We start from the raw sequence: 115343 nt of genomic DNA, 5'->3' as shown, positions 1-115343 counted from the left end.
AGCGTTTTCATCAACCGCTTCATTCACCTGGGCACGCACAAACATACCGGGTAATAACAAACCCTCAGGGTTAGGGAATTCAGCTCGCAAGGTAACGCTGCCGGTTGATGTATCAACGGACACCTCTTGCATTTTAAGCTGGCCCTCATGTTGGTATGTGCTGCCATCTTCCAATGAGAGGGTGACCGCGGTGGTACCTTGTTTGATCTCTTTTTCGTTTATTAGTTGACGCAGCTTTAATAGTTCAGTGCTGCTTTTCGTCATATCAACATAGATAGGATCCAAGGTACGAATGGTGGCTAATTCTGAAGATTGTTCTGCGGTGACTAATGCGCCTTGGGTCACGCTAGAGATGCCGATGTGGCCAGAGATAGAGGCTTTTACTTTAGTGTATTCAAGATTAATGGCGGCGGTTTCTAATGCCGCTTTATACTTGTCGATATTGGCTTTGGCTTCTAAATAAGCGGCGTGGGCATCGTCATAATCTTGTTGTGAAATACCTTCAAGCTTAATTAACTTAGCATAACGCTGGTCTTTTAATTTAGCGGTGTTCAGCGAGGCTTTAGCGCTGTTTAAATTGGCTTTAGCTTCATTATAAGCTGACTGATAGGTTGCTGGATCAATTTGATAAAGTAGTTGTCCTTGTTCGACCAAACTGCCTTCTTCAAACAGGCGTTGCTGAATAATACCGCTGACTTGAGGGCGCACTTCAGCCGACTGCGAAGCAACCACTCGGGCCTGCATTTTACTGTCCATATGGTATGGCGTTGTCGTTACCGTAATATAGGACACGGCGGGAACCGATGAACCTTTCATGGCCGCGGGCTCTTGTTGACAACCACTTACTAAAGCAGTGATAAGTACTAGCCCCCCGATATAGCTTGAGTATTTCATGATGGAATGTTCCTTAATAAGTAAATAAATAAAGACGAGGCTTAAGACAACAGAATATTCGTGCTACATATAGGTGAACACTGGTAAACGTCTACTAATTGACAAGCATAACAAGGTCAAGGTTAAAGCAGGGTTAATGAATATGATCAGTATCAAGCTAATCAGACATTGATGATAAAAAAGAGTGAGAGCAAACAAACTCAATAGGCATATGGGTTAATGCAATGCTATTCACTCAGGATTACCACGCAGGGTTAAGTATTGGCTTGCTGTAAATATCCGCACTAAGAAGGCAAAAAAATGTTAAGATGTAAAGTCACCATATAAACGGAGCCTTTTTATGGCAGTTAAGTCTAAAAAAACAGCAGCAAATGAAACCCATGATTCTATTGCTGAGCAGACAGCCGCCTTCTTAGAGGCTGGTGGTGAAATTCAGAAAATTGATAAAGGCGTTTCTGGCCGTGAAAATAACGGTGGTCCACGTCATATCGTGTTAGGCAAAGCTTCTCCTCGATAGTCCTGCCGGCTGATCGTTTTACCGCGCTCCTGTTTTAGTATTCGATATGTGTGTGTTTAATCTGGCTATATGCCGGGCGCATCGTTCGTAGTAGGGCGCGAACATTTTTTTATTTTTTATCAGCATTAAAGCTTTCGATATTCTGACCTCTTTTCCCGTTTTATTCTTCCGCCTATCACGGCCGTTTTTAGCTACCTGCTGGTGAGTTTTATAGGGCAGAGCTTCTTTTACTTAAGCAGATATTATATTTATGACCACTAAAGCATTTACTCTCCAACGCATCTGTAATTTTGCTGGAAAGACTTTTGATCCTAATTCAGATGAACAGGTGAACGAAGTTTTACGTAACAAATTTAATATATCCCTGCCGCAGCGCCGGCGGATGGATGAAGCGATGGAAGCGGTCGCTAGCGATCACGATATCATTACATTGATTTTGCAGTACCGTGCGATGGCTTGATTGGCATACTTTTCTATTAGAGATGCTTTTTAGACCGATTTTTTAGAAGGGCTGTTTTAAAACAGGCTCATCTAACGGTGATTTTAGAAAAGCCTGATAGGTACTGATGATTAAGATATCGGGTTGATATCATCAGCGAACTGATCGCCGCGATCAAGACAGCAGCGTGAATATCTCGTCTTCCGGTAATCTAGATTTAGGCAAACCCGCATTGAAATCGGCTTGACTATGATAGCCCAGCGCAATCAGGGCGAGTGCTGTGTAGCCTTTTTCCAGTAGACCAAACTCTTCGTTAAGCGCTTTAGTGTCAATACCTTCGATAGGAACCGCATCAATGCCCAGTGCGCCAGCGCCGAGCAGTACCGTGCCCATGTTGAGGTAAACCTGCTTTTCCATCCAGTGCTGTGCGTCTTTTAGCTCGAAGCGGTGCAAATTGACAAACATTGAACGGCCATTGTTCACACCCTCTTTAAAGGAAGGCTCGGCAAAACGTCCGTCATCATCCTCTACCGTCAGCAGGTGCTGCAGATAGGCGTCATCTATATCTGTTTTGGCACAAAATAGAATAACGTGGGACGCGTTGAGTACTTTGGCTTCATTAAATGAAAAGGCTCCCTGAGTACCCGCGCTGATGCGTTTACGTGTTTCTGGTGAATCGGCAATGATAAAGTGCCAAGGTTGAGAGTTAACGCTCGAAGGGCTATAGCGCAGGACGTCTTTGATCTGCTGAAACTGTGCTTCGGGGATCGCTTTATTGCTATCAAACTCTTTAGTTGAATAACGAGACTTCACAATGTCGGTCAAGTTCATGTCATTTTTCTCCTAGTCTAACTCGAGCAATGTTGAGTGGTTTGGCCAATGGCTGAACCACTCAACGAGCGCTCATCTTAATCTAAATTGCAGGCGTGTTTAATCACGCGGCGCTTTGTTTTTTCAGTTTTATAGCGCTTTGGCGGGTAACGGTTATAACAGAGATACAAAGTTCATATATTGTTCTAGCTCACCGATGACACACTCTTCCATTAACGCACCGGTTTCCATGGCATAAGGTTGCTTGAAATGGATGTCCCAGACATCAGATTCTTTGCGCCAATGCTCATAGACAACCAAGGTTTCGTCATCGCCTTCGACGGTGTAAAGATCGAACAGCAAGCAGCCGTCTTCGGTACGGGTATGGGTAATGTGTTTTTCAAACTGATGGATCAGCTTTTCGCGGCTGCCAGGCTTAATTTTAAAGATGAAGAAGATGTTAAATAATGGATCTTCTGGGGTGGCCTGTTTTAATGCAATGGGGGCTGGCTGAGTGTCATTGACGGTAAATACTTCAATCGGTTTATCCTGCGCTTGTTCTGCCAGTGCTAGCAGCTCTTTTGTGTAGGGCTGCTGCATATGAGTCGCTAATGCGGCCTCATCTTGCCAGCGATCATAGGCAAAAAATAGATTGGGATTAGCATTATCCCGATAGAGTCGCATTTCAAGATTACCGGGTTCCTGTGCAACGCCTTTTTTATTCACTGACAGGGCCGCGACAAATGCTTCGCTGAACTCAGGTTTAATGGAAAATTTAATAATTTGAGTAAAAGCCATGATGATTCTCCTGATGAAATTAGATGTTTAGAAGCCTTCGAGTACGATTTTTCCCCGCGCTTTACCGGTTTCAAGCTGTGCGTGAACTTTTTTCAAATTATCAGCATTAATGAGGCCGGCGATTTCGGTCAGTGTGGTTTTGATTTTTCCTGCATCAATCAGTTCTGCCACTTTGCTTAACAACTGATGTTGGGCGGCGATATCGCTGGTACCAAACAAGGAGCGGGTAAACATCAACTCAAAGTGCACGGAGATCGATTTCATAACGAACGGGCGGCTGTCAAAGGCATCGACTTCGTCGGTTAAACTGAAGCGTCCCTGTGGCGCGATTAGCTCAGCAATATCTGCGAGGTGATGTTGGCTGTGGTTGGTCGAAAATACGAATCCAGGTGCACCCAAGCCTAAGGCGTCAATCTGTGGTGCCATCGGTTTGCTGTGATCAATAACATGATGTGCGCCAAGCTCTTCCACCCAAGCTTGCGTCTCGGGGCGTGACACGGTGGTGATAATAGTCATGTCAGTCAGGGCGCGTAACAATTGAATCGCAATGGAGCCAACGCCACCGGCGCCACCAATAATCAAGATCAGTTTACCGCCCTGAGTGGTTGGACGGGTGACATCTAAGCGATCAAATAATGCTTCCCACGCGGTAATGCTTGTCAACGGCATCGCCGCTGCTTCTGCATGGCTGAGGCTGGTGGGTTTTTTCGCTACGATACGTTCATCTACCAAGTGGTATTCACTGTTTGTGCCTGGACGAATCATTGAGCCGGCATAGAAAACTTGATCGCCTACTTGAAAGTTTTGCACCGCGTCACCGACCGCATCAACCACCCCTGAGGCATCATAGCCTAAGACATTCCAGCCGCCCTCAGGAGCGGGCATACCCTGTCGGACTTTATAGTCAACGGGGTTAACGGAAACGGCCTGAATCTTAACCCGTAGGTCTTGGCCTTGTGGTATTGGCTGGTCGAGGCTGATATCGACGAGGGCTTCTTGACGGTCGATACTGCCGGGGGTTTGATATCCAATTGCTTTCATGGGACGCCTCATCTAGGTGTAAACGGTTGACTGGTTTGGTCTTGCTTAATATGAGGCTTATGTTAGCTATCCCGTTTACAATGATCATCTAGCTAGATCAGGATTGATTTTCCTGTTTTTCGGGATAGTATGGGATGGATAACGATCTATCTGTTGAGCGGAGTCTGTCTTGGATCTGGATTTAAAAACCTTAGCGTTATTTGTGCGTATTACTTCACTCGGTGCTATTGGTCGAGCAGGGGAGGAGTTCGGCTTATCGTCAACCAATGCCAGTCAGCGGATACAGGCGTTAGAGGTTGCGTTAGGCGTTAAACTTTTCCACCGTACGACACGGGTCGTCACTTTGACCCATGATGGGCAGGTATTTTTAGAACATGCGAAACGTATCCTCGATGATGTGGAGGAAACCTGGAACGTCTTTAAGGGGGACGACGATAAGGTCCAGGGTAAAATTCGCTTAACGGTGTCGGCCTCTTATGGGCGTATCTATCTAGTCCCTTTTATCCCTGAATTATTAGCAAAGTATCCCCATTTACAAATTGAGATCGATTTTACCGATAAAACCATCGATATCGTGGAGCAGGGATACGATATCGCTTTTCGAATGCACGCGCTTGAATCGACCAGTTTATTGGCCCGGCGCATAGCCGATAACCCGATGATCTTAGTGGCTTCGCCAGCGTATCTGCAGCAGTGGGGTTATCCTCAAACACCGACGGAGCTTGCTCAGCATCGTTGCATTCCGTTTGCTAAATCTAACCATTGGCGCTTCAAAGATAAGGCAGGTGAAACCCATGAGGTGTCGGTATCAGGGCCTATCACCGCCAACTGGGGTGATGCGATTGCCGATTTAGTGGAAGCGGATATGGGGATTGGAATGGCTTCGCTATGGCATGTTGGTCCAGCGATTAAACAGGGCAAGGTCGTACAGGTTCTACCTGACTATAAGATCTGGCCCGAAACCCGTATTTGGGCTGTTCGGCCACCGGGTCGGTTAACGCCGGTGCGGGTAAAGGTGTTTTTAGATTTTATTGAAGAGGTTATTAGAAAAACGAATATTGAGCGCTACGGTGATCTTTTAAATCATGAATAGTTCGAGTTGAATCGAGAACTATGAATCAATGAAAATGAAGCGGATTAATTGAGGCGATTACTCAAAGGCCTGCTAGACTAAAGGACGTATACAGCTAGTCAATACTGTGTCACTGTTTAGCTAGATGAATTTTACTGACTATGGAGTATCGCTAGCGCTTGAATGTTGAATCTCACCGGTTGAGCAAAAGTAAGTATCTGCTCTGCTTTTTACTCTATATCGGGTCGGCCTGTGTGTTCGCGATTTTTAGTCCGCAGGCTCAAATCGTCTCTTTATGGCCTCCAGCCGGTGTTGCGTTGGCGGGCTGTCTGCTTTTCGGCTTTCGCTTTTTGCCGGCAATATTTGCAGGCTCTCTACTGTTTAATTCCGGTTCTGCTATATGGCATGAAGGTGCGCTAAGTATCACCGTGGTGCAAGCCTCGGCTTTAATTGCCGTTGGGTCGATTACTCAAGCATGGGTTAATGTTCGTCTGTTACAGTATTTTCGCATCAATATCTTGGATGCCCCGTCTTATGCTCAGGTGTCGGTTTTTATCTTAATTGCCTTAGGTTGTTGTTTAATCAGTGCGGCTATTGGCAATGTGGTCTTAACTTATTTCTATGGCGAAGTAGGGCAGCGACAGATCGATTGGAGCAACCTGTTGACTTGGTGGGGCGGTGATTTTCTTGGGGTCATTCTGGTCGCACCGTTATTACTCGGTTTACTCTCTCGACAACCGGATAAATCGCACCCTAAACCATTGCTGAAATCGTTGACGCTACCGCTCTTTATTATTATTGCCGCGTTTCAGTTGGCACAGCAATATTTTGGCGACTCGATTGTCACAAAGATGGAGAATGATTTCACATTAAAAGCTGAGGCGCTTGAAAATAACTTTAAACGGGATATGGATAGTTATACCCATGCGTTGGATCAGTTAACGGTTTGGGTGGCGCAGCAAGAGGACGTCAGTAAGGATGAATTTCTTACCCATAGCCGACAATTAATCGCGGATTTGCCCGGCATTAAAGGCATCTCTTGGAATCCGTTAATTAAGTCTGATGAAGTGGCCGCTTTTGAGCACGATATGCAGCAGGATTACCCTGATTTTAAAGTGAAGGGGAAGCCCTTATTACCCACTGATCCGCTGGTGGTGGTGAAGTATATTCAACCGTTAGAGTCTAATCGTGAAGCATTAGGTTTTAACGTTTACTCGAATCCTGCCCGTAAAAAAAGTATGCAGATGGCGAAAGCGCTTCGTGTGGATACGGCTACCGATATTATTCAACTGGTGCAGCTTGAGCAAAACGATCCTGGTTTTCTGGTTTTTTCACCGGTGTTTAAATCGGTTGATCCAGCGGATGATTCTATAGATGGCTATGAATCGCTAAAGGGATTTGTTGTTGGCGGGTTTCAAGTATCGGCTATTCTTGACCCTAGTTTTCAGCTTGGTGTGCAAAAGTATATGGAGCTGTACATCTACGAGAACGGTAACCCCGCCGAGAAGGTGTACGGTGACGCCAGTATACTGACTGCCATCGAAGCGGATGAGGGACTCCATCATCAGTTTGTCATGAGATATGCTCAGCATGAATGGACCTTTAATCTGAATGTGCCCAAAAGTGCGATAACGGCACTTCAGGTAAATGATATGTTGGGTTTTTTAGCGGTGCAGGTGTTGTTTGGTGTGTTAGCCGTGCTGATTACGTTATCGGCTTTTGGTTATCATGAACGGCTGAGTCGATTGGTTGATAGCCGAACGGATGAACTGAAACGGGTGAATGACCAGCTGCATCATTATGCCTTTTATGATGCCCTGACTGGGTTGCCGAATAGGCGTCTGTTTCTAGATCGCTTGAAGCAGGCTTTAATGTTGTGTCAGCGTAATCATAGTGAGCTTGCCCTGCTGTATATGGACCTTAACGGTTTTAAATTTGTTAATGATAGTTTTGGACATGAGCAGGGTGATCAGCTGCTCATCGAGGTGAGCCGACGTTTCGATGCGGTCTTGCGTCATAGCGATACACTGGCGCGCTTAGGCGGGGATGAATTTACTCTGCTATTGGCGGATAGCCCAAAGCAGAACGATATTATGTCGATTGTTAATAAGCTAACCGAGTGCCTAAAAGAGCCGATTATCTTAGGCGACACGAGTCTAGTGATTGAGAATAGTATCGGTGTAGCGGTTTTTCCAAGAGATGGTGCGACGCTGGTTGAGCTGATGGCCGCGGCAGACACGGCGATGTATGCCGCTAAAAAGCAGTCGAATACGGTGTGCTTTTATACAGACAGGCTTAAAACTACCGCCAGTTTTACGGCTATGCATGAAGATGTAAGCAAGGTCTGATGTTGTTGGTTTAAATCTAGGCGGTATAAGTGAAGGCGCTAGTCAAAAGGTTTAACAAAGCGTTAGCGCATAAGATTTAATAAAAAGGCTGAGGGTTGCTTCCCAGCCTTTCTTTGTCTCTTTTAGCTGATAGATTAACGGCTGTTGGCGCTGCTGTTGTTTTGTTCTCGTAGGATTTTCACGGCGGATCAAACGGATAACTTCATTCCCGCCTCGAGTTTTCTAACCTCAGTCCGAATTGATCCATCGTTGCTTGCCGCTATCTGCATAGCGATTTTTCTATCAGTGCATGATTCTGCACTCCATCACAACCTGTCCGTTCCACCCCTTTCATGTCTGGCCATGTGGTTTACATTTAATCCTCGAGTTGCTCTAGCGTCATGGGTTGGGTTGACGGGCGGCTCCATACATACCAAAGCGCAAAGACAACGGTGGCCGCAGCCAGCGTTTTTAAGCCAATATGAAAGGGTAGAAAGATCAGAGGGTAACTGATCATGGTTAACATCATGGCGGTGGAAAAGAGTTTTGCCTTGAAGGGAATAACACCATGCTCTTCCCAGTCACGGATGAAATGACCAAACATCGGCTGATTCAGCAGGTATTGATGTAGCCGCTTAGAGCTGCGGGAAAAGCAAAACGCCGCCAGCAGCAGAAAAGGGGTGGTAGGAATTAACGGCAGTAATATACCGATAATGCCCAGCAGAATGAATATAAAACCGCCTAGTAGGTAAAGCGTTCGGATCACAGTGTGGCGCACATTATATCCTCAGTGGTCTGTATCTGATTATCCTAACAGATCTGTGGTTAAGGTATCTAACGGATATCGGCTCGGCAATATTTAAATGCAGCATTGCTTAAGAAATAATGGATAGCGTTGTGGCAAAGCTTTATGGGTTATTGTTTCAGGCGTAGCGGTGTTGGCTGTTAGTTGAGTGGTTATTCATTGAGTGTCTGTTGCCTCCCCCTGTTGGGGCATATACGCTCAACAGGGCGCAAAGGTAATATCGATAGTAGTACAAAATCAGCGTTAGGCCTGTGATTGGGTACTTGATTTTGTAAAAAATAATGCACAATATGCAGTGGTTATTGCCATTATAATAAGTGTCAAAAGCTGTCTATTGAGATCGCCGCACATAATTAAAAAGCAAAGAGGTGTGTTCCGTGAGCAAATCTTCTACAAAGCCTGCCTTTAACTGGGAAGACCCATTCTCCCTTGAAACTCAACTGACCGAAGAGGAGCGGATGGTACGCGATGCTGCTCGTGATTATTGTCAAGGTCAGTTGTTGCCTCGAGTCACTGAAGCCAACCGTAATGAGATTTTCCATACTGAAATCATGCAAGAGTTGGGTGGGCTTGGTTTACTCGGCTCCACTTTGCCAGAACAGTATGGCGGTTCTGACGTTAACTATGTTTGCTATGGCCTCGTTGCCCGTGAGGTTGAACGGGTGGATAGTGGTTATCGTTCGGCCATGTCGGTGCAGTCTTCTTTGGTTATGCACCCTATCTACGCATACGGTAACGAACAACAGCGGATGAAATATCTGCCAAAACTGGCTTCCGGTGAATGGATTGGTTGTTTCGGTCTAACTGAGCCGGATGTTGGCTCTGATCCTAATAATATGAAAACCCGCGCCACTAAAGTGGACGGTGGTTACTGCCTTAAAGGCGCGAAGATGTGGATCACCAACTCACCGGTGGCTGATGTCTTTGTGGTATGGGCAAAACTGGATGGCGTCGTGCGCGGCTTTGTGCTGGAAAAAGGTATGCCTGGCCTGAGTGCACCGAAAATCGAAGGTAAGTTTTCACTGCGTGCCTCTGTGACCGGTGAAATCGTTATGCAGGATGTGTTTGTACCCGATGAAAATCTGCTGCCAAATGTGCAGGGATTGGCTGGTCCTTTCGGTTGCTTGAATAAAGCTCGCTACGGCATTGCTTGGGGATCGCTAGGTGCCGCCGAATTTTGTTGGACGGCTGCACGCCAATACACTCTTGATCGGATTCAGTTTCAGCGTCCTTTGGCGGCGAATCAGTTGGTACAGAAGAAACTGGCTGATATGCAGACTGAGATCTCACTGGGGCTTCAGGGTTGCTTGCAGATGGGCCGTTTGATGGATGATAACCGCTGCCCAGTGGAGTTGATCTCGCTGATGAAGCGTAACAACTGCGGTAAGTCGTTAGACATCGCCCGCGTTGCCCGTGATATGCACGGTGGTAATGGTATCTCGGATGAATTCGGTGTTATCCGTCATGTGATGAATCTTGAAGCGGTGAATACCTATGAAGGTACTCACGATATTCACGCGCTGATTCTGGGGCGGGCGATGACAGGCATTCAGGCGTTTTTCTAATGGCTGGCGCGTTAAGTCATATCAAGGTATTGGATTTAAGTCGGATTCTGGCGGGTCCTTGGGCCGGTCAGATGTTGGCTGATTTTGGTGCTCAAGTCATTAAAGTCGAACGTCCCGGTTGTGGTGATGATACCCGCAGCTGGGGGCCGCCATATATGAAAGACGCCCAAGGCAATCCCGTTGATGCGGCTTATTTTCATGCGGCTAACCGTGGCAAACAGTCCATTGCGATCGATATAACCACCTTGGAAGGGCAGGCGTTGATTAAGCGCTTAGCCGCAGAGGTGGATGTGGTGATTGAAAACTATAAGGTTGGAGGCTTGAAGAAATATAGTCTCGATTATGACAGCCTTAAAAGCGTTAATCCCGCGTTGATTTATTGCTCAATCACTGGGTTTGGTCAGGATGGCCCCTACGCTGAACGGGCCGGTTACGATTTTATGATTCAGGCCATGGGTGGTTTGATGAGTGTGACCGGAGAGCCCGACGGCCAGCCGATGAAAGTCGGTGTCGCCTTGGTGGATGTGATGACCGGTTTATATGCCTGCAATGCGATACAGGCCGCCTTGCTACATCGCCGTGAAACCGGTGTGGGTCAGTATATCGATATGGCCCTGCTGGATGTGCAGGTGGCCACGCTGGCTAATCAGGCGATGAACTATCTGGCCAGCGATAAGCCTCCCGCTCGATTCGGTAATGCCCATCCGAATATCGTGCCCTATGAAGCGTTTCCTACAGCGGATGGACATATCATTCTAGCGGTGGGTAATGATGGTCAGTTTGCTAAGTTCTGTGCTCTCGCTGGGGCGCCTGAATTGGCAACCAATCCTGCTTTTGAGACGAATTCACTGCGGGTTGAAAATCGCGATGATTTGACCCCGATCGTGGCTGAACTGATGACCCATCAGCGTAGTGATTGGTGGTTAGAACAATTGTCGGAGCAGGGTGTGCCTTGTGGGCCGATCAATACACTCGATAAGGTATTTGCTGATCCGCAAGTGAAACATCGGCAGCTAAGGGTTGATCTGCCTCACCCAGTCGCTGGTAGTGTGGCGTCGGTGGCGAATCCAGTGAAGTTTTCACAAACGCCAATTGAGTATAACGCTGCGCCGCCGATGTTGGGGCAACATACAGATGAAGTGTTAGCTGAGCTGGGGTTAAGTGAAGTAGATATTGCACAATTAAAAGCAAACAACGTGGTTGGCTAAAGATTAGTTAACCACGTTATTTATACTATTTATGTCTAAGCTTGAGTCATTCAAGCGCATAACAGGTTCTATATTTCAATTGTCATCTGGATCACCTATGTGGATGGCAATGCTGTTTTGGAGTTACAGATGATTACCCTGAAAGATCCCTCTTTGTTAAAACAACAAGCCTATGTCAACGGTCAGTGGATTGATGCACTCAATGGGGAAACCAATTCGGTGATTAACCCAGCCACCGGCGAGCAGATCGCGACGGTACCTGATTTGGGCGTTGCCGAAACGGAAACCGCGATTGCTGCTGCCGATGTCGCGTTTAAAAGTTGGAAAAAGAAAACGGCTAAAGAGCGTTCTGTTTTATTACGGAAATGGTTTGAACTGATCGTTGCGAATAAAGATGACTTGGCGATGCTGATGACCGCAGAGCAAGGCAAGCCATTGGCAGAATCTGCCGGCGAAGTATTATATGGCGCTTCATTCATTGAGTGGTTTGCCGAAGAAGGTAAGCGGGCTTATGGTGATGTTATCCCCAGCCACGCGGCCGATAAACGGATTATCGTGACCAAAGAGCCGATCGGGGTAACAGCGGCCATCACGCCATGGAATTTCCCTAATGCGATGATCACCCGTAAATGTGCCCCGGCGTTAGCCGTCGGCTGCACCATGATTATTAAACCGGCGGAAGATACGCCACTATCCGCGTTGGCGTTGATGGAACTGGCTGATCGAGCCGGTATACCTGCGGGTGTCATCAGTGTACTCACCACTAAACGTCCGATCGAAGTGGGTAAGGCACTAACCGATAGTTCAGTGGTCCGTAAGCTCTCCTTTACAGGGTCTACTCCGGTAGGTAAGCAGTTGATGCGTCAGTGTGCCGATACGGTGAAGAAAACGTCAATGGAACTAGGGGGCAATGCGCCACTGATCGTGTTTGATGATGCCGATTTAGATAAAGCGATTCCTGCCGCGATTGCATCAAAATATCGTAACTCTGGTCAAACCTGTGTCTGTGCTAATCGTTTGTTGATTCAAAGTGGTATCTATGAAGAGTTTGCCCAGCGTTATGCCGCTGAAGTGGCGAAATTGAAAGTAGGTAACTGTCTCGAAGGTGAGTTTCAGCAAGGGCCCATGATTAACCGGGCCGCGGTCGATAAAGTAACCTCGATGGTCGAGGATGCGGTGGCAAAGGGTGCGCGGATCATTGCCGGTGGTAAGCCGCACGCATTGGGCGGTAACTTCTATGAGCCGACCATTGTTGCCGATATTAATAATGATATGCGCTTGGCCCACGAAGAGATTTTTGGCCCAGTCGCACCACTGTTCCGGTTTGAAACCGAAGAGGAAGCCGTGCGCATCGCCAATGATACCGAGTTTGGTTTGGCGGCCTACTTCTTTACCCGTGATTATGCGCGGGTGTTCCGTGTTTCCGAAGCCTTGGAATATGGCATGGTGGCTGTTAACGATGGCATTCTGTCGACTGAAGTCGCGCCTTTCGGTGGCGTTAAAGAGTCAGGTACCGGCCGTGAAGGTTCTAAATACGGTATGGATGATTATCTGGAAATCAAATATACCCTCGTCGGCGGTTTATAACGCCATTTAGCGGGATCGAACAGAACGCACTTCTTTGAGGTGCGTTTTTTTATACCGAGAAGAAAGCTGGGGATTCATATAATAAGTGCGACTCTGTTGTGGATAACCTCTATGCGTGTGTCAGGCTGGTTGTCGTGGTTAACTAAATTGTCGCTCTGAAAATCGCCGCCGCTTTCTCCTATTCCCGTCTTTCTATAAAATATTTCGCACACAGTGTTATATAGATGTGCGATTATTCTAACCAATGAAATAACTAACGGCGGAAACTGAAGTGGAGCATATGGATGTTGGCGAACGTTTAAAGGCGATTCGTAAAATGAATGGGCTTTCGCAACGGGAACTGGCGAAAAGGGTTGGGGTGACTAACAGTACCATCTCAATGATTGAGAAAAACGGCGTGAGTCCTTCTGTGAGTTCACTGAAGAAGGTCTTGTCGGGTATTCCCATCTCGATTGGTGATTTTTTTACTCTCGATATTGAGGAGATCGAGCCTGAGAGTGTGGTCTATAAAGCGGAAGAGATGCCAGATATTGGCTCTAATAACCTCAGTCTTAAATTGATTGGTGCTCGTCATAAAGGGCGCTCGATGGATCTACTGAGAGAACGTTATGAACCGGGTGCCGAAACCGGTAGTGAAATGTTGCAGCACCCAGGTGAAGAGGCGGGTCTTGTTATCAGTGGAGAGATCGAACTGACGGTGGGCTTTCAGGTCTATCACCTGAAAGCGGGAGATGGTTACTATTTCAACAGTCAGCGTCCCCATCGCTTTCGCAATATCTCCGATGAAGCATGCGAGATAGTCAGCGCGAACCCCTCGGTTTAAGTCTCTTTTGGTCGAACGTCAGTTGGTTGAGTTTCGGCAGTGGTTTTCGTGTCTAACGCTGGTTCATGGATGACCGCTTCTGTGGTCTCTTTATTGGGCACGGGGTGATCAAACTTTATGACCGCTTTTTGCAGAATAAGGGTGTTTGGGTAGGTGATGATTTCACCTTGACGCCGGATAATGACATGGAACAGAGTGATCTCATCAACGATACCGCTGATATCGTCGTCTTTATCCACGACCTTGATCGAGTCGCCTACTCGATAGGGGAAGCCAAAGAAGATGATTAAGCTAGCGGTGATGTTGCTGAGTATCGACCATTGGGCAAACATCGCTACGCCGATAATGGCAAACACCGATGACAAAAAGACCGATAGCTGAGCATATTGAATCCCCAATATGAGTGTCAGTAGTGTAAAAAAGAGTACGGTTAAGGCAATGTTGAGTGTTTTAGCGATATATTTGAGCCGGTATGGATCGGTGCCTTTGAGTTCCCCAAGCCGGTTGATATGACGGTTGATAAAACGTATAGCGAGGGCATATACCGCAATGACCGCCAAAACGATAACGTATTTCATCCTTAATTCCCTGACCTGTTTTGTGTTGATTGAGCGAGCGTTTCGCTGAGTTGATCCAGTTTGGAATGTAAGCGCATAACCTGTAGCTCGAGTTTCAGGTTGATCTCAAAAGTGGCGTCCTGTTTGATTCGATCTTTAGCGGCCTGACGGTTTTGCGACATCATAATGATGGGGGCCTGAAATGCGGCCAAACTGGAAAGCCCAAGATTTAATAGGATATAGGGGTAGGGGTCAAACGGTTGATCAATCAATAGATAACTATTGGTAACAATCCAGGCGATGATAAACATAAAGAACAATGAGATAAACCACCAAGAACCACCAAATCGGGCGACCACATCGGCAATTTTTTGTCCGGTGGTGAGGCTATCACTGTAAGCATCGTTGACGTTTTCAGAAACGGTCGTATGTTCGGCAATGCTGTTAATGACTCTTTGCTCATTTTCAGCGAGCGCGCTGTAATTTTGCCCTAATAAGGCTTTTGCTAGATTTTCAAAATAGCGTTTCATTACACTGTCCTTATGGTCAATTCATTGGCCAGTTGAAGATCATATTATTACTCAGCGGGTTATTGATCAGAATGATGACATACTACTTCAGTTATAACCCATTCTTTCTTCGTTAAATATTGTTTAGCCTGCCTCTGCTGCATTAATCGCGAAAAATTGATGATGGTGACGGCTTCGTATTATTGACGGTTTCGGGGTATTAACCTCTATAAAGAGAGAGCAATATGGCTTAATCCCAGTGATTAAAAGAAAAACCTTATTCTATTAAGGTTAATTGGATAGAATGAAACTACTATATATTAAGACCAGTTAATGCGAACAATACATCACTTGTTGTAGCCAACACGTACTGTTGTGCTGCTTCCTCTATCTGATGGGTTTCTGGCTTGGTATATCAGGTTGGATGGAGCGCGTGTGGCTAAGGAAAGCAAAAAATGATAATGAGTTATTTGTTTGGCTCGTTGAAATACCGACTTCTTTTGTTGATGCTTTTAGTCGCATTACCCGGTTTTTTGACGGTTATTATTCATGTGCAGCAACAACGCGAATCTGCGATTAATGTGAGTCGTGAGCAGGCTCGTTTTGTTGTCCAGCATTCGGTTTTGCATCAACAACTGTTGGTAGAAAATACTCGCCGTTATCTTGAGTTATTGGCGGATACGATACCGGTTAAAAAGCCTTCCGCTCCCGCTTGTTCTGCTTATCTCGCCAGCATTTTAAAATTGAACGCTGACTATATCAATCTGGGTGTTCCTGGTCATGACGGTGAACTGATCTGCAGTGCGCTTCCTCTTGAAAAACCTATATCTGTGGCCGATCGAGGTTACTTTAAACGCACTATTGAGAACCGCACCTTTGCTATCGGAGAGTTTCAACAAGACCGGGTCGCGGATGTGATCAGTATTAATTTTTCCTATCCCGTGATGGGTGATGATGGCGCTATTATTGGTGCTGTAGTGGCGGTTATTTCGCTTAACTGGTGGAGTAAATACCTCGCTGAATCTGGCTTACCCGCGGGCTCTGTGGCGGTGATTGCTGATGCTGAGGGTTTTACTATTGCGAACTTTCCATCAATAAGGGAGAAAATTGGTACCCCGGTGTCACCGTATTCTCAGCGAACTGCTGAAGAAAAAGGCCCTATTTTAGCGGATCAGGATGGTATCAGGCGGGTCTATTTCTCCGCTGAACTCTATAAAACGCCTTCTGGTCGAGTAATCTCAATGAGTATCGGTATCCCTGTGGAAAAAGAAATTGCCGCGGCTAATCGGCAGTTGTATTTGAGTTTATTGCTGATGTGTGGGGTTATGTTGCTCGTGTTGATGATGGCGATAAAAGGGTTGAAACGTGGCGTTCTTGACCCTTTGTCCCAGTTGACCCGTGCGACTCGGTTATTGTCACAAGGCCGCTTTAGCGATGTAACGCTGCCCCGGGCGGCACCTCAAATTATGCAGTTACATCACCAGTTTCAGGATATGGCGAAGAAACGTTTGCAAGCTGAGCAGCAAGCGTTGGAGCGAAACGAGGAATTGAACTCTGTTTTTCAGGCGTTACCCGATCTCTATTTTCGACTTGATGAAGAGGGCACTATTCTCGATTTTAAAGCGGATGTTGAATCTGACCTGTATGCCTCACCCGATGATTTTTTGCATAAACGGATGAGTGAGGTGATGCCTGAATCGGTTAATTTCATGAGCCATCTGCAACAGTTAAATGATCTCCAGCAATTAGTTGGTTGGGAATACAGTCTCGAACTTCCCAGTGGTAAAAAGTATTTTGAAGCGCGTCTTAATCGGATAGCGGGCTCTGGCCAGTCGGTGATGGTGGTGCGTAATGTGACCGCTAAAAAAGAAGCGGATGAGTCATTGGAGCTATCATCAATGGTCTTTCATTCGATGAGTGAGAGTATTTTAGTGACCGATGCCGACGGCTTAATTCTGGATGCCAATCCCGCTTTTACTCAGGCGTCGGGCTACAGTCTTGACGAGGTTGTGGGTAAAACCCCAGCCCTACTCAGATCAGGTTATCAAGATACAGGCGGTTATGAGGCTCTTTGGCAAGAGTTGACCCGAGAAGGAAACTGGGAAGGTGAGATCTACAATCTGCGCAAAAATGGCGAGATATACCCCGTATGGTTAACGATTAACACCGTTTATGACGAGGCGGGTCTACCGTTTCGACGCATCGCTATGTTTATTGATTTCACCGAGAAGAAACAGGCGGAGGAGATGATCTGGCAGCAGGCGCATATGGATATCCTCACGGGGCTGCCCAACCGAAAACTCCTCGGTGACCGGATTACCCAAGAGCTTGAGCATACCGACCGGGATGGCTTATCGACCGCTGTTTTACTGCTCGATTTGGATCTGTTCAAAGAGGTTAATGACACCCTTGGTCACGTCATCGGTGATCAGTTATTAATTCAGGTCGCCTCGCGCATCTCATCATGTGTTCGCTCGGTTGATACCGTGGCACGCCAAGGTGGGGATGAGTTTATCGTCATCCTCAGCCAGGTCAAAAACATGCATATGGTGAATTCTATCTGTGAAGACCTGTTGCAGACACTATCGTTACCCTATCTTCTCGGTGAAGAAACCGCCTACATTACCGCGAGTATTGGTATTACGCTTTATCCGGATGATGGTCGTAATGCTAATGATCTGCTCAAATCGGCGGATCAAGCGATGTATGCGGCTAAACAAAATGGTCGAAACTGTTTTCAGTATTTCACCCGTGAGATGCAAGAAGAAGCGGTGAAAAGAATGCGCTTGATTGCCGATTTGCGCCGGGCGGTAACAGAGCATCAGTTTGTCCTTTATTATCAGCCGCAGGTGTTGATGACCGATCGCTCTATTTGTAAAGCTGAAGCCCTTATTCGTTGGCAGCATCCGGAAAAGGGCTTAGTGATGCCCGATGAGTTTATTCCGACGGCTGAGGAATCGCATCTGATTCTGTCGATCGGTAGCTGGGTGTTGGAAGAGGCGACCAAAACGGTATTGATGCTGCAGCAGCAATACAATCCGGATTTTCAGCTGAGCGTCAATATCTCGCCGGTACAGTTTGAAAGTCTTGATAGCAATATATCGTCTTGGCTTGAACAGCTGAGTTCGATGGGGTTATCGGGTCAGTCAGTGGTGGCGGAAATCACAGAAGGGATGATGATGAGTCGTTCGACTGAAATTCGTGAGAAGATGAATGCCTTTAAAGCAGCCGGTGTGCAAGTCGCTTTGGATGATTTTGGCACGGGTTATTCCAGTCTGGCTTATATCAGCGAGTACGATATTGATTATCTGAAAATTGATCAATATTTTGTTAAAAATCTCGCCCTTTCATCAGATGCCTATACGTTGTGTAAAGCGATTATTATGATGGCCCATAACTTAGGTATTAAGGTGGTTGCTGAGGGAATTGAGACCGAACAACAGCATCGTCTGTTATTGGATCTAGGATGCGATTATGGTCAGGGTTATCTCTATTCAAAGGCCGTGGATCTTGATGCGTTTGAACAGTTGCTACGGGGGCAGCGAACTTAGATCGAAGCTAGATAGAAGGTCTGGTTGAAGCTGGGTAGAAGGGTTGGTCGAAGTACTGATAAATAAAACCAGATGAAAACGGATAAAAAAGCGGACGTCAATCTTATGCTAGCGATGATTGACGTCCGTAAAAGTTGAAGCCGAGAGGTCAGCTTCAAAACTGTTTAACTCGCTTTTAAGCGGAGGGATTTATTAAGCAAACATATCCTCTGCCGTTTCGCGTAGCACGTTCACTAACTGGTCAATATGATTCGCTTCAACAGTTAACGGTGGAGAGAAAGCAACGATGTTGCCCATGGTACGCACCATCACGCCGCGTTTGTAACAGCCTTTCTGGAAGTCTAAGCCGATGGGGCCATTGGCCGCGACTGAGGCATCAAACTGCACTGCGCCAACGAGTCCGTAGTTACGTACATCAATCACTTTGGGTGCATCTTTCAGGCTATGCAGAGCATTCTCGAAGTGAGTGCCAATCTCACCGCTGGCGCGGGTGAGCAAACCTTCTTTCTCATAGATATCCAGTGTTGCTAAGCCGGCAGCACAAGCGACTGGGTGAGCAGAGTAGGTATAGCCATGGTAAAACTCGATGCCACCGACCGCGACGTTATTAACAATCTGATCGTGAATTTCATCTTTAACGAATACCGCACCCAGAGGGATCGCACCGTTGGTGATACCTTTTGCCGAGGTGATCATGTCTGGCACCACATCAAACTCTTCTGAAGCAAAGGCTGAACCCAAACGGCCCCAGCCGGTAATGACTTCATCAAAGATCAGCAGAATATCGTATTGATCACAGATGTCACGCATACGCTTGAGGTAACCCTGTGGCGGCATAATAACGCCACCGGCACCACTCATCGGTTCAATGATGACTGCGGCAATGCTCTCAGCGCCGTGGAAGTTAATCAGTTGCTCAAGTGCTTCGGCTTTATCGATGCCCTGTTCTGGCAACCCTTTGCTAAACGCATTATTAGCGATGTCCAGTGTATGAGGCAGGTGATCCGTTGGCAGCAGTGGGCCAAAGCCAACACGGTTAGGTGTCAGGCCGCCGACAGAGATACCACCGAAGTTAACACCGTGGTAGGCCAGTTCACGACCAAGAAACTTAGTTTTACCGCCTTTACCGCGGGATTTTTGATATTGCAGGGCGATCTTCAGGGCAGACTCAACCGCTTCTGAACCGGAGTTAGCGAAGAACACCTTATTCAGAGACGCTGGCGTATGTTTGATGAGGCGGTTGGCAAACTCAAAACCGATCTCATGGCCAAAGTTAAACGGTGAAGCATAATCCAGATTGCACAACTGTTTGCTAACGGCATCAGCGATCTCGGTACGGCCATGACCGGCATTAACACACCAGAGCCCAGCAGTGGCATCAAGAATTTCTTGGCCCTCATTGGTGTAATACATTACACCTTCAGCGCGCTCGATAATACGCGGCTCGTTTTTGAAGTCCCGGTTAGCCGTATATGGCATCCAGAACGCATCCATATTGATGTTTGTGCTCATGAGAAAACCCTGTTTAGGTTATTAGTATTGGCCGTTGCTGATGTCAGCTCAGCTGGAAGGTTAATCGTTGAACATTAAAGCCGAGTTTTAGCAGAGGACTTTAAGGTTTAACTGAATGGCCTTATGGCGCCATAGTAGCGTCAGTGATAAAGTCTTATAAATAACAAACATTGAATGCTTACTTTAGTGTTTATAAAACTTTATATCAGAGGCTCAGATGGTCGGCAAAGCACTACAAAGTATGGGCAAAGTGGGGGATTTTGAGATTCGCCTGCTGCGGGTTTTTAAAACGGTGGTTGAGTGTGGCGGTTTCTCGGCGGCGGAGGTTGAATTGAATATCAGCCGTTCAACGATCTCGGTACATATGTCCAATCTTGAAGCGCGGCTCAAGCTTAAACTGTGTCAACGGGGGCGTTCTGGATTTGCCCTGACCGAGGAAGGTTTGACGATCTATAACGCCACTCGACAACTGTTTTCCCGCTTGGCGGAGTTTCGTTCCACGGTTAATGCGCTGCATCAGCAGATGACCGGTGAAGTTCGGATTTTAACCTCGGATACCATCAGTCTCGATGAGCGCTGTGGTCTCGATGTGGTGTTGGCTGAGTTTGCTGCATTAGCACCGGATGTGTATATCAGCTTTGATACGGCTCCTTTAGGCGAGATCGAACGGCGCGTTATTAACGGTGATGCGGATGTCGGTTTTATACCTCACCATCGTGATATTGAAGGGTTGGATTTTCTGCTGATGTATAAAGATAGGTCGCAGCTTTATTGCGGCGATCGTCACCCATTGTTCCACGAGCAGGATGAGGCGGTGCTTAACGAAGCACTAAAATCCTGTAAATTGGTACATGCAGGGGTACTGACAAGCCCAGAAGCGAATATGCAGCTGGGCGAGATGAACAAAGCAGCTGAAGCCTATTACTATGAAACGCGGGCGACCATGATTCTGTCGGGCGTCTATGTTGGTTTCTTGGCGGAAAAGTTTGCTCAACAGTGGGTCATGCGGGGCCGCATGCGCGCGCTCTTGCCGGATACGCGGTTTTATAATCTACAGGTGGCGGCGATCAGTCGTCGTACAGGGCCTTTAAATAAGCCTCGTGATCTCTTTATGGAGTTGCTGAATCAACATATTCACGGCACGGCATAAGTCGCTTATTCTTTTAACCATTCGTTGATCTGCTTAATCAACCAATCGGGTTGGTCGTGGGGCAGGTCGTGACCCGCTTCGGGATGGTTAAAATGGGGCATATGCCAGCGGGTTGAAAGCTGTTCTGAACACCGGGGGTTAATTAACTTATCTTTGGCGCCGCTGAGGAGTAACACGGGTTTTTTCGGCGGATAAGGCTGAATGCCACATTTAACCGCGAGTTGTAGCTGCCGCCGGACATTACTAAAGCTGAGTGGGTATTCTAATTGATACATTTGCCAGAATGTTAATAGTTCATCACGACCCTGTTGCCGTTCGCAAGTTAGCTCAAATAGCGCTTTCTCTCGTGGGTAACCGGTGCTGAACATCGCCCGTATCACTTTTGGCCATGCATTCGGTTGTAAGCGCAGCGGTAAACTGTGCTCAGGGGACAGGCTACAGTTAACCAAGACAATACCGCGCAGATCATCGGGGTACTCTTGCATCCAGTGGTAAGCAATCATACCCCCTAGAGATAAACCGAGCAGATACACCGGCTGCTCTGGGCGGTGCCGACGGTGTAGGTCATTGATTAATTCATTCACTGAGGTCGGGCAGGGGTGCCGGTAGCGTTTGCCATTACCAGGTAGGTCTATGCAGCTGACCTGAGTGTTGGGTAATCGTTTTTGCATCTGTTCTGGGAAGGCGCCCCAGTGCCGACTTTCGCGACATAATCCTCGTAGTAATATCCAGTGTTGTTTAGCCATATTGATATTGTTTCACCTCCGCTTAATAACGCAGTGGATACATCAGCGTATGCGGTAGCTAAGTGCTTCAGGCAGCGACAAGGATGATCTGCTTGCCGTCCGTCTCAGCGTGGTTATTGCTAGGCATCGCTGATAACTCAGTTAAAGTGTAGTCGGAAAAATAGATCATCGCGGTTGTTTGCTTTGGTTTTAGTGATGGCTAGGTAAACTGAAAGCATAAAAAAAGGAGGCCGTAGCCTCCTTCGATATAACCTATGGGTTATTTTTGTTTCGCAAAGTATTCACGGGTCAGTTTGAATACCACTGGGCTTAATAGCGCAAGGGCAATCAAGTTTGGAATCGCCATCATGGCATTCAGGGTATCGGCCAATAGCCAGATGAAATCGAGGCTAACACCCGCACCGAGTGGTACAGCAATGATCCACAGGATGCGGTAAGGGACGATGGCTTTAATGCCAAACAGAAACTCAACGCAACGCTCGCCGTAGAAAGACCAGCCGATAATGGTGGTGAAGGCGAAGATGGCCAGCGAGATGGCAACGAGATAGTTACCAACACCGGGCAGTGCTTGGGAGAAGGCAGCAGATGTTAGCGCCGCACCGGAAACCCCAGAGGTCCATTCGCCGGAGGTGATGATAACCAAACCGGTGATGGTACAGATCAAAATAGTATCGATAAAGGTACCCAGCATTGCGACTAAGCCCTGACGGACGGGGTCTTTTGTTTGCGCTGCCGCGTGGGCGATAGGCGCAGAACCTAGACCTGCTTCGTTGGAGAAAATACCACGGGCCACACCGAAACGGATCGCCATCCAGATAGCTGCACCAGCAAAGCCACCTTCAGCGGCACTCTCAGTAAAGGCATAGGTGAAGATTAGGTTTAGCGCTGCAGGAATGGCATCGGCGTTGATCGCCAGTACTGTTAAACCAGCCACGAGATAAGCAATGGCCATCACCGGTACTAAGGCACCCGCAACGCTACCAATGCGTTTGATACCGCCGATCAGAACAGCGCCCACCAGTATCATCAAAATCAGACCGGTGACCCAAACATTGAGTCCGAAGTTCGATTGAATAACGTCGGCCACAGAGTTGGACTGTACTGTATTGCCGATACCGAAGGCGGCAACGGAACCAAAAATAGCAAAGGCGGTACCCAGCCAAGCCCAGTTAGAACCCAAGCCATTTTTGATATAGTACATCGGGCCACCGACATGGTTGCCCTCTTCATCAACTTCACGATATTTAACCGCGAGTACGGCTTCCGCATACTTGGTGGCCATGCCGACCAGTGCTGTACACCACATCCAGAAGAGTGCGCCAGGACCGCCGAGGAAAACCGCGGTGGCAACACCCGCGATATTACCGGTACCGACGGTGGCTGAAAGAGCGGTCATCAGTGCCTGAAAAGGAGGAATTTCGCCCTCTTTAGCCGCTTCGCCTTCAGCCGAACGACCACTCCATAATAGTTTAAAACCGGTTCCTAGTTTGAGAATTGGCATTAGTTTCAGACCCAACATCAGAAACAGCCCAACACCTAAAATCAGAACCAACATCATCGGACCCCAGACAATGCTGTTAATCGAGCCGATGATTGACGTAATAGCTTCCATATGAACTCCATAATTATTGTAATGTTCCCAACCGGCAGACTTATGATCAGCGGTTGGGAAGGTGACCGTTTATGACGGTCGCTTGCTGGATGCTGAGTATCACGATAGAGCTTGAAAGCCTCTCTCTTTACTCTCTTCCTCCAACGATATCGACATGGTTGCTGTCGGTATCACTCAGGCTAGACAAGTGGTCTGGCCTAAGATCACACCGCACCGATCCATCATCCGTGCGGCTGTGAATACTTTAGCGGTTAGCGAGTTGCTCGCCCCGCTGTTGAAATTTTTGCATCTCCTGTGTTGGTACGAACAATCCACCGGTTGTCCATACCAGGTGGGTTGCATTATCCATAACCGATGTTAGCTGTTGCTGTTGTTGATAGGTTTTACCTTGGGCCGTCTGGGTTAACCAGCTAGGGCCAGAAAAACCGGCTGCCGCAGAGGGTTCTATCTCAATCGCTTCACTGTGTTTCAGCTGGTATAGGGCGAGAAATAGCTCATCATCGGTGACCGTGAATATTCCACTCAGGAGAGTATCCATGACCGAACAGACCCAACCAGAGGCCATGCTGACGGCTAAGCCATCCGCCTCGGTAGCTACATTAAGGCCAACCTGATAGACCGATTCGGGATGCAATTTATCTTCCGCCTGCATACCTACAAGAACGCAGGGCGCTTCGACCGGTTCGGCAAAAAAACAGTGAACGTGTGGCCCGAAAACCTGTTTGAGGCCGAAGTTAATGCCACCAGGGGCGCCGCCAACGCCGCAAGGTATATAAACAAAGAGGGGGTGTTCGGCATCGACAGCAATCTGTTGGTCTGCGAGTTGCTGTTGCAGCCGTAAAGCCGCCACCGCGTAGCCAAGAAAGAGTCGGGGGGAGTTTTCGTCATCGACAAAGTAGCTGCTAGGGTCGGCGTTGGAGGCATTGCGTCCCGCTTCAACCGCCGCACTATAATCATTGCTGTGCTCGATAACCGTGACACCTCGGTCGCGTAGCCGTTGTTTTTTCCACTGCTTGGCTTCTACCGACATGTGCACCACTGACTTGAAACCCAGCGCCGCGCTGATAATACCGATACTGAGCCCTAGGTTGCCGGTACTGCTGACGGCGATCTCATAGTGACTGAACAAGGCTTTGCATTCGGGGCTGAGTAGGGCGAGGTAGTCATCCGCAGTGCTATGAATGATGTTATTTTCTAAGGCGAGCTGTTCCGCGTGGCAAAGCACTTCATGGATACCGCCGCGAGCTTTAACCGATCCTGCGACAGGTAAGGCATGATCCGCTTTTATTATTAGCTTGCCTGATAGATGGGGATAATACTGTTGTTGCAGTTGGGGCGCAGGGAGTAGTTTTGATTCGATTAATCCCTGTTGCGATGTTAATTCTGGAAACAGCTGTTGTAGTAGCGGAGCAAACCGTCGCAGGCGTTGATCCGCTTGATCAATATCATTGCGGGACAATTCGCATGGATACTGAGCTTCTTCTGCTTGATAGTTAGGATTTAACCAGAGAAGAGGCTCGCCTTTATGAAGCGATTGTCCTAGAGCGGTATCAATAAGCGGGTTCATAGGGTGCTCTGCATTTATTATGTTTGTATAGGCAGTGGGGTATTTTCTAGTCTAAAGTCTGGCTAAACAAACGATCATTTCTATTGTATGGTTAAGTTTGACTAACTAATTTAAAACACAATAAAAAATATTCCTATGCATATCAATAGTCAAATCCTCGCGGCCATGCGCACCTTTGAGGCGGCAGCACGATTACGGAGTTTCAGTCAGGCCGCCAGCGAATTAGCCATTACCCCGGGGGCGGTCAGTCAGCAGATAAAAAACCTTGAGAGTCAGGTCGGGGTGACACTGTTTATCCGTCATACTCGTCAAGTAGAGTTAACGATTCAGGGATTGCAGCTTTATGAATCGGTTAGGCCGGCGTTACTCAGTCTAGAAAGTTGTTTGAGCCGCATTAAACGTGTCGATCCAGAGGGCAGTGTTCGCTTACGTTCAATACCCTCTTTTGTGTTTAAGTGGCTTATTCCCCGTTTGGGTGGTTTTCAGAAACGTTACCCCGATATTCGTATCGATATGATTGCCGAGGGAAGTCTGCTCGACCTACAGCAGTGTGATTTTGATATCGCTATCGATTACGGTGTGGGCCATTATCCGGGCTTAAGTTATTCGCGGATGATGGATGAAAATCTGTTTCCGGTGGTTAGCCCTGAATATTTTAGTGATATCGATTGGCAAGCCCCTGGGGCACTTAACTGGGTACCTTTGTTACATGATACCGCGCCTTGGCAAGATGCCGAGCCTGATTCCGAGTGGCGCTATTGGTTGCAGGCCAGTGGTATGAATGATATTGAAACCGAGCGCGGACATTATTTTAACCGTGGTGATATGGCGATTAAGGCGGCGGAGTCTGGGTTAGGCGTGGCCATCGCACGAGAGTCGTTGCTAACCGATGAGATTATCCGTGGTCGGTTATTTGCGCCCTATGGTCGGCAGCAATGTCGTTGTGCCTACTATATTCTCTATGCCCATGGGGCATTGAGTAATCCGAGTATTAAAGCGGTACATGATTGGTTGATGGAGGTCGGCAGTCAACCGGGCTGAGGCAGTCCGGTTGCCGATCAAAAATCACCACTGTTGAGTTTCCTCGTATGTTACCGATGGCGTTATTAGGTTTAACCCCGAGGCTGAACCGGATTGATCGGTAGGCTAAGGGATTCTTTAACCTCTTCCATGACAATATAACTCTTTGAGTTTTTCACACCGGGCAGTGTTAATAGCATTTCGCCCAATAGGGCGCGGTATTCCGACATGTCGGCAATACGTGCTTTGATCAGGAAATCGGCATCACCGGAAACCAGATGACATTCGAGCACATAGGGCAGGGAAACCACGGCTTTATTAAACTTAAGAAACGCATCGGGGGATTGGTAAGAGAGGGATATCTCCACAAACACCAGCATCCCATAGCCCATTGCTTGTGGATCTATACGGGCGTAGTAGCCCTGAATCAGTCCATCTTTTTCTAAGCGTTTCACCCGTTCCATGCAGGGAGTGGTGCTCAGGCCAACAATATCAGCGAGATCAACATAGCTGATACGACCGTTTTCCTGCAGGGTTTTCAGAATGTTCAGGTCTATCTTATCGAGTTTTCGTTTTTGTTTTGTATTCATAGTGTTACTTTGCCCGTCATTCCCAAGGAAGGTAAAAATTTTTATTGATGCTATTTTGCAGGGTAATATTTTTGAAAATAGTTTAAATACAAAAAAATAATCTGTCAAAGATACAATACACTAGTTGAATCATATGTTGGTGATAAGTATAAGAATGGATAGGATTCTTTGATGAAAATTTTGATTTTGGGTAGCGGTGTCATTGGCGTAACCAGCGCATGGTACCTGGCCAAACAGGGCCATCAGGTGACCGTCGTTGATCGGCAGAGTGGACCTGCGTTAGAGACCAGTTATGGCAATGCGGGTCAGATCTCGCCGGGCTATTCTGCGCCTTGGGCTGCACCAGGTGTACCACTTAAAGCGATTAAGTGGATGATGCAAGATCTGGCGCCGTTGATGATCAACCCAAAGGTGAATGCTAACACGCTTAAGTGGATGACCAAAATGCTGGCCAACTGCACAGAAGCATCATACCACACCAACAAAGCACGCATGATGCGTCTGGCTGAGTATAGCCGTGATTGTTTCAAAGATCTGCGTTCTGAAGTCGAAATTGATTATGAAGGTCGCACCGGCGGTACCTTGCAGGTGTTTCGTAGCCAAAAGCAGCTGGATGCGGCGGCTAAAGATATTGTTGTACTGGATGAGTGCAACGTCGATTATGAGGTGCTCGACCGTGATGGTTGTGTTGCCCGAGAGCCTGCACTGGGCTATGTGAAAGATAAAATTATCGGTGGTTTGCGCTTACCAGGCGATGAAACCGGTGATTGCTTTAAATTCACCAACGGACTCGCTGAAGAGTGTAAAAAGCTGGGTGTTGAATTTAAGTTTGATACTGAAATCGAAGGGCTGATCAGTGATGATCAGGATATTGTGGGCGTTAAAACCAATCAAGGAACGCTGACTGCGGATCGCTACCTGATGTGTTTGGGTAGCTACAGTACTTTGTTGTTGGCCAATGTGGGCGTTGTTGTCCCCGTTTATCCCATCAAAGGTTATTCGCTGACACTGCCGATTATTGATGAATCTAGAGCGCCGGTTTCCACGGTGATGGATGAAACCTATAAAGTAGCCGTCACCCGTTTTGATGACCGTATTCGTGTCGGTGGTACCGCTGAAATCACCTCTTACGATACCTCGCTGCAGGAAAAGCGGCGTAAAAATGTTGAGTTTACCGTCGGTGATCTGTTCCCCGGTGGTGGTGATCTTGAGAAGGCTGAATTTTGGACCGGATTGCGGCCGATGACGCCGGATGGTACGCCGATTCTGGGTGCTACTCGCTATCCTAATCTCTACCTGAATACTGGGCACGGCACCTTAGGTTGGACTATGTCACTGGGGTCTGGGAAGTTTATTGCCGATGTCATCAGTGGTAAGCAAACTGATATCGATCCTGAAGGTTTATCGGTTACCCGCTACGGTCGAAAGTAGACCGTTATTTTTTGAGCACAGAGGTTTTTATTACGCACCTTGCGAAGATTTACTATACCTCTGTGCTCAGTTTTTTTTACCCGTTATAATTAGCGGCCCCTGATTCGGCATGCGGACTCATGGAATCGACTCACTACTGGGTTGATCGCCACTGATTTAATTAAGTATTTATTATTGGAATTTACATCATGACAACAAAGACAATCATCGCGACTGAAAATGCTCCTTCTGCTATCGGTACTTATTCACAGGCTGTAAAAGTCGATAACACCGTTTATATGTCGGGTCAGATTCCGCTGGTACCTGCAACTATGGAAATGGTGACCGAATCTTTTGAAGCTCAAGCCGTTCAGGTGTTTGAGAACTTGAAAGCGGTTGCTGAAGCAGCAGGTGGAACGATGAATGATCTGGTTAAAGTCAATATTCTACTGACGGACTTGGCTAACTTTGCCACCGTTAATGAAGTGATGGCGCGTTATTTTGCGCAACCATATCCTGCCCGTGCCGCTTATGCTGTTAAGGCGCTGCCAAAGGATGCGGATATCGAAGTTGAAGCGGTTATGGTTATCGCTTAAATAACCAGTTAACGTGCCTGGTTGCCTGTTGAGGAAAAGGCAGGTAGCCGACCGGAACAGAGGGTAAAGTAAACTAGAATGAGTCGAGCAGCTAAAATTACAGTTGATCTGGATGCTATCCGGCACAACTACCGACTGGCACGTTCCCTGAACACTGCGGGTCATGCGGTCGCTATTGTCAAAGCTAACGCTTATGGGCATGACGCAATCGAAGTCGCTAAAGCGCTGGAAGCTGAAGCGGACGCCTTTGGTGTGGCCTGCCTTGAAGAGGGTGCCGAGCTGATTGAGGCCGGTATTCAGAAGCCGGTGTTGCTTCTTGAAGGCTATTTTGACGTCAGTGAGTTGGATTATATCAGTGAGCACGGTGTTTGGTGCGCAGTGCATAGTCTTGCTCAGATTGAACAAATTGCTCAGGCTAAACTGAGTAAGCCGATTACCGTCTGGTTAAAAATGAACTCTGGTATGAACCGTTTGGGCGTACATCCAGATGATTATCAGGCCGCCTTTAAACGTCTGAAGCAGTTGGATAATGTTTCCGATATCGTCTTGATGACACACTTCTTTAACTCTGATGAGCTGGACAAGGCGGATACCGACAAGCAGTTGGCTGTGTTTAATAAAGCCACTGAAGGCCTTGATGCGCCTCACTGTATGGCTAACTCGGCTGCCGTGTTGGCATGGCCTAGTGCACGCCGTGATTGGATGCGTCCAGGGTTGATGTTATATGGTTCAACGCCGTTTCCTGAAGCTCAGGAGAATGCCGATAAATTGATTCCGGCGATGACGTTAACCTCCGAAGTCATTGCGGTACGTGAAGTTCAGGCCGGTGAAACGGTTGGCTACGCGGGTAATTTCTGTGCGGATAAACCGACCCGTGTGGGTACGGTTGCGATGGGTTATGCCGATGGCTATCCTCGTCACGCGGTGACGGGTACGCCGGTTTGGGTGAACGGTCAGCGCAGTCGTATTATCGGTCGTGTTTCAATGGATATGCTGGGGATCGACCTAACCGGTATTGAGGGAGCTGATATCGGTACAGAAGTTGAATTCTGGGGCAAAAATGTCACCGCAGCAGAGGTAGCAACCTACTGTGATACGATCCCTTATACACTGTTTACCGGTATTACTCGTCGAGTGTATAAACACTATTTAAATCGTTAAGTGTGAATATATTTATAAAACCGGCCCTGTGCCGGTTTTTTTATGCGCTGAAACAAAAATATAGCGACACTGCGATGATAATAACGGGGATGGCTTCTGTATTCAGGCAGGGGTAATCTAGCGTCAACGATGATAGCGAGATAATGATCTGCTGTGGCGATCATGGATAACAGTCTAATGAGGTGTGCAATGAAATTTACCCAAGGAGTGCGTCAATTTTTAGCACTGGTCTGTTTTACCGTTGTTGCGACGACGGCTCAGGCGAGCAGTGTCTGGAAGGTGAGCTCCGGTGACAATGTGCTGTATTTAGGGGGGACGGTGCATGTTTTACGTCAGCGAGATTATCCCTTGCCGGTTGAGTTTGATCGGGCGTATATCCGTGCCGACCGTTTGGTTTTTGAAACCGATCTTGCGCAACTACAAACCGCGGATGTGCAGCAGCGAATGCAGCAGGCCATTCGCTATGGTGATGGATCAGGCTTATCGCAGCGTATTTCAGCAGGGCTCTATCAGCGTTTAGAGAAAGTCTGGCAGCAGTATGGTCTGCCGGTTGAGGCGTTGAATGGCTTGCGGCCATCGGGGATTGTGATCACCCTGACCATGCTCAATCTGAAACAGACCGGCGTGGATGCTCAAGGGATTGATGACTTTTATCACTCGCGGGCGGTGAAAGAGGGTAAGCCGGTATCGGGGTTAGAAACCGTTGATCAGCAGATCGGTTTTTTGGCGTCGATGGGTGAGGGGGATGAAGAAACCTTTATGCGGATGTCGTTAGATGAACTCGATGAGGCAGCGGCTTTTGTCGACGATATTCTTGCTGCATGGCGTCAAGGGGATCTTGATAGGCTGGAGCATCTCATCGTGGAGGATATGCGGCGGGAATCACCGGCGCAATATCAGACCTTGCTGGTGGGGCGCAACCAACACTGGATGCCACAGATTAAGGCGATGCTACGTGATCGTCCGGTTGAGTTTGTGTTGGTAGGCAGTGGTCATCTGGCGGGGCATGAAGGATTGATTAAGCAGTTACAGTTGGCGGGGTACCAAGTTGAGCGGGTGCAGTAAGTAATAGTGTTAGCACGTATTAAGTTGTCTTAGTACGTGCTTTTTTAGCGAGATCGCGCCTTAAAAATAATGCAGAAACTTGGCTTAACTAGCCATTTGCAGGTGTTGATTCTCACCGAGTAGCTTCAACAGTTGTAACTTGCCGGCGGGGTCTTTACGGGTAACGACCTCACCCTCTTTACGAAAGTGAACATCACGTAAACGGGAAAGCCAGAAACGCATTGCCGCTACCTGCAACATACGGCTGAAACTACGCTGTTCATCACTGTTTAGCGGGCGGATGCTCTGATAGCTGTCGAGTATCAACAAGGCTTTGTTGAAATCATAGGTTGCGCTGCTTTCGTCATAACACCAAGCATTCAGCGTGATACAAAGATCATAGAGATAGGGTGCTGAACAGGCATGATAGAAATCGATCAGGCCGCACAGTTGATCACCTTCAAACAGGGCGTTATCCGGAAATAGGTCAGCGTGGATCGGGCCGCTGGGTAAAGTATCCCAAGCGATCTGTCCGGTATCCTGTAGATTGTATTGCAGTATCTGCTGCTCTTCTTCAGGCAGATGAGGCACTAACTTATCCCCTAAGTCTGCACACCACTGATGAATATGTATGGCTTGCGCTGGGCTGAGTGAATCGGCGAGGCGGTGCATTTTGGCGAGCGTTAAACCGATAATACTGGCTTGCTGATCGTTGGGATTGTCTAAGGGCGCGCCTTTTAAGCGAGACATCAACACGGCAGGACGGTCGTTTAGTTCACCGTAGAGTTTACCGCTGTTGAGATGGATCGGGCTAGCACAGGCAACACCGTTGCCTGTGAGGTGTTCAATATAATCAAGAATAAAGGGTAACTGAGCCGTACTCACTGATTCGACCAGCGTTAGCACAAAACTGGCTTCATCGGTGGTGACGAAATAGTTAGTGTTTTCAACACCGGCTTCAATGCCCTGAAAATCAATAAGTTGACCTACAGAATACTGTTGTAGGTAGCCTTCAAGTTGTTCACGGGTGACGGGTGTATAAACAGACATCATCAGTTCCTTTATTCTTGTTCGCTGCGTGCTTAGTTAATCTATTGTGATCAGCGCTACGCAGCGAGGCGTACCCGAGCGTTAGCCGCGGAAATAGCGCTGTTCGATGAACGGTATTTTAGCGACCGTCATAGGAAGCTGTTTACCGCGAACCAGAGCATATACTTCTGTTTCTAGCGCAGCATACTCAGTTGCGACATATCCCATCGCAATTGGAACACCCACGGTTGGGCCAAAGCTGCCGCTGGTAACTTCACCAATTTTGACGCCATCGGCGTTCTGCAGCTCAGCTCCTTCACGGATAGGCGCTTTGCCCTGAGCGATCAGGCCGATACGCTTACGGCTGTAGTTTTTGTTAGCGATTTGATCAAAGATCTTGTCAGCACCAGGGAAACCACCGGCACGTTCACCATCGGCACGACGACATTTGCTGATCGCCCAGATCAGGCTGCCTTCGATCGGCGTGGTGTTTACATCTAAGTCATGTCCGTAGAGACACAGGCCGGATTCAAGACGCAGCGAATCCCGTGCACCTAGACCAATACATTCGACTTCTGGTTGTGCAATAAAGAGACGACACAGACGTTCAGCTTCAGCGGCAGGAATAGAGATTTCATAGCCATCTTCGCCGGTATAACCGGAACGGCTAACGAAGCATTCAACACCATCGATGGTCACTTGGCGAGAATCCATAAATACCATCGCATTCACAGCAGGGCAGATGCGTGACAGTGCTTGAGCGGCTTCTGGCCCTTGCAGGGCAACCAGTGCGCGGTCATCCAATACTTCGAGTTCTACGCCTTCACCGAGGTTCGCCTGCATATGAGCGATGTCTTGTGCTTTACACGCAGCGTTAACAACCACATAGAGGTAATCACCGGCATTGGTAACCATCAGGTCATCCATAATGCCGCCCTGTTCATTGGTGAACAGCGCATAACGCTGCTTGCCAACCGGCAGGTCAATAATATCGACGGGAACCAGTTTTTCCAGTTCAGCGGCGGCGTTGGCACCACTGAGTTTTACTTGACCCATGTGGGACACATCAAACAGACCGGCGTGTTCACGGGTGTGGATATGTTCCTTTTTAACCCCCAACGGATACTGAACGGGCATTTCAAAGCCTGCAAAAGGGACCATCTTGCCGCCCAGTTCGAGATGCAGATCATAAAGCGGTGTTTTGTTCAGTTCAGACATGAGTGTCTCCATTATTGATGTGCTTTTAATGTCATTAGGGTGAATCGTAATCAACGCGAGTCTGGGCCTGTTTGGCGTAGCAGATTAGGCGTTAATCGTCAGTAATGATGCTATGGTAATAGAATATGTTTCCAATAGGAAACAAAATTAATTCAACAGGAAATATTTTGCAACAGAAAAGTTACGCATAGAGGATAGTTGCTGTCGTATTGAGGCTATTTGAGGTCGTTGCTAAGGTGTTGTTGGTTGGCTGAAATTTGTCTATCGGTACTAAATTCGCAATCTAATGGGCAGCATGGCTGTTACTCGTTGGTTAGACCGCAACTGGATAGCCGCTATGCCGTTACCCAGAGTACTTCCGCATCTTTTTTACTGGTTGAAACCAGTGCGTGGCCCATCTCGCAGTCATAGTAGGCACTGTCACCGGTGTGTAGTTCGATCGGTTCATAAAACTCGCTGTAAAACATAATGCTGCCACTGAGCACAAAGAGAAACTCTTCGCCGTCGTGCCGTACCCAGTCTTCATATTCGTCCCAAGAATGGGTGCGCACCGTGGTTTTAAACGGGATCATTTTTTTGCTGGATAACTGGGTGGCTAGCAGCTCATGCTCATAGGTGGGAGTCGGGTGGGGCTTGCCTTCACCGCAACGGGTAATATCACGACGGCCGCCGCTACCTGGAGTTTTCTTTTTCGGTTGTGTGAACAGTTGAGGAATATCGATACCCAAGCCTTTCACCAGTTTATTAACGGCGGTAAAGGTGGGTGAGATCTGCTCATTTTCAATCTTTGACAGGGTGGATCGGGCTAGCCCAGTGAGCTTGCTGGCTTCTTCGAGTGTCAGTTTTTGGCTGAGTCGAATCTCTCTGACCCGCTTACCTAATTCAAGCGGTTCTACCATCGCTTCGGCATTATCTCGATTGACCGAGAAGAGTAACTGCTCTTCTTGAAGAAAGGATGGTTTGTCTGGCATCGGGCACTCCGTAGAAACCTAATTGTCTTTAGGTTCAATCACGTATGGGTTATTGCAGGTGAAAGAATGAGGTCTTCCTGTTTCCAATAATACTACACAACCGCTATAGGCAATGAAAGAAGCCGATAACAGGAAGAGAGTGATATTATAGGGCGATATATTTCCTATAGGAAACTTTTTGTTGATTTTGGGAAATCTCGCTGCTAATCTGCGATTCAGTTCCTGATGGCACTTATCAGTCGAATATTATGTTCGATCTTGGTTACCTGAGTGTTTGGCAGTATTACGTTGGAGAAACGAGACCATGTCATTAAGTATATTTGATCTCTTTAAAGTGGGGATTGGCCCTTCGAGTTCTCATACCGTAGGCCCCATGGTGGCGGCAAACCGTTTTCTTGCCGAGCTCCAACAACGTGATCAGCTCATGCAGGTCGAGCAGGTTAAAGTGGGGCTTTATGGCTCACTGGCGATGACTGGTAAAGGACACTCTACTGATATTGCCGTGATGGTAGGGTTGCTAGGTGAAACCCCTGATGAGGTCGATCCCGATAGTGTGCCGGTGTTGGTTGAACAGATTAAGCAAACCGAACAATTAAACCTTGCAGGGCAGCGACTGATTAGTTTCTGTCCTGAAACACAGTTGCTGTTTAATTTTGCCCAGAGCTTGCCTAAGCACCCGAATGGGATGCGGTTTCAGGCGTTTGATGCCGCGGGTATCGTCCTGCATGACGCTATTTTTTATTCGGTGGGCGGCGGTTTTGTCCTCAGCGATGCCGAAGCGGATGTATCGGCAGTAGCAGCGGATGACGTGGTTCTGCCGTACGACTTTAATAATGGCGTCGAACTGTTAGAGCTGTGTAAAAGTAGTGGTCTGAGTGTGGCGCAGATCATGATGGCCAACGAAAGTGTTTGGCGCAGCGAAGAGGAGGTCAAGAAAGGCCTCCGTGATATCTGGCAGGTAATGGATAGCTGTATCAAGCGTGGTTGTGTACAAAAAGGTGTGCTGCCCGGTGGTTTGGGGATTAAACGTCGCGCCAATGAACTCTATGAAGAGTTACGTAGCAGCCCCGAAGCTTCCTTTAAAGATCAATTAACGGTCATGGATTGGATCAACCTATTCGCCATCGCCGTGAATGAAGAAAACGCTGCGGGTGGCCGAGTGGTAACTGCGCCGACGAATGGTGCAGCGGGGGTGATCCCGGCGGTGTTGGCCTATTACGATCGTTTTGTGCACGGCTCTAGCGAGCAAGGTATCTTTGATTTTCTCGCTACTGCGGCGGCGATCGGCATGTTGTATAAGAAAAACGCCTCTATCTCGGCCGCCGAAGTCGGCTGTCAGGGTGAGATTGGCGTGGCCTGTTCGATGGCCGCCGGTGCACTCTGTGCCGTGATGGGCGGTACGATAGAACAGGTCGAAAACGCCGCTGAAATCGGCATGGAACATAACTTAGGACTCACCTGCGATCCGATCGAAGGATTGGTGCAGGTGCCTTGTATCGAACGAAATACCATGGGCGCTGTGAAAGCGATCAACGCGGCCCGTTTGGCGATGCGTGGCGACGGTCAACATCATGTATCCCTGGATTCCGTGATCGAAACGATGCGCCAGACCGGTGTGGATATGCAAGATAAATACAAAGAAACCTCACAGGGCGGTTTGGCGGTTAACGTCGTTGCCTGCTGATGTGAACGCGGATAGCCGCACGAATAAGCGTGATTAAAACAGACCTCACTAAGAGCAACAGAGAAGAACAATATGAATAATACTGAACTGTATCGTGGTGACGCGATGAGCGAAGCCTTTTTTACCGAAGATCTGGCCAGCCGTGATGCTGAGATTATGGCTGCGGTGAATGAAGAGTTTAACCGTCAAGAACATCAGATTGAGCTGATCGCTTCGGAAAATATCGTTTCCAAAGCCGTGATGCAGGCTCAGGGCACGGTGCTGACTAACAAATACGCCGAAGGCTATCCGGGTCGTCGTTATTACGGTGGCTGTGAATATGTCGATAAGGCCGAAGGCTTGGCGATTGAACGGGCGAAGCAGCTGTTCAACTGTGAATTTGCCAATGTCCAGCCGCATTCCGGCGCACAGGCCAATGGCGCGGTGATGCTGGCGCTGTTACAGCCCGGTGATACGGTTTTAGGTATGTCACTGGATGCCGGTGGTCATTTGACCCACGGTGCGCGTCCGGCACTGTCGGGTAAGTGGTTTAACGCGGTGCAGTATGGCGTGTCTAAAACCGACAACCGGATCGATTATGATGCCGTTGAAGCGCTGGCGGTTGAGTGTCAGCCAAAAATGATTATTGCCGGTGGCTCTGCGATTCCCCGTGAAATCGATTTTGCCCGTTTCCGTGAGATCGCCGATAAAGTCGGTGCTTATCTGTTTGTCGATATGGCCCACATTGCCGGTTTGGTAGCAACAGGATTGCATCCTAGCCCGCTGCCCCATGCGCATGTGGTGACGACGACCACCCATAAAACCCTGCGCGGCCCTCGCGGCGGCATGATTCTCACCAATGACCTTGAGACCGGCAAAAAGATTAACTCAGCGGTTTTCCCCGGTTTGCAGGGTGGCCCATTGATGCATGTGATCGCGGCTAAAGCGGTCGCCTTCGGTGAAGCGCTGCGTCCTGAATTTAAAACCTATATTCAGCAGGTTGTGGATAATGCCAAAGCGCTCGCCAGTGTCATGGTTGAACGCGGTTGCGCCATTGTGACCGGTGGCACTGATACACATCTGATGCTAGTGGATCTGCGGCCTAAAGGGTTAACCGGCAACGTGGTTGATGCGGCGCTAGAGCGGGCAGGGATCACGTGTAACAAAAATGGTATTCCATTCGATCCAGAAAAGCCGATGGTCACATCGGGTATCCGTCTGGGTACACCGGCTGGCACTACGCGAGGCTTTGGCACCGAAGAGTTCCGCCTGATTGGTAATCTAATCAACGACGTGCTCGATGGTCTGGTGGCTAATCCGGATGATAATTCAGCGGTGGAAGCGGCTGTTAAGGCGCAGGTTGAAACCCTGTGTAAACGCTTTCCACTGTATAAGTAACGTATAAGTAACACCGAAACAACGGTATTGATATTCACTGTAACGGTCGGGCTACCGATCTAAATTATATGGGAAATACGACTATGAACATTCCAACTAATTACCGCTTTGCGTCCAGCCATGAGTGGGTTCTGGATAACGGTGATGGAACGGTCACGATGGGTATCTCAGATCATGCACAGGATCTGCTGGGTGATGTAGTTTTCGTTGAGCTGCCAGAAGTCGGTCGTGAAGTCGCTGCCGGTGAAGAGTTCTCGTTGGTTGAGTCTGTAAAAGCAGCGTCTGATATCTATGCACCGATTGCCGGTGAAGTTATCGCCATTAACGAAACGTTGGAAGACGAGCCTGAGTTGGTGAATAGCGAACCTTACGAGGGTGGTTGGATCGTTAAGATTAAACTGGCCGATGCGGCTGAAGTGGACGCATTACTCGATGCGGATGCTTATGCAGCGACGATTGCTGAAGAGAGTTGATCTGCAGGATAGCCTTTCTTGAATGATTTTCCTGTGCCGATTGTTGTGCAGGATTATCGTGTGAGATAATGGCTATCGTGTCCCCCAGTCAGATCTTTTCGCAACGCGGGGTGGTATTACCATCTCGCACCCCTTTGATTTCAGATCAGGCGTTAATGCGGCTGATCAGTTTAAACAGGTTATTGTATGGCTACTGATAATTCTACTCCTGTCTCTGCTTTAAGTGAGCTTCAGCAGACGACTGACTTTACGCGTCGACATATTGGCCCAGATGCCGATCAGACGGCAGCAATGCTAGCTGATTTGGGTGTTGGTTCTATTGAAGAACTGATGACACAGACAGTGCCGGATTCAATCCGTCTGGATGATGCACTGACAATGGAAGATTCCGTATCAGAAGCTGATGCGCTGGCATTGCTGCGCAGCCTGGCTGATCAGAACAAAGTTAACCGCTCTTATATCGGCATGGGCTATCACAACACCCAGGTGCCAAACGTTATTTTGCGTAACGTATTTGAAAATCCGGGCTGGTACACTGCGTATACACCTTACCAGCCTGAGATCTCACAGGGTCGTCTTGAAGCACTGCTGAACTATCAGCAAGTGGTGATGGATCTTACCGGTATGGATCTCGCGAATGCGTCTTTGCTGGATGAAGCCACCGCCGCCGCTGAAGCGATGACGCTGTGCAAACGCTCTAATCGTAAGAAAACCGATGTGTATTTTGTGGCGGATGATGTTCACCCGCAAACCATCGACGTGATTAAAACCCGTGCTGTTTATTTCGGCTTTGAGATTGTCGTTGGCAACCCTGTCACCGATCTTGAAAAACATGATGTGTTTGGTGTGCAGCTACAATACCCAAGCACCTATGGCGATATCACCGATATCAAAACACTAATTGAAAACGCTAAAGCGCAGAAAGCGATGGTCTCCGTGGCGGCTGATCCACTCGCGTTAGTATTGCTTAAATCCCCTGGTGAACTGGGTGCTGATGTTGTGCTGGGCTCGTCTCAGCGTTTTGGTGTGCCGATGGGCTTTGGTGGCCCACACGCGGCGTTCTTTGCTGCCAGTGAAAAGCTGAAACGTTCAGTGCCAGGCCGTATTATCGGTGTCTCTATTGATGCCAACGGTAATCAAGCCTTGCGGATGGCGATGCAAACCCGTGAGCAGCATATCCGTCGTGAGAAAGCGACCTCTAACATCTGTACTGCACAGGCGTTGCTGGCCAATATGGCGTCGTTCTTCTGTGTTTATCACGGCCCTGATGGCTTAAAAACCATTGCTGAGCGAGTCCACCGCCTGACAGCGATTCTGGCTAACGGCCTGAAAGCTAAAGGCGTAGCGGTTAACGATACCTATTTCGATACCCTGACACTGACCTTGCCAGAAACCGCTGCTGACGTTTATCAGCGTGCGCTGGATGCCGGTTGTAACCTGCGTCAGATCGCGGCTGATAAGCTGGGTATCTCGCTGGATGAAACGACCCGTCCGAGCGATGTTGCCGATCTGTTTGATGTGGTACTCGGTGCCGGTCACGGCTTGAGTGTTGCTGATCTGGATGCTGAGATTGTGGCCGGTACCGCGACCGGTATTACGGCTGATATGCGTCGTAGCGATGCGATCCTGACCCACCCAACCTTCAACAGCTATCACAGCGAAACTGATATGCTGCGTTACATGAAGAGATTGGAGAATAAAGATTACTCGCTCGTACACGGCATGATTCCGCTGGGTTCTTGCACCATGAAGCTAAACGCCACCGCCGAAATGATTCCGGTGACCTGGCCTGAATTCTCCAATATTCACCCCTTCGCACCGGCTGATCAGGTGCAGGGCTATCACAAAATGCTGTCTTCATTAGAAGAGCAGTTGGTGGAAATTACCGGTTATGATGCGGTGTCACTGCAGCCAAACTCCGGTGCTTCTGGTGAGTATGCTGGCTTGCTGGCGATTCGTAAATATCAAGAATCGATCGGTGAAGGCAATCGTAATATCTGCCTGATTCCATCCTCTGCGCACGGTACTAACCCTGCCTCTGCTGCAATGGCCGATCTGAAAATCATCGTCACCCGTTGTGATGAAAAGGGCAATGTCGATGTCGCTGATCTGCGCGCTAAAGCTGAGCAGCATAAAGATGACCTAGCTTGCTTGATGATTACCTACCCATCCACCCACGGTGTGTATGAAGAAGATATCGTCGAAATCTGCGAGATCATCCACAAAAACGGTGGTCAGGTGTATATGGATGGCGCCAACATGAACGCGCAGGTGGGTATTTCTAAACCCGGCGTGATCGGTTCTGATGTGTCGCACCTTAACCTACATAAAACCTTTGCTATCCCTCACGGTGGCGGCGGCCCAGGTATGGGTCCTATCGGTGTTAAGAGTCATCTAGCACCCTTCTTGGCGAGCCATAAGGTGAGCCCAGTGGCAGGATTGAACCCAGAAAACGGCGCGGTAGCAGCAACCCCTTATGGTTCGGCATCAATTCTGCCAATCACTTGGATGTACAACAAAATGTTGGGTAAATCCGGCCTGAAACGTTCAACACAGGTCGCGATTCTGAATGCCAACTACATGGCGGAAAAACTATCGGCGCACTACCCAGTGCTCTACCGTGGCCGCAACAACAAAGTCGCCCATGAGTGCATTATCGATATCCGTCCGTTGAAGGAAGCTTCAGGTGTAACAGAAGAGGATATCTCTAAGCGTCTGATGGATTACGGTTTCCATGCGCCTACAATGTCCTTCCCAGTGCCGGGCACCTTGATGATCGAACCGACTGAATCTGAATCCAAGGTAGAGCTAGACCGCTTTATCGAGGCGATGATCCAGATTAAAGCGGAAATCGAGAAAGTGCAGAGCGGTGAATGGCCTGCTGATAACAATCCACTGTGTCGTGCACCCCACACACAAGCGGATGTTATGGCTGCTGAGTGGGATCGTCCTTACACCCGTGAAGAAGCGGTATTCCCAAGCCGTTCAGCTCGCGAGAGTAAGTTCTGGCCAACTAGCAACCGTATCGACAATGTTTATGGCGACCGGAATTTCATCTGTTCTTGCCCAAGCATTGAAAACTATATGGAAGATTGAAATAGTTGATAACAACAATTCAAGTTGGAAACTGTGACAATCTAGTTGGAAACTAACAATTCAAGTTGGAAACTAAAGGCTGCTATTTGCAGCCTTTTTTTATGATAACGACAATTCAAGTTGGAAACTAAAGGCCGATATCTCAGCTAAGCCGATGGTATCTGGGGTGAATATTTTAATATCAACAATCATTAAAGTTGACCATATAATCATATTCAACCATAATTTAAAAAAATATGAATATATGGTCATAAAATGGCTGGCAGACAAGCAATAGGGAAACAGCTTTCAAAGGCTCGAAAAGAGAAAGGATTCACGCAATCACAAATATCAGAATCGTCTGGTTTGGATCAGGCCATCATCTCGAAGATAGAAAATGGCCGGTTTAATGGTTCATTGCGCATCTTTGAAGATTATCTGGATGCGCTCGACTTTGAGCTGGATATCTCACCTAAAAAGCGCGTATTACCACGTTTTGATGAGATAGAGGGGCTTTATGGAGAAGACTGATTATTACTTTCCTGAAAAAGTGAGCCGAATTGATGTGCAGGTTGGCGATACTCATTCAGGTATTCTGAAAAAAGCGGCCAGACACGAGTTTAATTATGATGATGTTGAGAGTCCGGCCATCTCTCTGACAATGGCACGCTCAGAAGATAAGATGGGCGTGATCACATACGATGCTCTACACCCTATCTTTCGCCAGAACCTGCCTGAGGGCTATGTACGGCATTACATTCATGAAAAACTCTTTCGTTTAAATAGAAATATTAAAGTCGATGATATGTTTCTGTTGGCCCTACAGATGGATAACGGCATTGGCCAATTAAATTACCAATCAGAGATCCAACTACCTACCATTCAAGAAACGACTTTAAGCGAGGTTCTAAAGTGGGATAGTCAGGAAGCCCTTTTTCCTCAGTTATTAGAAAAACATTACTTAAAAGGTATGCTTTCCGGTGTGCAGCCTAAAGTATTGATTAACTCAGCGAGGACTTCCGTTCATCAAAAAGGCTTCATCGTGAAATCCTTTGATGAAGAATTGGATCTGCTGACCGTTAATGAGTTTGTGTGTATGTCAGCCGCCAAACATTGTGGCCTGAATCCTCCAAATTTCTATCTGTCTGATAATTTAGAGAACTTCGTCATAGATCGCTTTGATTATGATGAAGTGGGGGAAAAGATTGGCTTTGAGGATTTCACCACTCTGCTTAAGAAAGGCGATTCATTTGATGCGAAGTACACAGGCTCCTATGAAAACCTACTTAAAGTCGTTGCAGGCATTACACACAGTAAAGAGCAGGTTGAGTTGGCGTATCGCTATATCGTCTTCAGTTGCCTGATCGGTAATGGTGATGCCCACCTGAAGAACTTTGCCCTTCAATATAATGCCGATCTGAGCGATATCCGCTTAACACCGCCTTACGATATTACGCATACGCTGATCTATCCTACGCTTGATAAAAGGTTGGCTTTAAAGGTGGATAACGATAAAGCGTTCCCTGATAAAAAAGCACTCATTAAGCTTGCTTCTGCTGTGCCTGGTTATGAGATCTATCATCCAGAAGTGATCATTCATGAACTGGCTGACGGCATCATGGAAAGCATTGAGAACTCTGCTGAGATTGATGCCTTTACTGGGTTAAAGAAATCCATTCAGACGAATGTAATGGCCGTTAAAGGCGTAGCTTAAAACCGAAAGGTTATCGGTATAAGAAGAAAAAGAAATTTGATTTTGAACCTTAAGTTTCCTACTTCAACTATTTGAGAGAAGCCAGAAATCAATTGATAGACCATATCAACCGCTATCCTAGCGATACCAGAAATCAAATTAAAGCGGCATGCTCAGCCTATATGTGGTTATTCAAGCATGATAAAGCGTGGCTGTATCAGCAATTACCGTCAGCACAGAGGAAAGTACTTCGCTCCCGAAAGGACTGGGGGAAGTTAGACAATGACTTGAGTCGCAGGATTATGTCGGAAATCGATACCGCAAAATCTATGTCTGAGATAGATCGATATTTTGGCGGGCACAGTTGGCTACCACGGCAGAAAGCTAAGCTGCCAAAGGCGTACCAAGCAGCCAGAGAGAAAATTGAGAGTTGCTGAAGTCGTTAGCTACCCTAGCAGTAGAGTGAATGTTAGAGATGTCATTAATATGTTCCATTTCATATAACATATATTGACATGAGGTGTTGCTGTCATCTATAGTATATTCCATACCAAATGGAATATATTAAAAAGGGGATGTTATGAAATCAACTGAAGCAAGAAAGCACCAGCTTGAATTGGATATAGAAGCTGGCCTTCAAGTAATTGAACATGCATTGAACACATTTAGAGACGGTTCATGTAGAGAACTATTTCCTCTAAGCGAAAGGGTTATAGAACCTACGTTTTCGTTTATTAGTTGCATCTTTGATAATGTTTTTGATTATGCTGTAAAAGGATATACATCAGCAGCTGATTGCATTTCTTTAGACGACCTTCATGACATGAACGCATTTCTTCATATTGCTAGTCCAGCTATGGAGTTTTATGAAGGTGATAGGCTAACTGAATGTGAAAAGGTATTTTCGGCAATGATTGCAAGAGCCAAAATAGATTTAGCCAACGGGGGGTATAACTATGCTTTTACTGAAAATGAAAATCCATTTATATTGGGTTACAAGGAGGACTTGCTTACACTGAGTGAAGTTGCTCTTTTAGCAAATATGAATGAGAAAAGTGTTCGCAATGCCACTCACCAAACTAAAGATGATCGTTTAGAGACCGTTAAAGTTGGTGGTCGTACGTATGTTACCCCAGAAGATGGGTTTAGGTGGCTGCGTAAGCGTAGGGGCTTCACTCCTACCGTAACATTAGAGGAGGGAGCGTCATCATGATAACTCAGCATGCAAGAAAACGCCTGCAACAACGAGCGATTCCAGATGCAATGGCTTCTCTAATTATTAACTACGGCAGAGAGATGTATCAAAAAGGTGGCACATATAAGTATCAACTAACTAAGCGTGATGCTAAGCACCTAAAACAGGATCTTAATAGAATACTTAATCATTTGGACTCATTATCTGATACGTATCTCATTGAGTCAGAGGATGGTTGCATTATTACGGTTGGACTATCATATAAAGAGAACTTTTATGAAGAGTAAGCAAGAAAAGTTTTTTAAGGATACCCCCTTAACTCGATTTTTAACCAAAGCGATTAATGAATCACATAAAAGCCAAGTAACAATTGCTGAGGAAGCAGGATTTTCGAGCATAAACATGATTAGTATGATCAAATCAGGAAGGACAAATCTACCTATCAGCCGTATTGATCACCTTTCAGAAGCGTTGGATATTGAGCCAACACAGTTGTTTGAGCTCGCATTGCAGCAATATTTTCCAGAGGCTTGGACCTTAATTACTAAATATTACACGTACAAATAGGATATGAAGATGGATCTACATGTATTTACATCAGAAACTGCGGAGAAAACGTTAGAGGCTCACCTCAATCGGACATCTAATCCAACAAAGTACATCGCAGGTTTTGAAAACCGTTTTGGAAAGCAAGTAGCCATTGAGCGATCAAGAAAAAATGGTGTTTATTGTTGGTTAGAAGTATTCGATCGATCATTATTATCCACTGATATAGAAATTGTAAATAGAAGTAATCCTGGTCAACCATATAGCAAAGGTCAATCTCGGAATTCAAACTTAAACTTAAAAAATGCTTCTAGACTGACGGATAAGCATGAGGTTTGGTACGTTAAATTCGGAAGTGTTTCTGCATTGAAAGCTTACCTTTCGTGGTTAGAGAAATAAAAAGGGCTTAAATTGAAGATTATCTATGATTTTTAGTGTTTGTTAAGATTTTAGCTAATCATAGGAAATTGACATATTTGTAGTGTGAGACATAAAAAGGAGGTTACATTGGCTTGGATTATAACGTGGAATAAGGATAAGTGGTCTGAAGAAAAAATGCAGGACCTTATGGATAGGTTCTCATCTGGGGAGACCGTGGTAGAACGATGGAAGTTTGGAGCACATAAAAAAGGATGTATAGGAGATAAAGTTTATTTATCGAGAACGGGCAAGCATTCACCCGGTCTAATGGGGTCAGGTAAAATAGCTTCGAAGCCTCGACTTGAGGAAGATTTTGCAGATTCCAGCAAAAATGCTTGGTATGTCGATATTCGTTTTGATTATTTAGCTCGTAAAGCATCTAACCCCCTAGCTTCACATAAGGATCTAGCTGATCTTCTTAACGTACCAACAAGAGCATTTACGCCAGAAAAATCAGGAACTTCATTTTCCGGTAACGATGCTGATCTTGAGCAACTTTGGGATAAGCTAACAGGTAATCTAGAACCCGTATATGCAGGTGAAGCTGATTTCAATGAAGCATCTGAATATATAGAAGGCGCGAAAAAGACGGTTCTTGTCAATAGGTACGAAAGAGACCCTGAAGCTCGTAAAAAATGCATTGAACATCATGGTATACAATGTAAGGCATGCGGTATAACTCTTGGTTTGGTATATGGCCAAAATTTGGGGAGAAAATATATTCATGTTCATCATATCGTGCCATTGAATAGTATTGGGAAAGAGTATGTTGTAGATCCTGTTGAGGATTTAGTACCACTATGCCCAAACTGTCATGCGATGATTCATCAAGTTGACCCCCCGATGACAGTAAGTAGTTTAAGGTCTGAAATTATTGATAGTTATCGTAAACTCTTCAAGTAACGAAAATAATGTGAATTTTAAGGGTTAGCTTAGTACGAAAAATTATGTGACAGTAAAACTATTATAGAAATTGATATACATCTGTTTTTGACAGGAATAGGATTAAGCCATAGATAAGTTGTTGTGTCAGACTTTCATTGGATGGGGCTTATGGTCTTTATTAGTTTCCAACTTGAATTGTTTTTGCTTGTATAGAGAGGTGGATTAAATCGTGATAGTTTCCAACTTTCAACGATAGTTATGAGGTTATAAACCCCTATATCTTTGACTTATGAGTTTCCAACTTGAATTGTTGTTATCAATAGTTGATGATAACAACAATTCAAGTTGGAAACTAAAGGCCGCTATCTGCGGCCTTTTTTTATGAGACAGACAATTCAAGTTGAAAACTAAGAGTCGCAATCTCAGCGGCCTTTTTGCGTGTAGGGTGCAGTGAAGCATGAACTGCACCATGCTTGTTGAAGTCGAGTCCTCAAGAAGTTGTTTCTCGACATTTGATGTTTGTTGTTTTAGTAGTGGAATCAATTCTGTAGCGAGCGTGGTAATGCGGTGTTTTGCGCCTACCCTTTCCAGATCCTTAGTAATAGGTGGGCCAGATTTATATCTTTTACGCGGAGTTGGTTTGGGTGTTGTTTGTTATGAAATAAAATATAGGCCTTGATCCTGTATAAAGATGCCGTTATGGTTCTATGATTATAGCGCCTAACCAGCATGTACTCGCGGATAGACCTAAGGAATGGGGAGCAAGTCATTGAGCAGTCTTTTCTCAAAAGCTGTTTATTTACACAGTATGGTTTTTCTTGTGAAAGTCACTTGTATTTTTTCACTTATTCTTTCCCTCTTAATTTTTAGCAGTAGTTCTGTGTGTATTATTATTTATAAATATCAAGCTATTAGGGGCCATGATAAATCATTCGTGGAATTATAAGGATTCTTGATAATAATTATTATGAGGACGCGTTCCTCATAAACAGACTGTTAGCTCCATCCAACCAAAAGAGTCTGAGTACTCTGGAATTTTTATGATCATAGCAACTCAAAACTACGAAAATATCTATCAGGATTATTCTGATGCTTTAGAGTGGATGGAACAGCTTGGAGTAGATCTCGGTTCAGGAAGAACCTCCAACTACCTTAAGATGATTAGGTTTTGGAAAGATAACTACAAAACAGCAAGTACAGATGAAGCCAAAAACCAATATCCTGACTTTGTCAGTTCAATGTTTGAAGTACATGATTTCATCGATATCTACAAATCTTTTAACAACGAAAAGAATCAAAATCTAAATGAGATAGTTGAGAAATTAAAAAAAGGGGTTAAGGGGCCAGTCAACTCATCAGATGAAACATCAAAGTCAACAACAGCTCGTAATTTCTTATTCGAAGCTTTATTTTCAGCTAAATTTCACAGGCCTGACTCTGGAGTAAAAGCTATTCTAAATGCTGAATCTGATACAGGTATACAAATAGATAAATATAAAATCTGGGTAGAGTGTAAAAGAATATCAACTGATGCTAAAATTAAATCTAATGTAAGAAAAGCCTCCAAGCAACTAGATCAAATTATAAAGAAACAAAGAGGCTCTGGTCATCGTGGTATTGTTGCTTTAGAAATTACAAGAATATTAAACCCGGATGATGAGTTACTTGTTTCAAATGATGATTTATCCTTATCAAGATCCGTTGATAAAATGATGGATGACTTTGTTTTAAAATACTCCTCCATTTGGCAAGAAATATATACTAAGAAAAGTAATAAGATTCTTGGAATAGTTATCCGTTTTTCATTCATGTCCGCATCGGAAGAAAGAAAGTTATTAGTGCATGCATCACAATGGGGACTAAACCCACGCTTAGGTATTAATGATGGTGAAAAATTATTACTCAAAAATTTAGTAGCTAATATAAATAAGCATTAAAATCATGCAGCTAATAAGTTGCTTAAATGGACAGAAAAAAGCTGACTTTTACTCGTTCCTAACTGCTTTTAGCCAGCTACTTTATTGCGCTTAGCAAAGCAAACACAAGGCTGTCTCTGAATTAATTCAACCATCAGAAAGTAAAGGGATTTTAGAATGCACCTACACAATGTTCATATTAAAAACATAAAGCAAGCTAATGAAAATGATAGATTAGCTATATTTGTCGGTGCAGGTATATCAAAAAGCTCTGATACTGATTATATAAGCCTGCCTTCGTGGAGAGATCTAATAACTGAGCTAAAGTCAGATTTAGCAATAACTGAAGAGCTAGATTATTTAAAACTAGCTCAACTATATTATCTTGAATTTGGCGAGCAGGCATACAACCAAACATTGAAGAAGTATTTTCCTGAAGACATCACGCCATCGAGTTTACATCGTACGATTTTGAAGGTAAGCCCTCGCGTAATAATAACTACGAACTGGGACTGCATCATTGAAAATGCAATAGAGCAGGAAGGCTATCTATACGATAAGATATGCACGGACAAGGACTTAGTCAGTTCAACCAGTCCGAATAAATTTATTAAAATTCATGGGGATTTCAAAAACCACAATATAGTTTTCAAAGAAGATGACTATCTCAATTATTCAAGAAATTTCCCGCTAATAGAAAACTACATCAAGTCTATATTTTCAACACATACAGTTCTGTTTTTAGGGTATTCCTATAACGACATTAACCTTAAACACATACTGAAATGGATACAAAGTCATTCCAGTTCAGCTCCTCTGATGTATTTGGTAAATTTTAAAACAAACAAGTCTCAAGAAAGCTACTTGAGAAATCATGGGATCACCACATTAGTGCTAGATAGCGACAGCTTTTCTATTGATGAAATTCATCATTTAGAGAAAAGGTCAGCGCTGACTCAATCATTTTTAACATCTATCATTCAAGATGATAGAGCAGTAGACCCGAACGATGAGCAGGATGTTATCAGTTTCATATACGAGCGTATAAAACACCTAAAACAGCTAAGTTCAATAACTCATAATCAAATACGGGGAGCGATAACAAATTGTGGGTTTCTGTACGATAACGATGGCTTAAATATATTAGAGTTATTCAAGCCCCAAGGAGTCTTGACTACGGACTACAGCTATACCACCAGGTCACTTCACGAAAAATTCTTGGAGATTCTATCTCGTATAGACTTGTTTGGTGAAGATGAAAAAGTGAATTTTTATCTAAGGAATTCATCGTTTACGGACATCCTTTCTATCTTAGCTCTAGCTCATATCAAGGGTATCGTTTTACCCAACGATAATGAAAGCGGCAAAACCATGTACTTTGTTAACGAGAAAATCGATTCAGCTCAAGACCTAGAAAAGCAAGAGCGACAACACATCTCTTTTTCAGCATGTGAATGCAAAAGTAATGATTTTATAAAATCTTTGTCATCAGAATCTTATGAGAGTTATAAATATGGAAAGTACAAGTTAGCATTTAAGAAGAATTCTGAACTGATTCAGGCCTGTAAAAGACATCGAATATATTCGATCCTATTGATTGCGCTATTTAACAGAAACTCGATTTTATGGTTGCTCAAGTACTCTTTGTCTACAGAACAGAGAAGTGAGTTTGAAAAGGAAGAGGGAGTAGAGCTTCAAGATGAATTTTTTAAATTTCCAAGGTCGGAGATAAAAAAGAATCAAGCCTTGTATGATTTTTTGTCCCTGCACTCCGTTCATAAGGAAGCAAATGAGTGCACAAAAAAATTACTTGATATTACCAAAGCCGTTGAAAGTATAAAAGCTGGAGGAATAAGCTTCAACAACAATGCAGATGAACCAACCTCTACACACATCAACCTATTAATGTTCGCATTGAAAAATCACATAATAATTGACCAGTACGCACCATACAAAGCGGCTATGAGAGACTTCGTTAAGATTTCTATACTCCGTCAATCAGTAAAAGAAAGAGTGAAACTCAATCAATACGAGTTTTACTCTGCCATCCAATTCTACTCATCAAAAGAACTTAAATCGGAGCTTAGCGTATTTTTTAAAAATGAAGATTCTACTCAACTACGTCTAGATGCGAGTGATGAATGTTCAGAATGGATTATTTCTACTGTTTTGCCAAACTTAACAGAGCGATTAATACAAAACCGAAGTTTTTCCAATGGCCATGAAACTAAGTTTGAAAATAGCGTGCGATTACTTGCATTTATCGACTTGAGTGACACTCATATTTCAAAAGTTATGAGTGAGTTTTCCCGATTTATTACTAGTAGTTCAACAACTATTGGGACTTATGAAGCAATAAACGAATTTTTAGCACATCAACATAATTTATTTGATCGAGAGATCGAAACTGTCGTTTTGATAAAGATATTAAACACCGTAATCGACAAAATCACTTCCCAAACAGCCCATGGTTGGGATCAGCATGCGATACTCAGTGGCTCTATAAATAATTTATACGGTTATATTGGGGTAGTAAAAGGCGAATACACTGATAATGACAGAGTCCGCCGGCTGGTGTCTGAACTTGAAACCTACAAACCAGAAGAGCAGCGTAGGTTTTCAAGATCTCTGCTCTACAGCATCTTTAACATCTCGAACGCTAATGTTCGAAATATTATTAAGAAATTCATTGAAGGCGTCATTTCTCAACCCAAATCGAAAGGCATAGATGATTGGGAGTTTGAACTTTGGTCAGTCGCAGTCGGTTTTAAAGATTTTGAGACAGAAGCTGTTTCGAAGCTAGATGAATATTTGGAACAGTATCGTGATGGAAAAACATTTTCATCGCAGCTATATTCACTCAAAAGCTTAACTCAATATTTAGTAGATAATAAAGGAATTGATGCGATAGAAGAGCTAAACAAAGAGTTAGGCGATTTAATAGAGCAACACAGGGAGCGCCCAAACTTTTCATCAATTTGAGTATGTTTAAAAATAGAAAAATAGTTAAAACTTAGATCCTCGCCCTAATTAAAGAGGGCAAAGCCTTTTTTCGCCAATGCTTTGCTTCAGCGACCATTAGATCAAGCTTCTGAGTAAGCTTTTCTATCTGATTTTGCTGCGATTTAGATAATGTTTAGATCGATGAATGTAGCTCTTTTAGCATGATCTGGAGGCGGTTTTTACCATGGTTTGCATCTCTAAGAGTTGAGTGCGCCGAATCAATAAACCTTTGATTAAACGTGACCGTTTATCAGCGATAAGTTTACTATCGGGTTTAATAGTCGCTGGTAATTGAGCAATGACGGAGGCATCAGTTTTATCGGTTTTATCCAGCACCCCGATGGCTTGTGCATAGCGTCGGATGTTGATTGGGTTAACGATCACAATTGGCAAAGATAAAAGCATGCTCGTAACGTCCGGTGGCTTCGGTTACGATACGTTTAACCTGATGTGTTTAAGTACCTGAACGATTTTCTGGATATGCTCCTGATCACTGGGTACGAAAATGGAGATCATGTGGATGAAGGACAATATCCAGTTTCGACTTACCGACATCAATGCCGACGTTGATTTCAAATCGGTTTTCCTTAGTGCTCATAATAAGCGGATTCTGCCTTGCTATGCGGGCTCGAGGCCCCAATGACTGTTCGAGTTATTGCTTTGGCGTTGTGTAGCGCTACACAGTTGTTATCGGTCTCTCAGTTGAGGAGCTGTCACTCAATCGAGCTGCTACAGGAATGCCCTCAATGGCCGTTGAGGTTTGCCCAAAAATGGAACGGAATTAACCAGACAAGCGCTTTAGTCGCTGTTGTAACACTATTTTATTTGGGCCTGGCAAACTTTGGTAATCGTTGGTACGTTAGCCTATGATCAAGCGAAAAAAAAGCGTTGCTTATTGCCTATTGTTTTGTTTGCTGACGGGCGGAATGGCTTTCTATGAACTGCGATATTCCTTGTTGCAGGAAGAGAGTAAAGTTGAAGAGCGGGTTGCAAATACCAGCATTTTACTTGGAGAGTGGATCAAAGGTGCATTTGTTGCTTCTGATTATATTCTGCGAGATATCGTCTACAGGGTGCCTGTTTCAGCACTTCAATTTCCAGCAACCAATGCCGATGAGTACGCCCGCATCTCAAAACTCATTGAGGACAAATATAAGACTCTCCCGCATGCCATCGGTGTAGGTCTCAATGATAAAAACTGTATTATGACTCACACCCCTTCAATTATCGGCTTTGATGCCCGCCAACGTGAATGGTGTCGTGTACCGATGCATAATCCAGACATTCAAACCTACGTTTCAAATATGTTTGCCAGTAATATTGGTGAGCTGATGGTTATCCAGACTCGAAAATTTCCGGGAGATGAGTTTAGTGGGTTGGCGGGTATTGGAGTGGATTTAGAATTCTTTTCAACATGGCTTGAAAAGGTGATGATCGGTACTCATGGCGTTTTAGCTATCACTGATCAGAATGTCAATTTGCTGGCGAGAAAACCAGCTAAACCGGAGATGCTGGGCAAAAATGTGAACGATCCGATCGTTAAAGCCTTTATTACGTCCAGTGAAAACTATAAAACGTTTCGGAAAATCTCTCCGTTGGATAAGGAGCCGCGGCTGTATGGTATTCGCAAGATTGAGGGATTGCCGTTTGTTGTTGTGGTTGGCGAAGCAGATCGTGACTGGCAAGCGGCTTGGATGCTGCATGTTTGGTTGACGATCGGTGCGCTTGTTATCTTATGGGTACTGGCTTTCTATACGCTGCATATTTACTGGGAACGGTTGAGTAATCTCGTTGAACTCAAAAAAGTCCGTGATGAACTTGAAGACCTCAGCCTCACCGACGCCCTGACCGGATTAGCCAATCGCCGTTGCTTCAACAATGTTTTGGATGTCGAATGTCATCGCATGCGTCGTCTAAAAGCGCCTATCTCTCTGATTATGATTGATGTGGATTTCTTTAAGGCCTTCAACGACACTTATGGCCACCTAGCTGGGGATGAGTGTCTCAAATTGGTGGCTGGGGTTCTTCAGAGTAAACTCAAACGACCTCAAGACCTAGCAGCCCGTTACGGCGGTGAGGAGTTTTGTTGTATTTTACCTGAGACAGAACACGCAGGTGCTGTCAGGATTGCGATGAGCATGAAAGATGGCATTGCGGATTTGGGTATCCAGCACGAAGGTTCTGCAATTGAGAACCACCTTACCGTCAGTATCGGGGTGGCGACGGTTATCTGTGATGAGGATATGAATTCTGACATTATCGTCAACTTGGCTGACGAGCGTCTCTATCAAGCTAAGAAGAATGGACGTAACCAGGTGGCTTCAGAAGATTGAATCGTCAATAAAGGACGTTAAATTAAAAGGGGTCAAAGCCCTTTTTACGGCGAACCGCAGCGAATCTAAAAGTGAGCTGTGCAGCGCGATTGATGACCTGAGCATTTATGAAGTGCCGCCAGGTTCATCGGAATTTGTGTATTTAGCTCGGCATGCATATGCGTCGGCATAGTATTAAAATGTTAGCTCGTGGGGATGTGACTATTTAGCTGCTCCGGCTATCTATTCATATTTTTCATTCTGGATTTTTCTTGTTCTTTCAGTCTAACTTCTGGTCAAGCTCGTCATGTTGGTTTTTTCAGACAATAAAATTCGAGAAACAAAGGCCAGCTAGGCCGGATTAGCTTAAAGGAGTAGACCTCGTGTCTGATAATGATGGCAATAAACGTGAACGCTACGAAGATAACCTTCACGGTGAAGTTGACAGCGCCAGCCTTTACCGTGCCTTGGCGGAGACGGAAACCGACGAGCATCTAGCCGAGGTTTATCGTCGGCTGGCTGCGGTGGAAGAGAGTCATGCGGAGTATTGGAAAAAACAGCTCTCCCGGCTTGGCGAGCGTATCCCTACGTTCAAGCCCGGCTTTCGGGCCCGTGGGTTGGCATTTCTGGCTCGGCGCTTTGGTCCGGGCTTCGTGCTACCGGTAGTTAATACGCTCGAGCAGGTCGACAGTGGCGCCTACGATCATCAGGCTGAAGCCGTAGCCGCAGGGTTACCGCAAGACGAGCGTAGCCATGCCCGGATTCTGTCGGCCATTACCAGCAACAATGAAGGCCTGTCTGGCAGCAGTATTGCCCGTATCGAGGGCCGCCACCGCGCTATGGGTGGTAATAGCCTGCGTGCCGCGGTGCTGGGGGCCAATGATGGTCTGGTGTCGAATCTGTCATTGGTGATGGGCGTTGCAGGTGCCAACATAGCAAGCGAATCCATTCTGCTCACCGGCCTAGCAGGTCTGGTTGCCGGTGCCTGCTCGATGGCCATGGGGGAATGGTTGTCGGTGAATTCCTCGCGCGAGTTGTATCAGAAACAGATTGCGACAGAAGCGATGGAACTCCAAGAGGTCCCAGATGAAGAGCGGGAAGAGCTGGAGCTGATCTATGAAGCCAAAGGCCTGCCGCCAGAGCAGGCAAAAGCATTGGCCGGTCGACTGCTCGCCGACAAGACCACGGCGCTCGATACACTGGTACGCGAAGAGCTGGGGATTGATCCTCAGGACCTCGGTGGTTCTGCCTGGGCTGCTGCTGGAGCGTCGTTCCTGCTGTTTACGTTCGGCGCTATTTTTCCGGTGGTGGGGTACTTTTTTCTGTCAGGCAATGCTGCCTTGTGGACGAGCCTAGGCCTGAGCGGTGTTGCATTGGCGGCCATAGGTGCGGGTACGTCTCTGTTCACGGGTCGTGGTGTGCTTTTTTCCGCTCTGCGCCAACTGCTCTTTGGGTTCTCGGCGGCGGCCGTTACCTATGGCATTGGTGCCTTAGTGGGCGCGAGCATCAGCGGTTAAGCTGTATGGGTATCGTTTATGAAATACCCTAAGGTTTATAGGGTTTTTTGTCTATATGCAGTTTATTTTATTCTGCGCAGCGGTTATGCTTGGTTTGTCGTTAGATAAAGGCTTGTTTTGCTGCTTAAATATTTTGCAAAACATAAGAAAAACAAAAGGATAGGTTGAAATCGCCGGTGGGTATTACACCGGGTTAGGAATGCATATGCGCATTCTCGTTTTTGTCTTAAGGGAGATCGCGATGTTCAAAAATTCCTCTTTATTGTCTGATAGTTATCATTCTTTTTGTGTATTCGGTTCGGCATAGTATGAAAATGTTGACTAGCAAGGAAGCATGATGGATATCATTCCAAAATTTTCAGATGTAAAACATCTAAGCGATTTGGCAAAAGTCTTTGCATTACCTATGTTGGCTGTATTTAGCATTCAAATTCCAGAAGCAAGGAAGTTTGGTCGTATTGCTTTCTAGTTTTAGGATTGTTTTTGTTGAATGTGAAAGATCAGTTAGATCAAAAAACCTAAGGTAAATCTAGTTAATAAATACTTTAAACGGACTAAAAACAGTTGGCGCTTTTTCACTAGATTCACCTGTTTTAGCCAACAATTTTTTGCCTGTTATTTAGGCGTTAAGAGGACTTCGTGCCCATTATGAAAAACTTATTGTATATATCTGTTTTTATGCTCATATCTTCCGTTGCACATGCCGATGAACCAACATTGTGTCGCGATTCAGAAAAAACATACTTTTCCTGTTCTAGTGATATCAAGGTTATTTCGGTTTGTTTAAGTGAACGGTTTGATCCTGACTCGGGAAAACTAACATATCGTTTTGGACGTCCAGATAAAATCGAGCTGGAATATTCGTCATCTTATAATGAGCTAAACTCGAAGTTTAATTTTGGATTTTTTTCCTATGCAAAAGGAAGCACTTCAGAGCTTTCTTTCAAAATTGGCGAATATACCTATACCGTTCATCGAGATAGTCATGTCTTCCGGCCAAGCACTGCTGGGGTGGTGGTAGAGCGGAATAATAAAGTGGCTGCATACAAAAAATGTGATAACCCTAGCTTTAAGAATGAGTATGACCTATCCGATCTAAACGATATTGGATTTATCGTTGGTTCTTCAAGAGGAATTGGTACGGCAGGCGATTAAAAACTTAACACGGCGGTGTTGTTGGCTTCGGCTGGGACCGCCATTCCGCTGACGTTCAATGTCAGCTCCAAACCGTAGCGTTATATGCCTTAGAAAGGGAGACAAGGTTTATGCTAAAAGCTGATGCAGAAGATAAAATGAAGGCCATTGATAAGAAAATTGGTAGGGTCGCGATCATCGATCTTCCTGGGTCCATAATGGTTGGCCTAGGCCTCTATGCTAAGTTCGGCGCTAATGGAGATGCTTTTCATCCATTTCTTAACAACCCAAACAATGTGAATATCATATTGACGGTAGGGGCAGCGATAATGATATGGGGAGCCTACAAAGTCATTACGTTAGCCCGTGAGAAAAAGCGACTGGCAGAGGAATATGGCATTTAAGTTAAAGAGAACTAAAAGGGTCAACGGTAAAGCGCAGCCACGCCTGAAATGGCATTGCGCTTATCCGAGGAATTGGGCAGACGTTTGAGAGTTGGCTTAGCATGCAAGGCAATGCTGCACTCTGGCAAGCTAAGCAAAATATAAATCTCGATAACGTCCAACCAATAGCTCTGCACGCCGCCTAACAATTGCATTTCGGTATCAGTAAGTTTTATAGGGGAGAAACTTACCTGAGAAAACCACATTCACCCGGTCACCGTTAGGGTTGGGCTCTCGCTGAATGTCCATCGAGAAATCGATTGCACTCATAATGCCATCACCAAACTCTTCATGGATCAGCTCTTTAATGGTCATCCCGTACACATTGACCAATTCATACCAGCGATAAATCAGTGGATCTGTCGGCACCTCGGTGGGCAAAGACCCTTTATAAGGGGTGATCTGCAACCAGGCGATCGCTTCATCACTGAGACCAAAGAGCTCGCCCACGGTGGCAGCCTGCTCCTTATCCAGCGCCATCTGGCCGAGACAGGCGGCCGTCGTCCACTCTTTCGACAGGCCTATCGCATCGGCCACGTCACTCCATTTAATGCCTTTGCCGACTTTCGCTGCGATAATAGCGGCGGTGACTTCTTCTCGGTTGCTAATCATAGGTTACTCCTCAGGTATTATTGAACTCGTCATTGATTGTTGAGTTGCACCAGCAAAAACAGCACCGTCAGTGTTAGCAGACAAGAGACCGATTTCCAGAACAGCAGGGGGTTTCTCTCTATCAGCGGCGGTTGATGGCGGCGCAGGTAGTTGTGGTTAGGTTTACGCAGGTCATAAACAAATTCGGAGATCTCTGCGTAGCGTTTGAAGGGGTTTGGCTGCAGCGCTTTGTGCAACGTGGTGTCGATCCAGTGAGGTATCGCTTTGTCCTCATCAAGTACCGATTGATAAGCGAGTTTTCGTTGTGCTGATGTGGTGGTGCACTTAGCGACCTGATTGCCATAGGGAAAACGCTCTGAGAGCATATGGTAAGTGATAACCGCCAGTGAAAAGAGATCGGATCGGGTAGAGATAACCTCGCCGACAAAATATTCCGGTGCCATATATAAAGCGGTACCGGGAAGTCCGGTCTGTTCCAGTGTATTTTCAGCCTCAACAAGACCGGCAACATGAACCGCGCCAAAATCGATGATTTTAACGGTGCCATTATTATCGATCATTACATTTTCAGGGCGCAGATCCTGATGCAGAATCTCTTTACGGTGCATCGCCTGCAAACCCCGCGCTATCTGTTCGATAATTGTACGAACCGTCTCAATAGCAGGGCTGGGATTATCGATCAGCCATTGGGCCAGTGTCTGGCCTTCAATGTATTCAGTCACCGTGTAGAGGTAATTTCGCTTTCGACTTTGTAACCCAGCCTTCATAACGTGGGCGCTGTTGATACGTCGTGCAACCCACTCTTCCATCAGAAAGCGTTCCAGATAGGCTGGGTCATCACTCAAATCGACCGACGGGATTTTTATCACAACCCGGGTATGGGTGTCGGAATCTTCAGCAAGGTAAACATGGCTTCGGCTGTTTGCCTGTAGTTCTCGTAAAATGAGGTAACCATCAAAGGTTTCGCGGGCATGCAACAAAGGCGGTAGCGCGAGCGCTTCTACTTGATGCTTTAAGGTACTGTCCAGCGGCTGTGGCAGTTGGTCTACCCGGGCAATCTGTAGTGTCAGGTTGTCATCGCTGCCATTGTCTATCGCCTGCTTAACAATGATCTCTGCGGCCTTATCGAGGTTATCGGCATGGTCCTGCAGCGTTTGGAAAATAAACGGGGTGTCGATGAACTCATACACTCCATCGGTGCATAACAGGTAGATATCATCTTTGTGCAGGCTAGAGGTCTGATAATCCAGCTCCATATCAATACTGATGCCTAATGCACGACTGAGATAACTCTTCTCTTTAGACACCCAGGCGCGATGATCCTTGGTCAGCGTTTCCATACTCTCTGCGCGTAAACGGTAGATGCGGCTGTCGCCAATATGGAAAATATGTAGACTAGAGGCTTTGAACACGACTGCACTCAGGGTACAGACATAGCCTTTATCTTTATTAAAACGGTATTCTGAACGCTGTGTCTGTGAGAATAACCAGCCATTGATAGAGCCCAGTACTCGTTCGCCGGAAGTGCGGACTGACCATGCATCAGAAGTGCAGTAGTAGTCGCTGAGAAAGCTTTTTACCGCTGTCTCACTGGCGATCTGGCTGACATTACTGCTGCTGATGCCATCGGCAAGGGCCAGAGCGACACCTTTCAGGCTAAGCTGAGGCTCTTTAGGAATATATGCACCATGAAAGTCCTGATTCAGCTCTTTTAAACCTTTATCACTGAACTGACCCGTCGTTATTTTTAGCTGCGAATTCATGACGGAAGCACTCTGGTTGCAGGAGGGGGATTCACCAAAACTCCGTTGATAAAAGCCTGTTGAGAAAGGCCTGTCGAGAAAGCCCAGGTGAGAAAGCCCAGGTGAGAAAGCCCCGATGGTCAGATAGACCACCGGGATTCAGGCAACTGCTTAGCTATAATAGGAATATTACAGCGCCGTTACCGTTTTAGCGCCAGCAATTTTGCGTTCTTTGCTGGTTTTCACGTGAGTCAGGTAAAGTGGCAGACCCACCAGTAGGAAACCACCGGCTAGGTTGCCCAGCGCCGTTGGAATCTCGTTCCAGATAAGGTAATCCATAATAGTGAAGTCGCCCCCCATGATCATTGAGAATGGGAACAGGAACATGTTCACAATAGAGTGCTCAAAGCCCATGTAGAAGAACAGCATGATAGGCATCCACATCGCTGCCATCTTTGCGCCGGCAGAGGTAGAGATCATCGCACCCACAACCCCCATAGAGACCATCCAGTTACACAGCATGCCGCGAATAAAGATTGTGAACCAACCCAGTATCCCCTGTTCTTGATAGCCCAGGGTTCGCGATTCACCGATAGTACTAACCTTTGCAGCAACAACCCCGCCATCAACCTGATAACCATAAGTCAGGATAAAAGACGCAAAGAATGCAACCATCAGAGCACCCGACAGGTTACCGATAAATACCAGCCCCCAGTTACGCAGCAGTTCATTCATTGTACAGCCTGGGCGCTTATCAATGACCGCCAGCGGCACCAGCGTAAACACACCGGTTAGCAGGTCAAACTTCATCAGGTAAAGCATGATAAAGCCAACAGGAAACAGGCATGCACCCAGTATCGCGCTACCGGTTTTTGTTGCCACGGTGATAGCAAAGAATGCTGCTAGGGCTAGGATTGCGCCTGCCATAAATGCGCGGATGTAGGTGTCTTTGGTGGACATAAAGATTTTCTGTTCACCTGAGTCGACCATTTTGGTCACAAACTCACTCGGTTCTAAGTAAGCCATCGTTTTGCCTCATTTTATTAAGTAAAGTTTTCTCATCTGTTTGCCGCTTACTGCAGGGCAAAAAAAAGCGCCCATCCCTCTATCACTATCAGTGATAAGGGATGGACGCCTCTGTCCGAATTTTTTAAATTGTGTTGCCGAATGTTACAACGACTGAATTGATCACTGCAGAATCAATACCATAAATAATAGAATTCAGTAAAAACAATAAGTTAAAACTTTACAAACAAATCAATAAGCACTTTTTTGCCACAAAAAGGTGCGTCTGCACAATCATTGCGCGCTAAAAAATCACTGATTGATCTCACATCCACCATGACAACGGTTCTTATAGCGCCAGCGGGCAAACGTGTTATAGATCAGATTCAGCGGCTTTTTTAGTCTGAGGGTTTCGATCAACTTAGCGAGAAAGCGGTAGCTGTGCAGATGTGACCAGATCAGCAAAAAACTATCGACACCCAGAACGACTTTTCCCGCTGGATTGACTGCATGTAACTGCTGCATCGCATTATCGTAGGTGATGTCATACTCTTGCAGTGATTCGGGTGTACGGGTGAAATCGACCCAGCGAATACATTGCTGTTTGTCGATTCGTTGATAGTGGCTGATCTCTCTGTGACATAAAGAGCAGCCTCCGTCGTAGAACACGGTAGGTTTGCTGCGTTGAATAATCGGTTTCTGCTGCATAACTATTGATCTCGGAAAAATGATCTCAGAGCAAAGGTATAACTGATACGCACTTTAAAGCGGATTGGTTCAGGCCGTAGTATCGTGTTCTAGTGTATTTGGCCTAATTAGAATGGGTTCATATGCCTGTTCGCATCGTGTTTTTACGCGAGTGTCGGTTAGTTAATACGGTTAGTTAATACGGTTAGAATAGGGCGTAGCGAAAGCTTGCTCGATTTACCTAGATTTGATTTGGTAGAGCCAGCATCATCATTGCTATCTTATTTGCATCGCCGTTCATCATTTTGGGCCAGCGGTTTTATATAAAACACGACTCATCGTATCAATAGGCGAGCGGGGCGTTGGGCTGTCTGATAACCCCCTGCCTTCACTGGTATATGGGCGTTGCGACCGCTACAATCGACTAAAAAATCCCTGATACCGCAAAAAATACACCTATTTTTCTGGTTAAATGACATCGATATATCCACATCAAAGCAGATACAAAATGAAAAAATCATTCTTAGCGCTACTTCCCTTTACTCTGTTGGGCTGTTCTGAAGTCAATTCCCAAGAGGCTCCAATGGTTATCAACGGCTATCAAGGGACAGGCAGCGTGACGCAAGGTCGAGCCAGAACCGTTAATGGGAATTTATTTACCTGTGATGGCGGAAGATCAAGAGTGGCTGCTGTCGGCGTGCAGACTGACTCGGCTGGGAATCAATGGACGGTGCCCTCTGAAAATCAATTTTTAACGGCACAGCAAGCGCCAGACCTTTATAACGAATGCTCGGGAGTAACGCCGAGTGATTTATCGCAGGTTGATTTAGACGCGATTCCTGTGGTCGAGATTGATGCGGATGGTGAGATTATCACCGGTTATGTGTTTGCTGATAACTACTTTGAACTGTATATCAATGGCAAGCTGATCGGTGTGGATTCAGTGCCATTCACGCCTTTTAACTCGAACATCGTCAAATTTAGGGTGAAGCGACCTTATGATATTGGGGTTAAACTGGTCGACTGGGAGGAGAACTTAGGGCTTGGATCGGAAGATAATCGAGGTAAATCGTTTCATGCTGGGGATGGCGGCTTTATCGCCAGTTTTAGTGATGGCACCGTCACCAGTAACCAGTGGTTTGCGCAAACATTTTATACCTCACCTATTTACGACCTATCCTGCTTGAAAGAGCAAAACCAACTGAGAGATTCATCTTCATGTTTTGCTGGTGGTACAGATGATGGCGAAAGTGCTTATGCTGTGCATTGGCCATTGCCTGAAAATTGGCAGTTGGCGGCGTTTGATTATCGCCATTGGCCTCAAGCATCGACTTACAGTGAAGATGATATTGGCGTTAACAATAAAAAGGCCTATATGAACTTTAGAGAAAAGTTTGCCGGTGCCGGCGCCACCTTTATATGGTCCAGTAATGTCGTGCTAGACAATCAAGTGTTACTAAAATATCGGGTGGAATAACGAGGTTATAATCAATGGGGTTGAGGATCTTTCCAGCGACAACACTGTTTTATCGATGTGCATTAACAGGGCTTTAATCGTTAGGAAGCAATAACGACTCCCGCCCTGATCGAAGGGGCGGGGGTCGTGAATCATCGTGCTTACTCTTTATCTTATCCTGATATTACTTTCTAGAGGATTAGATGCGGCTAAGTAGCTCTGTTTTTTTCGCGTTGTATTCATTTTCAGAGATCGCACCGGCGTCCTTCAATTTAGCTAATTTCTCGATGATTTGTAGGGTCTCATCGATTGAACTGCTTGACGGAACGTTGGTTGAGGTATTGCTTGCCTGAGGATTGTTAGGTATTGGCGCATTGTTTGTCGGAGCATTATTTGCCGGGGCATTGTTAGCCGGAGCATTGTTGCTTTGATTTTTTTGCGCTGGCTCGGCAAAGTTACGTTGTGGTGCAGGGGCGATGCCTGGGCCTGAAACAATCGGTAGGCTGTTAACGGCGATGGTGCCGTACTGGCTACTGAAGGTCAACGAGGTGTCGCCGCCTTGCTGCTGGCTAACACCGCTAATGTTATTGTCTAGGGTGTTATACACCGTCACTTGGCCATTGAGTTCAACGGCTAAACGGTTTGGAAAGACAGCATAGCGAATATTGTTTTGTGCACCACTGCTAAAGGGCTGGCCTAAGCCTACAGGCCACCACTGGTTACTACCGGGTGTGCCTTGTGGGATAGGGACAAATATTTGCTGATTAGCCAAGCCGTTTGCTAGCTCGTTACACAGGTTATCTACGGTGTTTTTCAGGCCGTTATTAAACATATCACCGACCATGGTCATGCCGCCGCGCATCCATTGGCCACTGCCGCCTAATTCTGGGCAATTAAATTGTGCCATAGTACCCGAGCCGTTGTTGACGGCGATTAGCATATGCATGACTGCATCATAACTCAGGTTGTATTTACGGCTAAGATTGTTGACGAGTTGTTGTCCGTCTGGTGTTAAATTTTGCATCATTGGCTCTTTATATCAGTTAAAAAACGGAGAGCTGTTCAGCATAGGTTGTTGGCAGGTTCCGTAGAGAGGTTAGTTTACCATGTTCAAGGGGCATAGCATGTAGCAGAATTGTTTATTTTTTGAACTATTTGTGACGTTAATCAGAATGCGATGTCATGGGTGAACGCTGATGGGGCATCGTGTCAGTGTAAACAGGTCTATGATCTGTTGTTCTGTGTCTAAAGCGTTAAATTTAGGTGACTATATCTCGTGTTTGGCTCGCGGCTAGTTGCGACAGGGCTTTCGAAAATGACCCTCAAACATGGCTCTTGAAGAGTCTGTTTCGGTTTCATTTTTACCTTATCAATCAATGTATTGTGCCTTTTTTGCTATTGTTAACTATGTTATGGTTTAACCCGTGTATTTAACTATGTTAGCCAATAGTACAAGTGTGCTTTAAGAGAGAGATCTCATGGATAGGGGGCTAATCGAGTATGGCCGTTAAAATGACAGACCGCACCTTAGAAGAAAAAATTCTACTCGGCATTACGGCAACGGCAACGTTGATACTATTTCCTTTTCTGATCACCAGTATTTTGTCCCGAGATATACCCCATATAATCGTTGATTTTATAGCGGTTTTTGGCATTTTTGCTATATTCCTTGGGGTTTGGTTTACCCGTAGAATTAAGCTTTATAGCGGCATATTCGCCGTTCTTGCGCATGTTAATATCTTGATCGGTATTTATATTAAAGGGCAGGGCTTAATCTATTGGCTTTTCCCGATCATTATTGGCAGCTTTTATTTGTTGCCGACACTGATGGCTATTTTGTTTAATTTTGCTTTAATTTCTGTTGCTTGCCTTTTTACCTATCAGCAGTTTGATAGCTTTACCCTGCCTCGCATTATTGCGGCATTTATCGTGACCAATATTTTCTCGTTAATATTTTCCGTGTTCATGAAGAACCAAAACCGTCGGCTATCTGAAGAAGATAATAGGGGTAAAATTCGCAATAGCATTCTCGAACTGGTTGCCAGCTCAAGTGAGTTATCTAAAGTGTTGTCTGTCATCATCGAAGGTGTTGAGAATGAGTTTCCGGAGACTATCTGTAGTGTGTTGCTACGCGATAAAACGGGCAAACATTTAGTGATTGGTGCTGCACCTCACCTACCTGATTTTTTCAATGAGGCCTTAGAGGGGCTGCCGATAGAGCAGGGCGTTGGGTCTTGCGGTGAAGCAGTTTATACCGGTAAAAGAGTCATTGTGGCTGATATCGCTTCAGACGCTAAGTGGGCCTCTTGGGCTAGTCTTGCTAAGCAAGCGAATTTTGCGGCTTGTTGGTCTGAACCGATTATTGATAATCAAGGCCAGGTGTTGGGTACGTTTGCTATTTATTATCGAAAAATAACAACACCGACGACAACTGAATTTAAAGTGATTGAGCAGTTTGTCAACCTTGCCCGTATCGCTATAGAACGGCAAAAAGCGGATCAATTAATATGGCAGCAAGCTAATTACGATAGTTTAACGAACTTGCCCAATCGTAACTTGCTGCATGAACACCTGATGAGTGCAATCGCCAATAGTCAACGAGATAAAAAACAGCTCGCCATTGCGATGTTAGATCTCGATAAGTTTAAACATGTGAATGACACCTTGGGCCACGGTGCTGGGGATTTTGTGCTGGTCGAGTGTGCCAAACGTATCAAAGGCTGTATTCGAAAAAATGATATAGCCGCGCGTTTGGGCGGGGATGAGTTCATTGTTGTGCTGGTGGGGACGACGACAGCTGAAGATATCGATAAGATTAGTCATAAACTCTCAAAAGCACTGGCTGAACCCTATTATATCTATGATCAACAGGTTTCTTGTACCGCGAGTATCGGTTTGGCAATTTATCCTAACGATGGGCTAAGTATGGATGACTTACTCAAAAATGCTGACCAGGCGATGTACTGCGCTAAAACAAACCAGCGTAAGAGTGTTTGTTATTATAAAGACGCTATGTCAGCGCGATAATCGACCCTGTAAATAATCCTAGTCGCAACGGTTGATATGCCGTTCTTAGCCTTGCTAAAAGAGGGTTAGCAATAAGAAAAGATATGATTAAGTTCCCGTTATCAACATAACGTGTGCCAGCATGATCTGCCAATTCTGGGGCGGATCATGTTGCAACACTACTTTTAGCGAATTGCATCATCAATGGGGTGCTCAGTATCATTAACAGCACGCCGTCAATATTGTCTATAACATCCTTAACTTAGTGGGTATCTACAACCTAGGTCTTATATCGACTTATTTTCGGTAAGGTAAAGTACACCGCAATTAAATTAGGGTCATTTTGTTAGGCTTTAGGTGCGTTTGCCACTTATCCCTAGAATTTACGTCTAGCCCCGTTTGTCGTTTTAACGAAGTTTTATCTGGAGTATGCATGTTTTCTGAATCGCGTGTTGAATGTCCTATCCTGCGCAAAAAAATTATGTCCGCTGATGAAGCCGTTTCTTTCTTGCAAGACCGACACACGGTCGGCATGAGTGGTTTTACTGGGGCTGGTTATCCTAAATCTATCCCTGCAGCGCTAGTTAAAAAAGCGAAAGCTCTGAAAGAATTAGGCAAGGAATTTAGAATCAACCTGTGGACAGGGGCATCGACAGCACCAGAATTGGATGGTGTGCTCGCCGAGGTAGACGGTATCAATATGCGTTTGCCGTATCAATCAGATCCTGTTTGCCGCCAACAAATCAACGATGGGGTGATGGATTATGTTGATATGCACCTATCTGAGGTTTCGCAGAATGCATGGTCAGGATTTCTAGGTAAGCTGGATGTTGCCGTGATTGAAGTGGCAGCCATACATGCAGATGGCCGAATTGTTCCGTCATCTTCAGTGGGGAATAATAAAACCTGGGTAGAACAAGCCGACCTCGTGATTTTAGAAGTCAATGATCAGCAGAGTATCAAGCTAGAAGGTATGCATGATATCTATTACGGTACAGCCTTGCCGCCTAATCGTAAGCCTATTTTGATTAACTCGCCTGCTGATCGCATTGGGGAGCAATACTTAGATATTCCTCTCGAAAAAATTGTCGCCGTGGTCGAAACATCAGCACCTGACCGTAACAGTCCGTTTACCCCACCGGATGCTATTTCCACTCAAATTGCGGCAAACATCATTGATTTTTTTGCCCATGAAGTTAAACAGGGACGGCTACCTAAAGAGTTGTTACCGCTGCAATCCGGCGTGGGTAATATCCCTAATGCTGTATTGAGTGGCTTAGAGCAGGGCGGTTATAAAAACCTGACCGCTTACACTGAGGTAATACAGGACGGTATGCTCCATATGCTGAAGTCCGGTACCTTATCGGTGGCCTCGGCAACGGCCTTCTCTTTAAGCCCTGCCGCGTTGGAAGACTTGAATGAAAATATCGATTTTTATCGTGAGAAAATCATTCTGCGACAACAAGATATTAGTAACCACCCTGAAATAGTCCGACGTTTAGGCATTATTGCTATGAATGGACTGATCGAAGCCGATATCTACGGTAATGTGAATTCCACTCATATCATGGGATCTCGCATTATGAACGGTATCGGAGGCTCGGGTGATTTTGCCCGCAACGGTTCTTTGTCCATATTTATGACGCCTTCTGTGGCTAAAAATGGGGCTATTTCTGCGATCGTGCCGATGGCGTCGCATGTCGACCATACGGAACATGATGTGAAGGTGATCGTGACGGAGCAAGGCTTAGCGGATCTGCGTGGTTTGTCTCCGCGTCAGCGAGCGAAAGTCATTATTGAAAAATGTGCTCACCCTATGTTCAAAGATCGTCTAACCGATTATTACGAGCGTGCCTGCGCCAGTAAACGAGGTATGCATACGCCGCATATTCTGGGTGAGGCTTTAAGCTGGCATGATAATTATGAAACAAAGGGTGAGATGTAAGCGCTGAGTTCGCATATAAGCTCGGCAGGCGGTAAGTTAAGATCAGCTAGGCGGCTATCTACCGCGCTAATTCGGCAACCCTTATCATGTCTGGGTATTGTCGGGTAAAGGCCATATGAGCGTCAGAGGGTAGTTGCTATGCCGTTTCTGACGCTCGTCCTCCTTTCCTTTAGCTGGCGAGATCCTGTATTACCGCTATTACCGCTTTGTTTTTACGCTAGACAGCACTATTAATGATGCTGTTTAGCGTATGTTATCCTTCTAAATGCCTGTTTATGGGGTATACAGGGGATAATTAGTCAGCCCTTTCTCTGCACCACCCAATAATGTGTCTGGATCCTGAACGGCCAATGGATCGTTATGTTTTATCTGATTCGGCAGATCTGGATTGCCAGCAAAGGGACGACCAAAGCCGATCATATCGGCGAGTCCATCATTCAGCATCGGTTCTGCTTTCTGGACATGGTAACCGCAAATATCAGCACACCTCGAAAAGCTTCACGCAGCGCCTACTTAAAAGAGAGTGGTGTATCGGGTGCGTTTCCCAATCCACTTCGGCGATGTGCAAATAGGCTATCTTGCGGCTATTTAGCGCAGATTTCACCGTCTTTTGTGGCCGTCTAACCGCTGTTTTAAGCAACCTCTTCCGCGCTTTTTTGATAAAGTAAAAATCGAAGCGTCGGCCCCATGACGGCACAGCCAAACATGACCATGGCCATCGGTAAGGGGGTTCCATCGCCTAGCAGCCCAACGAGAGAGCCTGTGAGCGCGCCCGTTGCAAATCCTAAAGCGCCGAGTAAGGCAATCGCGGTTGCACTGTTCGTTGGGAAAAATTCAACCGTGCTGGCCATACAGTTAGGCATGAGCAGACCCTGCATGCCCACAAATAGCATGATCATCAACAGGGTGAGAAAGAGTGATGGCGCGTCGCTGAGTGAGATATAGCTGAATAACAACGCACCGACTAAGAACTGAATCGCTTGACCCATACTCAATAAATTATGCAGTGAAAAACGAGCTAAAAGCCGCATGTTTATCCGGTTCATGATGAACATCGATATAATGTTGGCGCCAAAAAATAGCGGGAATAAGGTTTCAGAAACACCGAAATACTCCATGTAAACGGAGGGCGATCCGGTGATAAAAGCAAACATTCCCGCAAAAGTGAAGACGGCTGAAAAAATAAAACTAAGAGCCTGCCTATGTTTTAAGACCATCCAGTACCGTTTTAGAAAGTGTGTTTTCTCTGTCTGTTTTACACGGGTTTCCGGGAGTCTGAAAAAGATAGTGATCATCATCATGAGGGCATAGCTAAATAAGAAAAAGAAGATCGACTGCCAGCCGTCCAGTTTTAAAATCAGCATGCCGATGACCGGCGCCATTAACGGTGCAAACATCATAATGAGTCCCATGCGGGACATATTACGAGCGGTTTCGATGCCACAGCTAACATCACGGATCACCGCTGCGGGATTGACCGCTGTCATGCCACCACCAATCGCCTGAATCACTCTTAACAGCCAAAGCCACTCGATTGAGGGGGTAAATAAGATCGCTAAAGAGGCGGTACAGAAAAGTATCAGCCCAATAATGATGGAGAAGCGTCGGCCAAAGTGATCGGAAAAAGGACCACCGATTAATTGACCAATGCTGAAGCCTCCTAAAAATAGGCTGATCGATAATTCCACCTTATGCACCGATGTATCCAGTGCTACTGCCATCGAGGGGATAGCCGGTAGGTAGGCATCGGTTGCAAAAGGAGCCATAGCTGTCAGACCGGCGAGCATGAGTATGAGTCCGGGGATCGGACGAGTGCTCTCTTTCATGAAATTCTCGTTGTGATATTAAGCTGTGTGAAGGAAAGCAATTATACCAAGCTCAACTTATAAAGTTGGGATGAAATAACAAAAAAATAAGGATGTTGTGGTTCATTCTGTCGAGTTTAACGCGTATTCCCGATGATCGATTCAGGCCTATTTGATAGGGGTATAAGCTAAGTCGAAAGCTGTTTAACGCCGTGCATAAATGGTTGGCTCTGACCGGTATCTACTAGTATGGTTAGCCCCGAAATAATATACCTGCTGCACTAAAGACCAGTGCAGAGTGTTTATCATCAACAGCCCGCTTTCTCGCGGTATGTCATCAATGTCTTTATATGGATACTTTATGGAAAATCATCAGAGCAGTGCTGCATCCGGTATGTCTGCAAAAGAGTTTACGGTGCTGGTGGCTTTGCTTATGTCGATTGTCGCAATCTCGATCGATGCACTATTGCCTGCGCTTGGCGTTATCGGTCATGCGCTCGGTGCGACCACGGCCAACCAACCGCAACTATTGGTGAGTATGCTATTTTTGGGCATGGCGTTGGGGCAGCTCATTTGTGGTCCGCTATCCGATGCATTAGGGCGCAGGCCGATACTTTTTGGTGGCTTTGCTCTCTATTTGGTCGGCACCGTGATCTGTTATCAAGCCGATAGTTTAGAGACGATGATGGTCGGGCGTTTTATTCAGGGGCTGGGTGTGGCTGGCCCTTATATCTCTGCGATCTCCTTGGTGCGTGATCTGTATCATGGCTCACAGATGGCGCGTGTTATGTCGTTGGTGATGATGATCTTTGTACTCGTGCCGGCGATAGCGCCGAGCCTTGGGCAAGCGATCATGTTTTTTGGCGACTGGCGCGGTATCTTTGAGATGTATCTGGTTTATGCGGCTATATTGATTCTGTGGATATTGTTGCGATTAAAAGAGACATTGCCTAAAGAGCAGCGTATTCCGTTTACCCAAAAAGGTTTCTACGACGGCTTTAAAGAGGTACTAACTAACCGTATCACTGCTAGTTATACCCTTTGTATGGGGTTGTTTTTTGGTAGTTTTATCGGCTATTTGAACTCGGCCCAACAAATCTTTCAGGTGCAATTTAACACCGGTAACCTCTTCTCTGTTTATTTTGGGGGGCTGGCGCTGCTGTTAGGGGCTGCGTCTCTGATTAATTCGCGTATTGTTGAACAGCATGGCGCAAAACATATCGCTTTTCGTGCTATTTTTGCGGTGGTGTTAGCCTCGATTATCTTTTTGAGTCTGCAGGCCTTTGTTACCGTGACGCTGTGGATGTTCCTCTGTTATGCGGGCACGTTCTTCCTCTGCTTTGGCTTTCTCTTTGGTAATGTAAACGCCTTAGCAATGGAGCCGATGGGGCACGTGGCGGGTATTGCGTCTGCGGTCATCGGCTCCGTCTCTTCAGTCATGTCGATGCTGATCGGTACGCTTATTGGGCAAATGTATGATAATACACTGATTCCGATGACTACTGGTTTTGCACTTTTTGGCACCCTTGCGTTGGGTATTATGTATTGGGCAGAAAAGGGGCGCATTGAAGATGAGGATGAAGAGGCTCTGATTGAAGGGGAGCCGAGTTAAACGCCTGTAAGTTAATCCTTATATGGTTAAAAGCCGAGTATGTTAGCCATACTCGGCTTTTTATTGCTAGTTTATGGGCCGAATGAAGAAGGCGTTAGGTGACTGATGCTTAAAATTCAGCTTCGACCCCATCCATTTTCATAGACGCTTGGCCTTTTTTCATCGGTTTTATGTCAGGGGCTTGTTTACTGGGGATATGGAGATTGACGTCTTGTATTTCAACTTTACCGCCACCGCCATTACCCTTTAGCTTCGTTTCACTGGGTTCCTCTGCTTTTTCTCCATTGTGCTTCATTTCCGATACAGCCCAGTCATTAGCAAGTTTCCAAGCGACTTCTTGAGCGTGAGCAGGGAGTGTAATAGCAGTGACCATCAGGGTAACAACAGCGGTTAAAAGAGTTGATTTGATCGGGCTGATTTTCATTACATTTAATCCTTTAGTGTGTGAATTGCGTGCTAGCCGAAACCTTTTGTTTGTGCTCGATCTAATCAAGCAATGGTTGACCCTACTGTATGGGTCTTTTACTGAATGCTTTATTAATGACTGACATATATCAGCGGGGTCAATCATTAGATCATTATAGTTGATCGGCATAACTATCCGTTAATGAGCAGACGGAGAATATATAGAGAACAGTATAAGCGGAGGCGCTTGGTAGTGTGTTTCAGCTGTACGGTATTTGATGCTATGAGATATAGGTAGATGTAAAAAAACCGCCGAAGCGGTTTTTTTATAGATCAATTGTTCGGCTGAAACACTCTAATCTTCAGGTTCAATGGGGGGGGGGACTCAAATCTCAGAGATATCAGCCGAAACAATAGTTATTTATATACAAGTTTGATGCCTGTTTCTAATAAACGATTATTAATCAATTAGTTATATATAATTAGTCTTTAGTTGAGGTGTTTTTTACATCTATCTTGCTGAAATGTGTCGCTATCTAGCGTCTTTATTTTCCTGTAACTAGAAAAGTTCATTAAAATCAGTATCTTATAGTGTAGCTGATTGGATACAAAATGCGCTAAAGCTTAACCAGTATAAGATAAAAGGTTGTTTGGGCTGGATTTTTTAGGGTTGTTACTGTTTTGATCTATGTCAGATTTGTCCCTGGCTATGTTATCGCTGGCATCGATGCTGCGATCTGATGAGAGGTTCGATTATTATAAGCGCTTTTCTATGGAGCCGTAGGCGGGGTTTTTGGATTGGTTGTTGATGGTGGCGCGGCTAAATTTAAGGCAAAAAAAACAGGCCATGGCGGCCTGTAAAAAAAAAGAGCTTAATCGATCCTATGGAAGGAAAGCTCTAGAGAGAAGTCATTACGCAGCGGCAGATTGCTTCAACTGAGGTTTATTCAGTGATGCCATGCTCATTTTGGCATTTGCCCGGCGCATCAGTGGGCCAAAGGCAGGTGTATTGGTTTTCAGTGTGGTTTTAAATAGCGCAAACGCACTCAGTACCAGTTCAGCCTGAACTTCAGCGCGCAGGTTTGCCGCCTGAGTATAAATATCGCGATGTATGCCAGAAGGAATCATGTTTTACCCATAAGTATAAAATTAATTCAGGTCTGAACCATGTTTAGCGCTTCGACTCGCTACCAGACCTGAATTGAAAGCAATGATGAGGGTCACCTCAACGTGTTTAAGTATTCTATACTTTAGTCGAACGAATGATAGCTGATCAATTTTCAGATGAATGATGAGTAAAATTCACCATAATAGTAACTCTATGTTTTGATTGGTTTTGCCTTATTCTATAGTGGTCATTCATTCTATTTTTCACCACTATTCAGTTTGTCGTATAGTGTTTTACTCAGAGTAGGGTTCGATTAGCCCTATTCGCTAGCAAACTGGCAAGGTAATGAATCCAACTCACCCTAATTTAATTCAAGTATCCCGTAGGTACTGATGGGAAATACCAAGATATGATCATTGATGAAAATAGTTTTATGGGATTCTCCCCCGCATCGGCGCGTAACGGCGAGCCTATTTTACAACGACTGACTGAGCTGCTGGCAGGGGATGAGACCGTCTTAGAGGTCGGTAGTGGTACGGGGCAGCATGCTGTGCATTTTGCTGGGAATCTATCAGGTTTACGGTGGCTTCCTTCTGATATTGAACAGCAGCTTCCGTTACTTCAGGCCAACCTTGATCGCCATGGAGGCGATAATATTGCCTCATCACGATTGTTAGATTTACAACAAAGCGATTGGCATGCCGGTTTAGACCCCGTCGATCTTATCTACAGTGCCAATACGCTTCATATCATGGGGTGGGCAGAGGTGGTTACTTTATTTCGTCACCTTGATCAGGTGCTGACCCCTCAAGGACAACTGATTATCTATGGACCCTTTCGCTATTCTCAAAACTTTACCAGCGAAAGTAATGCTGAATTTGATCAGTGGCTTAAAGCGCGTAATCCTGTGAGCGGTATTCGGGATTTTGAGGCGGTGAATGCGTTAGCGATGCAAGCTGGTTTATTACTGCAAGATGATATTAAGATGCCAGCGAATAATCAGTTATTGGTATGGCAAAAAGAGTAGAGGGGAGAGAGGGGATATCCATTTAGAATAAAACTGGCTGCGGCCCAAAGGCCGCAGCCGGGCAGTCAACATTACAGCAGAGTAACGTTCTCAGCCTGAGGGCCTTTCTGGCCATCAGTGACTTCGAAAGACACTTGCTGTCCTTCATTCAAAGTTTTAAAGCCATCGGAGTTGATAGCGCGGAAGTGAACGAATACGTCAGGACCGTTATCTTGTTCGATAAAGCCATAGCCTTTATCGGCGTTGAACCATTTAACGGTACCAGTAGATGTAGACATGATTGTATTCCCTACAATAGTTTTTTTAAAATAATGGTGTACAGAGATAGGTCTGTACAGGGGTTAAGCTAAGAATGTAGGAACTACATTTATGACGAAGGGACACACAGGTTAATCTGTTGGACTCTTTGGTGCATAAAAAACAGGCCGTACTTTCAAGCTAATTTAATTCTAAGATATTTATTGACAGAGTAAAAGCGTTATTTTAAAAAGCCTTTATTTTTATAACTTATTGTTATTAAAGTAATTTTTGTTTTTCCTGTATTGTTTTTTGTTGTGTCACTATGAGTCTAAATCAGTTTATCGCTCATTTTTGACAGACAGGTTACACCGATAAAACAGATTGAACCCATGTCGGTGTGATGGTTGTTATAGGCGGAGGTGTGTAGATCTCATGAGGGAGTTGTGCTCTGTTTAGCTGGGATGTTGAGGCGTAAGTATGTGACCTTGCTGCACAGTCAACGTTGGGGAAGTAGCGGGTATCGGTGTTAGCTTTTACGGTTGGGTGCTAAGGCTTTAAGGGGAAAACCGGCCCCTTGCGATAATACACAAGAGGCCATTTTAGTGTGTTACCACATCAGATCGTCTGGGATCTGGAAGTCAGCATAAGGATCGTCTGGATCGATCTCTTCTGCCTTTTGCTGGCTGATAATTAGCTCGGGTCGACGCTCACTGATTTTTTCAGCAACACCCGCTGGAATTAATAGATAACGGCCTTTATTTGAGGCGATGGCTAGATTGCCTTTCGCTAGCTGTTCCTGCAATGTTTTGCTGACATACAGCTTCTTGATGGTAGTGCCATCGACAAAGTTATATTCAACATCCCCATCGGCGGGCATATTGATCGCATTCTGCTGCATCATCTGTAAGCAGGAGGCATCGATAGAACGACGGGTGAGTTCATCTTCCCGTTGACGATTCAGCTCTCGGTCACGCTCAAGCTTTTCCTCTTTTGCTTTAGCGATCGCCTGTTCCCGTTCCAGTTCTTCTGGATCTTTAAACACTTCGCCTTTCTTGACCGCTTTTGCTTGTTTGGTTTTTTTACGTTTTTCAGCTTTGGCTTTATTTGCCTGCTGCTTATTTGCCAGACCCGCTTTAAGAAGCTGGTCCTGTAGAGATCCTGCCATGATGTTTATCCCGCTTCAGTCGCATACTGGTTGCGAACTATAGCGAACATTAGGGTTTAGCTCCATACACGGTGATGATTAGATGGGATTGTTCTTATGTTCAATGGTGTTGCAGCGGTAAGATAAGGGTTCTTCACTGGATTTTTGCTTTAATCTCATTGCTGACTGTTGTTGAATAATGCCGATAGCAGGGGATAATGAATTTTTAACACGGGTGCGATCATTAATATGAAGATAGCGGTTTACTGTGGTGCATCATCCGGTCGCGCGGATGGACCTTATCAAGCGGAGGCTCGCAAACTTGGGGAGCTGATGGCCCAGCATAATATTGACTTAGTCTATGGCGGCTCAAGTGTCGGCTTGATGGGCAGTGTTGCCGATGGGGTGCTGGATGCGGGTGGTCATGTGTGTGGTGTGATGCCACAGGTATTAGTTGAGCGTGAACAAGTACATATCGGCCTGAGTGAACTGCATGAGGTTGAGGATATGCATCAGCGAAAGGCGGTTATGATGGAACTCGCCGATGCTTTTATTGCGCTTCCTGGGGGAACCGGAACATTGGAGGAGCTGTTTGAAGTCTGGGCTTGGCGTCAGATCGGAATTCATCATAAGCCTTTTGGCCTGTTGAATATTGAAGGCTACTACGATCATCTGCTGAAATTTATCGAACACGCATCACAGGAAGCTTTTATTCGCGGTGAGTATCGTGACTTTTTGATGGTTGATGAACAGGCTGATCATTTATTAACCCGACTTTCCGAGCGGGTTGATGGGTAAAAAGTATGACGCTAAGTAATAAGACAATGAGTAATGAGACAGTGGGTAATGAGTCAATGGGAGATGGAATGTCACAGATGCCAACATGTAAACCTTCACTGAGAACCATCGCAATGCCGGCGGATGCCAACCCCGATGGTGATATTTTTGGTGGTTGGATTATGTCCCAGATGGACCTTGCCAGCGGTGTGTTTGCGGCGCAGGAAGTTAAGGGGCGAGTGGTGACGGTGGCGGTCGATGCGATGACCTTTCATAAGCCGGTTTATATCGGCGATGATGTGAGCTGCTATTGTCGTTTAGTCCGTCATGGTAATACATCGTTAGTGGTGCTGGTGGAAACCTGGGTGCAACGCCATCACAGTGAGCAGGTCGATAAGGTGACGGAAGCGCAGTTTACCTTTGTCGCGATCGATGCTGAGGGGCGGCCACGACCTGTGAATCTCGCGGTAAAATAACGAGAGATAAAAAACGCGCTTAGCTGTTTTAAGTACGTTAAGACATCAGAGCTAAAGCGCGTTGTTTGTTAACGGGAAGGCTTACTGACGAATACCTTCGACGTTGAGATTGAGATAAACACTTTCTGAAGCTGGGCCCAGATTATAGTTAATATCAAAGTCTTTTAAGTTTAGCTGGGTTGTACCGGTGAAGCCTGCACGATAGCCACCCCAAGGGTCTTTACCTTCCCCCACTTTTGACACCTGAATATCGATCGCTTTGGTGACGCCATGCAGTGTCAGGTTACCGCTGAGTACTGCGCTGACATCGGTGGCTGGGGTGAACGAAGTGCTTTCAAATTTAGCCTCAGGAAAGTCCTTAACCGCTAAGAAATCATCGCCACGGATATGCTTGTCCCGTTCAGCATGGTTGGAATCGATGCTGGGTGTGTTGATATTAACCGTGATTTTTGACGCGCTAGGGTTGGCGGCATCATAGCTGAATTGGCCACTGAAATCGTTAAAGCGGCCTTCTAGCCAGCTGTAACCCAGATGTTGGATGCGGAAGCTGACTGAAGCATGTCCTGTATCAATAACGTAGTCAGCCGCCTGCGCCGAGGTGATAGTGCCCGCTAGCAGCGCGCCAGCAATAATTGTTTTTAGGTTCATGAGTCTGTTTCCTTTGGTATGCGTAGCATACGGATGAGAGTGTTATCTTTATTAATATAGTGATGCTTTAGTGCTGCCAATGCGTGCAGCCCCGCCAGACTTACCATCAAGGTGGCTACCCAGTAGTGTACTTCACCGGCAAGATCTTCCTGGTTGTCGATGAGCGCGGGAAGTGCGGGCACATCAAACCAGTTAAATACAGATATAGGTCGCCCATCGGCGGTGGATATCATATAGCCGGAGGCCAGTGTGATAACCGGTAACAGATACAGTAACAGATGTACCGCTTTGGTTATCGACAATAGCATCTTCGGCTGAGGAATCGGCTTGGGTGTCCGGTTGATGACTCGCCAGAGTATCCGCAATGCGATGAGCAGGACTAACGTCATGCCGATGCTTTTGTGCCATGCGGGAATGGTTTGATATTCCGGATTATAATAGGTGAGGGTGTCGATATAGAGCCCTAACGCATACATCCCAATAATGGTGAGCGCGATAATCCAGTGGAGCAGCATGCTGCCTAAGCCAAATGAATTAGGGGTGTCTTTTAGGGCTAATGCCATATTGTTGATCTCTGCAATTGGGCGGCACAATCGCCGCCCGCTGTATCGTTATACGGCTGACAGCTTCCAGCGTTTAGCCGCCGTTGTGACCCGTGCACCGAGTGCTTGAGCGGTATCTCTATCGCACTGTGGTGGTGCTAGATCAGGGCCTTCATCAGCATTGCTGGTGGCCATCGCGCCAAGGTATCCACCGACTCGGTTAAGGCTTTGTGGGTCACCCTTGCTATTGTTGTTACCGTTCATAACACCCAAACTTACCCAGAGCATACTGTGCTGTGCCGCAAAAACGGACATCTGCACCATGGTGTTGAGTTTGTCACCACTAAAACTACTGGAGTTAGTGAAGCCTGCTGCTAGTTTGTCTTTCCAGCCCTGTGTATACCAGACCTTTGAGGTGGCATCCATAAAGCATTTAAAGGGGCCGCTAACCGATCCCATATAGGTGGGTGAACCAAAAATAATCGCATCGGCTTCTGCTAGGGCATCCCAGTTGATCGCCTCAAGGTCTGTTACAGAGATTGTGGTGGCGGTGCCGCCAGCGTTTTCAATGCCTGTCGCGACGGCTTTAGCTAAGACTTCAGTGTGTCCATATCCGCTATGATAAGCGACCGCTACTTTTACTTGGTCTGACATATTGTTCTCCCTAAATTCAAGTGCCGGATGTTTCCGGTGGTGAGGCTTAATATAATCGGTCATAATGGATTCATCTAATGCATTGTTGTGATGATTATTATGCGTGAAGTGAATTTGAGATCGGTGGACCTAAATCTGTTAGTGGTCCTACAGGCATTATTAGAGACTCGGCACGTTACCCATGCCTCGGAACAGTTAAGTATGAGTCAGCCGGCGGTGAGTCGGGCTTTGCAGCGATTGAGAACAACCTTTGATGATCCATTGTTGGTCAAAACATCAAAAGGGTTTGATTTGAGCGCACGGGGAGTCGATCTATTACCTCGCTTACAGCGGTTAACCCATGGTGTTAAGGAGTTGATTGCCGAACCGGTGTTTGATCCGGCGAATGCGGTTGATGTGGTTCGTGTGTATGGTCTTGATCTTGAGGTGGTCTGCTTTGTTGCCCCGTTATTGAAAGTTTTGCGTAGCGAAGCACCGCAGATGCGTCTTGAAGTAAGAACCGAGCCTCGTAACCATTTTGAGTTGTTAGCTAACGGTGAGGTGCATTTCGCACTCACCGGGATGGAGCCTACGGCGGGTGAGGGGCAGTATCGACGCTTACTTATCGCGCAGACGGGAATCGTTTGTATGATGTCGGCGGATAATCCATTGGCGAAAGGTCGGTTGACACTCGAACGTTATCTCTCTGCTAGCCATGGGTTGGTGTCGATGACGGGTAAAGGGCCGGGGCATATCGATGAACGATTAGCTGAACTGGGGCATAAGCGGCATTTGGCGCTACGGTTATCTAACTTTATGACCGCAGCGGATTTTTGCGACACCTCTGATCTGTTGTTTATCCTGCCTGAAGTTATCGCTCAGCGGATCTCTCTAGGACGAAATGTCGTGCTGAAGGAGGTGCCTATTGAGTTGATGACATCGCCGATTAACTTTTTTCTCTATTGGCATGAGCGTTACCACCATGATCCGATGTGTCGCTGGGTTCGTCAGCGGGTGCTGCAAGTGCTTTAGGGATATTAAACCAAAGTAGCGCTTAACTGGCCGCAAAGTACAATGGCTGAAAAGTGTCTCCGGTTGGATTATTTAAGCTTATCCATCGGAGTCACTGTATGTTGTCTATCCCGCTATTAAGAACTATCGCATTACTGTATCTGATGTTGATCAGCGTCGTTAGCTTTGCTGACATCACCGAGGCGGAGATTCGGACTATTTTCCCCAAGCTGACCCGAATAGGTGAGCCACTAGTAAATCCAAAAGTGATTCCGGTTTATCAGTTAGATGAGTTGCTGGGTTATGTGTTTGAAACTAACGATTTGACTGACCTGCCGGGGTTTTCGGGTGAGCGGATTAATCTGTTGATTAGTCTAGATGCCTCGGGAAAATTGGTTAAATTGTCGGTGTTGAGCCATCATGAGCCGATCTTCTTGCATGGCTTGGGTGAGCAGCCGATGCTTGAGTTTCTCCGGCAGTATGAGGGAATAACCGTCGATAAACGGGTGATTGTTGATAGCCGTCACAGTGGCCAAGATCAAAGTGGTTCTAGCACGGTGTATATCGATGGTGTGACCAAAGCGACGGTGTCGGTGCTGGTGATGAATGATACCGTGTTGTCGGCGGCCCTTCAGGTGGCGCGGGCCTATCTTGAAGGGTTTGCACGCCCGCCCTCGGTGACGGTGCGAGATGATGTTTATCAGCCCTATAACTGGCAATCGTTAGAACAACAGGGTTTATTGCGCCGCTGGACTATTTCGCGAGAGAGGTTGCAAACTGAGTTTCCTCTAGACCTCCAAGACTATGCTGATCCCGAGTTACAGCAAGCGTTAGAACAGTCCGATCTGCCGGGACAATATTACTATGCCTATCTGAATACCCCCGTCACCGGTAAAAATTTGCTTGGTGAGCAGGATTATGCCCGTTTAAAAGCGGTATTGAGGCCGGGAGAGCATGCCTTGTTGGTTGCTTCTGTCGGGCATTATGGTTTTCTCGAGCCTGAATTTCGACGGGGAACGGTGCCTAGTCGATTGGGTATGTCACAGAACGGTTTGCCGGTCGATATACGGGATCTAGATTTCTTCGATAACAGCACGCCTCAGATGCCGTCAGATGCCCCGCCGATTACTCAGCTAGGGGTGTTCCGAATCAAGGCCCAATCCGGTTTTGATCCCTCACAGGCGATGAGCTTGAAATTGGATTTCGACTTAGCCCGTAACCACCTGATCCGCGATCAGGCCGAATTGAGCGATAGCTACCAACTGCCCGCCGAGCTATTTGATATACAAGAGGTCGTTGATGTGAAACCGCTGCCGCTGTGGCAACGTTTATGGTTGGATCGCTGGTTGCAGATTACCGGGCTAGTATTGACCTTGCTGGTGGTGAGCGCTGCATTTATCTGGCAGCACCGGTTGTCATCTCATCGGCGGTTGTTTCATCGGCTGCGCTGGGGCGTGATGTTGTTTACCCTGTTCTTTATCGGCTTTTATGCTCAAGGGCAGCTCTCGGTGGTGAATATCTATACATTGCTGCTGCAGCTGATGAAAGGCTTTGATATCGAAGTATTTTTGCTCGATCCGGTGCTGTTTGTGCTGTGGACCTATGTGTTTATCTCACTGTTTCTGTGGGGTAGAGGAGTCTTCTGTGGCTGGCTCTGTCCGTTTGGTGTGTTGCAGGAAATTGCCGCTAAACTCGGTGGTTGGCTAAAACTGAAACAGGTAAAAATCCCGCCTAAGCTGCATCATCGACTGCAGAAACTCAAATACCTCTTGTTGCTTATCCTCGTGGGTAGCGCATTTTATTCAGTCACCTTAGCGGAACGCTTGGCCGAACTTGAACCTTTTAAAACGGCGGTGACATTGGTGTTTGTTCGTAGCTGGCCCTTTGTTATCTATGCGCTACTGCTGTTAGGCGTGGGGATGGTGATTCATAAGTTCTTCTGCCGTTATCTCTGTCCTTTGGGGGCTGGGCTGGCGGTGTTAGGTAAGTTTAGCTTGTTCCGCTGGTTGAGCCGTCGGGCTGAATGCGGCAGTCCCTGTCAGCTATGTCGAGTGCGTTGTGAAATCGATTCAATCAACCGCGATGGCAGTATCGATTATGATGAGTGCGTGCAATGTATGGAGTGTATCGTGATTCTTAATAACCCAGATCAGTGTGCTATCGAGCTATCGCAGAATAAGCAGCGGCAAAAGGCCGCCGCGGCAGACAATAGTATTGTGGTGCAGCAGCTTTAACCTGGGCCCCAGTTCCTCGCTATAAACTGGGGTTAACCTAACCCCAGTTTTATCCCTAACAGAATTAAGCCGCCGCCGATAACCCGTTCGATCGATGTCCGCACCCGTTTAAGGGTTGCCTGCACCGCTGGCCGAGTGAGCAGCAGAATGAGAATGCTCAGCCAAGAGAACTCCACCAATACCGGTGTTGCACAATACAGCACCTGCATCCATAGGTTGGAGACTTCGGCGACCACGTGACTGAAAATCGCCACGAACATAATCAAGATCTTTGGGTTGAACAGGCTAACCATCATTCCGGCGATAAACGGATGGCGGTGACTGCCTTGATCCTCTTCGGCATCATCGCTGGAGCGGGTGGCGATATAGACGATCCCTAGATAGATCAGGTAGGCGCTACCTAGCCAGCGTATTGCGCTGTAGAGCATCGGGGTCTGTTCAATCAGGGCTGCGAGGCCGATAACCGATAGCAGTACGTGGAGCGCCAGTGCCGTCGCTAATCCCGCCGCCGTGATAAAACCGGTGGCCAGCGAGCCTTGCAGTGTGTTGCGTAAAATAATTGCCGTGTTTGCGCCCGGTAACATCGCGCCGAGTAGCATGATGCCGGCAAAAATTAGCCATTCAGTCATTGTAACTATCATCCCTTAGTGAACGGCAGGGATTGTATGCTCCGATAGGGATGGCGGCGAATGCTGAATATCGATAAAGGTTATCAGTTTTTGGTATGACCTTGTTTAAGGCGAAGCAGGTGGTTTATTTTGATTGCTCAGGCTGTCCTGCATCCGCTCGCGTAGATAGCGATGCGCTGGATCACCGTGCAGCCGTTGATGCCAGATAAGGTAGTAATGGCTGGTTGGAATCTTAATCTGTGGTGGCAGTGGTTGAGTGAGCAAACCGTATTCAGGGCCAAGCCGTAAGGCGATATGGGTGGGCAGTGTTAGGACGTAGTTAGCCTGACGGGTGATGGCCATCGCTGAATGAATAAAAGGGACGGTGAGTTTCATCGTCCGTTGTCGATTTAGCTGGCTCAGAGCCTCATCTACCGCGCGGATTTTATCACCGCCCGCACTGATGCCAATATGGTCGGCTTTGGTGTAATTGTTTAGTGATATCTGTTGGTTGGCCAATGGGTGGTTGCCATTGATCACGCAGCTATAACCACCACTGCCGAGCTGTTTGCCATAGATATCATCGGGGACGGTGTCCAGAATACAGGCGGCCAAGTCGAGACGCCCTTGACGCAGTGCTTCCATCATACCAGGATGCCAGAGATGAAAATGCAGACTGATGCCAGGGGCGTCCTGCTGTAACTTAGCCAGTAACGGGGGCATCAGATCGTGGGTGATAAAATCGGTGGTGGCGATATTAAATTCACCATGATAACCGGCAGGTTCAAACTGACTGGGAATCAAGAGGCTTTCAAGGTGATTGAGCGCATCCGGTAGCTGGGTCCAGAGTTGTTCTCCTCTGGGGGTAAGCTGCATGCTATTGCCTACCCGCACCATTAGTTTATCTTGAAATATCTCTCTTAATTGGCTGAGGTTGCGGCTCATCGCTGGTTGGGTAATATGCTGTGCGCCAGCGGCCGCCGTGACACTTTTGAGCTGCAGCAGGTAATACAGAGAGATGAGCAGATTAAGATTAATGCGAGAGAGTTCCATCGGCTAAGCATATCAGTAATCGTTATAACGTCAATCTTATCTCTGGGGTTGCAGTGACTAACGAAAAAAGGGATCCTGTCGGCACAATTAACATAGAGATAGGATTTTTTTATGGCACGTGCATCGGCCCGTCATATTTTGGTAAGTAATGAAGTTCAGTGCGCTGATCTTAAATCACAAATTGAAGCAGGTGCTGAGTTTGCTGAACTTGCAAAACAGCACTCTAGCTGCCCATCTGGCGCACAGGGTGGCGAACTGGGCAGCTTTGGTCCAGGCCAAATGGTACCTGAGTTTGATAAAGTGGTTTTCTCTGCACCCGTGGGTGAAGTTCAAGGACCGGTTAAAACTCAGTTTGGTTACCACTTGTTAGAAGTGACCAGCCGCGAAGACTAATCGCTAGTTATCGCTTTGCTGATGAGACTGCTGACGTAGCGATGCGCAGTAGTCTTTTTCGGCTGACCGGCTAGTAAACCAGATGTAATCGGCCATTTCCGAGTAGGGGGCAATCGCCTCATCAATACTGAGGACGGCGGCATCGGTTTCAGTCAGTAAGATTGTAACGAAAGGCTCTGAGGTTCGTTGTTGCAGATGCAAAGGGACGCCCGTGTCTTTGCGGGCATGGAAGGTGCCTGACACCAGCATCGCTTGCATATTATCCCCAAGATTATCGCTTAACGCATAGGCCATGCTGGCATCTCGGCTGAGCTGAATCTGTGTCATGGGCCCCATCTGATCCAAAGGGATCATTTGACAGTGGCTGTCATAAACCTGTTGTTGCATCGTTGCCTTGATTGTCTCTGGTATTGCCTTGACGGTTGTTAGGCGTGCTTGGTCTGGCATATCGTTCTGGTAAATCTGCATAACAACCGGCTTGCTTAGGTTGCCGGCCTTGAGTTGATTTTGATCTTCGAGTGCCGCGCTGATCAGCGGACCATAGTCCTGCCAAGGCCAACTGCTATCATTCCAATTGAGCTTTTTTTGTATCTGAGCTTCGCTGCTTTTAGGCGATAGCAAATCAATCTGCTCTGCCTGCTTTTCATCGAGCATCTCTAACACTAAGCGAGTATGTCTGCCGTTTTGTAAGCCCTTGAGTAGTTGCAGCTCTCGTAGATGGTGCTCTGGATTATCATGCTTCTCGCCCAATAAGATAAAACGACTGGTTTTTAATTGTTTCAGCATTTGCGTATAGCTAAGTGGCTGGCCAGTAGCTATCGATACGATTTTGCCATTGAGCGGGTGGCTTGCCATGGGTACAGGCGTTGACTCTGCTGTTGTGGAAGGTTGAGTGTTATGCAGGCAACCGGTGGTTAGCAGTGCTGAACCGATCAGCGAAAGTGACATTATTTGCTTTTTAATGCGTTGTTTTAGATACATTTTGATCTGTCCCCTTTTCAGCTGCTTAGTGCTGGGGTAACGTTATAGAAAAGTACAGTGTGAAGGAGAAACATAGCATGAAATCAGGCATTAAAGTGAGTATTCGCAAGAAAGGTGAACAGGTAGAGGGTGTTGATCCTGCACTGCAACAGCGGGTTGATGAGGCCGTGCATTTTGTTCAGGGACTGCGTAAAAAGGGTGATAATGTCAAGCAGATGATGGAAAAGCTCAATGAACATGAGCACAAACATCCCGATGGCAGCGACTGGAGCTATGATTCACTGCAAGGCTTTATCGCCGAACATCATATTTAAACCTCTGCTCATGGCTGCTGATCGTAGATAGGCCGGTAGCCGATCAGCAACCTCTTTAATGGCCGTCCATACTAATGATGGGCGGCCATCTTATTATTTAAATCCTGTTCATCGGTGCGTCAGTTGTGTTGTGTCTAATAGGCTAATGCTTGGCTTTAGATTAGACGTTTAGCGTTTGTCTTTTTATCCATCGTTGTTCTCCGTTCTCTTCAAGTTCAGTGACTGTCTATAGCCTGATCAAGTCTTAATTATCTGAAGCTGAGGTCTTTCGCTTCGGGTGTCATAAGTGACAAAGCGCACTGTCATTAACGGCATGGCTCACTGATGTAAATTGTCCTCTCGAATACTATTGTTTTTATAACCTATTGAAAATATTAGTTTTGTTTGTTTTGGCCTTGTTTATGCTATATAGAAAGTAACGCACAAAAAATACTTGGAGAATGACTCATGGCACATCAAGAACAAGAGCAAAATGTTGAGATGTTCGGTATTACCGCTACTGTTTTAATGGTGGTGGCAGGTTTGGTGGTCGGTATTTCACCGATGCTGGTACAGGTTATCCTGTTGCTGTCTTAGTTGTTTCAGGCGAGCCCTGCTCGGCTGGCCAGTACTGATTTCTGCCGACGATTGAAATCAACAGGAGGGTTTGCATATCCTCCTTTTTATTATATTGTCCGTAACCAGTTACGTAATTAGTTTTGTTGGCTGCTGTTGTGCTGATTGTTTGGGTATTAGGTGATATGGATTACATGAAAAGTTTTGGCTCGTTGTCGCTTGGCAGTCGGTTGAAACGGTTGTCGGATAGGTTAGTTCAGGATGTTATTCGGCTCTACCAGAGTCAGGGGATTAATCTTAACCCGAGTTTTTTTCCGTTGTTTAATATGCTACATCAGCGGGGAGAGATGACGGTGACCGAAGCGGCAGATAAGCTGGCGGTGAGTCATCCGGCGATCAGTAAACTTGCTCGTAAGATGCAGCAGGAAGGTTGGCTGAGTAAAACCGCGGATCCGAATGATGAACGACGGCAACTGCTGGCATTAACCGCACAGAGCAAAACGTTATTGGAGCAGATCGCACCGGTTTGGCAGGCGATTGAAACCCATCTTGATGGTTTGATCGAGGCGCAACAACACCCGTTGCTGGATTCGCTGGCTGAGTTTGAAGCCTTGCTCACTGAACAGGGTTTCTATGCGCCGGTGTTGCAACAGTTAACACGACGTCATGAGAGTGAAGAGGTGGTTATTACGGGCTGGGATGAGGGCTGTCGCGAGGCATTCAAACGGCTCAACTTGGCTTGGCTGACGCACTATTTTGACGCTGAGCTGACCCCGAGGGACAGTGAGGCTTTGGATAATCCTGAAGGCTATTACCTCGCTCGGGGTGGCTATATCTGGTTTGCCCGCCATCAATTGGATAATCAGGTGGTTGGCTGCGTTGCACTGGCTCGGCACAGTGACGGTCGGTATGAAATTTCTAAAATGGGTGTGGATGATGCTTGGCAAGGCGTGGGTGTAGGCCGGCGGTTATTGATGGCTGCGCTAGATAAGGCGCGAGAACTCGGTGCCGCAGAGGTGTTTCTGGAAACCTCGAGTAAGCTTGATAGAGCATTACAGCTTTATCGTCATATGGGCTTTAGGTTGGCTCCACATCCTAGGGGCGTCTCTTATTACAATAGAGCTGATTTCTACATGAGGTTGAGTTTGTGAATAGCGGTGCAGTGATGAAACAGGATAGCCGTACCGTCAAGCGGCGAGAAATGTTAGCAGGGGCTAAGGCAACCCTGCCTTTAATTATTGGCGCGATTCCGTTTGGGATTATTTTCGGTACATTGGCGGGCCCCAGTGGTTTGTCGGTATGGGGCGCATTGGCGATGTCGGTAGTGGTCTATGCAGGTTCGTCTCAGTTTATCGCTTTGGGTTTGATGGCTGCAGGCGCGGCGATTCCTGTGATTATTGCCACTACCTTTGTAGTGAATCTACGACATATTCTCTATGCTGCGAATCTGGTGCCTAAGGTGGCGCATCTGCCCCATCGTTGGCGTGTGATGATGGCGTTTGGTTTGACCGATGAAACCTTCGCCGCCGTCAGTAACCGTTTTATGCTGCAGCAGAATACCGATTACGCACACTGGTTCTATCTCGGTTCTTGGGTGGCGATGTATGGTAATTGGATACTTTGCACCGGTTTAGGGATCGCTTTAGGTAAGACGTTTCCCGATATGACCGATTGGGGGTTGGATTTCGCCATGTCGGTTACTTTTATCGGGATGGTGGTGCCCTATCTAAAGAATAAGCCGATGTGGGGGGCGGTGATTGTCTCTGGCGCGATAGCGATGGCAACCATTGGTATGCCTCATAAATTGGGATTAATCGTCGCTGCGTTATGCGGTATTGCTACCGGACTCTCCTTGCATCTATTACTCAAACATGAACCTGCAAAGGCGGTGGTCGATGACTGAGTTTCTTCTTATTGCTGGGATGTTTGTAGCGACCTTTAGTGTTCGTTATGTCTTGTTTGCGGTTGCAGGGCGAGTGCGCTTTCCTCCTTGGTTGACTACGAGTTTGAGCTTTGTGCCGCCTGCGGTGCTCACCGCGATCATTGTGCCAGCGGTGCTTTTGCCCCGTGGCGAGCTTTGGTTAGGGTTTGATAATCCTTGGTTGTTATCTGGGCTTTTTGCGGTATTGGTATCGTTTTGGCGCCGAGACTTATTAACCACCATCGTATTGGGTATGCTCTGCTTTATGCTGCTGCGGTTCGGCTTAGGTCTATAACGCTGAGCGATTGTCTGACCTATCGGGTGGGAGGTGGTTAGCCAGATTTGAGTAAAACTGCATAACGACCTTCCAGGCAGATCTTTATGCGATGTTCATCATTAAGCTGTAACCCTCCCCGTTACAGCGGTTCATGGGGTATATTCCGTAGGTTGGCATATAACTTGTAAACTGATAACAAAGCCAACATAGATGAAAGCAGAGGCGGGTTATCATTATTTCAGCTATCAATATTCAGGTTAGTGGACAGGTGCAGGGGGTCGGTTTTCGGCCCTTTGTGTATAACCTTGCCCGCCGACTTAAGCTGAAGGGGACGGTGGCTAACTCTGCTTTTGGTGTCGATATCTTTGTCGAGGGCGAGGTTGCTGTTCTTGAACAATTCCAGCAGTTGCTCGAGCGTGAGCAGCCAACCATGTCATTGATCGATCAAATACAGGTTGATCAGACCGAGCAACAGCACTGTTCTGATTTTACGATTATCCATACACAAGGTGGAGACTTAACGGTAGGGGCGACACCCGATGCTGCTGTTTGTTCTGATTGTCTCTATGAACTGTTTGATGTGGCTAATCGACGCTATTACTACCCCTTTATTAACTGTACTAACTGTGGCCCCCGTTACAGTATTATCCGCGCGCTACCTTATGATCGGCTAACGACAACGATGTCAGGTTTTACGCTCTGTCAGGATTGTCGGGATGAATATACCTCGCCGGTTAACCGTCGTTTTCATGCTCAACCGAATGCCTGTGCAGAGTGCGGTCCCCAGCTAAGTTTTGCTGATGCGAAGGGTGAGCGGCAAGCGGTTGAGCCGCTGAGTACCGCCGTGGCGCTCATTCAGCAGGGGAAGATTGTTGCGGTGAAAGGGATCGGCGGCTTTCACCTGCTGTGTGATGCTCATAATCCTGCGGCGGTGGCACGACTTCGACAGCGAAAACAGCGGCCGACAAAGCCTTTTGCCGTGATGGGTCTGAACTCTCAGTCATTGCGCGCGATTGTGCAGTTGAATGATGCCCGCGAGCAACGGTTACAGGCACAGGATGCACCGGTCTTGCTCTGTCCTGTGAACGCTGAGTTACCCGGTATCGCGCCAAAACTGGCTTGGTGTGGTGTTATGCTGCCCCATACGCCGATTCACTACCTGTTGCTACACGGTCTATGTGGTTCTCCGAAGGGAAGTGATTGGTTGAATCAAGCACAAACACCGTTGTTAGTGATGACCAGTGCTAACCGTAGTGGTAACCCGTTGGTCACAGATAATCAGCAGGCGCTGCAGACGTTACAGGGTATTGCCGATGGCTTTGTGTTGCATGATCGGGATATTCAGATCCGTTGTGATGATTCGGTCGTTAATGGTTTATCGGATGAGATGCCGTTGATCCGCCGAGGCCGTGGGCTGGCACCACAGGTGATACGGCTACCGCAAAGCGGCCCGTCGACATTGGCGGTAGGCGCGTTTTTTAAGAATACGCTCTGTATCACTCAAGGCGATAAAGCCTATGTCTCACAGTATATCGGTGATCTAGATAATCCTGATTGCTGTCAGGCACTGACGGAACTGACTAAACATCTCACGCAACTGTTAGCTATAACGCCGCAACAGGTGGTATGTGATCTACACCCGGATTTTTACAGTAGCCGCTTTGCACGAGAATATGCGCAACAGCACGCTATTCCTCTCTATTCAGTACAGCATCATCATGCGCATATCGCCTCAGTGATGGCAGAGCATCGTCTATGTGAACCCGTATTGGGCTTAGTGTTGGACGGCCTAGGGCTTGGTGCTGACAATCAACTCTGGGGGGGCGAACTGATGCGAGTGGAGGGGCATCAATACCATCGGCTAGGACATCTGCCTGAACAGGCTTTGCCTGGTGGTGATCGGGCGGCCAGCGAACCTTGGCGTTCGGCTGCCGCGGTATTGTATCAGTTGCAGCGCGGGGCTGAGATTCCCCACCGTTTTCATCAACCGGCGGCGCTGACTGTTAAGCAGATGTTAAAGCAGAACTTTAATTGCCCGTTGACCAGTAGTGCCGGTCGTTTGTTCGATGCGGTGGCGTCACTGTTAGGCATCTGTCATAACAATAGCTTTGAAGCGGAGGCCGCGATGCAGTTGGAGGCCAGTGCATACCGTTATCTACAACACCATGATTGGCCCGAGCTGCCGGCGATGATCGATTTCAGTGATACCGGCCAGCCTGTATTGCTACGTTTGCTAGAGGTGTTAGCCGATGTCGAAGATCCCGCCTGGGGCGCAGCATTGTTTCATCGACAGCTGATTGATGGCTTGAGTCGTTGGGTGGTGTGCCACAGCCGCCGGACGAATCTTTCCGTCGTGGTCTTGGCGGGCGGGTGTTTTCTTAATCAGTTGCTGCGTCAAGGCGTAACCAAACAGTTACAGCAAGCGGGATTAACGGTTTATAACGCAGCATTACTGCCCTGCAACGATGCCGGTATTAGCCTAGGACAGGCTCAGATAGCACAGCGGTTGGCAGGCGAAAACAACAATGAAAAACAAGTGGTAAAGGGGTTATTCCAATGTGTTTAGCAATACCCGTACAGGTGGTTGAAATTCTTGATGCAGAAACGGCCATCGCCGATATTGGTGGGGTGCGTAAAGAGATCAATATTGCACTGATTGCTGATCTGGTTGAAGGCGATTATGTGATTCTCCATGTAGGCTATGCGTTGAATAAAATCGATCCAGAAGAGGCGGCCAAAACCCTCGCGCTATTTGCCGAACTGGGTGAGTTGGATGCGGCAATGAGTGATAATCAGCAGGTGATCTCATGAAATATGTCGAAGAATATCGAGATGGCAAACTGGCCCGTGAGATAGCCGAGCGGATTCGTCAGGAAGCACAGCCGACACGGGAATATAACCTAATGGAGTTTTGTGGTGGGCATACCCACGCGATCTTCCGCTACGGTATTCCGGATCTGCTGCCGGATAATGTCAACATGATTCATGGCCCAGGCTGTCCGGTGTGTGTATTGCCGATCAGCCGCTTGGATATGGCAATAGAGTTGGCTGTTAGCCATGGGGTTATTCTTTGTTCTTACGGCGATATGATGCGGGTGCCGGGCTCACGGAAACGTAATCTATTAAAAGCTCGGGCGGCCGGGGCCGATGTGCGTATGGTCTATTCCTGTATGGATGCCTTAAAACTAGCGCAAGATAACCCTGACCGAGAGGTGGTGTTTTTTGCCATCGGCTTTGAAACGACGACGCCACCGACGGCTTTGGTGATCCATCAGGCGAAGAAGCTTGGGCTGACCAATTTCACCGTTTTCTGTAACCATGTGCTTACGCCCGCTGCCATCAGCAGTATTCTCGATTCCCCAGAAGCGGGTGAGCTAGGTTTGTTATCGCTGGATGGTTTTGTCGGCCCAGCCCATGTCAGTACCGTTATCGGTAGCCAACCCTACGAGCGCTTTGCCACCGACTACAACAAGTCGATTGTGATTGCCGGTTTCGAACCTTTGGATCTGCTACAAGCGATCCTCATGTTGATACGTCAGTTAAATGATGGACGCGCCGAGGTCGAAAATGAGTTTTCCCGCGCGGTCAGTCGAGAGGGTAATGAACGGGCCAAGGATATTGTCGATAAAACCTTTGCCATGCGTGATGCTTTCGAATGGCGTGGATTAGGTCTTGTGCCACACAGTGCATTGAAAATCCGGCCTGAATTTTCTCAGTTTGATGCGGAAATACGCTTTCCGGTGGAATACCGTAGTTCGGCGGAAAACTCTGCCTGTGAATGCGGCGCGATTCTGCATGGGGTGAAATCGCCTCGTGACTGTACGCTGTTTGGTGGTGCCTGTACGCCAGAAAACCCATTAGGCCCCTGTATGGTCTCAAGTGAAGGCGCTTGTGCCGCTTATTATAGTTATGGCCGTCATCAGGAATCGTTGATTAATACGGCTAGTGTTGAATAAACCTTAACGTAGCATTGAGTTGACAGCACTGAGTTTAGAGCCCTGAACCTAGATAATAGGTCGCCGAGCAGTAAAGGAAATACAATGACCAAACGAACTGAATATAGCCATCAGTTGGATCTACAGCATGGTCGAGTAGAGATGGCCCATGGCGGTGGCGGTAAAGCCATGGCACAGTTGATTGATGAGCTGTTTTTGCAGGCTTTTTCTAACCCTTGGTTAGAGCAGATGAATGATCAAGCCTGCTTTAATCTACCGCCGGGCCGAGTCGTGATGGCCACCGATAGCCATGTGATCTCGCCACTATTTTTCCCCGGTGGCGATATAGGCGCACTGTCTGTGCATGGCACGGTTAATGATGTGGCGATGTCCGGCGCCGTCCCTAAGTTTCTCTCTGCCGGTTTTATCCTTGAAGAGGGGTTTGCGCTGGTGGATCTGCAACGCATTGTCATCTCCATGGCACAAGCGGCCGAAGTCGCCGGTGTCGCCATTGTGACCGGCGATACCAAAGTGGTGGAGCGAGGCAAAGGCGACGGCTGCTTTATCAATACCACCGGTATCGGTGTAGTGCCCGAAGGTCTCAACCTGTCGGGTAATCGAGTGCAGCCGGGGGATAAAGTACTGCTGTCTGGTACCTTAGGGGATCATGGTGTCGCCATCATGTCCCTACGAGAAGGGCTGACCTTTGAAACCTCCATAGAATCTGATAGCCAAGCGTTACATGATTTGGTGGCGGCCATGGTAACCGAGGTGCCACAGATTCATTGTATGCGTGATCCAACTCGCGGCGGGCTGGCAGCGACTCTGAATGAGATCGCCCAAAGCAGTGGGGTAGGCGTGTCTATTTATGAAGCAAATATGCCAATCAAACCACAGGTTAGCGCCGCCTGTGAATTTCTTGGGCTCGATCCCCTCTATGTTGCCAATGAAGGTAAACTGGTCGCCTTCTGCCCGGCGGTCAAGGCGGAACAGCTTCTGGCCGTGATGCGACAACACCCGCAAGGCACAGAAGCCGCTATCATCGGTGAAGTGACCGCCGATCCCCTCAAGTTTGTGCAGATGGAGACGGTGTTTGGTGGCAAGCGGATGGTGGATTGGATGTCGGCTGAGCAACTGCCTCGCATCTGCTGAGGCTCTGCATGGAAACGGCATGCTGCGTTTACGCTCGCTCGTGTAAGAGAGCTACACGTCGCTCGCTAAGCCTTGCCTGCCGCTCCCATGCAAAGCCTCAGGCTATGATATTAAAACCATGCATTGTTTAAACTCGTTTGTGTAAGAGAGAGTGACACGTCGCTTGCTAAGCCTTGCCTGCCGCTCCCATGCAAAGCCTCAGGCTATGATATTAAAACCATGCATTGTTTAAACTCGTTTGTGTAAGAGAGAGTGACGCATCGCTCGTTAAGCCTTGCCTGCCGATCCCATGCAAAGTCTCAGGCTATGATATTAAAACCGTGCATTGTTTAAGCTCGTTTGTGTAAGAGAGAAAGCTACACGTTGTTCGCTAAGCCTTGCCTACCGCTCCCATGTAAAGCCCCAGGTTTTAAGGTGATGGGCATGATCAGTAAGAAAGCGAGTTGAGTTTATGTTGCTCGTGTAAGAGAGAGATCCACAGGTCCCACGCTAAGGCTACGCAGAGGTTTTTACTTTCGATTTATACCTCTTGTTGAGTCGCATGATTCTACAGAGGAGAATCTGCTATTCTTGTGCATTACTTCTTTGTTGGGCGACAGTCATAGGTGTTGGGTTATGAGATTAATCGTATTGATGGTTGTGGTACTGATTATTGGCTTGCTGACCGTTCAGCAGATGGCTCCTAATACTGAGTCCTCTTCGACATCAGTAGAGCCGAATGCTACAAATGGCAACTCAGAAATTCCTGCGGTACCGACTCGTCCAAGTGAGGTTAAGCAGTTTGGAAAAGATATGGATCAGTACATACAGGACGAGATGGCGAAAAGGGTGGAGGCGATGGAGGCGGCTACAAAGCAGTAATAATGCGGCTCTGGGTTCTATAAATGTTTCAACCAATTGTGAGTATTATCGGTTTGCTAGGCGCTGTTTCGCTTTCTTTATCGTATGAAATACTGGATGATCTGTTTTTATGTAATATCGGTGTCACTCGGCACTCAATCACATCTTTATAGGTAACGGTTATGATTCAAGTAGGTGATAAAATCCCAGCGGTCAGTGTTAGCACTATCTTCGCGGGTGAGACAGCGGCGGTCAGTACTGAACAACTTTTTGCAGGTAAGAAAGTCGTGTTATTTGCCCTGCCGGGAGCGTTTACGCCCACGTGTTCATCATCCCATCTGCCGGGTTATATCGTTAAAGCGGATGATATTTTCAGCAAAGGTGTTGATCTAATTGCCTGTCTATCGGTAAACGATGCGTTTGTGATGAAAGCTTGGGCTGAGTCGCAAAATGCTGAACAGATTACCATGGTCGCTGATGGTGGTGCTGAGCTGACTAAGGCGTTAGGGCTAGAGATGGATAGCGGTTCGTTTGGTGGTGTGCGTTCACGTCGCTATGCGATGATTGTTGAAGACGGTGTAGTTACTGCCCTCAATGTTGAAGAGCCCAAAACGTTTGAAGTCAGTAGCGCCGAAGCTATACTTGAATTGCTCTGAAACGATTCAGTTTAGTTTTTTGTCAGTGGTCAATACGTAAAGGTTTGTGGAAGAATTATGCAAGATGTAATTGATGCGATACGTGACGCTAATATTGATGTTGTAACTCCTTTAGAACTGCCGGATTTTGATGATGTAGTGGCGGCAGAGGAAGAGATCTGTGTGCCGCTTTATCCGGATTTTAAAGAGTTTCTCTTGACGGTGAGTGATGTTATCTGTGGTTCCATTGAACCGGTAACAGTGGCTGATCCATCTTCCCATACCCATCTGCCGGAAGTGGCCGCTTATGCTTGGTCGATCGGCTTATCCCGTGAACAGACGCCGATTTGTGCCCATGATGGAGGTTTTTATGCCGTCACTATCGACGGTACAGTGGTCTATTGGACACCCGAGAGCGGTGAAGTAGAGGAATGGACAACTATTTGGGAGTGGGTTAGGGAAGTTTGGTTAGTTAGTTGATTTTTAAGCATTATTTTATAAAAAACGGTTCCTAGGAACCGTTTTTTTAGGTTGATTTTAGGGCGATCTCCTGTGCTTGGCTGGCTTTGAGTATCAGAATCATACCTGCACCTAACACGGAAACAGCGGCGGCAATATAGAGTGAATCGGCATAGCTACCGCCGCTGTCCGCGATAATACCGGCAATGGCGGGGGCGCCGATCTGTGCAATGCCGTAGAGTAAGGTGAGTTTACCCATCAATTTCGCGGGTTTTGTGGGATAAAAACTTCCTGCCATCGCTAACACTATGCTGACGATACCGATAAAACTTCCGCCGTAGAGTATGGCACTGACAAGTACGACCCACAGGTTATCACTTACCACCGGCAGGATAATGCCGACAATCTGAATTAAGAAAGCCAATAACAGAGCATTCAATGCACCCTGGTGACGGGCGAATCTATCCCACAGAATAACGGCTGGAGTGGCACTCAGACCGACAAAAATCCAGACGATTTGGCCATCACCTTGTAGGCCTGGCTGAGCTTCGACAATAGCCACTAGAAAGGTGGCACTGATTACGTAGGCATAACCTGCACAGAAATACATCACTCCCAGCAGCAACAACCAGCGGCGACTAGGAGGATTGTCTTCTAGTGGTATGCCTGCTTTTGTTTGATGACTGGTATCGGGGCGGGGTAACCAACGCCACGCGGGAATGGCGATTAGCGAACCGAGAATACCGACGGCGAGCCATTGCTCTTGCCAGTCAAGCTGGCCGATCATTAGTTCGGCCGCTAGGCCACTGACGATAATACCCAGACCTGCGCCGGCATAGTGAATACCAAGTTCTGGCCGGTGACCATGACGCAATAACCAGTTCATGATTAAGCCTGCACTGATTAACATGCCACTGGCACTGCTAAGCCCAGAGAAGAACCGCAGAACGCCCCATAGCCAGATGTTATCGGTAAACGCCATCCCGAGGGTGGTAATCACCGCCGTAATCAGACCCGCACGATAGAGGATATCCTTGATTTTTAAATTGCCGACGGTGGCCGCTAATACTGCACCGCACATGTAACCGATGTAGTTGATGGTGGCTAAATAGCCGCCGGCCAGATCACTGAGTCCCGCTTCAGACTGCATGACCGGTAGCAGGGTGGTATAGCAAAAGCGTGCGATGCCGATTGTTAGAATAAGTCCGAGCAAGCCCGAACCCAGCACCTTGAGGTGCTGTTTGTCATCCGTGGTTCCCATTAACTAATCGCCTATTATTGTTATATAAGTAAGCGTATATATTTATATAATTCTTTACAAACGAATAATTTAGATATTAATGTTCTGTTATTGAGAATAGATTGTTCGGTCATCGATCATCTATCGTTATGGGTTATGGAGGCAATAGTGGAAATAGTCGCACTGAAAACGTTTGAAAAAGTGGCCAAAGAGGGCGGTATTTTAGCAGCAGCAAAACAGCTGAATACGGTGCAGTCTAATGTCACCACGCGTATCCAGCGTTTAGAAGAGGAGCTGGGTACTCAACTGTTTTCACGCAAGGGGCGGGGACTTGAATTAACCAGCCCAGGGCGCGTGCTGCTGGAATATGCCGAACAGATTTTACAGTTGGAGCGTCAAGCGGGTGTCGCCGTTAGACTGGCGGGAAAAGGCGCAGCTGAAATCAAAATTGGCGCGATGGAAACCTTCACGGCAACCCATCTACCGCCATTACTCGGAGCACTTCGAGAGTGTTGCCCTAAATTGAAACCACAAGTGATGGCGGCGACCACCGCTGAATTAGTTCGCGCAGTGCTAGATCACCACGTTGACTGTGCTTTCGTGGCTGGGCCAATTAGCCATCCCGATTTGATGAGTATGGATGTATTAAATCAGGAGTTGGTGTTAGTTCAGCCTAAAAATCTGATCCCTGCTGATAATCTGGTGCTATTTCGAGAGGGTTGTGTTTATCGCAGCAAAGCGTTGCAGTGGGCGCGTGACTATCAGGATAACCGTTATGGTTTAAGCGAACTGGGAACCCTAGAGGGTATTCTCGGCTGTGTTGCCCAAGGGCTAGGCGTTACCCTGATGCCACGCAATGTGGTTGAATTATCGTTCTATCGTGAACACTTGACGTTAGACGTATTACCCGCTGAACTGGCCATCGTGCCTACGGTTTTGATCCGTCACCGTAGTACACCGAGACTGAAAGTCATTGAATCTTTATTGGCCTCATTGCGTTGGCTACCGGATCAAACCGCGGCGGGATAAGCAATGATGACCGGCTAATATCGCACGGTTTATAAGGAGTGGCGGCTAGCATCAGAGTTGATTGGCTTTACGGTAATTTCCCTGATAATCAAAGATTCGCTCCTGAATACGCCAGAACTGTCCCGATTTACGTGCGACCACAAAATCTGGGGCGGTAAACAGTGTAGCGACCGCTAATATCTCTTCGATCGAATTAAATTGTCGAGGTGATAGGCTTTGGCCAAAGCGGCGGCCGAAGAGATCGTTAAAGCGTTTGCGTTGAGGCTGCTTTTGCAGATCAAACTGTTCGCTTAGCTCTTCACCTTGTTCATCGTGATAGATGATCTTTAATTTGCCGTTGGCGTCGGTCATTGAGATACCAGCACAGCGGATCACACGGGCATCTTTGAGTTTAAGCGCAGCTTTGAGTTGATCATCAGGATCGATAATGGCGTGGCCGCATTGGTGACAGTTGCGGGCAGCGATATCGTTTTCGGCGTTGCACTGGGGGCACTCTTTAAAGCGAAAACGATAGTCGCACTGGGTCATTACGCCATTTTTTCCCGCCAGTGTACCCTGGCAGCGTCGGCCAAAGTGTTCGATTACATGACCTTCGTCGTCTGTTTTACCCCAGAAAATATTGGCAAATTCACAGGCGGGGCAAAACACCTGAACGGGGACACTACTGCTATCGGGTTTTGGCTGCCCTACTTCTGGGGCAAACAGGTTAAAGCCGTTACCGGCATAATCCATTACTAGACAATCCTCTTTGCCTTCAGCGAGTCTGAGTCCTCGGCCGACGATCTGTTGGAACAGCGATACCGACTGAGTGGGCCTTAGTATTGCGATAAAGTCGACATGGGGGGCATCGAAGCCGGTGGTGAGGACGGCGACATTGACGAGGTACTTAATTTTTTTCTGTTTAAACCGCTCAATCAGCTCATCCCGTTCACTATTGGCCGTGGCACCGGTGATCAGTGCGGTGGCTTGGTCAGGCAGATAACCACAGATTTCGTGGGCATGTTTGACGGTAGCGGCAAAGACCATCACCCCTTGGCGTTCAGCTGCCAGCACTTCGATTTGCTCACAGATGGCTTGAGTGACTCTAGGGTGGCTCACCAATAGTTGATTAACCTCTGTTTCAGCATAACCGCCAAAACGGTTGGCATTGAGTGCCGAAAAATCATACTGAGCGATGGGAGCATCCACCATACGAGGGGGTGTGAGGAAACCTCGTTTAATCATATATTGCAGAGGAAGTTCGTAGATACAGTGTTCGAAAGGCCGAGGTTCACTGCTGCGACAGAAGCCTCGATAATGATAACGATAAATCCAGCCCATGCCCATGCGGTAAGGGGTAGCGGTTAAGCCGAGTAGTTTTAGTTGGGGGTTAAAGGTTCTCAGCTGTGTGAATATTTGTTGATACTGACTGTTTTCATCTTCACTGATGCGATGACATTCATCGATAATCACTAATGAATGTTCGGTGGCAAAATCTTGTAGGTTACGTACGACCGATTGAACACTGGCAAATGTGACTTGGTGGTGATTTTGTTTTTGTTTCAAACCGGCGGAGTAGAGGCCTCCCTGTAAGCCATAGCTGAGGTATTTATTATGATTTTGCTCGACAAGCTCTTTCACGTGAGCGAGCACTAAAATTTTACGGCGGGCTAGCCGAGCGAGTTCAGCTATCACTAAGCTTTTACCGGCCCCAGTGGGTAATACGATTACCGCTGGCGCATCACTTTGGCGGAAATGAGTCAGTGTCGCCTCAACCGCATCCCGTTGGTAGTCACGTAGTTGGAACTTAGTTTGCATAATGCTGCTCTGGGTTGAACTTAATCATGCGCCGGATGGGTGGGCGAGTTAAACAGATGGGCGTCGAGCTGACTCGATTTAGAATATCCGCTTTTATGATCGTTTTTACTGTGTTGATGGGGCTCGTCATACGACTATTGTAGCGTGTAAATACGCGATTTAAACGGGCTATTTCAAACAGGTTATGAGATATTCCTTCCAGCAGAATAGGGGTGGATCAGAATTAATTCTGATAGAACTGTTTTATGCGTCTATTCTGAAGTAAAGGTTTCAAAAAACACTGCTTAAAACCAAAAGAGGAAATAGCAATGGATCTATCTTTTATCGATGTTTACATCATCCCATGGGTTATCAATATCGCGATGGCCGCGGCTATTTTTATCGTCGGTCGGATGATTTCAAAATTCCTAGTTAAAATGCTGGGTAAAGTCCTCCGTAAAGGAAAAATGGAAGACATACTGGTTAACTTTATCAGTGCTATTGCCAATATTTTGTTGTTGCTGGTTGTGGTTGTCGCGTCGTTAGATCAATTGGGTGTCGATACTACCTCAATGATCGCCTTGGTGGGTGCGGCTGGTTTGGCGGTTGGCTTGGCGTTGCAGGGTTCACTGCAAAACTTTGCTGCCGGTGTGATGTTGATTATCTTCCGTCCGTTTAAAGAGGGCGACTTTGTTGAAGCGGCCGGTGTTGCCGGTGTGGTTGAACAGATTAGTATCTTCAACACCGTGATGCGTACTGGGGATAACAAAGAAGTTATCGTACCTAATGGCAATATCTACAGCGGTGTTATTACCAACTATTCTGCGCGTGATACACGTCGTGTAGATATGGTATTCGGTATCGGTTATGGCGATGATTTGAAAAAAGCAAAAGCATTGCTTGAAGAGATCGTCACCAGTGATGAGCGTGTACTGCAAGATCCTGCACCGGTGATTGCCGTTTCTGAACTGGCTGATAGCAGTGTTAACTTTGTGGTTCGTCCATGGGTTAATGCCGCTGATTACTGGGCTGTTAAGTTTGACACCACTGAAAGCGTTAAACTGCGTTTTGATCAGGAAGGTATTTCTATTCCGTTCCCGCAGATGGATGTTCATCAGTACAAGCACGAAAGCGAATAAATCGATCTAAACGATTGATAGTCAGAAACAGCCGCATTTGCGGCTGTTTTTATATCAGGCGACTGTTGATATTGGTTAGCTGTCGTCTAGTGACTTTTTAGTCTCCAGTGATTTTTTTATCTCTAGAGGATTGCCAACGTCCAGCTCCGTTTCAATCTCAATTGTGTCTTCTAGTTGCCGTTTCAACGCTTCGTTTTCTTGACGAGTCTTCTGTGTTTCAAGGCGGTAACGAAAGATATCCTGAACCCGTGTTTCCAGTTTCTCCTCTAACGCTTCAATACGTTTATCCTGCAGCCTAATAATGTGCTCATATTTTTTGACTTTGTTCTGCAAACTATTGATCAGGCCGTAGTTCTGCATACCTGTTTGTGGATTTCCCATGTTTTCATGATCGGGATGATGTTGTTGGCTCAGCTCGGTAACGAGATGTTTGTACAATGATTTAAGGTCGGCTGACTCTCGGGTGTTGTAGCGGATGTTGTTTTCCACCGCTTTATGGGCACTGGCTGAGCCAATAGAACCGGCGAGTGTATGTTCGAGCAGGCGGTGAAACTCCAGTAACTCGATAATGGCAATATGGGTTTTTCCGGTGACCTGTAGATCTTCAGTAATTTGAGTCAGGGCTGCTTTGGCTTTTTCATTACTGAGATAACCTTCCAGCAACGTGCGAGCTTCGTCGAGTTTCTCATTCAGTGAGATATAGCGATCTAAACCGGCGGGGCGAGCTGTTCGAACGGGTGAGGGGCGCATGGCACTGAGAAATTCAGTGGATAGATTTCGCTCGGCTTTATGGGGGCTGTAGAGCAGTGAGCCGAGAATATAGAAGCTGATATTAACCAGTAGTGTCCAGAATACGCTATGAGGAATTGAGCCAATATCATCAAAACCGAATAGGGCTTCGGGCCGCAGTAATGAGAAGCCGAACAATCCTTCCTGTAGAATGGTTTTATCTAACCAGCCGTGTTCGATGAATGCCGGGATCAGCAGGGTATAACCCCACATGATAAAACCCGTTAGTAAGCCAGCCAACGCGCCGGCGCTATTACCGCGGCGCCAGAACATTCCGCCTAACAGGGCGGGTGAAAATTGTAAAACGGCGACAAATGAGATTAAGCCGATGGCGACTAAAATATAGGAATCGCTGAATAGGATGGCAAAACCATAACTGCCCAGTAGAATCAGCGCGGCTAATAACCAACGAATCTGTAAGAGAAAAGGTTTAATAAATTCGCAGGAGGGCATTCTTTCAATGATGGGCAATATCAGATGATTAGAGGCCATGGTGGAAAGCGTCATGGTGGTGACGATAATCATGCCGGTGGCGGCCGAAAATCCGCCGATGAAGGCGAGTAGAGTTAGCCCATCATTACCCGCTAATTGGGGGAGCAATAGCACATAGAAGTCGGCGGAATCTTCTGGTAAACCTAATAGTAAACCACCGGCGGCAATGGGCACGACAAACAGGTTAATCAGAATCATATACAGCGGCAGTAGCCAGATCGCCGCTTTGATATGTTTGGGGTCGGCATTTTCCACCACCGCGACATGAAACATCCGCGGCAGGTTTTGAATGGCAGCAAAGCTGAGCACGATCAGCGTCAGCCACATGATCCCTGAGTCGCGGGCGCCACTGACCTGAATGACCCGCTCAAATCCTTGGTCAAATAGTTTTTCGGTAATATCATCAAAGCCATTAAACAGGCTAAAACTGACAAACAAGCCGACCGCGACAAAAGCAACTAACTTAACTAGGCATTCAACCGCCAATGCGGTCATCATCCCTTGATGTCGTTCAGTGGGGTCGAGCCGACGCATACCAAACATAATGGTAAAGGCGACCATAAAGAGAGTGATGATCAGGCCCGAGAGACCCCAGCCCATCGGAGAATTTTGTTGATCGGTAATGAGTTGAAATGAGCCTGCGATGGCTTTCAGTTGTAGTGCGATATAGGGGAGAACACCTAGCAGCGCCATCAGGGTGACTAGTGCGGCAATGGTTTCAGAACGGTTGTAACGGGTTGAGATGAAGTCTGCGATACTGGTGATACGGAAGGTCTCTTTGGCATACACCATACGTCGTAGTGTGACCCACCAGAAGGCGATGCCGAGTATCGCGCCGATGTAGACACCGAGAAACTGTAAGCCAGAGCTGGCAGCAAAGCCGACACTGCCATAAAAGGTCCACGAAGTGTGGTAGACCGCCAATGATAGACAATAAATCCAAGGTCCCTTGAAGCCCGCCCCGCGGCTACTGCGTCGTTCAACTATTTGCGCGATACCAAAGAGTACCGCCATATATAAAGTTACAGTGAGAATAACGGTCAGTGAGCTAAACATCCTTATCCTTTATATCAATAATTATGTCCGACAATGTTCATAAAGCAGATAGTTAAACGATGTTAACTAGGTCAGAGAAAAGCTGACCCTCAGGGCTTTAATTATGGTTCTGGGGCGTGATCCTCCGAGACTTTTTCTGTACTGCAACACACCGGCGGAACGGGATCAAAGCCGCCTGGATGACATGGATGACATTTTCCGATCCGTTTAAGGCCCAGCCAGCATCCCTTTAAAATACCATGGGTTTCAATTGCTTCAACCGTATACGTGGAACAGGTTGGATAGAACCTGCAGTTAGGCCCCAGAAGAGGACTGACCAAGTATTGATAAGTGCGGATTAAAAAGATAAAGCAGCGTCGTAGAATCATATAAGAAGTGTAGCGCCGCCAGCCTAGAGGATACAAGCAAAACCGGCTGAAGGCTTGATGGAGATCGTTAATCTGAGGTGGGTTTTTGAAAATAAGATGAAAAAGCCGCTAACAGAGTAGCGGCTTGAGGTGAACCGTGTGTTGTTTAAAGGTGTTCTTCTGCGTATTCCGCCAGACGTGAACGGAAGATACCTTCTAAGTGAATCGTTGAAGCACCTTCAAACCCTTTAAATCGTTCAACGACATAGGTTAGGCCTGAGGTGAGTGCAGTCAGATAGTTGGAATCAATCTGTGCTAGGTTACCCAGACAGACCATTTTACTATCCTTACCACAGCGGGTCAGAATGGTTTTCAGTTGCTGTGGTGTTAAGTTTTGCGCCTCATCAATCAGTACCACGGCGTTTTGAATACTACGTCCACGGATAAAGTTGAGTGATTTAAACTGTATGTTGGCTTTCTCAATAGCATATTTAACACTGCTTTGAGGGCGTTCATCCCCTTCATGCATCGCTTCTAGGTTATCGTGGATCGAGCTTAACCAGGGCGTCATCTTCTCTTCTTCGGTGCCGGGTAAGAAGCCGATATCTTCGGCTACCGGTGGGGTTGAGCGAGTGACAATAATTTTATTGTAACGGCCCTGCTCAATCACCATTTCTAGTGCACAGGCCAGTGCAATCAGTGTTTTACCAGAGCCTGCGGCGCCGTTTAACAGGCAGAGATCAATATCAGGGTCTTGAAGCGACTGCATGGCAAACGCTTGGTATATATTGATGGGATGAATACCCCAGCATTCCTGCTGCATCAATTTTTCGTAACCTAGATCTAACAACACAATCTCTTCATGGTTAACAGAGACAACCCGTGCGGCAAAATCTTTTGAGTCATCATAGATGTACTGACAAGGGTAGGTGTCGGGTAGTAGGTCGGGATTGATTTTATGGTAAGTGTTAGCGCCTTCTTGGTAACTTTTGACCTTATCCACTTTCTCCCAGAAGTTACCTTCAATATGGAAATGCCCTGAGGGCAGTAGGTCTAAATCAGAGACTAGTTGATCTTTGCGGTAATCCTCAACCTTTTGTAAACCCGCCCCAAGCGCTTTGAGACGCATATTGATATCTTTGGTAACGAGGATGATTTCGCGGTGAGGGTCGCTGCCCTGCAGGTGTAGTGCGCAGTTGATAATATGATTGTCGTTGTTTTTATTGTCTGGGAGAAACCCCTGACGTGTGGTGAGTTCATGATCGGGGAAAATACTTAATTTGCCCAGTCGAGTATCATCTTGTGTGCCGGGAACCAGAATCTGTACCCCTTTGAGAATCTGCGATGGGGTGGCAGCACTAAGAATGTTGTCAATTGCTCTGATGACGTGGCGAGCTTCCTGCGCCACGCTCTGCTTACGGTCCTTGATATTGTCCAGTTCTTCCAGAACGGTCATGGGGATAGCGACATCCTGCTCTTTAAATTCGTACAGGCAGTTAGGGTCATGCAGTAACACATTGGTATCGAGGATATAGAGTTTATCAGCACTCATACGGGTTTCCTTCTCGAGCCGACTCAGATGTTTACACAAATACCGGTAAAAAACCGCCGGCTTGTCTAGTCAGTTAAGCAGATGTTGGCGTAGGATTAAAGCTATCGCTAATATTTTTAAGGAGTTATTCGGTGCGGTATCAGAATATTGTTATTCTCACCGGGGCGGGAATCTCGGCAGAATCCGGTATCAGAACATTCCGTGCGGCGGATGGTTTATGGGAAAATCATCGTATTGACGATGTCGCAACCCCTGAAGCTTTTGAGCGGGATCCGGCATTGGTTCATACGTTCTATAACCAGCGTCGGGAACAGCTATTATTGCCAGATATTCAACCTAATGCTGCCCATGTAGCCTTGGCTCGTTTGGAGGAGCAGTTTACCGGGCAGTTTCTCTTGGTGACGCAAAATATTGATAATCTACATGAGCGGGCTGGCAGTCATAACCTGATTCATATGCACGGCGAGTTATTAAATCTCCGCTGTACGACGTCCGGTCAAGTGTTTCCTCATCATGGGCCGGTGCTGCCGGATGCGCGTTGTGGTTGTTGTGATCAGCATGGCACATTGAGACCGGATATCGTTTGGTTTGGTGAGATGCCGATGCAGATGGAGCTAATCTATGATGCGCTTGAAGCTTGCGATCTGTTTATTTCGATCGGTACTTCCGGCCATGTCTATCCGGCAGCAGGCTTTGTCGAAATAGCGAACAGTGTGGGAGCTGAAACGGTGGAAATTAACCTCGAACCGTCGAAAACACAGTCGGCTTTTGATCGCCATATTTATGGTCCTGCTAGCCGAGAAGTACCCCGTTTTGTTGAAAGTTTAATCAGTAGTTAATGCTTCTTTTTCAATAAGTTATTGGAGCACTGTAATATTATTAACTATATTGTAACCTGAGTTATATATTTTTTAGTGGGTTCAACTGGGTATCGAGTATCAGTGCAGATGAATCGATACAAAGAAAGAGATACCGCGCGATCCGCTAAGCCCTGTGTACAGCCAGATATTGTTTCTGTGCTGGGGTTTTTATTTAGAGGGGCAAGACCATGATGACAGAACAATTTGTAACGGCCAATATTACGCCGTTGGATAGTATGGATACACTTTCACCCTATGAAGTGGCCAAACTTCAGGACCGCAATGAGGCAGGCTTATATCCTTTATTTCGTCAATGTGCATTGGCGGTGCTCAATTGTGGCAGTGAGTCGGATAGCACTCAGCAGGTGTTAGATAAGCATAAAGATTTTGATATCAGAGTCAGTCAAAAACATCGCGGCGTACAGCTCGAACTGATCAATGCGCCCGCGAGTGCCTTCGTGGATGGCGAGATTATTCAGGGGATTCGTGAACATCTTTTTTCGGTTCTACGTGATCTACTCTACGTGGGAGATGAGTTTTCAGCTAAGTGCTGCGATGGTTTAGATGAAGGCGGGGAGACCACCAATATGGTGTTCCATATCCTGCGTCATGCTAAAGCGATTGAACCCCATGTTAAACCTCACTTGGTTGTTTGTTGGGGAGGACACTCCATCAGTCGCGAGGAGTATATCTACACTAAACAGGTCGGTTATGAGCTGGGCTTGCGGGGCATGAGCGTCTGTACAGGCTGTGGCCCCGGAGCCATGAAAGGGCCAATGAAGGGCGCTACCATTGCTCATGCTAAGCAGCGTGTTAGTGATGCTCGTTATGTTGGTATCTCCGAGCCGGGAATTATTGCCGCCGAATCGCCTAATCCGATCGTCAATGAGCTGATTATTATGCCGGATATCGAAAAACGGCTGGAAGCTTTTGTTCGCCTTGGACACGGCATTATTGTTTTTCCTGGTGGGGCTGGCACCGCGGAAGAGATTCTCTATATGCTGGGTATTTTGCTACATGAACGTAACAGCACCTGTCCGCTACCGTTGATCTTTACGGGCCCTGAAGGCAGCGAAGCTTATTTTGAAACCGTGGATAAGTTTATTCGTGCAACCTTGGGCGATCGTGCGGCCAGCCTGTATGAGATTGTGGTCGATGATCCATACGAGGTGGCACTGAAAATGAAAGCGGGAATGGCGCGGGTCACTGATTATCGCAAAGCCACCGACGAATCCTTTCATTTCAATTGGCAGCTCTATATTCCGACCGAGTTTCAACAGCCGTTTGAACCAACCCATGAGAACATGGCATCACTCGATCTGACCCGCGATCAACCGGATTATCAACTGGCGGCTACGTTACGTAAGGCACTGTCCGGTATTGTTGCGGGGAATGTTAAAGCGCCGGGTGTTCGTGCGATTGAGGAATTTGGCCCGTTTGAACTGAGTGGCGAAGCGGATCTTGTCGGCGAATTAGATGCGTTGTTGGCCGCCTTTGTGCAGCAGCGGCGTATGAAAATCGATTATGAGGAATACCAACCCTGTTATCGGTTAGTGCAAGCCGAGACGGCTTAATCCATTGAGATAACTGGCATGAGCTAAAAAAGCCTGCGGATAGCTGTTCGCAGGCTTTTTTGTGGCGGATTGGCAATGGGGAGAGTTCTAGCGAGATGCCAGTTGATAGTGACTTTCTTTAAGACGTCCAAGAATCTAGCCAAGCCGTAAAATATTGGTAATATGACGGCCTCTTTTACTGACTCACTGAGAATCGCTGATGCAATTGCTGTTTGATATTGTCATACCTGTTTTTATTCTCATGGTACTGGGGTGGGGCTGCTCTCGTACTGGTTTATTAGAAGCATCGAGTGAGTCCGCACTCAATCGCTATGTGTATTATATTGGTGTGCCGGCGTTGATGTTTACGTCAACGGTGACGGTTGATATTCAGTCGGTATTACAATGGGATTTTATTGCCGTTTATTTAGGCGGCGGCGTGATAGCATCAGCGGTCGCATTTTTGGCTTGGCGAAAAATGCAGCTTAGTGAACCCCTCGACTGGACGGTGGTTGCGCTGAACTCCGCTTGGGCGAATACCGTCTATATGGGCGTGCCGATCTTTTATTTTTTGTTTGGTGATCGGGGCGCGTTGCCGGTGATTATCGCCACCTTAGCCAGTAATATTTTGTTTATTCTGGTGTTGGCGCTAATGTCAGAATTACAGAGTAGTCAGGGTGGCATACTGGCAAAACTTAAAACGTTGTTGTTGCAGGCGGTGCTTAAGAATCCGGTGATGATGGCACCGTTGCTTGGGATGTTAGTGTCGGTCAGTGGTATTAGTTTACCGGCTATGATTTTAACCCCGATACAGATGTTAGCGCCTTCTGCTGCGCCAGTAGCACTCTTCGCGTTGGGTATGTCCCTTAGCGGATTATCTGTTCGCGGCGGTAGTTTTGAGTTGGTTTGGCTGACATTGGTAAAACTGGTGTTGCACCCGTTGGCAACATTTGGCTTGGCGCTATGGGTTGGGCTGGAGCCATTTTGGGTTGCCAGTGCGGTGGTGTTAGCGGCGCTACCCACCGGTGCGATGGTGTATGTATTGGCGCAGCAATATAACACGAGGGTGACACTGACCTCGGCAACCATTATGGTGACAACATTAGTATCGGTGGTGACGTTGGCTATATTGCTACCGCTGATGAAACAATTAGGTAGCTAGCGAGTCATTTAGGAGAAATATGATGCAGTGTCATAAGGTAGATTACGAGATTATCGGTAACTCAATGCCGATGCTGGAAGTGGAGTTGGACCCTGGAGAAACCGTGGTGGCAGAAGCAGGGTCGATGAACTACATGGAACAGGATATCGGCTTTGAGACTAAAATGGGGGATGGCGCCGATCCGGAACAAGGGATGTTCTCAAAACTGTTCTCGGCGGGTAAACGCATGGTCACCGGTGAATCGCTATTTATGACGCACTTCTCCAACAATGGTAGCCAGAAACGTAAAGTCGCTTTTGCAGCACCCTATCCAGGCATGGTGGTGCCGGTGGATATGTCACAAACCGGTAATCGTCTGTATTGCCAGAAAGATGCCTTTCTGTGTGCTGCGCTCGGAACCCGTTTATCGGTGGCTTTCTCCCGCAAACTCGGTGCTGGATTTTTTGGTGGTGAAGGCTTTGTGCTGCAAAAGCTGGAAGGTGATGGCATGGCCTTTATACAAGCTGGTGGCACGGTAGTGAAAAAAGAGCTGAATAATGAAACGCTGAGAATTGATACCGGCTGCCTGGTCGGCTTTAGTGAAGGCGTTGAGTATGACATCGAGATGGTTAAAGGATTGAAATCGATGTTTTTAGGCGGTGAGGGGCTGTGGTTGGCAACCCTATCGGGTACCGGCACTGTCTGGGTTCAGAGCTTACCTTTCTCGCGTCTTGCGGATCGGATTATCGCAGCGGCTCCTGCGATGGGTGGTAAGAATAAAGGTGAGAATTAAGTAAGGCTGTAGGGGTGAGGTCATAGAATGGCGTGCTTTTCATGTCATTTTTATGACTTTCTGCCCTAATAAAGGTATATTTCCCCGATATTTCTTATCGCGATTTTTGGTTTTTCAGTCATGCTGCGTAATAAACTGGTTATAACATTAACAACTGCGCAGGGATCTCGGCAGTATACGCTGGGACAATTGGCTCGCTATCTGCTGGTTGTTTTTTTATTGGTAGCCGTCTGTAGTTTCTTTATTTCTAACTTGCTATTGGTCAAAACTTCAGATGAACTCGATGCGTTAGAGCAGGGTATCAACTCACTATCTAGTCAGTATGAGATGACCTTGGGCACACAGGAACTGCAGAAAGGGCAGTTGGATCAGTTATCGTCCACTCTGCAAGAGTTGAAGGTTGAGCGGGACAAGCTGCAGGAGGAGAACCTCCGCATTGGCGAGCTTAATGAAACCCTCGATGCCAGCCTCTTCGGTCTTGAAGACCTGCTGGGATTACCACCTTCGAAAAGTATGACATCTGATCGCGCCGATGCCTTGACGGTGATGACCAATCAGCGACTATTTTTTCTCAGTGTATTGCCCAATGGCGAACCCATCGATGGGCTGCGTATTAATGATTCTTACGGTATGCGGATGCACCCGATTCGTAAGAAAAAAGTGATGCACAATGGTATCGATTTTAAAGCCCGCACGGGTACACCGGTGTATGCCACGGCGGATGGTGCGGTAGAGTACGCCGGTATGCATCAGTCGAGCGGTTTTGGAAACCTGATTATTTTGCAGCATGCACTTGGGTTTAAAACCTATTATGCGCATCTAAGCAGCGTAAAAGTAAAAAGTGGCACCTTTGTCAGTAAAGGTCAGTTAATTGGTTTGAGTGGTAATACCGGTCGATCAACAGGGCCTCATCTGCACTATGAGGTTCGTTATCTATTCCGCCCTATCGACCCCAAGCCGTTTATCGCTTGGAATATAAGTAATTTCGATTCACTGTTTTCAGAAGTAAAAGGTGTAAAATGGGCTTCTTTACGAAAAATGTACCCGCTAAATCAGGTGCTGGAAACGGCTCAGCAATAACGATTATCGCTGAGGGTAATAAATTCAGCGGTGATATGAGTATTATCGGCCGTATGCATATTGATGGTACCTTTGAGGGTAACGTCTCATCACTAGATAATATCTCTATTGGTAAAAATGGTCATGTTCACGGTGTTGTTAAAGCCAATCACATTACCGTTTGTGGTCTACTCGAGGGTGAGGTGATTTGCGATGAACTCGAGATTGACCGTGGCGGCAAAGTAGTGGCAACGGTGATCAGTAAAGTGATGGCGATTCATCCGGAAGGTAACTTTATCGGTGAGCGTCGGATGAAAGAGATTGGTGTGTTAGAGCACTCGCCCAAAATTGAATCCGGTGTTGATGCCATTGACTCACTGCCGGATAAAGTCACCCTTAACAGTACTAAGGAGTCTGTATAAACGATGTGTGAACTGCTCGGCATGAGTGCCAACGTCCCGACCGATATTTGCTTTAGCTTTAGTGGCTTGATGCAACGTGGTGGCGAGACCGGCCCCCATAAAGATGGCTGGGGAATTGCCTTTTATGAAGGCAAAGGGTTGCAGGTGTTTCATGATCCGGCCCCGAGCTGCCAATCTGAGATCGCACAGCTGATAAAGCAGCATCCCATTAAGAGTAAAACGGTGATTAGCCATATACGTCAGGCGAATGTCGGTAGTATCTGTCTCGAAAATACCCATCCGTTTACCCGTGAACTCTGGGGATTTAGCTGGACCTTCGCCCACAATGGTCAGTTAGATCAACGATTGTTTGATCTGCCGTTAACCTCCTATCAGCCGGTGGGCACGACTGACAGTGAATACGCGTTCTGTTGGTTGCTCGGTCAGGTGAGGGAGCGTTTTCCTGAACGGCCGAGTGATTTTTCTCAGGTAATTGAGTTTATCCACTGTTGTGCCGACCAGTTACGTGAGCTGGGGGTTTTCAATATGTTGCTGACGGAATCTGAATATCTACTGGCCTACTGTTCCACTAAGCTGTCATGGATTACCCGTCGGGCACCCTTTGGTCGGGCGCGGTTAACCGATGAAGAGCTGACGGTGGATTTTGGTCGAGAAACTACCCCTCACGATATTGTCACGGTGATCACGACCGAACCCTTGACCGATAATGAACACTGGCGAAAGCTGCAAACCGGCGAGATGATCGTCTTTCGGGAAGGTGTACAACAGCCGCTAAGCCGCTGCTTTGGTCACGCCTGATCTAAACCTCTTGTAAATTGAATATCCCATTGTGACTGTCACTATTAAGCAACTATATGCCCGGCTGGATAACTGCCTGATTGCCGACCGTTTTGCGATACGGAAAAAAATCCAGCGGCTGCAACAGAGCATTAAACAGCAAAAGCCAAATGATCGTCTGCAAAATGAGATAGACGCGGCGCTGCAGCGTTCAGAAGATCGGGTCGCGCGACGCGATTATAGCCAGCCGATTAACTATCCTGATCTGCCGGTGAGTGGTCGTCGGGAAGAGATCGCCAAAGCGATAGCGGAACATCAGGTGGTGGTTATTGCGGGTGAAACTGGCTCGGGTAAAACCACCCAGATTCCGAAAATCTGTCTCGAACTTGGCTTAGGTAAAGTAGGGTTGATCGGTCATACTCAGCCCCGCCGACTCGCCGCTAGAACCGTGGCAAACCGTATTGCCGAAGAGTTGCAAACCTCCTTGGGTAGCACGGTGGGTTATCAGGTACGTTTCACCGAACAGGTGGCGGACAATACCATGGTCAAGCTGATGACCGATGGCATTCTGCTAGCTGAGACGCAAAATGATCGTTATCTCGAACGCTATCAAGTACTTATTATCGATGAGGCCCATGAGCGCAGTTTGAATATCGATTTCTTGCTGGGTTATCTACATCGGATTTTACCGAAGCGCCCAGACTTGAAAGTGATTATTACCTCGGCGACGATCGATCTCGACCGTTTCTCTCAGCACTTTAATAATGCGCCGGTGATCGAAGTCTCTGGCCGTACCTTTCCGGTTGAGTTGCACTACCGTCCATTAGAAGAAATGGACGACAATAGTGAAAAAAGTATTCCCGAAGGGATTGTCTGTGCAGCTGAAGAGCTGGTTCAGTTAGAGCGTAAGAAGGGCATCACCGGCGCCGGTGATATTCTGGTATTCCTCAGTGGCGAGCGAGAGATTCGAGAAGCCGCTGAATACCTGCGTAAAGCCGCCCAGCAAGGACGCCTAAGACATATCGAGGTGATGCCGCTGTATGCCCGCCTCAGTGTCGCCGAGCAGAATAAAATATTCTCATCGGTACGCGGCGCTGGACGACGTATTGTGTTGTCGACCAATGTGGCGGAAACGTCGCTGACGGTGCCAGGTATTCGCTATGTCATTGATCCAGGATTGGCGCGTATCAGTCGTTACAGCTATCGCTCTAAGGTGCAGCGCTTGCCGGTCGAGCCGGTATCCCAAGCGAGTGCTAATCAGCGTAAAGGTCGTTGTGGCCGAGTGGCCGAAGGGATCTGTATCCGTTTGTATTCTGAAGAGGATTTTAACGCTCGTCCTGAGTTTACTGATGCTGAGATTCGCCGTACTAACTTAGCCGCCGTTATTTTACAGATGCTCAATGTACGGCTCGGCGCGATTGATGAGTTTCCCTTTATCGACCCGCCCGATAGTCGTTATATCAATGATGGCTTTAAGCTTCTACAGGAGCTTGGGGCGGTTGATGCAAAACGTCAGCTAACCAAACTAGGTAGGCAGTTGAGTCGGCTGCCGGTAGACCCTAAGATCGGACGGATGTTATTAGCCGCGGCCAAGAATAACTGTCTCAGCGAGATGATTGTTATTGCCAGTGCGCTGAGTGTGCAGGATCCACGTGAACGGCCGATGGACAAACAACAAGCGGCGGATCAGAAACATCGTGAATATGCCGATGAAGAATCCGACTTTGTTACCTTGGTGAATTTATGGAATCTGTATGAAGAGCAGCGCCAGGAGCTCAGCCAGAACCAGCTAAGAAAATACTGTCAAAAGCAGTTTCTCTCTTATATGCGGATGCGTGAATGGCGGGATGTGCATCGTCAGTTACACCTTATTTGCCGTAATCTCGATTATAAAGAGAACACTCAACCGGCAGGGTACGATGCGCTGCATCAGTCCTTGTTGACCGGCCTACTGGGTAATATGGGGTTCAAGCAGGAGGGCAAAGAGTATCTCGGCGCTCGTAATCGGCGCTTCAATATCTTTCCAGGCTCGATGCTCTATAAAAAAGCCCCAAAATGGATTATGGCCGCCGAACTGGTAGAAACCAGTCGGCTGTATGCCCGAATGGTGGCGCGTATTGATCCTCTCTGGGCTGAACCATTGGCTGGACACTTGGTGAAGCGTAGCTATTTGGAGCCGCACTGGGAGAAGAAAAAAGCTCAGGTGGTCGCGCAAGAGCAAGTAACCCTCTATGGGTTGATTATTGTGCCGGGGAGAACGGTGCATTATGGCCGGATCGATCCAGAGGTTAGCCAGCAAATATTTATTCGTAGTGCGTTGGTGGAGGGGCAGTTTACAACTCAGGGCCAGTTTTTCAGTCACAACCGTAAACTCTTAACCTCAATAGAAGGTCTCGAAGCTAAAACCCGGCGGCGAGATCTGCTGGTGGATGAAGATACCTTAACGGAATTCTATACCCTGCGACTGCAAGAGAATAACGGCGGTGCGGTGGTCAATGGCGCCGGATTTGAAAACTGGCGCAAAGAGGTGGAGCAACAGAATCCTAAAATCCTGTTTATGCAGGAAGAAGACCTACTGCAGCGTTCTGCTGATCATGTGACCCGTGCTAGTTATCCCGAGCAGTTAATGCTCAACGGGGTGAAGTTAAAACTCAGCTATCATTTTGAGCCCGGTGCGAAAGATGATGGTGTCACGCTGCAAGCGCCCTTGGTGCTGCTCAATCAAATCTCAGCTGAGCGGCTCGAGTGGTTGGTGCCGGGGATGCTCAAAGAGAAGTGTGTGGCGCTGTTGAAAGGGCTGCCGAAATCGCTGCGTAAAAACTTTGTTCCTATTCCTGATTATGTCGATGCCTTCGTTGAGGCAGCGGTGTTCGCTGAAGGTTCATTGAATGAAGCGCTGGCATTGCACCTTAAACGGATGACCGGTGTTCGGATCAGCAAGGATGATCTGGATGCGGTTAAGTTGGATGACCACTATCGGGTGAATATCCGTTTGCGCGGTGAAAAAGGTAATACGGTCACCGAAGGGCGTGACCTGTCGGCGCTTCAGCAAAATTTTGGCGCGCAGGCTCGTCAGGCACTGACGCAAGCGCCATCGGAAAGCTGGGGCCGTAAAGGGATCATCGGCTGGGATTTTGGTGATCTACCTGCTGCTATCACCTTAAAACAGGCGGGAGGCTTGGAGCTTGAAGTCTATCCGGGATTACAAGACTGCGGCGATAGCGTTGAACTCAAAGTATTTGATGATCAGACGATGGCGGCCTATCAGAACCGATTAGGGCTAGCGCGTCTTTTTTTACTGCAACTGAGTGAACAGGTGCGCTATCTGAAAAACCGCTTACCGGCGTTTCAGCAAACAGCCATTTTGTTGGCGAAGGTACAGAACCGTAATCAGTTACATGAGCAATGCTTATTAAGCGCTGTGATTGCAACCTTTCTGAGAGATGATGCCGATATTCGCACGCAACAGCAGTTTGATGATCGGCTGAGTCAGTATCGAAGTGAATATTGTCAGCAAGCGGAGAAACAGGCTGAATTGCTAGGCACAATTGCTAAACAATATCATGGGCTTCAAAAGCAGCTTTCAGGTTCGGTTAATCTTCAGGCGGTTACTATTCTCAACGATATCCGGCAGCAGCTAGAGGGACTGGTGTGTAAAGATTTTTTACTTCGCGTCCCTGTTGAGCAACTGCAGTCGTACCCTCGTTATCTGAAAGGTGTTGAACAGCGGCTAGAAAAGTATCAGCGTGAACTGCCTCGTCAACGGATGCTGAGTGAGCAGTTGCAACAGTTGACCCGTCAGTATCGAGGGCAAGCGGAGCTCGATAGCAAACATAACCGCTACAACGAGACGCTCGATGAATATCGATGGATGCTAGAAGAGTACCGGATATCCTTATTTGCTCAACAGCTTGGCACCAGAGCGACAGTCTCTGAAAAACGGCTGAAACAGTTATGGCAGCAGATTGAATAACGATCTGGTTAAGTGTTTCTGATCTGTATCAAGGTTGTCAGTAAAAGTTCCATAAAATGGCGCCAAACAACAGAAAAAGGTGGGTTAGATAGTTGCTAAGCGTTAGTTGCTATGGTGTAATGCGTGAAATTTATTTAGAAGTGATTCATAAACGTCGGTTTTTAATCGTTTTTGACCTATAATAATTAGGCAAACCGGTTGAGTAACCTAGGTTAATTAGTCGAATCGCGATAGAATATGCAAAAGACGGCTTAGATTGTTGATCTAGAGTCGGTTAATGCAGAGTTTTCGGTCTATGTAGGATTTATTTCTTGCATAGGATTGAAATAATTTTGAATTATAGTATTTTTCTTGGTAGCTGAGCGTAGTTGATGACGCAAGGCCAACGAAGAAATTATAAAGTTTAACTACTAGTACGTTAAATATTGAAGGGGAAATGTTAATGAAAAAGTCTCTAATCGCTCTGGCTGTTGCCGGTGCTCTGACGGCTCCAATGGTTGCTCAAGCTGACGCAACTCTGTACGGTTCTTTGCGTGTTCAAGCAACTTCTGCTGATAAATCAGATTTTACTATCGAAGACAACACTTCACGAATCGGTATTAAAGCGACTTCTGAGCTGTTCTCTGGCGCGACTGCAATCGCTCACTTTGAAACTTATGCAAACACTGAAACTGGTGCTCTAGGTTCTGGTGACAAAGGCCGTCTGGCTTATGTTGGTGTTACAGGTTCTTACGGTACAGCAACTTTCGGTCGTCAGTGGATCCCTGCTTACCTGTTTACAGTTGCTAAAACTGATATCATGGCTGCTGCTAACACTGAAACCACTCACGACTATTCTACTGGTGGTCGTCAGGGTAACGTAGCTGCATACGTTTCTCCATCTATGGGCGGTCTGCAATTGGCTGCTGCTATCGTTGCACGTAACAGTGCAGGCGTTGATGCTGGCGATACTACAGATGATGTTGATGCATACCACCTTGCTGGTAACTACGCTATCGGTGATTTCACTGTAGGTCTGTCTACACTGCAATACCGTGGTACTGTTGACGAAGACATCAACTCTTTCGCTGTAAGCTATGCTGCTGGTGATGTTTACGTTGGTCTGTCTGTTGAAGACGACGAAGTAAACCGTAAGGATGATGATGCAATCATCGTTCTGGCTGGTTCTTATGCAATGGGTAACACTACAGTACTGGGTTCTTACACTGCTTTCGGTGATGACTCTGCTGATGTAGATCAAGGTAACCGTTACATTGCTGAAGTTCAGCAACAACTAGGCAAGCAAGCATTCGTATTTGCTAACTACATCGAAGCTGATGGCGATGCTGAAGATGCTGGTATGGCTACAGATACATTCGCTGTAGGTTATAACGTAAGCTTCTAATCTTTTTTAAAGATTAAGTTTATAGAAAGGGGCCCTTCGGGGCCCTTTTTGTTTGTCTCGTTTTTGTGTGGATTTAATGAATAATGGTAAACGCCGTTGGTTTTGCCGGTTGTTACCATTGTTTCTTGTTAGCAATTCTTTATGTTGTGATGCACAATACAGATTATTGTTCGTTTTAGGTTAGGGATACTATCTATGCCAATATTCAAACGCCTCTTGTTGACTGCTTTTGTTATGCAGTCGCTAATGTCACTGTCGGTGCAGGCCGAGGAGACGAGAGAGGTCGATCCATGGGAAGGGTTTAACCGGAGCATGTTTAGTTTTAATGCCACGATTGATCGTTATGCTTTGAAGCCGGTTGCTCAGGGGTATCAAGCGGTTACGCCTGATATTGTTGAGACAGGGGTCGGTAATTTTTTCGGTAATTTAGCCGATGTTGGCAGTATGCTGAATAACCTGCTGCAATTTAAGCCTAAGGCGGCGGTGCAAGATCTTTCTCGGGTTGTATTTAATACCACAATTGGTTTAGGGGGAATCCTTGATGTTGCAACCCCGATGGGGTTGCCGGAGCATGGTGAAGATTTCGGCCAAACACTGGGGTATTGGGGAGTTAAAACTGGCCCTTATCTGGTGTTGCCTTTCTTGGGGCCATCGAATGTTCGGGATGGCATTGGTTTAATCCCCGACTCGTTGGTTGACCCTGTGGGTGAGATCGACCCTATCCGCACCCGTAATCAGCTTTATGCTTTAAGAGTGATCGATACGCGGGCGGAGTTGTTTGCTGCAGAGGAGCTTCTCAGCGGTGATCGCTATACCGCCATGCGAGACGCCTACCTACAGCGCCGTGAGTTCTTGGTGAATGATGGCCAAGTCGCCGCCTTCGATGAAGATCAGTTCTAGTCGGGTGCAGTGAAGAATGAA

107 protein-coding genes (1 of these 107 running past the window's edge) are annotated in these 115343 nt (G+C 46.8%); 68 read left to right on the top strand and 39 right to left on the bottom strand.

From position 1 onward, the window contains the following. Nucleotides 1–894 carry the 5' portion of an efflux RND transporter periplasmic adaptor subunit gene (locus KO512_RS10795; protein ID WP_215952355.1) on the bottom strand. Its footprint begins 294 nt before the window's first position, so only the first 894 of its 1188 coding nucleotides appear in the window; the start codon lies at nucleotides 892–894; the stop codon falls past the left edge of the window. 340 nt (nucleotides 895–1234) lie between these two features. Between KO512_RS10795 and KO512_RS10790 the strand changes: the two genes are divergently transcribed. Both KO512_RS10790 and KO512_RS10785 read left to right on the top strand, forming a co-directional pair. Next, complete coding sequence (locus tag KO512_RS10790) at nucleotides 1235–1411, top strand: hypothetical protein (protein WP_164549074.1); 177 nt, start codon at nucleotides 1235–1237, stop codon at nucleotides 1409–1411. Between the two features lie 250 nt (nucleotides 1412–1661). Continuing rightward, nucleotides 1662–1871 (top strand): hypothetical protein, encoded by a 210-nt coding sequence (locus KO512_RS10785; RefSeq protein ID WP_215952354.1) that lies wholly within the window; start codon nucleotides 1662–1664, stop codon nucleotides 1869–1871. A 153-nt stretch (nucleotides 1872–2024) separates the two neighbouring features. On the opposite strand, the gene nfsB is transcribed toward KO512_RS10785, so the two are convergent. From nfsB to KO512_RS10770, 3 genes are all read right to left on the bottom strand, one after another. Continuing rightward, nucleotides 2025–2681, bottom strand: coding sequence for an oxygen-insensitive NAD(P)H nitroreductase (gene nfsB / locus KO512_RS10780; RefSeq protein WP_215952353.1), 657 nt, complete (start codon nucleotides 2679–2681; stop codon nucleotides 2025–2027). Between the two features lie 153 nt (nucleotides 2682–2834). Further along, complete coding sequence (locus KO512_RS10775; RefSeq protein WP_215952352.1) at nucleotides 2835–3458, bottom strand: putative quinol monooxygenase; 624 nt, start codon at nucleotides 3456–3458, stop codon at nucleotides 2835–2837. Nucleotides 3459–3485: 27 nt separating this feature from the next. Further along, the gene (locus KO512_RS10770) at nucleotides 3486–4499 is read right to left on the bottom strand and encodes a zinc-binding alcohol dehydrogenase family protein (protein WP_215952351.1); all 1014 of its coding nucleotides are present in this window, start codon (nucleotides 4497–4499) and stop codon (nucleotides 3486–3488) included. Nucleotides 4500–4668: 169 nt separating this feature from the next. On the opposite strand from KO512_RS10770, the gene KO512_RS10765 reads away from it, so the two are divergent. Continuing rightward, nucleotides 4669–5592, top strand: coding sequence for a LysR family transcriptional regulator (locus tag KO512_RS10765; protein WP_215952350.1), 924 nt, complete (start codon nucleotides 4669–4671; stop codon nucleotides 5590–5592). A 158-nt stretch (nucleotides 5593–5750) separates the two neighbouring features. Continuing rightward, nucleotides 5751–7919, top strand: coding sequence for a sensor domain-containing diguanylate cyclase (locus KO512_RS10760; protein ID WP_215952349.1), 2169 nt, complete (start codon nucleotides 5751–5753; stop codon nucleotides 7917–7919). Between the two features lie 355 nt (nucleotides 7920–8274). Here the strand turns inward: KO512_RS10760 and KO512_RS10755 are convergent, their stop codons facing one another. Continuing rightward, entirely contained in the window at nucleotides 8275–8676 is a 402-nt protein-coding gene (locus tag KO512_RS10755) for a YbaN family protein (RefSeq protein WP_215952348.1), read from the bottom strand. Between the two features lie 404 nt (nucleotides 8677–9080). Between KO512_RS10755 and KO512_RS10750 the strand changes: the two genes are divergently transcribed. From KO512_RS10750 to KO512_RS10735, 4 genes are all read left to right on the top strand, one after another. Continuing rightward, a complete protein-coding gene (locus KO512_RS10750) occupies nucleotides 9081–10268 on the top strand; it encodes an acyl-CoA dehydrogenase (RefSeq protein ID WP_215952347.1) in 1188 nt (395 codons plus the stop codon). After that, complete coding sequence (locus KO512_RS10745) at nucleotides 10268–11476, top strand: CaiB/BaiF CoA transferase family protein (protein WP_215952346.1); 1209 nt, start codon at nucleotides 10268–10270, stop codon at nucleotides 11474–11476. Before KO512_RS10750 ends, KO512_RS10745 begins: the two co-directional genes overlap by 1 nt. A gap of 129 nt (nucleotides 11477–11605) precedes the next feature. After that, nucleotides 11606–13063 (top strand): NAD-dependent succinate-semialdehyde dehydrogenase, encoded by a 1458-nt coding sequence (locus KO512_RS10740; RefSeq protein ID WP_215952502.1) that lies wholly within the window; start codon nucleotides 11606–11608, stop codon nucleotides 13061–13063. A 280-nt stretch (nucleotides 13064–13343) separates the two neighbouring features. Next, entirely contained in the window at nucleotides 13344–13886 is a 543-nt protein-coding gene (locus tag KO512_RS10735) for a cupin domain-containing protein (RefSeq protein WP_215952501.1), read from the top strand. On the opposite strand, the gene KO512_RS10730 is transcribed toward KO512_RS10735, so the two are convergent. After that, nucleotides 13883–14464 (bottom strand): mechanosensitive ion channel domain-containing protein, encoded by a 582-nt coding sequence (locus tag KO512_RS10730; protein WP_215952345.1) that lies wholly within the window; start codon nucleotides 14462–14464, stop codon nucleotides 13883–13885. The genes KO512_RS10735 and KO512_RS10730 overlap by 4 nt on opposite strands. A 2-nt stretch (nucleotides 14465–14466) precedes the next feature. After that, nucleotides 14467–14973, bottom strand: a complete 507-nt coding sequence (locus KO512_RS10725) for a DUF1003 domain-containing protein (protein ID WP_215952344.1) — start codon at nucleotides 14971–14973, stop codon at nucleotides 14467–14469. 434 nt (nucleotides 14974–15407) lie between these two features. Here KO512_RS10725 and KO512_RS10720 point away from each other — a divergent pair, with 434 nt between their 5' ends. Then, nucleotides 15408–18503 (top strand): bifunctional diguanylate cyclase/phosphodiesterase, encoded by a 3096-nt coding sequence (locus KO512_RS10720; protein WP_215952343.1) that lies wholly within the window; start codon nucleotides 15408–15410, stop codon nucleotides 18501–18503. A 192-nt stretch (nucleotides 18504–18695) separates the two neighbouring features. On the opposite strand, the gene KO512_RS10715 is transcribed toward KO512_RS10720, so the two are convergent. Next, nucleotides 18696–20015 (bottom strand): aminotransferase class III-fold pyridoxal phosphate-dependent enzyme, encoded by a 1320-nt coding sequence (locus KO512_RS10715; RefSeq protein WP_215952342.1) that lies wholly within the window; start codon nucleotides 20013–20015, stop codon nucleotides 18696–18698. Between the two features lie 217 nt (nucleotides 20016–20232). Here KO512_RS10715 and KO512_RS10710 point away from each other — a divergent pair, with 217 nt between their 5' ends. Further along, on the top strand, nucleotides 20233–21165 hold the full coding sequence (locus KO512_RS10710) for a LysR family transcriptional regulator (protein WP_215952341.1): 933 nt from the start codon (nucleotides 20233–20235) through the stop codon (nucleotides 21163–21165). A gap of 5 nt (nucleotides 21166–21170) precedes the next feature. Here the strand turns inward: KO512_RS10710 and KO512_RS10705 are convergent, their stop codons facing one another. From KO512_RS10705 to KO512_RS10695, 3 genes are all read right to left on the bottom strand, one after another. Next, complete coding sequence (locus tag KO512_RS10705; protein WP_215952340.1) at nucleotides 21171–21911, bottom strand: alpha/beta fold hydrolase; 741 nt, start codon at nucleotides 21909–21911, stop codon at nucleotides 21171–21173. 259 nt (nucleotides 21912–22170) lie between these two features. Continuing rightward, the gene (locus KO512_RS10700; RefSeq protein WP_215952339.1) at nucleotides 22171–23523 is read right to left on the bottom strand and encodes an alanine/glycine:cation symporter family protein; all 1353 of its coding nucleotides are present in this window, start codon (nucleotides 23521–23523) and stop codon (nucleotides 22171–22173) included. A 244-nt stretch (nucleotides 23524–23767) separates the two neighbouring features. After that, entirely contained in the window at nucleotides 23768–25090 is a 1323-nt protein-coding gene (locus tag KO512_RS10695) for a D-serine ammonia-lyase (RefSeq protein WP_215952338.1), read from the bottom strand. A 135-nt stretch (nucleotides 25091–25225) separates the two neighbouring features. Here KO512_RS10695 and KO512_RS10690 point away from each other — a divergent pair, with 135 nt between their 5' ends. Continuing rightward, a complete protein-coding gene (locus KO512_RS10690; RefSeq protein WP_215952337.1) occupies nucleotides 25226–26131 on the top strand; it encodes a LysR substrate-binding domain-containing protein in 906 nt (301 codons plus the stop codon). Between the two features lie 71 nt (nucleotides 26132–26202). On the opposite strand, the gene KO512_RS10685 is transcribed toward KO512_RS10690, so the two are convergent. Then, nucleotides 26203–26700, bottom strand: a complete 498-nt coding sequence (locus tag KO512_RS10685; protein WP_126158210.1) for a winged helix-turn-helix transcriptional regulator — start codon at nucleotides 26698–26700, stop codon at nucleotides 26203–26205. A 171-nt stretch (nucleotides 26701–26871) separates the two neighbouring features. On the opposite strand from KO512_RS10685, the gene KO512_RS10680 reads away from it, so the two are divergent. From KO512_RS10680 to KO512_RS10665, 4 genes are all read left to right on the top strand, one after another. After that, nucleotides 26872–28131, top strand: coding sequence for a D-amino acid dehydrogenase (locus KO512_RS10680; protein WP_215952336.1), 1260 nt, complete (start codon nucleotides 26872–26874; stop codon nucleotides 28129–28131). A 188-nt stretch (nucleotides 28132–28319) separates the two neighbouring features. Further along, entirely contained in the window at nucleotides 28320–28706 is a 387-nt protein-coding gene (locus KO512_RS10675; RefSeq protein ID WP_215952335.1) for a RidA family protein, read from the top strand. A 78-nt stretch (nucleotides 28707–28784) separates the two neighbouring features. Beyond that, the gene (alr, locus tag KO512_RS10670; RefSeq protein ID WP_215952334.1) at nucleotides 28785–29867 is read left to right on the top strand and encodes an alanine racemase; all 1083 of its coding nucleotides are present in this window, start codon (nucleotides 28785–28787) and stop codon (nucleotides 29865–29867) included. 189 nt (nucleotides 29868–30056) lie between these two features. Next, a complete protein-coding gene (locus tag KO512_RS10665; protein ID WP_215952333.1) occupies nucleotides 30057–30932 on the top strand; it encodes a TraB/GumN family protein in 876 nt (291 codons plus the stop codon). 84 nt (nucleotides 30933–31016) lie between these two features. Here the strand turns inward: KO512_RS10665 and KO512_RS10660 are convergent, their stop codons facing one another. The 3 genes from KO512_RS10660 to KO512_RS10650 form a co-directional block, all read right to left on the bottom strand. Further along, complete coding sequence (locus KO512_RS10660; RefSeq protein WP_215952332.1) at nucleotides 31017–31961, bottom strand: homoserine kinase; 945 nt, start codon at nucleotides 31959–31961, stop codon at nucleotides 31017–31019. An 81-nt stretch (nucleotides 31962–32042) separates the two neighbouring features. Continuing rightward, the gene (gcvT, locus tag KO512_RS10655) at nucleotides 32043–33158 is read right to left on the bottom strand and encodes a glycine cleavage system aminomethyltransferase GcvT (RefSeq protein ID WP_215952331.1); all 1116 of its coding nucleotides are present in this window, start codon (nucleotides 33156–33158) and stop codon (nucleotides 32043–32045) included. Nucleotides 33159–33493: 335 nt separating this feature from the next. Next, nucleotides 33494–34129, bottom strand: coding sequence for a helix-turn-helix domain-containing protein (locus KO512_RS10650; RefSeq protein ID WP_215952330.1), 636 nt, complete (start codon nucleotides 34127–34129; stop codon nucleotides 33494–33496). Between the two features lie 304 nt (nucleotides 34130–34433). On the opposite strand from KO512_RS10650, the gene KO512_RS10645 reads away from it, so the two are divergent. The 12 genes from KO512_RS10645 (at nucleotide 34434) to KO512_RS10590 (ending at nucleotide 45495) form a co-directional block, all read left to right on the top strand. Beyond that, on the top strand, nucleotides 34434–35813 hold the full coding sequence (locus KO512_RS10645) for an L-serine ammonia-lyase (RefSeq protein WP_215952329.1): 1380 nt from the start codon (nucleotides 34434–34436) through the stop codon (nucleotides 35811–35813). 72 nt (nucleotides 35814–35885) lie between these two features. Further along, nucleotides 35886–37190, top strand: a complete 1305-nt coding sequence (glyA, locus tag KO512_RS10640) for a serine hydroxymethyltransferase (protein ID WP_289847233.1) — start codon at nucleotides 35886–35888, stop codon at nucleotides 37188–37190. A gap of 83 nt (nucleotides 37191–37273) precedes the next feature. Next, nucleotides 37274–37663, top strand: coding sequence for a glycine cleavage system protein GcvH (gcvH, locus tag KO512_RS10635; RefSeq protein ID WP_215952328.1), 390 nt, complete (start codon nucleotides 37274–37276; stop codon nucleotides 37661–37663). A gap of 186 nt (nucleotides 37664–37849) precedes the next feature. Further along, nucleotides 37850–40759, top strand: coding sequence for an aminomethyl-transferring glycine dehydrogenase (gene gcvP, locus KO512_RS10630; RefSeq protein WP_215952327.1), 2910 nt, complete (start codon nucleotides 37850–37852; stop codon nucleotides 40757–40759). A gap of 255 nt (nucleotides 40760–41014) precedes the next feature. Further along, entirely contained in the window at nucleotides 41015–41269 is a 255-nt protein-coding gene (locus tag KO512_RS10625; RefSeq protein ID WP_215952326.1) for a helix-turn-helix domain-containing protein, read from the top strand. Continuing rightward, complete coding sequence (locus KO512_RS10620; protein WP_215952325.1) at nucleotides 41256–42452, top strand: type II toxin-antitoxin system HipA family toxin; 1197 nt, start codon at nucleotides 41256–41258, stop codon at nucleotides 42450–42452. The genes KO512_RS10625 and KO512_RS10620 overlap by 14 nt, the downstream gene beginning before the upstream one ends. A 71-nt stretch (nucleotides 42453–42523) precedes the next feature. After that, the gene (locus KO512_RS20480) at nucleotides 42524–42868 is read left to right on the top strand and encodes a TnsD family Tn7-like transposition protein (RefSeq protein WP_354667741.1); all 345 of its coding nucleotides are present in this window, start codon (nucleotides 42524–42526) and stop codon (nucleotides 42866–42868) included. 143 nt (nucleotides 42869–43011) lie between these two features. After that, nucleotides 43012–43644 (top strand): helix-turn-helix domain-containing protein, encoded by a 633-nt coding sequence (locus tag KO512_RS10610; RefSeq protein ID WP_215952323.1) that lies wholly within the window; start codon nucleotides 43012–43014, stop codon nucleotides 43642–43644. Beyond that, nucleotides 43641–43913, top strand: coding sequence for a hypothetical protein (locus KO512_RS10605; RefSeq protein ID WP_215952322.1), 273 nt, complete (start codon nucleotides 43641–43643; stop codon nucleotides 43911–43913). Before KO512_RS10610 ends, KO512_RS10605 begins: the two co-directional genes overlap by 4 nt. Next, nucleotides 43903–44193 carry a helix-turn-helix domain-containing protein gene (locus KO512_RS10600; RefSeq protein WP_215952321.1) on the top strand — a complete coding sequence of 97 codons (291 nt, stop codon included), beginning with the start codon at nucleotides 43903–43905 and terminating at the stop codon, nucleotides 44191–44193. The genes KO512_RS10605 and KO512_RS10600 overlap by 11 nt, the downstream gene beginning before the upstream one ends. A 9-nt stretch (nucleotides 44194–44202) precedes the next feature. Next, nucleotides 44203–44571, top strand: coding sequence for a hypothetical protein (locus KO512_RS10595; RefSeq protein WP_215952320.1), 369 nt, complete (start codon nucleotides 44203–44205; stop codon nucleotides 44569–44571). Nucleotides 44572–44679: 108 nt separating this feature from the next. After that, entirely contained in the window at nucleotides 44680–45495 is an 816-nt protein-coding gene (locus KO512_RS10590) for an HNH endonuclease (protein ID WP_252734973.1), read from the top strand. 560 nt (nucleotides 45496–46055) lie between these two features. Here the strand turns inward: KO512_RS10590 and KO512_RS20475 are convergent. Beyond that, nucleotides 46056–46247 carry a phage integrase N-terminal SAM-like domain-containing protein gene (locus KO512_RS20475; RefSeq protein WP_354667740.1) on the bottom strand — a complete coding sequence of 64 codons (192 nt, stop codon included), beginning with the start codon at nucleotides 46245–46247 and terminating at the stop codon, nucleotides 46056–46058. 270 nt (nucleotides 46248–46517) lie between these two features. Between KO512_RS20475 and KO512_RS10585 the strand changes: the two genes are divergently transcribed. Further along, on the top strand, nucleotides 46518–47414 hold the full coding sequence (locus KO512_RS10585; RefSeq protein WP_215952319.1) for a hypothetical protein: 897 nt from the start codon (nucleotides 46518–46520) through the stop codon (nucleotides 47412–47414). Between the two features lie 156 nt (nucleotides 47415–47570). Next, complete coding sequence (locus tag KO512_RS10580) at nucleotides 47571–50375, top strand: SIR2 family protein (protein WP_215952318.1); 2805 nt, start codon at nucleotides 47571–47573, stop codon at nucleotides 50373–50375. A 177-nt stretch (nucleotides 50376–50552) separates the two neighbouring features. Here KO512_RS10580 and KO512_RS10575 read toward each other — a convergent pair whose 3' ends face one another. Continuing rightward, nucleotides 50553–50801, bottom strand: a complete 249-nt coding sequence (locus KO512_RS10575) for a hypothetical protein (protein WP_215952317.1) — start codon at nucleotides 50799–50801, stop codon at nucleotides 50553–50555. A gap of 461 nt (nucleotides 50802–51262) precedes the next feature. Here KO512_RS10575 and KO512_RS10570 point away from each other — a divergent pair, with 461 nt between their 5' ends. The 5 genes from KO512_RS10570 (at nucleotide 51263) to KO512_RS10555 (ending at nucleotide 55763) form a co-directional block, all read left to right on the top strand. After that, nucleotides 51263–52729: a sensor domain-containing diguanylate cyclase gene (locus KO512_RS10570; protein ID WP_215952316.1), complete on the top strand. Its 1467-nt coding sequence runs from the start codon at nucleotides 51263–51265 to the stop codon at nucleotides 52727–52729. 362 nt (nucleotides 52730–53091) lie between these two features. After that, the gene (locus tag KO512_RS20470; RefSeq protein WP_215952315.1) at nucleotides 53092–54225 is read left to right on the top strand and encodes a VIT1/CCC1 transporter family protein; all 1134 of its coding nucleotides are present in this window, start codon (nucleotides 53092–53094) and stop codon (nucleotides 54223–54225) included. A 337-nt stretch (nucleotides 54226–54562) separates the two neighbouring features. Beyond that, a complete protein-coding gene (locus KO512_RS20300) occupies nucleotides 54563–54694 on the top strand; it encodes a hypothetical protein (protein ID WP_289847232.1) in 132 nt (43 codons plus the stop codon). A 179-nt stretch (nucleotides 54695–54873) separates the two neighbouring features. Further along, nucleotides 54874–55380 (top strand): hypothetical protein, encoded by a 507-nt coding sequence (locus KO512_RS10560; protein WP_215952314.1) that lies wholly within the window; start codon nucleotides 54874–54876, stop codon nucleotides 55378–55380. Nucleotides 55381–55490: 110 nt separating this feature from the next. Next, entirely contained in the window at nucleotides 55491–55763 is a 273-nt protein-coding gene (locus tag KO512_RS10555) for a hypothetical protein (RefSeq protein WP_215952313.1), read from the top strand. Nucleotides 55764–55964: 201 nt separating this feature from the next. On the opposite strand, the gene cynS is transcribed toward KO512_RS10555, so the two are convergent. From cynS to KO512_RS10535, 4 genes are all read right to left on the bottom strand, one after another. Then, nucleotides 55965–56414: a cyanase gene (cynS, locus tag KO512_RS10550; RefSeq protein ID WP_215952312.1), complete on the bottom strand. Its 450-nt coding sequence runs from the start codon at nucleotides 56412–56414 to the stop codon at nucleotides 55965–55967. 29 nt (nucleotides 56415–56443) lie between these two features. Continuing rightward, nucleotides 56444–58177 carry a bifunctional protein-serine/threonine kinase/phosphatase gene (locus KO512_RS10545; RefSeq protein ID WP_215952311.1) on the bottom strand — a complete coding sequence of 578 codons (1734 nt, stop codon included), beginning with the start codon at nucleotides 58175–58177 and terminating at the stop codon, nucleotides 56444–56446. Between the two features lie 168 nt (nucleotides 58178–58345). Beyond that, nucleotides 58346–59182, bottom strand: a complete 837-nt coding sequence (locus tag KO512_RS10540; protein WP_215952310.1) for a formate/nitrite transporter family protein — start codon at nucleotides 59180–59182, stop codon at nucleotides 58346–58348. Between the two features lie 291 nt (nucleotides 59183–59473). Beyond that, on the bottom strand, nucleotides 59474–59869 hold the full coding sequence (locus KO512_RS10535; protein ID WP_215952309.1) for a thiol-disulfide oxidoreductase DCC family protein: 396 nt from the start codon (nucleotides 59867–59869) through the stop codon (nucleotides 59474–59476). A 487-nt stretch (nucleotides 59870–60356) separates the two neighbouring features. Between KO512_RS10535 and KO512_RS10530 the strand changes: the two genes are divergently transcribed. Beyond that, nucleotides 60357–61325 (top strand): hypothetical protein, encoded by a 969-nt coding sequence (locus tag KO512_RS10530; RefSeq protein WP_215952308.1) that lies wholly within the window; start codon nucleotides 60357–60359, stop codon nucleotides 61323–61325. 178 nt (nucleotides 61326–61503) lie between these two features. Here KO512_RS10530 and KO512_RS10525 read toward each other — a convergent pair whose 3' ends face one another. After that, nucleotides 61504–62328, bottom strand: coding sequence for an SHOCT domain-containing protein (locus KO512_RS10525; protein WP_215952307.1), 825 nt, complete (start codon nucleotides 62326–62328; stop codon nucleotides 61504–61506). Between the two features lie 476 nt (nucleotides 62329–62804). Here KO512_RS10525 and KO512_RS10520 point away from each other — a divergent pair, with 476 nt between their 5' ends. Further along, nucleotides 62805–64331: a sensor domain-containing diguanylate cyclase gene (locus tag KO512_RS10520; protein ID WP_215952306.1), complete on the top strand. Its 1527-nt coding sequence runs from the start codon at nucleotides 62805–62807 to the stop codon at nucleotides 64329–64331. A 412-nt stretch (nucleotides 64332–64743) separates the two neighbouring features. Beyond that, nucleotides 64744–66255 (top strand): acetyl-CoA hydrolase/transferase family protein, encoded by a 1512-nt coding sequence (locus KO512_RS10515; RefSeq protein WP_215952305.1) that lies wholly within the window; start codon nucleotides 64744–64746, stop codon nucleotides 66253–66255. Nucleotides 66256–66528: 273 nt separating this feature from the next. Here the strand turns inward: KO512_RS10515 and KO512_RS10510 are convergent, their stop codons facing one another. Both KO512_RS10510 and KO512_RS10505 read right to left on the bottom strand, forming a co-directional pair. After that, complete coding sequence (locus KO512_RS10510; RefSeq protein ID WP_215952304.1) at nucleotides 66529–66699, bottom strand: hypothetical protein; 171 nt, start codon at nucleotides 66697–66699, stop codon at nucleotides 66529–66531. A gap of 188 nt (nucleotides 66700–66887) precedes the next feature. Then, nucleotides 66888–68081, bottom strand: a complete 1194-nt coding sequence (locus KO512_RS10505; protein ID WP_215952303.1) for a multidrug effflux MFS transporter — start codon at nucleotides 68079–68081, stop codon at nucleotides 66888–66890. Nucleotides 68082–68421: 340 nt separating this feature from the next. Between KO512_RS10505 and KO512_RS10500 the strand changes: the two genes are divergently transcribed. Then, nucleotides 68422–69672: a multidrug effflux MFS transporter gene (locus KO512_RS10500; RefSeq protein WP_215952302.1), complete on the top strand. Its 1251-nt coding sequence runs from the start codon at nucleotides 68422–68424 to the stop codon at nucleotides 69670–69672. 109 nt (nucleotides 69673–69781) lie between these two features. On the opposite strand, the gene KO512_RS10495 is transcribed toward KO512_RS10500, so the two are convergent. Together KO512_RS10495 and KO512_RS10490 are read right to left on the bottom strand one after the other, a co-directional pair. Further along, nucleotides 69782–70096, bottom strand: a complete 315-nt coding sequence (locus KO512_RS10495) for a hypothetical protein (protein WP_215952301.1) — start codon at nucleotides 70094–70096, stop codon at nucleotides 69782–69784. A gap of 893 nt (nucleotides 70097–70989) precedes the next feature. Beyond that, nucleotides 70990–71205 (bottom strand): hypothetical protein, encoded by a 216-nt coding sequence (locus KO512_RS10490; RefSeq protein WP_215952300.1) that lies wholly within the window; start codon nucleotides 71203–71205, stop codon nucleotides 70990–70992. 389 nt (nucleotides 71206–71594) lie between these two features. Here KO512_RS10490 and KO512_RS10485 point away from each other — a divergent pair, with 389 nt between their 5' ends. Further along, complete coding sequence (locus KO512_RS10485) at nucleotides 71595–72212, top strand: DUF938 domain-containing protein (protein ID WP_215952299.1); 618 nt, start codon at nucleotides 71595–71597, stop codon at nucleotides 72210–72212. A gap of 71 nt (nucleotides 72213–72283) precedes the next feature. Here KO512_RS10485 and KO512_RS10480 read toward each other — a convergent pair whose 3' ends face one another. Next, entirely contained in the window at nucleotides 72284–72490 is a 207-nt protein-coding gene (locus KO512_RS10480) for a cold-shock protein (protein WP_126158165.1), read from the bottom strand. 569 nt (nucleotides 72491–73059) lie between these two features. Next, nucleotides 73060–73617, bottom strand: coding sequence for a DUF2058 domain-containing protein (locus tag KO512_RS10475; protein WP_215952298.1), 558 nt, complete (start codon nucleotides 73615–73617; stop codon nucleotides 73060–73062). A gap of 228 nt (nucleotides 73618–73845) precedes the next feature. Between KO512_RS10475 and KO512_RS10470 the strand changes: the two genes are divergently transcribed. Both KO512_RS10470 and KO512_RS10465 read left to right on the top strand, forming a co-directional pair. Next, entirely contained in the window at nucleotides 73846–74394 is a 549-nt protein-coding gene (locus KO512_RS10470) for a TIGR00730 family Rossman fold protein (protein WP_215952297.1), read from the top strand. Nucleotides 74395–74420: 26 nt separating this feature from the next. Beyond that, a complete protein-coding gene (locus KO512_RS10465) occupies nucleotides 74421–74849 on the top strand; it encodes an acyl-CoA thioesterase (protein WP_252734972.1) in 429 nt (142 codons plus the stop codon). An 81-nt stretch (nucleotides 74850–74930) separates the two neighbouring features. Here the strand turns inward: KO512_RS10465 and KO512_RS10460 are convergent, their stop codons facing one another. Genes KO512_RS10460 through KO512_RS10450 form a run of 3 tightly spaced genes read right to left on the bottom strand, consistent with a single transcriptional unit; the run spans nucleotide 74931 to nucleotide 76693 of the window. Next, on the bottom strand, nucleotides 74931–75497 hold the full coding sequence (locus KO512_RS10460) for a YceI family protein (protein ID WP_215952296.1): 567 nt from the start codon (nucleotides 75495–75497) through the stop codon (nucleotides 74931–74933). Next, a complete protein-coding gene (locus KO512_RS10455; protein ID WP_215952295.1) occupies nucleotides 75494–76060 on the bottom strand; it encodes a cytochrome b in 567 nt (188 codons plus the stop codon). Before KO512_RS10455 ends, KO512_RS10460 begins: the two co-directional genes overlap by 4 nt. A gap of 48 nt (nucleotides 76061–76108) precedes the next feature. Next, a complete protein-coding gene (locus KO512_RS10450) occupies nucleotides 76109–76693 on the bottom strand; it encodes a flavodoxin family protein (protein WP_215952294.1) in 585 nt (194 codons plus the stop codon). A gap of 90 nt (nucleotides 76694–76783) precedes the next feature. Here KO512_RS10450 and KO512_RS10445 point away from each other — a divergent pair, with 90 nt between their 5' ends. Then, nucleotides 76784–77704 carry a LysR family transcriptional regulator gene (locus tag KO512_RS10445; protein WP_252734979.1) on the top strand — a complete coding sequence of 307 codons (921 nt, stop codon included), beginning with the start codon at nucleotides 76784–76786 and terminating at the stop codon, nucleotides 77702–77704. Between the two features lie 98 nt (nucleotides 77705–77802). Continuing rightward, nucleotides 77803–79917: a NosR/NirI family protein gene (locus KO512_RS10440; RefSeq protein WP_215952293.1), complete on the top strand. Its 2115-nt coding sequence runs from the start codon at nucleotides 77803–77805 to the stop codon at nucleotides 79915–79917. 32 nt (nucleotides 79918–79949) lie between these two features. Here KO512_RS10440 and KO512_RS10435 read toward each other — a convergent pair whose 3' ends face one another. Both KO512_RS10435 and KO512_RS10430 read right to left on the bottom strand, forming a co-directional pair. Beyond that, complete coding sequence (locus KO512_RS10435; protein WP_215952292.1) at nucleotides 79950–80546, bottom strand: LysE family translocator; 597 nt, start codon at nucleotides 80544–80546, stop codon at nucleotides 79950–79952. A 105-nt stretch (nucleotides 80547–80651) separates the two neighbouring features. Beyond that, nucleotides 80652–81578 (bottom strand): LysR family transcriptional regulator, encoded by a 927-nt coding sequence (locus tag KO512_RS10430; RefSeq protein ID WP_215952291.1) that lies wholly within the window; start codon nucleotides 81576–81578, stop codon nucleotides 80652–80654. Nucleotides 81579–81689: 111 nt separating this feature from the next. Between KO512_RS10430 and KO512_RS10425 the strand changes: the two genes are divergently transcribed. Continuing rightward, the gene (locus tag KO512_RS10425; RefSeq protein ID WP_215952290.1) at nucleotides 81690–81971 is read left to right on the top strand and encodes a peptidylprolyl isomerase; all 282 of its coding nucleotides are present in this window, start codon (nucleotides 81690–81692) and stop codon (nucleotides 81969–81971) included. 3 nt (nucleotides 81972–81974) lie between these two features. Here KO512_RS10425 and KO512_RS10420 read toward each other — a convergent pair whose 3' ends face one another. Beyond that, nucleotides 81975–82919: a ChaN family lipoprotein gene (locus KO512_RS10420; protein WP_215952289.1), complete on the bottom strand. Its 945-nt coding sequence runs from the start codon at nucleotides 82917–82919 to the stop codon at nucleotides 81975–81977. Nucleotides 82920–83029: 110 nt separating this feature from the next. On the opposite strand from KO512_RS10420, the gene KO512_RS10415 reads away from it, so the two are divergent. The 12 genes from KO512_RS10415 to KO512_RS10365 all read left to right on the top strand — a co-directional run bounded on the left by KO512_RS10415 (nucleotide 83030) and on the right by KO512_RS10365 (nucleotide 93061). Continuing rightward, the gene (locus tag KO512_RS10415; RefSeq protein WP_215952288.1) at nucleotides 83030–83266 is read left to right on the top strand and encodes a hypothetical protein; all 237 of its coding nucleotides are present in this window, start codon (nucleotides 83030–83032) and stop codon (nucleotides 83264–83266) included. Nucleotides 83267–83713: 447 nt separating this feature from the next. Further along, complete coding sequence (locus KO512_RS20295; RefSeq protein WP_289847231.1) at nucleotides 83714–83842, top strand: hypothetical protein; 129 nt, start codon at nucleotides 83714–83716, stop codon at nucleotides 83840–83842. Between the two features lie 137 nt (nucleotides 83843–83979). Further along, nucleotides 83980–84972 carry a bifunctional helix-turn-helix transcriptional regulator/GNAT family N-acetyltransferase gene (locus KO512_RS10410; protein ID WP_303492538.1) on the top strand — a complete coding sequence of 331 codons (993 nt, stop codon included), beginning with the start codon at nucleotides 83980–83982 and terminating at the stop codon, nucleotides 84970–84972. Further along, nucleotides 84969–85724 carry an AzlC family ABC transporter permease gene (locus tag KO512_RS10405; protein ID WP_303492536.1) on the top strand — a complete coding sequence of 252 codons (756 nt, stop codon included), beginning with the start codon at nucleotides 84969–84971 and terminating at the stop codon, nucleotides 85722–85724. The genes KO512_RS10410 and KO512_RS10405 overlap by 4 nt, the downstream gene beginning before the upstream one ends. Next, nucleotides 85717–86037 (top strand): AzlD domain-containing protein, encoded by a 321-nt coding sequence (locus KO512_RS10400; protein ID WP_215952287.1) that lies wholly within the window; start codon nucleotides 85717–85719, stop codon nucleotides 86035–86037. The genes KO512_RS10405 and KO512_RS10400 overlap by 8 nt, the downstream gene beginning before the upstream one ends. A gap of 211 nt (nucleotides 86038–86248) precedes the next feature. Next, a complete protein-coding gene (gene hypF / locus KO512_RS10395; protein WP_354667743.1) occupies nucleotides 86249–88585 on the top strand; it encodes a carbamoyltransferase HypF in 2337 nt (778 codons plus the stop codon). Next, nucleotides 88576–88830, top strand: coding sequence for a HypC/HybG/HupF family hydrogenase formation chaperone (locus tag KO512_RS10390; protein ID WP_215952285.1), 255 nt, complete (start codon nucleotides 88576–88578; stop codon nucleotides 88828–88830). The genes hypF and KO512_RS10390 overlap by 10 nt, the downstream gene beginning before the upstream one ends. Continuing rightward, a complete protein-coding gene (gene hypD, locus KO512_RS10385; RefSeq protein ID WP_215952284.1) occupies nucleotides 88827–89975 on the top strand; it encodes a hydrogenase formation protein HypD in 1149 nt (382 codons plus the stop codon). Before KO512_RS10390 ends, hypD begins: the two co-directional genes overlap by 4 nt. An 84-nt stretch (nucleotides 89976–90059) precedes the next feature. Further along, nucleotides 90060–91106 (top strand): hydrogenase expression/formation protein HypE, encoded by a 1047-nt coding sequence (hypE, locus tag KO512_RS10380; RefSeq protein WP_215952283.1) that lies wholly within the window; start codon nucleotides 90060–90062, stop codon nucleotides 91104–91106. A 615-nt stretch (nucleotides 91107–91721) separates the two neighbouring features. Continuing rightward, nucleotides 91722–91967, top strand: coding sequence for a hypothetical protein (locus KO512_RS10375; protein WP_215952282.1), 246 nt, complete (start codon nucleotides 91722–91724; stop codon nucleotides 91965–91967). A gap of 161 nt (nucleotides 91968–92128) precedes the next feature. Beyond that, nucleotides 92129–92602: a peroxiredoxin gene (locus KO512_RS10370; RefSeq protein ID WP_215952281.1), complete on the top strand. Its 474-nt coding sequence runs from the start codon at nucleotides 92129–92131 to the stop codon at nucleotides 92600–92602. A gap of 57 nt (nucleotides 92603–92659) precedes the next feature. Further along, on the top strand, nucleotides 92660–93061 hold the full coding sequence (locus KO512_RS10365) for an SMI1/KNR4 family protein (RefSeq protein ID WP_215952280.1): 402 nt from the start codon (nucleotides 92660–92662) through the stop codon (nucleotides 93059–93061). 46 nt (nucleotides 93062–93107) lie between these two features. On the opposite strand, the gene KO512_RS10360 is transcribed toward KO512_RS10365, so the two are convergent. After that, nucleotides 93108–94301 (bottom strand): YbfB/YjiJ family MFS transporter, encoded by a 1194-nt coding sequence (locus KO512_RS10360; protein WP_215952279.1) that lies wholly within the window; start codon nucleotides 94299–94301, stop codon nucleotides 93108–93110. 147 nt (nucleotides 94302–94448) lie between these two features. Here KO512_RS10360 and KO512_RS10355 point away from each other — a divergent pair, with 147 nt between their 5' ends. Beyond that, on the top strand, nucleotides 94449–95309 hold the full coding sequence (locus KO512_RS10355) for a LysR family transcriptional regulator (RefSeq protein ID WP_215952278.1): 861 nt from the start codon (nucleotides 94449–94451) through the stop codon (nucleotides 95307–95309). A gap of 51 nt (nucleotides 95310–95360) precedes the next feature. On the opposite strand, the gene KO512_RS10350 is transcribed toward KO512_RS10355, so the two are convergent. Then, nucleotides 95361–97106, bottom strand: a complete 1746-nt coding sequence (locus KO512_RS10350; RefSeq protein ID WP_215952277.1) for a DEAD/DEAH box helicase — start codon at nucleotides 97104–97106, stop codon at nucleotides 95361–95363. 308 nt (nucleotides 97107–97414) lie between these two features. Between KO512_RS10350 and KO512_RS10345 the strand changes: the two genes are divergently transcribed. Then, on the top strand, nucleotides 97415–98224 hold the full coding sequence (locus tag KO512_RS10345; RefSeq protein ID WP_215952276.1) for a mechanosensitive ion channel family protein: 810 nt from the start codon (nucleotides 97415–97417) through the stop codon (nucleotides 98222–98224). 75 nt (nucleotides 98225–98299) lie between these two features. On the opposite strand, the gene KO512_RS10340 is transcribed toward KO512_RS10345, so the two are convergent. The 3 genes from KO512_RS10340 to KO512_RS10330 all read right to left on the bottom strand — a co-directional run bounded on the left by KO512_RS10340 (nucleotide 98300) and on the right by KO512_RS10330 (nucleotide 102460). Continuing rightward, nucleotides 98300–100561, bottom strand: a complete 2262-nt coding sequence (locus tag KO512_RS10340; protein ID WP_215952275.1) for a sodium:solute symporter family protein — start codon at nucleotides 100559–100561, stop codon at nucleotides 98300–98302. A gap of 101 nt (nucleotides 100562–100662) precedes the next feature. Continuing rightward, nucleotides 100663–100929, bottom strand: coding sequence for a membrane protein insertion efficiency factor YidD (gene yidD, locus KO512_RS10335; RefSeq protein ID WP_215952274.1), 267 nt, complete (start codon nucleotides 100927–100929; stop codon nucleotides 100663–100665). A 145-nt stretch (nucleotides 100930–101074) separates the two neighbouring features. Continuing rightward, a complete protein-coding gene (locus KO512_RS10330) occupies nucleotides 101075–102460 on the bottom strand; it encodes a PhoH family protein (protein ID WP_215952273.1) in 1386 nt (461 codons plus the stop codon). Between the two features lie 131 nt (nucleotides 102461–102591). Here KO512_RS10330 and cobB point away from each other — a divergent pair, with 131 nt between their 5' ends. The 10 genes from cobB to KO512_RS10280 all read left to right on the top strand — a co-directional run bounded on the left by cobB (nucleotide 102592) and on the right by KO512_RS10280 (nucleotide 115322). Further along, nucleotides 102592–103299, top strand: coding sequence for a Sir2 family NAD+-dependent deacetylase (gene cobB / locus KO512_RS10325; RefSeq protein WP_215952272.1), 708 nt, complete (start codon nucleotides 102592–102594; stop codon nucleotides 103297–103299). 209 nt (nucleotides 103300–103508) lie between these two features. Then, nucleotides 103509–104894, top strand: a complete 1386-nt coding sequence (gene ppnN / locus KO512_RS10320) for a nucleotide 5'-monophosphate nucleosidase PpnN (RefSeq protein WP_215952271.1) — start codon at nucleotides 103509–103511, stop codon at nucleotides 104892–104894. Between the two features lie 199 nt (nucleotides 104895–105093). Further along, nucleotides 105094–106035 (top strand): AEC family transporter, encoded by a 942-nt coding sequence (locus KO512_RS10315; protein ID WP_215952270.1) that lies wholly within the window; start codon nucleotides 105094–105096, stop codon nucleotides 106033–106035. A 19-nt stretch (nucleotides 106036–106054) separates the two neighbouring features. Beyond that, on the top strand, nucleotides 106055–106807 hold the full coding sequence (locus KO512_RS10310) for a TIGR00266 family protein (protein ID WP_252734971.1): 753 nt from the start codon (nucleotides 106055–106057) through the stop codon (nucleotides 106805–106807). Between the two features lie 120 nt (nucleotides 106808–106927). Then, nucleotides 106928–107887 carry a M23 family metallopeptidase gene (locus tag KO512_RS10305; protein WP_215952269.1) on the top strand — a complete coding sequence of 320 codons (960 nt, stop codon included), beginning with the start codon at nucleotides 106928–106930 and terminating at the stop codon, nucleotides 107885–107887. Beyond that, nucleotides 107827–108288, top strand: coding sequence for a bactofilin family protein (locus tag KO512_RS10300; RefSeq protein WP_215952268.1), 462 nt, complete (start codon nucleotides 107827–107829; stop codon nucleotides 108286–108288). Before KO512_RS10305 ends, KO512_RS10300 begins: the two co-directional genes overlap by 61 nt. A 3-nt stretch (nucleotides 108289–108291) precedes the next feature. After that, a complete protein-coding gene (locus KO512_RS10295; RefSeq protein WP_215952267.1) occupies nucleotides 108292–109086 on the top strand; it encodes a class II glutamine amidotransferase in 795 nt (264 codons plus the stop codon). A 31-nt stretch (nucleotides 109087–109117) separates the two neighbouring features. Continuing rightward, complete coding sequence (hrpA, locus tag KO512_RS10290; protein ID WP_215952266.1) at nucleotides 109118–113038, top strand: ATP-dependent RNA helicase HrpA; 3921 nt, start codon at nucleotides 109118–109120, stop codon at nucleotides 113036–113038. Between the two features lie 442 nt (nucleotides 113039–113480). After that, complete coding sequence (locus tag KO512_RS10285) at nucleotides 113481–114422, top strand: porin (RefSeq protein ID WP_215952265.1); 942 nt, start codon at nucleotides 113481–113483, stop codon at nucleotides 114420–114422. Nucleotides 114423–114617: 195 nt separating this feature from the next. Beyond that, nucleotides 114618–115322 (top strand): MlaA family lipoprotein, encoded by a 705-nt coding sequence (locus KO512_RS10280; RefSeq protein ID WP_215952264.1) that lies wholly within the window; start codon nucleotides 114618–114620, stop codon nucleotides 115320–115322. Nucleotides 115323–115343: the final 21 nt, after the last annotated feature.

This window comes from Amphritea atlantica, assembly GCF_018860855.1.
Classification (GTDB): Bacteria; Pseudomonadota; Gammaproteobacteria; order Pseudomonadales; family Balneatricaceae; genus Amphritea; species Amphritea atlantica_A.
This window is presented reverse-complemented; position numbering and strand designations above follow the sequence as displayed.

Coding starts and splice junctions, on each gene's coding strand:
- KO512_RS10790 (WP_164549074.1), top strand. CDS start 1,235: ATGGCAGTTAAGTCTAAAAAAACAGCAGCAAATGAAACCCATGATTCT.
- KO512_RS10785 (WP_215952354.1), top strand. CDS start 1,662: ATGACCACTAAAGCATTTACTCTCCAACGCATCTGTAATTTTGCTGGA.
- nfsB (WP_215952353.1), bottom strand. CDS start 2,681: ATGAACTTGACCGACATTGTGAAGTCTCGTTATTCAACTAAAGAGTTT.
- KO512_RS10775 (WP_215952352.1), bottom strand. CDS start 3,458: ATGGCTTTTACTCAAATTATTAAATTTTCCATTAAACCTGAGTTCAGC.
- KO512_RS10770 (WP_215952351.1), bottom strand. CDS start 4,499: ATGAAAGCAATTGGATATCAAACCCCCGGCAGTATCGACCGTCAAGAA.
- KO512_RS10745 (WP_215952346.1), top strand. CDS start 10,268: ATGGCTGGCGCGTTAAGTCATATCAAGGTATTGGATTTAAGTCGGATT.
- KO512_RS10740 (WP_215952502.1), top strand. CDS start 11,606: ATGATTACCCTGAAAGATCCCTCTTTGTTAAAACAACAAGCCTATGTC.
- KO512_RS10735 (WP_215952501.1), top strand. CDS start 13,344: ATGGATGTTGGCGAACGTTTAAAGGCGATTCGTAAAATGAATGGGCTT.
- KO512_RS10730 (WP_215952345.1), bottom strand. CDS start 14,464: ATGAAATACGTTATCGTTTTGGCGGTCATTGCGGTATATGCCCTCGCT.
- KO512_RS10725 (WP_215952344.1), bottom strand. CDS start 14,973: ATGAAACGCTATTTTGAAAATCTAGCAAAAGCCTTATTAGGGCAAAAT.
- KO512_RS10720 (WP_215952343.1), top strand. CDS start 15,408: ATGATAATGAGTTATTTGTTTGGCTCGTTGAAATACCGACTTCTTTTG.
- KO512_RS10715 (WP_215952342.1), bottom strand. CDS start 20,015: ATGAGCACAAACATCAATATGGATGCGTTCTGGATGCCATATACGGCT.
- KO512_RS10710 (WP_215952341.1), top strand. CDS start 20,233: ATGGTCGGCAAAGCACTACAAAGTATGGGCAAAGTGGGGGATTTTGAG.
- KO512_RS10705 (WP_215952340.1), bottom strand. CDS start 21,911: ATGGCTAAACAACACTGGATATTACTACGAGGATTATGTCGCGAAAGT.
- KO512_RS10700 (WP_215952339.1), bottom strand. CDS start 23,523: ATGGAAGCTATTACGTCAATCATCGGCTCGATTAACAGCATTGTCTGG.
- KO512_RS10695 (WP_215952338.1), bottom strand. CDS start 25,090: ATGAACCCGCTTATTGATACCGCTCTAGGACAATCGCTTCATAAAGGC.
- KO512_RS10690 (WP_215952337.1), top strand. CDS start 25,226: ATGCATATCAATAGTCAAATCCTCGCGGCCATGCGCACCTTTGAGGCG.
- KO512_RS10685 (WP_126158210.1), bottom strand. CDS start 26,700: ATGAATACAAAACAAAAACGAAAACTCGATAAGATAGACCTGAACATT.
- KO512_RS10680 (WP_215952336.1), top strand. CDS start 26,872: ATGAAAATTTTGATTTTGGGTAGCGGTGTCATTGGCGTAACCAGCGCA.
- KO512_RS10675 (WP_215952335.1), top strand. CDS start 28,320: ATGACAACAAAGACAATCATCGCGACTGAAAATGCTCCTTCTGCTATC.
- alr (WP_215952334.1), top strand. CDS start 28,785: ATGAGTCGAGCAGCTAAAATTACAGTTGATCTGGATGCTATCCGGCAC.
- KO512_RS10665 (WP_215952333.1), top strand. CDS start 30,057: ATGAAATTTACCCAAGGAGTGCGTCAATTTTTAGCACTGGTCTGTTTT.
- KO512_RS10660 (WP_215952332.1), bottom strand. CDS start 31,961: ATGTCTGTTTATACACCCGTCACCCGTGAACAACTTGAAGGCTACCTA.
- gcvT (WP_215952331.1), bottom strand. CDS start 33,158: ATGTCTGAACTGAACAAAACACCGCTTTATGATCTGCATCTCGAACTG.
- KO512_RS10650 (WP_215952330.1), bottom strand. CDS start 34,129: ATGCCAGACAAACCATCCTTTCTTCAAGAAGAGCAGTTACTCTTCTCG.
- KO512_RS10645 (WP_215952329.1), top strand. CDS start 34,434: ATGTCATTAAGTATATTTGATCTCTTTAAAGTGGGGATTGGCCCTTCG.
- glyA (WP_289847233.1), top strand. CDS start 35,886: ATGAATAATACTGAACTGTATCGTGGTGACGCGATGAGCGAAGCCTTT.
- gcvH (WP_215952328.1), top strand. CDS start 37,274: ATGAACATTCCAACTAATTACCGCTTTGCGTCCAGCCATGAGTGGGTT.
- gcvP (WP_215952327.1), top strand. CDS start 37,850: ATGGCTACTGATAATTCTACTCCTGTCTCTGCTTTAAGTGAGCTTCAG.
- KO512_RS10625 (WP_215952326.1), top strand. CDS start 41,015: ATGGCTGGCAGACAAGCAATAGGGAAACAGCTTTCAAAGGCTCGAAAA.
- KO512_RS10620 (WP_215952325.1), top strand. CDS start 41,256: ATGGAGAAGACTGATTATTACTTTCCTGAAAAAGTGAGCCGAATTGAT.
- KO512_RS10610 (WP_215952323.1), top strand. CDS start 43,012: ATGAAATCAACTGAAGCAAGAAAGCACCAGCTTGAATTGGATATAGAA.
- KO512_RS10605 (WP_215952322.1), top strand. CDS start 43,641: ATGATAACTCAGCATGCAAGAAAACGCCTGCAACAACGAGCGATTCCA.
- KO512_RS10600 (WP_215952321.1), top strand. CDS start 43,903: ATGAAGAGTAAGCAAGAAAAGTTTTTTAAGGATACCCCCTTAACTCGA.
- KO512_RS10595 (WP_215952320.1), top strand. CDS start 44,203: ATGGATCTACATGTATTTACATCAGAAACTGCGGAGAAAACGTTAGAG.
- KO512_RS20475 (WP_354667740.1), bottom strand. CDS start 46,247: ATGACTTGCTCCCCATTCCTTAGGTCTATCCGCGAGTACATGCTGGTT.
- KO512_RS10585 (WP_215952319.1), top strand. CDS start 46,518: ATGATCATAGCAACTCAAAACTACGAAAATATCTATCAGGATTATTCT.
- KO512_RS10580 (WP_215952318.1), top strand. CDS start 47,571: ATGCACCTACACAATGTTCATATTAAAAACATAAAGCAAGCTAATGAA.
- KO512_RS10575 (WP_215952317.1), bottom strand. CDS start 50,801: ATGCTTTTATCTTTGCCAATTGTGATCGTTAACCCAATCAACATCCGA.
- KO512_RS10570 (WP_215952316.1), top strand. CDS start 51,263: ATGATCAAGCGAAAAAAAAGCGTTGCTTATTGCCTATTGTTTTGTTTG.
- KO512_RS20300 (WP_289847232.1), top strand. CDS start 54,563: ATGGATATCATTCCAAAATTTTCAGATGTAAAACATCTAAGCGATTTG.
- KO512_RS10560 (WP_215952314.1), top strand. CDS start 54,874: ATGAAAAACTTATTGTATATATCTGTTTTTATGCTCATATCTTCCGTT.
- KO512_RS10555 (WP_215952313.1), top strand. CDS start 55,491: ATGCTAAAAGCTGATGCAGAAGATAAAATGAAGGCCATTGATAAGAAA.
- cynS (WP_215952312.1), bottom strand. CDS start 56,414: ATGATTAGCAACCGAGAAGAAGTCACCGCCGCTATTATCGCAGCGAAA.
- KO512_RS10545 (WP_215952311.1), bottom strand. CDS start 58,177: ATGAATTCGCAGCTAAAAATAACGACGGGTCAGTTCAGTGATAAAGGT.
- KO512_RS10540 (WP_215952310.1), bottom strand. CDS start 59,182: ATGGCTTACTTAGAACCGAGTGAGTTTGTGACCAAAATGGTCGACTCA.
- KO512_RS10535 (WP_215952309.1), bottom strand. CDS start 59,869: ATGCAGCAGAAACCGATTATTCAACGCAGCAAACCTACCGTGTTCTAC.
- KO512_RS10530 (WP_215952308.1), top strand. CDS start 60,357: ATGAAAAAATCATTCTTAGCGCTACTTCCCTTTACTCTGTTGGGCTGT.
- KO512_RS10525 (WP_215952307.1), bottom strand. CDS start 62,328: ATGCAAAATTTAACACCAGACGGACAACAACTCGTCAACAATCTTAGC.
- KO512_RS10520 (WP_215952306.1), top strand. CDS start 62,805: ATGGCCGTTAAAATGACAGACCGCACCTTAGAAGAAAAAATTCTACTC.
- KO512_RS10515 (WP_215952305.1), top strand. CDS start 64,744: ATGTTTTCTGAATCGCGTGTTGAATGTCCTATCCTGCGCAAAAAAATT.
- KO512_RS10510 (WP_215952304.1), bottom strand. CDS start 66,699: ATGCTGAATGATGGACTCGCCGATATGATCGGCTTTGGTCGTCCCTTT.
- KO512_RS10505 (WP_215952303.1), bottom strand. CDS start 68,081: ATGAAAGAGAGCACTCGTCCGATCCCCGGACTCATACTCATGCTCGCC.
- KO512_RS10500 (WP_215952302.1), top strand. CDS start 68,422: ATGGAAAATCATCAGAGCAGTGCTGCATCCGGTATGTCTGCAAAAGAG.
- KO512_RS10495 (WP_215952301.1), bottom strand. CDS start 70,096: ATGAAAATCAGCCCGATCAAATCAACTCTTTTAACCGCTGTTGTTACC.
- KO512_RS10490 (WP_215952300.1), bottom strand. CDS start 71,205: ATGATTCCTTCTGGCATACATCGCGATATTTATACTCAGGCGGCAAAC.
- KO512_RS10485 (WP_215952299.1), top strand. CDS start 71,595: ATGATCATTGATGAAAATAGTTTTATGGGATTCTCCCCCGCATCGGCG.
- KO512_RS10480 (WP_126158165.1), bottom strand. CDS start 72,490: ATGTCTACATCTACTGGTACCGTTAAATGGTTCAACGCCGATAAAGGC.
- KO512_RS10475 (WP_215952298.1), bottom strand. CDS start 73,617: ATGGCAGGATCTCTACAGGACCAGCTTCTTAAAGCGGGTCTGGCAAAT.
- KO512_RS10470 (WP_215952297.1), top strand. CDS start 73,846: ATGAAGATAGCGGTTTACTGTGGTGCATCATCCGGTCGCGCGGATGGA.
- KO512_RS10465 (WP_252734972.1), top strand. CDS start 74,421: ATGAGTAATGAGACAGTGGGTAATGAGTCAATGGGAGATGGAATGTCA.
- KO512_RS10460 (WP_215952296.1), bottom strand. CDS start 75,497: ATGAACCTAAAAACAATTATTGCTGGCGCGCTGCTAGCGGGCACTATC.
- KO512_RS10455 (WP_215952295.1), bottom strand. CDS start 76,060: ATGGCATTAGCCCTAAAAGACACCCCTAATTCATTTGGCTTAGGCAGC.
- KO512_RS10450 (WP_215952294.1), bottom strand. CDS start 76,693: ATGTCAGACCAAGTAAAAGTAGCGGTCGCTTATCATAGCGGATATGGA.
- KO512_RS10445 (WP_252734979.1), top strand. CDS start 76,784: ATGATTATTATGCGTGAAGTGAATTTGAGATCGGTGGACCTAAATCTG.
- KO512_RS10440 (WP_215952293.1), top strand. CDS start 77,803: ATGTTGTCTATCCCGCTATTAAGAACTATCGCATTACTGTATCTGATG.
- KO512_RS10435 (WP_215952292.1), bottom strand. CDS start 80,546: ATGACTGAATGGCTAATTTTTGCCGGCATCATGCTACTCGGCGCGATG.
- KO512_RS10430 (WP_215952291.1), bottom strand. CDS start 81,578: ATGGAACTCTCTCGCATTAATCTTAATCTGCTCATCTCTCTGTATTAC.
- KO512_RS10425 (WP_215952290.1), top strand. CDS start 81,690: ATGGCACGTGCATCGGCCCGTCATATTTTGGTAAGTAATGAAGTTCAG.
- KO512_RS10420 (WP_215952289.1), bottom strand. CDS start 82,919: ATGTCACTTTCGCTGATCGGTTCAGCACTGCTAACCACCGGTTGCCTG.
- KO512_RS10415 (WP_215952288.1), top strand. CDS start 83,030: ATGAAATCAGGCATTAAAGTGAGTATTCGCAAGAAAGGTGAACAGGTA.
- KO512_RS20295 (WP_289847231.1), top strand. CDS start 83,714: ATGGCACATCAAGAACAAGAGCAAAATGTTGAGATGTTCGGTATTACC.
- KO512_RS10400 (WP_215952287.1), top strand. CDS start 85,717: ATGACTGAGTTTCTTCTTATTGCTGGGATGTTTGTAGCGACCTTTAGT.
- KO512_RS10390 (WP_215952285.1), top strand. CDS start 88,576: ATGTGTTTAGCAATACCCGTACAGGTGGTTGAAATTCTTGATGCAGAA.
- hypD (WP_215952284.1), top strand. CDS start 88,827: ATGAAATATGTCGAAGAATATCGAGATGGCAAACTGGCCCGTGAGATA.
- hypE (WP_215952283.1), top strand. CDS start 90,060: ATGACCAAACGAACTGAATATAGCCATCAGTTGGATCTACAGCATGGT.
- KO512_RS10375 (WP_215952282.1), top strand. CDS start 91,722: ATGAGATTAATCGTATTGATGGTTGTGGTACTGATTATTGGCTTGCTG.
- KO512_RS10370 (WP_215952281.1), top strand. CDS start 92,129: ATGATTCAAGTAGGTGATAAAATCCCAGCGGTCAGTGTTAGCACTATC.
- KO512_RS10365 (WP_215952280.1), top strand. CDS start 92,660: ATGCAAGATGTAATTGATGCGATACGTGACGCTAATATTGATGTTGTA.
- KO512_RS10360 (WP_215952279.1), bottom strand. CDS start 94,301: ATGGGAACCACGGATGACAAACAGCACCTCAAGGTGCTGGGTTCGGGC.
- KO512_RS10350 (WP_215952277.1), bottom strand. CDS start 97,106: ATGCAAACTAAGTTCCAACTACGTGACTACCAACGGGATGCGGTTGAG.
- KO512_RS10345 (WP_215952276.1), top strand. CDS start 97,415: ATGGATCTATCTTTTATCGATGTTTACATCATCCCATGGGTTATCAAT.
- KO512_RS10340 (WP_215952275.1), bottom strand. CDS start 100,561: ATGTTTAGCTCACTGACCGTTATTCTCACTGTAACTTTATATATGGCG.
- yidD (WP_215952274.1), bottom strand. CDS start 100,929: ATGATTCTACGACGCTGCTTTATCTTTTTAATCCGCACTTATCAATAC.
- KO512_RS10330 (WP_215952273.1), bottom strand. CDS start 102,460: ATGAGTGCTGATAAACTCTATATCCTCGATACCAATGTGTTACTGCAT.
- ppnN (WP_215952271.1), top strand. CDS start 103,509: ATGATGACAGAACAATTTGTAACGGCCAATATTACGCCGTTGGATAGT.
- KO512_RS10315 (WP_215952270.1), top strand. CDS start 105,094: ATGCAATTGCTGTTTGATATTGTCATACCTGTTTTTATTCTCATGGTA.
- KO512_RS10310 (WP_252734971.1), top strand. CDS start 106,055: ATGATGCAGTGTCATAAGGTAGATTACGAGATTATCGGTAACTCAATG.
- KO512_RS10305 (WP_215952269.1), top strand. CDS start 106,928: ATGCTGCGTAATAAACTGGTTATAACATTAACAACTGCGCAGGGATCT.
- KO512_RS10300 (WP_215952268.1), top strand. CDS start 107,827: ATGGGCTTCTTTACGAAAAATGTACCCGCTAAATCAGGTGCTGGAAAC.
- KO512_RS10295 (WP_215952267.1), top strand. CDS start 108,292: ATGTGTGAACTGCTCGGCATGAGTGCCAACGTCCCGACCGATATTTGC.
- KO512_RS10285 (WP_215952265.1), top strand. CDS start 113,481: ATGAAAAAGTCTCTAATCGCTCTGGCTGTTGCCGGTGCTCTGACGGCT.
- KO512_RS10280 (WP_215952264.1), top strand. CDS start 114,618: ATGCCAATATTCAAACGCCTCTTGTTGACTGCTTTTGTTATGCAGTCG.